The organism is Streptomyces sp. NPDC001532, from assembly GCF_040298625.1.
Lineage (GTDB): Bacteria > Actinomycetota > Actinomycetes > Streptomycetales > Streptomycetaceae > Streptomyces.
The window spans coordinates 1-115,343 of sequence record NZ_JBEPAL010000025.1; the positions used below are offsets into that span (position 1 = coordinate 1).

The 115,343-nt window shown below is 74.1% G+C and carries 87 protein-coding genes and 2 pseudogenes (1 of these 89 running past the window's edge); 50 read left to right on the top strand and 39 right to left on the bottom strand.

Features of this window, described 5'->3' with window-relative positions; translation table 11 throughout:
- Positions 1–341 (top strand): acyl-CoA carboxylase biotin carboxyl carrier protein subunit (locus tag ABT232_RS22555; protein ID WP_351842636.1); only part of this gene is annotated, 341 nt, incomplete at its 5' end.
- A gap of 117 nt (positions 342–458) precedes the next feature.
- Here ABT232_RS22555 and ABT232_RS22560 read toward each other — a convergent pair.
- Together ABT232_RS22560 and ABT232_RS22565 are read right to left on the bottom strand one after the other, a co-directional pair.
- The gene (locus ABT232_RS22560; RefSeq protein WP_351842638.1) at positions 459–1,613 is read right to left on the bottom strand and encodes a hypothetical protein; all 1,155 of its coding nucleotides are present in this window, start codon (positions 1,611–1,613) and stop codon (positions 459–461) included.
- Positions 1,614–1,674: 61 nt separating this feature from the next.
- Positions 1,675–1,893, bottom strand: coding sequence for a hypothetical protein (locus tag ABT232_RS22565; protein ID WP_351842639.1), 219 nt, complete (start codon positions 1,891–1,893; stop codon positions 1,675–1,677).
- A gap of 424 nt (positions 1,894–2,317) precedes the next feature.
- Here ABT232_RS22565 and ABT232_RS22570 point away from each other — a divergent pair, with 424 nt between their 5' ends.
- A complete protein-coding gene (locus ABT232_RS22570; RefSeq protein ID WP_351842641.1) occupies positions 2,318–3,700 on the top strand; it encodes an MFS transporter in 1,383 nt (460 codons plus the stop codon).
- Between the two features lie 65 nt (positions 3,701–3,765).
- On the opposite strand, the pseudogene ABT232_RS22575 reads toward ABT232_RS22570, so the two are convergent.
- The 4 genes and pseudogenes from ABT232_RS22575 to lnt form a co-directional block, all read right to left on the bottom strand.
- Positions 3,766–5,232 (bottom strand): annotated as a pseudogene (locus ABT232_RS22575) (helix-turn-helix domain-containing protein); the annotation flags it as partial.
- Between the two features lie 389 nt (positions 5,233–5,621).
- Positions 5,622–6,431: a 3-hydroxybutyrate dehydrogenase gene (locus tag ABT232_RS22585; RefSeq protein WP_351842645.1), complete on the bottom strand. Its 810-nt coding sequence runs from the start codon at positions 6,429–6,431 to the stop codon at positions 5,622–5,624.
- Between the two features lie 54 nt (positions 6,432–6,485).
- The gene (locus ABT232_RS22590; protein ID WP_351842647.1) at positions 6,486–6,965 is read right to left on the bottom strand and encodes an NUDIX hydrolase; all 480 of its coding nucleotides are present in this window, start codon (positions 6,963–6,965) and stop codon (positions 6,486–6,488) included.
- Positions 6,966–7,033: 68 nt separating this feature from the next.
- Positions 7,034–8,644 (bottom strand): apolipoprotein N-acyltransferase, encoded by a 1,611-nt coding sequence (gene lnt, locus ABT232_RS22595; protein ID WP_351842649.1) that lies wholly within the window; start codon positions 8,642–8,644, stop codon positions 7,034–7,036.
- Positions 8,645–8,895: 251 nt separating this feature from the next.
- Between lnt and ABT232_RS22600 the strand changes: the two genes are divergently transcribed.
- On the top strand, positions 8,896–9,936 hold the full coding sequence (locus tag ABT232_RS22600; protein ID WP_351842651.1) for an O-antigen ligase family protein: 1,041 nt from the start codon (positions 8,896–8,898) through the stop codon (positions 9,934–9,936).
- 42 nt (positions 9,937–9,978) lie between these two features.
- On the opposite strand, the gene ABT232_RS22605 is transcribed toward ABT232_RS22600, so the two are convergent.
- Positions 9,979–10,524, bottom strand: coding sequence for a hypothetical protein (locus tag ABT232_RS22605; protein ID WP_351842653.1), 546 nt, complete (start codon positions 10,522–10,524; stop codon positions 9,979–9,981).
- Between the two features lie 120 nt (positions 10,525–10,644).
- Positions 10,645–11,445, bottom strand: a complete 801-nt coding sequence (locus tag ABT232_RS22610) for a glutamate racemase (protein WP_351842655.1) — start codon at positions 11,443–11,445, stop codon at positions 10,645–10,647.
- Between the two features lie 57 nt (positions 11,446–11,502).
- On the opposite strand from ABT232_RS22610, the gene ABT232_RS22615 reads away from it, so the two are divergent.
- Positions 11,503–12,678, top strand: a complete 1,176-nt coding sequence (locus ABT232_RS22615; protein ID WP_351842657.1) for a glycosyltransferase — start codon at positions 11,503–11,505, stop codon at positions 12,676–12,678.
- Here the strand turns inward: ABT232_RS22615 and ABT232_RS22620 are convergent, their stop codons facing one another.
- Positions 12,679–13,959, bottom strand: coding sequence for a TerD family protein (locus tag ABT232_RS22620; protein WP_502975449.1), 1,281 nt, complete (start codon positions 13,957–13,959; stop codon positions 12,679–12,681). It abuts the gene before it with no gap.
- A 304-nt stretch (positions 13,960–14,263) separates the two neighbouring features.
- Here ABT232_RS22620 and ABT232_RS22625 point away from each other — a divergent pair, with 304 nt between their 5' ends.
- From ABT232_RS22625 to ABT232_RS22645, 5 genes are all read left to right on the top strand, one after another.
- Positions 14,264–14,707, top strand: a complete 444-nt coding sequence (locus ABT232_RS22625) for a DUF6643 family protein (RefSeq protein WP_351842661.1) — start codon at positions 14,264–14,266, stop codon at positions 14,705–14,707.
- Between the two features lie 42 nt (positions 14,708–14,749).
- Positions 14,750–15,574 (top strand): MOSC domain-containing protein, encoded by an 825-nt coding sequence (locus ABT232_RS22630; protein ID WP_351842663.1) that lies wholly within the window; start codon positions 14,750–14,752, stop codon positions 15,572–15,574.
- A gap of 216 nt (positions 15,575–15,790) precedes the next feature.
- Positions 15,791–16,393, top strand: a complete 603-nt coding sequence (locus tag ABT232_RS22635; RefSeq protein WP_351842665.1) for an Rv1733c family protein — start codon at positions 15,791–15,793, stop codon at positions 16,391–16,393.
- Between the two features lie 154 nt (positions 16,394–16,547).
- Positions 16,548–18,971, top strand: coding sequence for a right-handed parallel beta-helix repeat-containing protein (locus ABT232_RS22640; RefSeq protein ID WP_351842667.1), 2,424 nt, complete (start codon positions 16,548–16,550; stop codon positions 18,969–18,971).
- A 202-nt stretch (positions 18,972–19,173) separates the two neighbouring features.
- Entirely contained in the window at positions 19,174–21,189 is a 2,016-nt protein-coding gene (locus tag ABT232_RS22645) for a glycosyl hydrolase (protein ID WP_351842669.1), read from the top strand.
- Between the two features lie 38 nt (positions 21,190–21,227).
- Here the strand turns inward: ABT232_RS22645 and ABT232_RS22650 are convergent, their stop codons facing one another.
- Positions 21,228–23,690, bottom strand: coding sequence for a hypothetical protein (locus ABT232_RS22650; protein ID WP_450872087.1), 2,463 nt, complete (start codon positions 23,688–23,690; stop codon positions 21,228–21,230).
- 328 nt (positions 23,691–24,018) lie between these two features.
- On the opposite strand from ABT232_RS22650, the gene ABT232_RS22655 reads away from it, so the two are divergent.
- The 8 genes from ABT232_RS22655 (at position 24,019) to ABT232_RS22690 (ending at position 32,297) form a co-directional block, all read left to right on the top strand.
- Entirely contained in the window at positions 24,019–24,849 is an 831-nt protein-coding gene (locus tag ABT232_RS22655; RefSeq protein ID WP_351842671.1) for a DeoR/GlpR family DNA-binding transcription regulator, read from the top strand.
- 167 nt (positions 24,850–25,016) lie between these two features.
- Positions 25,017–27,668, top strand: coding sequence for a winged helix-turn-helix domain-containing protein (locus ABT232_RS22660; RefSeq protein ID WP_351842673.1), 2,652 nt, complete (start codon positions 25,017–25,019; stop codon positions 27,666–27,668).
- Between the two features lie 254 nt (positions 27,669–27,922).
- Positions 27,923–29,551, top strand: coding sequence for an MFS transporter (locus tag ABT232_RS22665; protein WP_351842675.1), 1,629 nt, complete (start codon positions 27,923–27,925; stop codon positions 29,549–29,551).
- A gap of 15 nt (positions 29,552–29,566) precedes the next feature.
- Positions 29,567–30,085 carry a hypothetical protein gene (locus tag ABT232_RS22670; RefSeq protein ID WP_351842677.1) on the top strand — a complete coding sequence of 173 codons (519 nt, stop codon included), beginning with the start codon at positions 29,567–29,569 and terminating at the stop codon, positions 30,083–30,085.
- Positions 30,086–30,244: 159 nt separating this feature from the next.
- The gene (locus ABT232_RS22675; protein WP_351842679.1) at positions 30,245–30,442 is read left to right on the top strand and encodes a DUF8691 family protein; all 198 of its coding nucleotides are present in this window, start codon (positions 30,245–30,247) and stop codon (positions 30,440–30,442) included.
- A gap of 56 nt (positions 30,443–30,498) precedes the next feature.
- The gene (locus tag ABT232_RS22680; protein WP_351842681.1) at positions 30,499–31,182 is read left to right on the top strand and encodes an HdeD family acid-resistance protein; all 684 of its coding nucleotides are present in this window, start codon (positions 30,499–30,501) and stop codon (positions 31,180–31,182) included.
- Between the two features lie 158 nt (positions 31,183–31,340).
- Complete coding sequence (locus ABT232_RS22685; protein WP_351842683.1) at positions 31,341–31,808, top strand: SHOCT domain-containing protein; 468 nt, start codon at positions 31,341–31,343, stop codon at positions 31,806–31,808.
- 54 nt (positions 31,809–31,862) lie between these two features.
- Positions 31,863–32,297: a DUF7144 family membrane protein gene (locus ABT232_RS22690; protein WP_351842685.1), complete on the top strand. Its 435-nt coding sequence runs from the start codon at positions 31,863–31,865 to the stop codon at positions 32,295–32,297.
- A gap of 70 nt (positions 32,298–32,367) precedes the next feature.
- Here the strand turns inward: ABT232_RS22690 and ABT232_RS22695 are convergent, their stop codons facing one another.
- From ABT232_RS22695 to cds1, 3 genes are all read right to left on the bottom strand, one after another.
- Complete coding sequence (locus tag ABT232_RS22695) at positions 32,368–33,204, bottom strand: class II glutamine amidotransferase (RefSeq protein ID WP_351842687.1); 837 nt, start codon at positions 33,202–33,204, stop codon at positions 32,368–32,370.
- A 96-nt stretch (positions 33,205–33,300) separates the two neighbouring features.
- Positions 33,301–34,650, bottom strand: coding sequence for a diacylglycerol/lipid kinase family protein (locus ABT232_RS22700; protein WP_351842689.1), 1,350 nt, complete (start codon positions 34,648–34,650; stop codon positions 33,301–33,303).
- 228 nt (positions 34,651–34,878) lie between these two features.
- Positions 34,879–36,021 (bottom strand): L-cysteine desulfhydrase Cds1, encoded by a 1,143-nt coding sequence (cds1, locus tag ABT232_RS22705; RefSeq protein WP_351842690.1) that lies wholly within the window; start codon positions 36,019–36,021, stop codon positions 34,879–34,881.
- A 346-nt stretch (positions 36,022–36,367) separates the two neighbouring features.
- Between cds1 and ABT232_RS22710 the strand changes: the two genes are divergently transcribed.
- Together ABT232_RS22710 and ABT232_RS22715 are read left to right on the top strand one after the other, a co-directional pair.
- On the top strand, positions 36,368–36,691 hold the full coding sequence (locus ABT232_RS22710; RefSeq protein WP_351842692.1) for a hypothetical protein: 324 nt from the start codon (positions 36,368–36,370) through the stop codon (positions 36,689–36,691).
- Positions 36,692–36,872: 181 nt separating this feature from the next.
- Positions 36,873–37,418, top strand: a complete 546-nt coding sequence (locus ABT232_RS22715) for an ATP-binding protein (protein ID WP_351842694.1) — start codon at positions 36,873–36,875, stop codon at positions 37,416–37,418.
- 147 nt (positions 37,419–37,565) lie between these two features.
- On the opposite strand, the gene ABT232_RS22720 is transcribed toward ABT232_RS22715, so the two are convergent.
- Entirely contained in the window at positions 37,566–37,850 is a 285-nt protein-coding gene (locus tag ABT232_RS22720; protein WP_351842831.1) for an SHOCT domain-containing protein, read from the bottom strand.
- Between the two features lie 162 nt (positions 37,851–38,012).
- Between ABT232_RS22720 and ABT232_RS22725 the strand changes: the two genes are divergently transcribed.
- The 7 genes from ABT232_RS22725 (at position 38,013) to ABT232_RS22755 (ending at position 43,362) form a co-directional block, all read left to right on the top strand.
- Positions 38,013–38,585: a TetR/AcrR family transcriptional regulator gene (locus ABT232_RS22725; protein WP_351842696.1), complete on the top strand. Its 573-nt coding sequence runs from the start codon at positions 38,013–38,015 to the stop codon at positions 38,583–38,585.
- An 11-nt stretch (positions 38,586–38,596) separates the two neighbouring features.
- Positions 38,597–39,181: a DUF4865 family protein gene (locus tag ABT232_RS22730; RefSeq protein ID WP_351842698.1), complete on the top strand. Its 585-nt coding sequence runs from the start codon at positions 38,597–38,599 to the stop codon at positions 39,179–39,181.
- Complete coding sequence (locus ABT232_RS22735) at positions 39,178–40,104, top strand: phosphotriesterase family protein (RefSeq protein WP_351842700.1); 927 nt, start codon at positions 39,178–39,180, stop codon at positions 40,102–40,104. Before ABT232_RS22730 ends, ABT232_RS22735 begins: the two co-directional genes overlap by 4 nt.
- 144 nt (positions 40,105–40,248) lie before the next feature.
- Entirely contained in the window at positions 40,249–40,437 is a 189-nt protein-coding gene (locus tag ABT232_RS22740; protein ID WP_351842702.1) for a DUF1272 domain-containing protein, read from the top strand.
- Positions 40,438–40,492: 55 nt separating this feature from the next.
- Positions 40,493–41,077, top strand: a complete 585-nt coding sequence (locus tag ABT232_RS22745; RefSeq protein ID WP_351842704.1) for a TetR/AcrR family transcriptional regulator — start codon at positions 40,493–40,495, stop codon at positions 41,075–41,077.
- A 44-nt stretch (positions 41,078–41,121) separates the two neighbouring features.
- Complete coding sequence (locus ABT232_RS22750; RefSeq protein ID WP_450871616.1) at positions 41,122–42,543, top strand: MFS transporter; 1,422 nt, start codon at positions 41,122–41,124, stop codon at positions 42,541–42,543.
- A gap of 54 nt (positions 42,544–42,597) precedes the next feature.
- Positions 42,598–43,362 (top strand): SDR family NAD(P)-dependent oxidoreductase, encoded by a 765-nt coding sequence (locus ABT232_RS22755; RefSeq protein WP_351842708.1) that lies wholly within the window; start codon positions 42,598–42,600, stop codon positions 43,360–43,362.
- Between the two features lie 19 nt (positions 43,363–43,381).
- On the opposite strand, the gene ABT232_RS22760 is transcribed toward ABT232_RS22755, so the two are convergent.
- Both ABT232_RS22760 and ABT232_RS22765 read right to left on the bottom strand, forming a co-directional pair.
- Complete coding sequence (locus ABT232_RS22760; protein WP_351842710.1) at positions 43,382–44,626, bottom strand: ROK family protein; 1,245 nt, start codon at positions 44,624–44,626, stop codon at positions 43,382–43,384.
- Complete coding sequence (locus ABT232_RS22765; protein WP_351842712.1) at positions 44,623–45,330, bottom strand: alpha-ketoglutarate-dependent dioxygenase AlkB family protein; 708 nt, start codon at positions 45,328–45,330, stop codon at positions 44,623–44,625. The genes ABT232_RS22760 and ABT232_RS22765 overlap by 4 nt, the downstream gene beginning before the upstream one ends.
- Before the next feature lie 86 nt (positions 45,331–45,416).
- On the opposite strand from ABT232_RS22765, the gene ABT232_RS22770 reads away from it, so the two are divergent.
- On the top strand, positions 45,417–46,565 hold the full coding sequence (locus ABT232_RS22770) for a methyltransferase (RefSeq protein ID WP_351842714.1): 1,149 nt from the start codon (positions 45,417–45,419) through the stop codon (positions 46,563–46,565).
- Here the strand turns inward: ABT232_RS22770 and ABT232_RS22775 are convergent.
- Both ABT232_RS22775 and ABT232_RS22780 read right to left on the bottom strand, forming a co-directional pair.
- The gene (locus tag ABT232_RS22775) at positions 46,540–47,394 is read right to left on the bottom strand and encodes a class II fructose-bisphosphate aldolase (protein ID WP_351842716.1); all 855 of its coding nucleotides are present in this window, start codon (positions 47,392–47,394) and stop codon (positions 46,540–46,542) included. The two genes, ABT232_RS22770 and ABT232_RS22775, sit on opposite strands and share 26 nt — an antisense overlap.
- Before the next feature lie 51 nt (positions 47,395–47,445).
- Positions 47,446–48,327 carry an SIS domain-containing protein gene (locus ABT232_RS22780; RefSeq protein ID WP_351842718.1) on the bottom strand — a complete coding sequence of 294 codons (882 nt, stop codon included), beginning with the start codon at positions 48,325–48,327 and terminating at the stop codon, positions 47,446–47,448.
- A 127-nt stretch (positions 48,328–48,454) separates the two neighbouring features.
- Between ABT232_RS22780 and ABT232_RS22785 the strand changes: the two genes are divergently transcribed.
- From ABT232_RS22785 to ABT232_RS22795, 3 genes are all read left to right on the top strand, one after another.
- Positions 48,455–49,234 (top strand): DeoR/GlpR family DNA-binding transcription regulator, encoded by a 780-nt coding sequence (locus tag ABT232_RS22785; protein WP_351842720.1) that lies wholly within the window; start codon positions 48,455–48,457, stop codon positions 49,232–49,234.
- Positions 49,235–49,404: 170 nt separating this feature from the next.
- On the top strand, positions 49,405–51,237 hold the full coding sequence (locus ABT232_RS22790; protein ID WP_351842722.1) for a glycoside hydrolase family 15 protein: 1,833 nt from the start codon (positions 49,405–49,407) through the stop codon (positions 51,235–51,237).
- Between the two features lie 28 nt (positions 51,238–51,265).
- Entirely contained in the window at positions 51,266–52,798 is a 1,533-nt protein-coding gene (locus ABT232_RS22795) for an amidohydrolase (protein WP_351842724.1), read from the top strand.
- Positions 52,799–52,847: 49 nt separating this feature from the next.
- On the opposite strand, the gene ABT232_RS22800 is transcribed toward ABT232_RS22795, so the two are convergent.
- Positions 52,848–54,179 carry a lysine N(6)-hydroxylase/L-ornithine N(5)-oxygenase family protein gene (locus ABT232_RS22800; RefSeq protein WP_351842726.1) on the bottom strand — a complete coding sequence of 444 codons (1,332 nt, stop codon included), beginning with the start codon at positions 54,177–54,179 and terminating at the stop codon, positions 52,848–52,850.
- A gap of 84 nt (positions 54,180–54,263) precedes the next feature.
- On the opposite strand from ABT232_RS22800, the gene ABT232_RS22805 reads away from it, so the two are divergent.
- Together ABT232_RS22805 and ABT232_RS22810 are read left to right on the top strand one after the other, a co-directional pair.
- Positions 54,264–55,223, top strand: coding sequence for a methionyl-tRNA formyltransferase (locus ABT232_RS22805; RefSeq protein ID WP_351842728.1), 960 nt, complete (start codon positions 54,264–54,266; stop codon positions 55,221–55,223).
- A 124-nt stretch (positions 55,224–55,347) separates the two neighbouring features.
- Positions 55,348–56,367 carry an ABC transporter substrate-binding protein gene (locus tag ABT232_RS22810; protein ID WP_351842730.1) on the top strand — a complete coding sequence of 340 codons (1,020 nt, stop codon included), beginning with the start codon at positions 55,348–55,350 and terminating at the stop codon, positions 56,365–56,367.
- Positions 56,368–56,425: 58 nt separating this feature from the next.
- On the opposite strand, the gene ABT232_RS22815 is transcribed toward ABT232_RS22810, so the two are convergent.
- The 9 genes from ABT232_RS22815 to ABT232_RS22855 are packed head-to-tail and all read right to left on the bottom strand — an operon-like array spanning position 56,426 to position 79,885.
- Positions 56,426–59,893: a non-ribosomal peptide synthetase gene (locus ABT232_RS22815; protein ID WP_351842732.1), complete on the bottom strand. Its 3,468-nt coding sequence runs from the start codon at positions 59,891–59,893 to the stop codon at positions 56,426–56,428.
- Positions 59,894–59,912: 19 nt separating this feature from the next.
- The gene (locus ABT232_RS22820; RefSeq protein ID WP_351842734.1) at positions 59,913–67,979 is read right to left on the bottom strand and encodes a non-ribosomal peptide synthetase; all 8,067 of its coding nucleotides are present in this window, start codon (positions 67,977–67,979) and stop codon (positions 59,913–59,915) included.
- Positions 67,976–72,562 (bottom strand): non-ribosomal peptide synthetase, encoded by a 4,587-nt coding sequence (locus tag ABT232_RS22825; protein WP_351842736.1) that lies wholly within the window; start codon positions 72,560–72,562, stop codon positions 67,976–67,978. The genes ABT232_RS22820 and ABT232_RS22825 overlap by 4 nt, the downstream gene beginning before the upstream one ends.
- Positions 72,559–75,723: a non-ribosomal peptide synthetase gene (locus tag ABT232_RS22830; protein WP_351842738.1), complete on the bottom strand. Its 3,165-nt coding sequence runs from the start codon at positions 75,721–75,723 to the stop codon at positions 72,559–72,561. The genes ABT232_RS22825 and ABT232_RS22830 overlap by 4 nt, the downstream gene beginning before the upstream one ends.
- The gene (locus ABT232_RS22835; RefSeq protein ID WP_351842740.1) at positions 75,723–75,941 is read right to left on the bottom strand and encodes an MbtH family protein; all 219 of its coding nucleotides are present in this window, start codon (positions 75,939–75,941) and stop codon (positions 75,723–75,725) included. The genes ABT232_RS22830 and ABT232_RS22835 overlap by 1 nt, the downstream gene beginning before the upstream one ends.
- Positions 75,942–75,944: 3 nt before the next feature.
- Positions 75,945–76,394 (bottom strand): aspartate 1-decarboxylase, encoded by a 450-nt coding sequence (gene panD / locus ABT232_RS22840; protein ID WP_351842742.1) that lies wholly within the window; start codon positions 76,392–76,394, stop codon positions 75,945–75,947.
- A 40-nt stretch (positions 76,395–76,434) separates the two neighbouring features.
- Positions 76,435–77,244, bottom strand: coding sequence for an alpha/beta fold hydrolase (locus ABT232_RS22845; RefSeq protein ID WP_351842744.1), 810 nt, complete (start codon positions 77,242–77,244; stop codon positions 76,435–76,437).
- Between the two features lie 26 nt (positions 77,245–77,270).
- Positions 77,271–78,554: an enterobactin transporter EntS gene (gene entS, locus ABT232_RS22850; protein ID WP_351842746.1), complete on the bottom strand. Its 1,284-nt coding sequence runs from the start codon at positions 78,552–78,554 to the stop codon at positions 77,271–77,273.
- Between the two features lie 8 nt (positions 78,555–78,562).
- Positions 78,563–79,885: a salicylate synthase gene (locus ABT232_RS22855; protein WP_351842748.1), complete on the bottom strand. Its 1,323-nt coding sequence runs from the start codon at positions 79,883–79,885 to the stop codon at positions 78,563–78,565.
- 191 nt (positions 79,886–80,076) lie between these two features.
- Between ABT232_RS22855 and ABT232_RS22860 the strand changes: the two genes are divergently transcribed.
- The 3 genes from ABT232_RS22860 to ABT232_RS22870 all read left to right on the top strand — a co-directional run bounded on the left by ABT232_RS22860 (position 80,077) and on the right by ABT232_RS22870 (position 83,868).
- On the top strand, positions 80,077–81,705 hold the full coding sequence (locus ABT232_RS22860; protein ID WP_351842750.1) for a (2,3-dihydroxybenzoyl)adenylate synthase: 1,629 nt from the start codon (positions 80,077–80,079) through the stop codon (positions 81,703–81,705).
- A gap of 97 nt (positions 81,706–81,802) precedes the next feature.
- On the top strand, positions 81,803–82,780 hold the full coding sequence (locus tag ABT232_RS22865) for a FecCD family ABC transporter permease (protein WP_351842833.1): 978 nt from the start codon (positions 81,803–81,805) through the stop codon (positions 82,778–82,780).
- Complete coding sequence (locus tag ABT232_RS22870; RefSeq protein ID WP_351842752.1) at positions 82,777–83,868, top strand: FecCD family ABC transporter permease; 1,092 nt, start codon at positions 82,777–82,779, stop codon at positions 83,866–83,868. The genes ABT232_RS22865 and ABT232_RS22870 overlap by 4 nt, the downstream gene beginning before the upstream one ends.
- 16 nt (positions 83,869–83,884) lie before the next feature.
- Here ABT232_RS22870 and ABT232_RS22875 read toward each other — a convergent pair whose 3' ends face one another.
- From ABT232_RS22875 to ABT232_RS22890, 4 genes are all read right to left on the bottom strand, one after another.
- Entirely contained in the window at positions 83,885–88,540 is a 4,656-nt protein-coding gene (locus tag ABT232_RS22875) for an aKG-HExxH-type peptide beta-hydroxylase (protein ID WP_351842754.1), read from the bottom strand.
- A gap of 122 nt (positions 88,541–88,662) precedes the next feature.
- Positions 88,663–89,115 carry a YbhB/YbcL family Raf kinase inhibitor-like protein gene (locus ABT232_RS22880; protein WP_351842756.1) on the bottom strand — a complete coding sequence of 151 codons (453 nt, stop codon included), beginning with the start codon at positions 89,113–89,115 and terminating at the stop codon, positions 88,663–88,665.
- Positions 89,116–89,144: 29 nt separating this feature from the next.
- The gene (locus ABT232_RS22885) at positions 89,145–90,386 is read right to left on the bottom strand and encodes a DegT/DnrJ/EryC1/StrS family aminotransferase (RefSeq protein WP_351842758.1); all 1,242 of its coding nucleotides are present in this window, start codon (positions 90,384–90,386) and stop codon (positions 89,145–89,147) included.
- A gap of 87 nt (positions 90,387–90,473) precedes the next feature.
- Complete coding sequence (locus ABT232_RS22890; RefSeq protein WP_351842760.1) at positions 90,474–91,604, bottom strand: GNAT family N-acetyltransferase; 1,131 nt, start codon at positions 91,602–91,604, stop codon at positions 90,474–90,476.
- 153 nt (positions 91,605–91,757) lie between these two features.
- Between ABT232_RS22890 and ABT232_RS22895 the strand changes: the two genes are divergently transcribed.
- Both ABT232_RS22895 and ABT232_RS22900 read left to right on the top strand, forming a co-directional pair.
- Positions 91,758–93,209 (top strand): glyceraldehyde-3-phosphate dehydrogenase, encoded by a 1,452-nt coding sequence (locus ABT232_RS22895; RefSeq protein ID WP_351842762.1) that lies wholly within the window; start codon positions 91,758–91,760, stop codon positions 93,207–93,209.
- 190 nt (positions 93,210–93,399) lie between these two features.
- Positions 93,400–93,978 (top strand): AMIN-like domain-containing (lipo)protein, encoded by a 579-nt coding sequence (locus ABT232_RS22900; protein WP_450871615.1) that lies wholly within the window; start codon positions 93,400–93,402, stop codon positions 93,976–93,978.
- An 80-nt stretch (positions 93,979–94,058) separates the two neighbouring features.
- On the opposite strand, the gene ABT232_RS22905 is transcribed toward ABT232_RS22900, so the two are convergent.
- Positions 94,059–94,595, bottom strand: a complete 537-nt coding sequence (locus ABT232_RS22905) for a DUF2269 domain-containing protein (RefSeq protein ID WP_351842766.1) — start codon at positions 94,593–94,595, stop codon at positions 94,059–94,061.
- 212 nt (positions 94,596–94,807) lie between these two features.
- Between ABT232_RS22905 and ABT232_RS22910 the strand changes: the two genes are divergently transcribed.
- From ABT232_RS22910 to ABT232_RS22935, 6 genes are all read left to right on the top strand, one after another.
- Positions 94,808–95,593, top strand: a complete 786-nt coding sequence (locus ABT232_RS22910) for a GntR family transcriptional regulator (protein ID WP_351842768.1) — start codon at positions 94,808–94,810, stop codon at positions 95,591–95,593.
- A 51-nt stretch (positions 95,594–95,644) separates the two neighbouring features.
- Positions 95,645–95,872 (top strand): 4Fe-4S dicluster domain-containing protein, encoded by a 228-nt coding sequence (locus ABT232_RS22915; RefSeq protein WP_003992261.1) that lies wholly within the window; start codon positions 95,645–95,647, stop codon positions 95,870–95,872.
- 16 nt (positions 95,873–95,888) lie between these two features.
- Entirely contained in the window at positions 95,889–97,232 is a 1,344-nt protein-coding gene (locus ABT232_RS22920; RefSeq protein ID WP_351842771.1) for an ABC transporter substrate-binding protein, read from the top strand.
- Positions 97,229–98,092, top strand: coding sequence for an ABC transporter permease (locus ABT232_RS22925; protein WP_351842773.1), 864 nt, complete (start codon positions 97,229–97,231; stop codon positions 98,090–98,092). Before ABT232_RS22920 ends, ABT232_RS22925 begins: the two co-directional genes overlap by 4 nt.
- Positions 98,076–98,843: an ABC transporter ATP-binding protein gene (locus ABT232_RS22930; RefSeq protein WP_351842775.1), complete on the top strand. Its 768-nt coding sequence runs from the start codon at positions 98,076–98,078 to the stop codon at positions 98,841–98,843. The genes ABT232_RS22925 and ABT232_RS22930 overlap by 17 nt, the downstream gene beginning before the upstream one ends.
- 102 nt (positions 98,844–98,945) lie before the next feature.
- Complete coding sequence (locus tag ABT232_RS22935; RefSeq protein ID WP_450871614.1) at positions 98,946–101,678, top strand: fumarate reductase/succinate dehydrogenase flavoprotein subunit; 2,733 nt, start codon at positions 98,946–98,948, stop codon at positions 101,676–101,678.
- Position 101,679: 1 nt separating this feature from the next.
- Here ABT232_RS22935 and ABT232_RS22940 read toward each other — a convergent pair whose 3' ends face one another.
- Positions 101,680–102,927, bottom strand: a complete 1,248-nt coding sequence (locus tag ABT232_RS22940; protein WP_351842777.1) for a vanadium-dependent haloperoxidase — start codon at positions 102,925–102,927, stop codon at positions 101,680–101,682.
- A gap of 566 nt (positions 102,928–103,493) precedes the next feature.
- Here ABT232_RS22940 and ABT232_RS22945 point away from each other — a divergent pair.
- Both ABT232_RS22945 and ABT232_RS22950 read left to right on the top strand, forming a co-directional pair.
- Entirely contained in the window at positions 103,494–104,822 is a 1,329-nt protein-coding gene (locus tag ABT232_RS22945; protein WP_351842779.1) for an MFS transporter, read from the top strand.
- A 77-nt stretch (positions 104,823–104,899) separates the two neighbouring features.
- A complete protein-coding gene (locus tag ABT232_RS22950; protein ID WP_351842781.1) occupies positions 104,900–105,643 on the top strand; it encodes a maleylpyruvate isomerase family mycothiol-dependent enzyme in 744 nt (247 codons plus the stop codon).
- A gap of 197 nt (positions 105,644–105,840) precedes the next feature.
- Here ABT232_RS22950 and ABT232_RS22955 read toward each other — a convergent pair whose 3' ends face one another.
- Positions 105,841–106,245, bottom strand: coding sequence for a MarR family winged helix-turn-helix transcriptional regulator (locus ABT232_RS22955; RefSeq protein ID WP_351842783.1), 405 nt, complete (start codon positions 106,243–106,245; stop codon positions 105,841–105,843).
- Between the two features lie 85 nt (positions 106,246–106,330).
- On the opposite strand from ABT232_RS22955, the gene ABT232_RS22960 reads away from it, so the two are divergent.
- Positions 106,331–107,806, top strand: coding sequence for an MFS transporter (locus ABT232_RS22960; RefSeq protein ID WP_351842785.1), 1,476 nt, complete (start codon positions 106,331–106,333; stop codon positions 107,804–107,806).
- Between the two features lie 73 nt (positions 107,807–107,879).
- Positions 107,880–108,164: a DUF6332 family protein gene (locus ABT232_RS22965; RefSeq protein ID WP_351842787.1), complete on the top strand. Its 285-nt coding sequence runs from the start codon at positions 107,880–107,882 to the stop codon at positions 108,162–108,164.
- Here the strand turns inward: ABT232_RS22965 and ABT232_RS22970 are convergent.
- The 3 genes from ABT232_RS22970 to ABT232_RS22980 form a co-directional block, all read right to left on the bottom strand.
- Positions 108,125–108,790 carry a response regulator gene (locus ABT232_RS22970; protein WP_351842789.1) on the bottom strand — a complete coding sequence of 222 codons (666 nt, stop codon included), beginning with the start codon at positions 108,788–108,790 and terminating at the stop codon, positions 108,125–108,127. The two genes, ABT232_RS22965 and ABT232_RS22970, sit on opposite strands and share 40 nt — an antisense overlap.
- Positions 108,787–110,049 (bottom strand): sensor histidine kinase, encoded by a 1,263-nt coding sequence (locus ABT232_RS22975; protein WP_351842791.1) that lies wholly within the window; start codon positions 110,047–110,049, stop codon positions 108,787–108,789. Before ABT232_RS22975 ends, ABT232_RS22970 begins: the two co-directional genes overlap by 4 nt.
- A 333-nt stretch (positions 110,050–110,382) precedes the next feature.
- Entirely contained in the window at positions 110,383–111,117 is a 735-nt protein-coding gene (locus ABT232_RS22980; protein WP_351842793.1) for a TetR/AcrR family transcriptional regulator, read from the bottom strand.
- Positions 111,118–111,312: 195 nt separating this feature from the next.
- Between ABT232_RS22980 and ABT232_RS22985 the strand changes: the two genes are divergently transcribed.
- Positions 111,313–111,771: a nitroreductase family deazaflavin-dependent oxidoreductase gene (locus ABT232_RS22985; RefSeq protein ID WP_351842795.1), complete on the top strand. Its 459-nt coding sequence runs from the start codon at positions 111,313–111,315 to the stop codon at positions 111,769–111,771.
- A 180-nt stretch (positions 111,772–111,951) separates the two neighbouring features.
- Here the strand turns inward: ABT232_RS22985 and ABT232_RS22990 are convergent, their stop codons facing one another.
- Positions 111,952–113,313 carry a geranylgeranyl reductase family protein gene (locus ABT232_RS22990; protein WP_351842797.1) on the bottom strand — a complete coding sequence of 454 codons (1,362 nt, stop codon included), beginning with the start codon at positions 113,311–113,313 and terminating at the stop codon, positions 111,952–111,954.
- 174 nt (positions 113,314–113,487) lie between these two features.
- On the opposite strand from ABT232_RS22990, the gene ABT232_RS22995 reads away from it, so the two are divergent.
- The gene (locus ABT232_RS22995) at positions 113,488–114,843 is read left to right on the top strand and encodes a dipeptidase (RefSeq protein ID WP_351842799.1); all 1,356 of its coding nucleotides are present in this window, start codon (positions 113,488–113,490) and stop codon (positions 114,841–114,843) included.
- Positions 114,844–114,920: 77 nt separating this feature from the next.
- A pseudogene (locus tag ABT232_RS23000) lies at positions 114,921–115,343 on the top strand (MBL fold metallo-hydrolase) (it continues 284 nt past the right edge of the window).

The following is a 115,343-nucleotide window of genomic DNA, read 5'->3' on the forward strand; positions in this document are numbered from 1 at the left end:
TCGGCGGCAAGCGCCTGGAGGTCTCCCTGCCCTCCAGCCTGGGCATGTCCCTGGCCCGCACCGGCCTCGCCGCCGGCGCCAAGCCCAAGCGACGCACCGCGAAGAAGTCCGGCCCCGCCGCCTCCGGCGACACCCTCGCCTCCCCCATGCAGGGCACCATCGTCAAGGTCGCCGTCGAAGAAGGCCAGCAGGTCCAGGAAGGCGACCTCGTCGTCGTCCTGGAGGCCATGAAGATGGAACAGCCCCTCAACGCCCACAAGGCCGGCACCATCAAGGGCCTCACCGCCGACGTCGGCGCCTCCCTCACCTCCGGCGCCGCCATCTGCGAGATCAAGGACTGACCCGGACGACGACGTTAGCCCCCGGCGGACCGGAGCACTCGGCCCGCCGGGCGGCAGGACGCGCGATCGCCCCGGCGTGGCCGAACCCGTACCGGCGAACCGTGAGCGCTTCGGGACTCAGACGATCGACTTGATGGTCTTGTCCGCGTACCGCAGAGTCTCGTCGATGGCCTTGTCCATCTCGCGCAAGGCGTCGGGCTCTGCCGTGAGGAGAGCAGGGACGTTGATGATGCTCACGGCGAGGAAACACCCTGCCACGGTGAGGAACTCCTTGTACCGTTCCTGCCCCTCGTGCCCGAGCGATTCCCAGTCCCGGGGCTCCGGCGACAGACTCGCCCTCCACTTCTCCAGGGCGTGGGTGCCGTGCAGTTCGACGTATTCCATGGTGGCCGTGGCGCGATGCAGGACGTCGACCATGATGTCGAAGCCTTGCTGTGACTGATCCAGCGCCGCCTCCGCGGCCTCGACCTCGGTTCGGAGACGTTCCTCCTCCTTCTTGTTCCGGCGCTGCCGCAGGACGTAGAAACCGGCTGCCGCCAGCGCTGCCGCCGGGGCGGCGACCATGCCGGTGAGCAGGAGGGCTCCGCCGGCCATGCCCGCACCGCCCGCGGCCAGCGTGCCTCCCCCCAGGAGGGCCAGGGTCGCGTTGGTCGCGGCAACGCCGGACAGCGTCGAGATGGCCGCTCCGGTGGAGGCGGTCCCGAACAACGCGGCGGCGGTGAACGCACCGTAGGCCGCGGCGCCGCCGGCTGCCGCCCCGGCCATACCCCCAGCGGCGGCACCGCGGATCGCGTTGGCGATCCCGGCGGACATGGCCTCGACACGTATCGCGGTGGGGATCTCGCCCGTGCTGTCGATCTCCTCCTCACTCACCCTCTCCGGCGCGGGTGCCCCGCCGATGCTCTCGGCCAGCTCCACGAATCTCAGGAAGAACTTGTCGCGAACGGCATCATGAGCATGGTTGAAGGCTTCCCCGTGCTCTTGGGTGATCTTCGACCGCTCAGCCACCTTCTCGTTGATCTCGGCGTGACGTCTCTTCGTCTCCGCGACCTGGTCGCGCAACTTCTCCGGCCGCCGGCCCCGTTGACGCGCGAGAGACCTGGTTCGGTCCTCCGCCTCTTGCTTGAGCTGCGCGGGTGTCAGTTGGAGCGCGAGGGCGATGGCGGCCAGACGGTGCTCCCCGGGGCTGATGAGCCCGCGCTCGATCCGGGAGATCGAGACCGCGCCACCCTTCCCGTATTCGGCCCGCTCGGCCAACTCCTCCTGGGTCATCGAGGGTCTCTGGGCCTGGCGGTGCTCGCGGACCACGAGGCCCATCGCCTCTGCGCTGAAATCACTCACCGGATCCGGTGCCCTTTGCCGACGGGCTGTGGCGACGCCAGGAGGACTGAACCTCACGTACCAGCGCACCACCGGCGCGGAGGGCCTGGGCGCCGTCCTCCGCGAACTGCTTGGCAGCCTTGACGACGGCCGGGTCACGACGGACCTTGTCGGCGGTCTGGATGTTCTGGGCGGCAGTGGTGGCCAGGTGGGCTAGGTCGAGACGAGACATGGCAGTTGACCCTTCGTCGCTGATGGTGCCTACGCGCGTGCAACATAGCGTCACTTAGTGTTCGGGGTTCGCACTATGCCGAAATCACCTGGCGCGGAGCGCCGCGGTCGCCTCTCGGAGAGCCGTGCCTGCATCGTCCAGGGCCAGGTCGCGGTCGTCGGTCACGGCACCCAGGCCACGCCCACGCCCTGTCGCTGCCTGACTCGAACGAGTACAAGCAGCAGGCGCCGAGCACCTGCTGGAGACCCCCGGCAAGTCCACACCGGCAGCGCGGGGGCCGACCGCCATCGCCCTGCCGGCATGGTGGACACGCGCACTCCCACTTCAAGAACTATGGCGTCCCACCACATACGCCACTGACCTGCCCCTTCCTACGGTGTGGCGACACGCAAACGTCCCCATCGAACGTCAGGAAGTGGTGCCGATGTCGTCGCCCGCGACCGCTCCCCCAGCTCCGTCCAACCTCAAGCGCATCGTCGCAGCCAGCCTCATCGGCACCACCATCGAGTGGTACGACTTCTTCCTCTACGGCTCGGCGGCCGCGCTCGTCTTCAATCAGCTGTTCTTTCCCGAGTCCGATCCGCTGGTCGGCACGCTGCTGTCGTTCCTGACGTACGCCGTCGGATTCGCGGCGCGGCCGTTGGGTGCGCTGGTGTTCGGGCACTACGGCGACCGGCTCGGGCGCAAGAAGCTGCTGGTGCTGAGTCTGCTGCTGATGGGCGGGGCGACCTTCGCGATCGGGCTGCTGCCGACGCACGCGACGATCGGCACCGCGGCACCGGTGCTGCTGACCGTGCTGCGGCTGGTCCAGGGCTTCGCGCTGGGCGGTGAGTGGGGCGGTGCCGTCCTGTTGGTGTCGGAGCACGGGGACGCGCGGCGGCGCGGCTTCTGGGCCTCCTGGCCGCAGACCGGCGCGCCCGCCGGTCAGCTGCTGGCGACCGGCGTGCTGTCGCTGCTGACCGCGGTGCTGTCGGACGACGCGTTCAACACCTGGGGCTGGCGGATACCGTTCCTGCTCTCCGGTGTGCTGGTGATGGTCGGGCTGTGGATCCGGCTGTCCGTCGACGAGTCGCCCGTCTTCAAGCAGGCGCTGGCACGGGCCGAGGCACGCAAGGCCGAGGCGGCGGAAGCCGAGAAGCTGCCGCTGGTCGCCGTGCTGCGCCACCACTGGCGGGACGTCCTGGTGGCCATGGGCGCGCGCATGGCGGAGAACATCAGCTACTACGTCATCACCGCCTTCATCCTCGTGTACGCCATCAGCGAGACCGACGTCTCCAAGCAGACCGCGCTGAACGCGGTGCTGATCGCGTCGGCCGTGCACTTCGCGGTCATCCCGCTGTGGGGAGCCCTGTCGGACCGGATCGGGCGCCGCCCGGTCTATCTGCTCGGCGCGGCCGGCATCGGCCTGTGGATGTTCCCGTTCTTCGCGCTCGTCGACACCGGCGACTTCGGCGCCCTGATCCTCGCGGTGACGGTCGGGCTGGTGCTGCACGGGGCCATGTACGCCCCGCAGGCCGCCTTCTTCACCGAGATGTTCGCGACCCGGATGCGCTACTCGGGCGCCTCCATCGGCGCCCAGTTCGCCTCGGTCGCGGCCGGCGCCCCCGCCCCGCTGATCGCCACCGCCCTGCTCTCCGAGTACGGCAGCTCCACCTGGATCTCCGTGTACGTGATCGCCGCGGCGGTGCTGACGCTGATCGCCGTGGGCGTGGCCCAGGAGACCCGCCACCGTGACCTGGCCGACATCGAGCCCACCGCGGACGCCGCGCCGGCGAGCCCTCGCGCCGCGGACGCGCACACCGTCTGACCCGCGCCACCGATCCGCGCCACTGACCGCGGCCCCCGCATGCCACCGGCGCGCGGGGGCCGCGGTCAGTGGTGTTCCGGAGCCGCCAGCCGGTGCAGGCGCAGGGCGAGCTGGATCTCCAGGGCGCGGGACGGCGACTGCCAGTCGTCGCCGAGCAGACGGCCGACGCGCTCCAGTCGCTGGGCCACGGTGTTGACGTGGACGTGCAGTTCGTCCTTGGTGCGGGCGGGGCTCATGCCGCAGGCGAAGTAGGCGTCGAGGGTGCGCAGCAGCTCGGTGCCGCGCCGTTCGTCGTACCCGACCACCTGGCCTATGGTGCGGTCCACGAAACCGGCGACGTCCCGGTCGCCGGCGAGCAGCAGGCCCAGGAAGCCGAAGTCGTCGGCGGCGGCGCCGTCCCCGGTGCGGCCGAGCAGGCGCAGCGCGTCGAGGCAGCGGCGGGCCTCCGCGTAGGCCCCGGCGAGGGTGTCCGGGTGGGCGGCGAGCTCCCGGACCGGTGGGGAGGCGCCCACGGTGACCGCTTCGTGGACGGCGGTGCCCAGCTGGCGGGCGGTGCGCCGGGCCAGCTCGGTGGCGCAGTCGCCGGACGCCAGGGGCAGCAGCAGCACCGTGCCGCCGTCGCGGGCGGCGGCCAGGCCCTGCCGGGTGGCGGCGAGGTGGGAGGCGGCGGACCACAGCCGGCGCCGGGCGGCGGCCTCCTGGTCGGCGTCGGCGGCGGAACCGTCGAGCCGGGCGGCGAGCAGGACATGCGTGGCGTCCAGGTCGGCGCGCAGCCGGGCGGCGCGCTCGCGCAGCAGCCGCGGATCGCGGTCGCGGGCATCCAGCAGGTCGTCCAGGAGCTCGCCGCGGACCCGTTGCTCGGCCTCGGCGGCGGAGCGGCGGGCGAGCAGCAGCAGGGAGGTGACCATGGCGGCGCGTTCCAGGGTGCGCTGGTCGACGGGGTCGAGGCCGGGGTGGCCGCGCAGTACGAGCGCGCCGAGGAGTTCGCCGCCGGCGGCGACGGCGGCGATCCAGTCGTCCTGGTGGCGCACCGCGTGTCCTTCGGCGCGGGACTCGTCCAGGGCGCGCGCGGGCGCGTCGGCGGCTTCGGTGAACTGGACGGTGCCGTCCAGGATCTCGGAGACCGCGGCGGCCACGTCGTGCACGCCGCCGCCGCGCAGCACGAGTTCGGCGAGCCGGTCGTGCACCTCGGAGGCGCGCTCGATGACGGCGCTGCGGTCCTGGATGATCTCGTTGGCCCGCTCCAGGCCGGCGAGGGCCGAGCGGGTCTCGGTGAGCAGGTTGGCGGTGTCGATGGCGGCGGCGGCCAGCGCGGCGAAGGAACCGAGCAGGGCGATCTGCTCCCGTTCGAAGACCCGGGCGCGGCGGTCGGCCGCGTAGAGCACCCCGATGACACGGTGCTCCAGCATCAGCGGCACTCCGAGGATCGCCACGAGCCCTTCGTCGTGCACGCCCGCGTCGATGCTGTCCGTGTGCTGGAAGCGGGCGTCCTGGAAGTAGTCCTCCGTGACGTACGGCCGTGCAGCACCGGCTGCTCGTAGGCGTCGGCCGAGGCACCGCGCGCCAGCAGCTCCAGGAAGGGCGCCTCGACACCGCCGGCAGGCACCTCGACACCGGCGCCGGCCGACACCTGCACACCGGCGGCTCGCACCTCCGCACCGGCGGCCGGCGCGTCGGCACCGGCGTCGGCGGTCGCCGCCTCGGCACGGGCATCACCGGCACCGGCACCGGTGTTCGACACCTCGGTGTCGGCACCGGCCGCCGTGTGAGGCGCCTCGGCACCGGAGACACCGCCGGGCGGCTGTGTGCCGACGGCGGAGCGCTCGGCGGACTGCACGTGATCGCGGGACATGCTCACAGGATTCACCATGACGCGGGCGCCCCGTCAGCCCTGTGGAAAACTCCGGGCGGCGCCCTGGGCTCAGTGCGCGGTCCAGCCGCCGTCGAGGACCAGTGAGGTTCCCGTGACGAAAGAGGCCTGCGGGGCGCACAGGTACGCCACGGCCTCGGCGACCTCCTCCGGCTCGATGAGCCGCTTCAGCGCGCTGTCCTGGAGCAGCACCTCGGTCAGCACGCGCTCCTCGGGGATGCCGTGGGCGCGCGCCTGGTCGGCGAGCTGCCGCTCCACCAGCGGTGTGCGGACGTAACCGGGGTTCACGCAGTTGGAGGTGACGCCGTGCGGCGCGCCTTCGAGGGCGGCGGTCTTGGACAGGCCCTCCAGTCCGTGCTTGGCGGCGACGTAGGCCGACTTGTACGGCGAGGCGCGCAGCCCGTGCACCGAGGAGATGTTCACGATGCGGCCCCAGCCCTGGCCGTACATGTGCGGCAGGGCGCCGCGGATCAGCCGGAAGGGCGCCTCCAGCATCACGGTGAGCACGGTGTGGAAGACGTCGGGCGGGAACTCCTCCAGCGGCCGGACGAGCTGGATGCCGGCGTTGTTGACGAGCACGTCGGTGCCGGCGGCGACCTGCTCGGCGGCGTCCAGGTCGGTGAGGTCGAGGACGTGCGGTTCGACGGTCCCGGCCAGGCCCGCGGACTGCTCGGCGAGCGCGGCCAGCCCGGCGTCGTCCCGGTCGACCGCTCTGACCTTGGCGCCGGCGGCCGCGAGCCGCAGCGCGCAGGCGCGGCCGATGCCGCCGGCGGCGCCGGTGACGAGGGCGGTGCGGCCGCCGAGGTCGAGCGCGGCGGCGGACGGGGTGGGCGGGCCGTGGAGGTCATGGGGCGCGGTCATGACTCGACCCTAGGCAGCGCCCGACCCTCACCCCATGTGGTCACTCGCCATAGTTCACTCGGAACTCATGGGCTCGAACCATGTGGGTCCGTCCGACATGGCTTGCTTGATCCGCAGCAGCCCGAACTCGTTCAGCTCCGGCAGCGCGTCGACCTCGAACCAGCCGACCTCCAGCGACTCGTCGTCGTTGACGCGCGCCTCACCGCCGACGGCGCGGCAGCGCAGGGTGATGTCCATGTACTGGCAGACGTCGCCGTTCTCGTAGGTGACCGGCTCCAGGGCCTGGACGAGGACGACCCGCTCGGCGACGCAGTGGACGCCGGTCTCCTCGTGGACCTCGCGCACGGCGCAGGCCGCGGGCTGTTCCCCGGGTTCCGCGATGCCGCCGAGCACCGACCACTTGCGGGTGTCGGTGCGGCGGTTGAGCAGGACCCTGCCGTCGTCGTCGAAGACGATCGCGGTGATTCCGGGGAGCCACAGCAGTTGGTGTCCGGCAGAGGCCCGCAGGGCGCGGATGAAGTCAGGAATAGCCATGGGCCCGACCCTAACCGGCCCGCCGAGGTGCCCCCGGCGGGTTCCGGGGGCGTACGTCGGTCGTACGGTTACACGTCACCCGCGCGCCGCCCGCGCGCGGCGGCGGCGAGGGCCCAGCCGAGTCCGCCCGCCGCGACCAGCACCAAGGCCGTCTCGGGCAGGATGCCGAGCCGGGTGGCGGGGGTCTCGGAGGAGCGCAGCGGCACCTCCTGGACCAGGGAGTCGGCGACGAACATGCCGGTCCTCTGGGTGATCGTGCCGTCCGGCAGGATGATCGCGCTGACGCCGCTGGTGACCGGCACGGTGACGGTGCGGCTGTGCTCGACGGCGCGGATCCGCGACATGGCGAGCTGCTGGTAGGTCATCTCGCTGCGGTCGAAGGTCGCGTTGTTGCTGGGCACGGAGATCATCTGGGCGCCGTGGGTGACGGTGTCCCGCACGGCCCAGTCGAAGGCCGCCTCGTAGCAGGTGGCGAGGCCGACCTTGGTGCCGTCCAGGGTGAAGACGCCGGGCTCGTCGCCGCGGCTGAAGTCCTGGCGGACCATGCTGGTCCAGTTCTCGTTGATCGCGTCGAGCAGCGAGCGCAGGGGCAGGTACTCGCCGAACGGCTGGATCTGCCGCTTGTCGTAGGTGTCGACGGGGCCCTTCTCCGGGTCCCAGAGGATCTGCTCGTTCAGCAGCTTGCCGTCGCGTTCGACGACTCCGCCGACGGAGATGGGCGCGCCGATCGTCCGGGCCGCGTCGTCGATCACCGCGCGGGCGTCGGCGTTGGCGAAGGGGTCGATGTCGGAGGAGTTCTCGGGCCAGAGCACGAAGTCGGGTCGGGCGACCTTGCCGGCCTCGACCTGCTCCGCCAGCCTCTTCGTCTCGCGCGCGTGGTAGTCGAGGACGGCCCGGCGCTGGGCGTTGAAGTCGAGGCCCGCGCGGGGCACGTTGCCCTGGATGACGGCGACGGTGGCGGTGCCGTTCTCGGCGTCGTCGCTCACCAGGGGCAGGGCGGCGAGGGCGGCCAGCGGCGGCAGCGCCAGGCTGAGCAGTGCGGTGATCGCGGCGGAGCGCCGTACCGCGCGGGTGCGGCGGGCCCGCGCCGCGAGGCGGACGACCTCGCAGAGGCCGAAGCCGCACAGGACCACGGCGAAGCCGAGGACCGGGGTGCCGCCGACGGCGGCGAGCGGCAGGAAGACACCGTCCGCCTGCCCGAAGGCGATCTTGCCCCAGGGGAAGCCGTTGAAGGGCGCACGCGCGCGTGCCGCCTCGCCGGCGATCCACACGGCGGCCGCCCACACCGGCCAGGCGGGCAGTCGGGACACCGCGGCGATGCCCGCGCCGACCAGGGCGATGAACAGCGCCTCGATCGCGACCAGGGCGAGCCAGGGACCGGGGCCGACCTCCACGCCGGTCCACACCAGCAGCGGCAGCAGGAAGCCGAGGCCGAAGAGGTAGCCGAGGCCGAGGGCCGCCTTCACACCGCGGCCGCGCAGCGCCCAGCCGAAGGCGGCGAAGGCCGGCAGGGCCAGCCACCACAGGGTGCGCGGCGGGAAGCTGACGTAGAGCAGCACTCCGGAGAGCGCCGCGGTGGCGGCCGGGACGAGGCGCGCGAACCAGGTGCCGCGGGAAGCGGTCGCGGTGCGCGGCCGGACGTCGTCCGACTCGTCGACGGAGGTTGCGGTGACGGTCACTCCGGGAGTCTACGGCGGCCGGGCGTGGCGCCGACAGCGCGGTCCGACACGCCCGGGCCGCCCCTGGGCGGCCCGTGACAGACCTCTGCGGCATCGTTTCCGCACATCTCACCCCGACTCATCCACAAACCGCCCATCAGCCGTTACGGTGTGCCGGAGCCTCGCGCCGTCCACCCGTGTCACGGGTCGGCGGACGAGGTCCGTCACAGGTCGGGGGACCGGTTTCGGGGGGACGGGTGGGGTCCACGGGGATGACGTCTGTGGCCGGCGCCGAGGCGGACGGCGAGAGACGAAACGTTTCTTACGCGGCGGGCGTGGTGGTGCTGGGTGCCTGCGCCGTCTGGTCGCTGATCACGGCCGCGGTGCACGGCGGCCGGCCCGAGGGTGTGCTGCTGGCGGTGCTCGCCGTGGCCGCGGGGCATGCCGCCGGGCGGATCGGCGGCTCGCTGCTGCCGGTGGCCGCGCCCTGTGCCGGGGCGCTGGCCGGGCTGGCGCTGGCCGTCGCCGTGCCGCAGCTCGCCCCGGGCCCGCAGCCCGGCGCTCCGCTGGGCCACTCCGGGGCCACCGCCGCGCTGCTCGCCCTGGCCACCGGCGCGGCCTGCTGCGCGGCATGGTCCGCGAGTACCGTCCCGCTGCGGTCGGCGCTGTGGACGCTGGCCGCCGGGATCGCGGTGACCGCGGCCGTCCTGGGTTCGAGGACCGGGGCCGTCGCCTGCGCGGCGGTGCTGCTGGCCTCGCTCGCCGCCGGCCGGACACGGCACCGGGGGCCGGGCCTCGCGGGACTCGGCCTGGTCGCGGCGCTGGTGACCGGCGCCGGGTGGGCGGTCGCCGCGCAGACGCTGCCGACGGGGCTGCTCGCCTTCCTGGAGGGCCCGCTGACGCCGCACCGGGTCGACCTGTGGCGGGACACGCTCGCGCTCGCGCGCGAGGACACCGCGCTGGGAGTGGGGCCCGGGCGGTTCGGTGAGCTGAGCGAGGCCGTGGCCGGGTCGCCGCTGTCCGACGGCAAGCCGCACTCGGCGCCCTTGCAGCAGGCCGCCGAGCAGGGCGTGATCGGGCTGCTTCTGCTGGTGGCGGTGTTCTGCTGGATGCTCCACATGCTGTGGCGCACCGCGCGCCCCACCCCGGTCGCCCTGTCGGCGGGCGCGGCCCTGACGGCGCTCGCGGCGATCTCCGTGGTCGGCAACGCGCTCAGCTTCACCGCCGTGTCGGCGGGCGCGGGACTGCTGGTGGGACTGGCGACGGCCCAGCCGCAGACCGAGGAGTCCGCCCGGCCGGCGTCCGGGGCGTGAAACCGAAGAGTCCACGGGCGTGCGGCGCGTGCACCCGAGGGCTCAGTGGGCCGCGCCCGGCGCGCGCGGGCGCAGACGGTCCCTGATGACCCGTACGGCCGACTCCGCGTCGTCCACGGTGATGGTGAAGGTGTGGCCGTCCCACAGGCGCAGGATCAGTCCCTCGCCACGCCGTACGACGACGGCCGTGCCCTTCTCCGGGCGCCAGCGGTATCCCCAGCCGCCCCAGTGACGCGGAGTGACGTGCGGGGCGAAGTCGGCGCCGGCGACGTCGGAGAGCAGGATCCGGCGGCGCGGCACCCCGATGTGGCCGCAGCGGATCTCCAGGCACTCCTGGTCCACCCGCAGCGCGACATGCACGAAGGCGAGGGTGCCGAAGAGGACCAGCAGCCCGGCGGCGATGCAGCCGACGACGGCCATCACCAGCGGGGCGATCCCCGTGGTCCACGCGGAGTCGACGGCCAGCTCGATGCCGAGCGCCATACAGGCGGCGCCGATCAGCGCCAGCAGCCACTGGACCCGGTTGGTGGCCCGCCCGGTCCAGACATCGGGGTGCGAGGAGTGCTCGCGGCGGGGGTGGTCCCTCATGCTTCGAGACTACTCAGCTTTCGCTGCGCGGGTAGTCCGTAGCGCAGGGTGACTGGTCCGCTCGGGTCACGCGCGGGACACGCCGTCCCGAGCGCGCCGAGACCGTGGCGGCACCGCCGGTCAGCGGGAGTCGGCCACCGGGGCGGGCACCGCCGTGGTCAGCAGCCGGCCCTCCGCATAGGCGAGCGCGGGCCCGGGCAGGGGGCCCTCGCGACCGCTCAGGAGCACCGTCACCTCACCCAGGGAGTCCGCCACCGGCTCCAGGCCGGCGCCGATGCGACGCAGCGCCTGGGCGGCCACGGCGCCGGCCGAGCCGTGCAGCACCAGGGGCGGACGGCCGGGCCGCTGGACGGCGGCGCGGATGCGCTCGGCGACCAGCTCGTAGTGGGTGCAGCCGAGGACCACGGTCGTGACCTCGTCCGGCGTCAGTTCGGCGGCCGCCGCGACGGCGGCGTCGATCGCCGTCTCGTCCGCGTGCTCCACGGCCTCGGCCAGTCCCCAGCACGGCACCTCGGTGACCGGGACCCCGGCGGCGAAGTCACGGATGAGTCCGCGCTGGTAGGGGCTGCCGGTGGTGGCGGGAGTGGCCCAGATCGCGACGGGACCGCCGCCGGCCGCGGCCGGCTTGATCGCCGGGACCGTGCCGATGACCGGCAGACCGGGCTCCAGGCGGGCGCGGAGCGTGGGCAGCGCGTGGACGGTGGCGGTGTTGCAGCCGACGATGAGGGCCTGGGGCCGGTGCGCGGCGGCGGCCTCGGCGACGGCCACGGCCCGCCGGGTCAGGTCCTCGGGGGTGCGCGGTCCCCAGGGCATGCCGTCGGGGTCGAGGGAGAGGACCAGATCGGCGTCGGGGCGGAGGCGCCGTACCGCGGCGGTGGCCGCCAGCAGCCCGATTCCTGAGTCCATGAGCGCGATCTTCACCCGGCCACGATAGACGATGTGCTCTTGACGGCCGCCGCCGTGGGGCAGACTGCGCGGGTGAGCGCCCTCGCATGGACTGCCGCCGGATCACTCGCCGCCTGGCTGTGGCTGCTGCTCGGCCAGGGTTTCTTCTGGCGCACGGACGTCAGGCTGCCGCCGCGCCGCGATCCCGACGACTGGCCGAGCGTCTGTGTGGTCGTGCCGGCCCGTGACGAGGCGGCGGTGCTGCCGCTGAGCCTGCCGTCGCTGCTCGGGCAGGACTATCCGGGGCGGGCGGAGGTGTTCCTCGTCGACGACGGCAGCACGGACGGCACCGGTGAGCTGGCCCGGGAGCTGGCCGAGGCTCGGCCGGGGCTGCCGCTCACCGTGGTCTCGCCGGGTGAGCCGCCGGCGGGCTGGACCGGCAAGCTGTGGGCGGTGCGGCACGGCATCGGGGAGGCACGCGCGTGTGCTCCCGAGTATCTGCTGCTGACCGACGCGGACATCGCGCATGCCCCGGACAGCCTGCGCACGCTGGTCGCGGCGGCCCGCACCGGGGGCTTCGACGTGGTGTCGCAGATGGCGCGGCTGCGGGTGGAGAGCCTGTGGGAGCGGTTGGTCGTGCCGGCGTTCGTCTACTTCTTCGCGCAGCTGTACCCCTTCCGGTGGATCGGCCGACGCGGGGCGCGGACGGCGGCAGCGGCGGGCGGCTGTGTGCTGCTGCGGACCGAGGCCGCCGAGCGGGCCCGGATCCCGGACGCCATCCGCCAGGCCGTCATCGACGACGTGGCGCTCGCGCGGGCGGTCCGCGGCGCCGGCGGCCGGCTGTGGCTGGGGCTGGCGGAGCGGGTGGACAGTGTGCGGCCGTATCCGCGGCTGCACGACCTGTGGCGGATGGTGTCGCGCAGCGCCTACGCGCAGCTGCGGCACAACCCGCCGCTGCTGCTCGGCACGGTCGCCGGACTGGCGGTCGTGTATCTGGTGCCACCGGTGGCGCTGCTCGCCGGGGCGGTCGCGGGCGACATGGCGGCTGCGGCGTCGGGTGCCGCGGCGTGGCTGGTGATGGCGGGGACGTACGGGCCGATGCTGCGCTACTACCGGCAGCCCCTGTGGCTCGCTCCCCTGCTGCCGTTCACGGCCTTCCTCTATCTGCTGATGACGGTCGACTCGGCGGTGCGGCACTACCAGGGGCGAGGTGCGGCCTGGAAGGGCCGCACCTACACCCGTCCGGACGCCGTCGCGGACGAGGGCTGATCACTTCCGTCCGGGCGTCCAGTTCATGCCGAACCCGTAGGCCTGGTCGACGGCCCGCTGCGGGCTGAGGCCCCGGTCGAGCACCAGGTAGCGGGCCTCGCGCTGGACCACGAGGTCGCCGCCGGTGTTGGTGATCAGCGCCAGCGCGCACACCTGGGAGGGCACGGTGCACTCGTCCAGGGAGAAGTCGATGGCGGCGCCGTGCTGCGGTTGCAGGGTGACCGTGGCGTGCAGGTCGGCGAAGGAGCGGGCGCCCTGGTAGATGAAGACGAAGACGAGGATGCGCCGGAAGGCGTCCTTGTGATCGAGGTTGACGGTCAGGTTCTCGCCGGTCGCCACGGCCCCGGTGCGGTCGTCGCCGTCGAGGTGGATGTACGGCGGCTGGTGCAGGGCGCCGAAGGTGTTGCCGAGGGCCTGGACGACGCCCTTGGTGCCGTCGGCCAGCTCGTACAGGGCGCACAGGTCGAGGTCGAGGTCGGAGTGCATGGCGACGGCCCGCCCGCGCTTGCTGCCCCATCCCGAGAACTGCTTGCGCACCTGCCAGTTGAGGTTGACGCGCAGCGCGCCCGAGGTGCCGCCCTGCTTGGCCAGCGACACCGTCGGGCTGCTCTTGGTGAGCGTGACCTTGGTGAGCCGCACGGGCGCGGCGGGCGGCGCGGCGGGCGGCGGCGGGGGCGCGGTCACGGGCCGCGCGGGCGGCGGCGGGGGTGCGATGACGGGTGCCGTGACGGTCGGCGTCGGGGCGGGGGGCGGGGTGTGCTGGGGTTCGTCGACGGTGATGCCGAAATCGGTGGCGAGCCCTTCGAGGCCGCTGCCGTAGCCCTGGCCGACCGCGCGGAACTTCCAGGCGCCCTGGCGGCGGTAGAACTCGCCGAGCACGAACGCCGTTTCGACCGAGGCGTCGGTGCTGTCGAAGCGGGCGACCACGGTGCCCCGGGCGGCGTCCTTGACCTCGATGGAGAGGTCCGGGACCTGGCCGAAGGTGCCGCCGTCGGAGGAGGCGGCCAGCACCACCGTCTCCACGGCGGGCTCCACGCGCGCGAGGTCGACGAGGAGCGTGTCGGTCACCCGGCCGCCGGCGTCCCGTTTGCCCTCGTGGCGGACCGCGCCCGAGGTGTGCGCGGGCTGGTTGTAGAAGACGAGGTCGCTGTCGGAGCGGACTCTTCCGCCCACCAGCAGCAGGGCCGAGGCGTCCGCGTCGGGCACCCCCGGCCCGCCGCGCCAGCCCACCTCGACGCGCAGCGCCGTCGTCGGCACCGGCGTATTCGATCCTTTCGGCATGGACATGTCCGCCCCCATCACGCGTTCTCCCTGGGATCTCTGCACGCACAACCTATTGCCCCGGGCCGCGAACTCCCACGGGGTGCGCGGGATGCCTCGCGGGCTCTTTCGAAGTCGTAGGAAGATCCCAGGGCCAACCGTGGGTAACCCGCCCGGAACTGAGCCTTTACACGATCAGGGTGCCGCTCGGCGCCCCTTTTTCCCGTGTTCGCTCGCATTACGGATCCGGCGTCACCGCAGACACGGAAAACAACCCCATTATCGGTCTCCCCAACCAGCACATCGTGGGCTTAACTTATGTGCCATGACCTCCCCCCGCTCCACTTATGGTGGCGGCTACTACTCCGCCTCCTTCCCGGACACCCCGATCTACGACTCTCTCGTCGCCGAGCGGGGCACCCCGCAGATCGCCCCGATCCGGGTCCCCGCCGCGTACGACACGCCGGCCAGTTCGCTGCCCGCGCTGCCGTCCGCACTGCCCGCCCTCCCGGCGGCCCCGTCCCAGCCCGCCTACGGCTACCCGCAGCAGGCGCAGCATCCCGCGCCGCTCCAGCACGCTGCGCCGACGGCGTACATCCCGCAGCAGGCCTCCGCGCCGCGCGGCTACCCCGGACCGCAGGCCCCGCAGCAGCCGCGCCCGGCCGCCGCGCCCGGCACCGGGTACGAGGCGATGCGCCCCGCGGCGCCGCGTCCCGCCGCCGCCCCTTATCAGGACCCGTACAACAACCAGCAGTACCGCGGCTACTGATCGGCTTCCCGTGCCGCCGGCGCCACCTGGCACGATGGCGGCATGGGGAATGCCGAACTGCAGTCGATCCACGTCCATCCGGTCAAGGCGTTCCGGGGTCTGTCGCCCCGGGAGGCCGTCGTGGAGCCCTGGGGGCTGGCCGGAGACCGACGCTGGGTGCTGATCGACGACGGGGGAAAGGTCGTCACGCAACGCCAGCAGCCGCGCCTCGCCCTGGCCGCCGCCGAGCTCCTGCCCGGCGGCGGCCTTCGGCTGTCCGCACCCGGCCTCGACCCGCTGACGGTGGCCGTGCCGGAGCCGGTCGGCGCGGTGACGCTGGAGATCTTCCGCGACAAGGTGGACGGCATCCCGGCCGACCCGGCCGCGCACGCCTGGTGCAGTGCCTTCCTCGGCATCGACGTCCGGCTGGTGCACATGGACGATCCCGCCGTCCGGCGCCCCGTCGACCCGGGGTACGCGCTGCCCGGCGAGACGGTCAGCTTCGCCGACGGATACCCGCTGCTGGTCACCTCGGCGGCCTCCCTCGACGCCCTGAACGCGTTGATCGCGCAGGGCGACCGCCCCGAGGAGGGGCCGCTGCCGATGAACCGCTTCCGGCCCAACCTGGTCGTGGCGGGCACCGCGCCGTGGGCGGAGGACGACTGGTCCCGGATCGCGGTCGGGGGCGTCGAGTTCCGCGTCGCCAAGCCCTGCGGGCGGTGCGTGGTGACCACCACCGACCAGTCGAGCGCCGAGCGTGGCAAGGAGCCGCTGCTCACCCTCGGGCGTCATCGCCGGATGGGCGGCAAGGTGGTCTTCGGCCAGAATCTGGTGCCCCTCTCCCCCGGCACCGTCCGCGTCGGTGACCCGGTGCGCATCCTCGCGTAGCCCGGTCCGCGGCACCGGCGGCGGCGCCGCGGTGACGAGAACCCGCCATGTCGGCGACGGGCGGGAACCGCGGTGGGCGGCCCGCACGTTGGGGTCTCGTGAGAACGTCGTGCGGACCCGGTCACGAGTGATGTCGCTCCTTCACCGACCGGTTCCGCACCTGGGCGGCCGGCGGCTCCGGCGGGGACCGACACGGAGCGGGAAGGGGGTGCGGGAGTGCGAGCCCTGAGCGGACTCTGGCGCTGGCGGCACAATCCGCTGCGCCGCGCGACCGATCTGGCCGAGGCCTGGCTGGCCCTGGTGGCGCTGCTGCTGGTGCTCCTCGTCGCGCCCGTGATCGGCGCTCTCGTCGGCTCCGCGGCCCAGGACTCCCTCCAGCGCTCGGTCCGCGAACAGCGCCAGTCCCGGCAGCAGGTGACGGCCACGGTGGTGCGCAGACTGGAGCGCGGCCCGCTGGACGCCGACCCCGAGACCGCGACCCGCGACACCCGCACCCGGGTCCTGGCCGACTGGACCGGGCCCGACGGCAGCACGCACCAGGGCCCGGTCATGGCGCAGCTCGAGTCCGCCGAACCAGGCGACGAGTTCAGACTCTGGACCGACCCGGACGGCCGTCCGGTGACCCGCCCTCTGGACAGCGCCACCGCCGCGACGCACGCCGTGCTCGCCGGGGTCGGCTCGGCGCTGCTCACCGCGGGCCTGGTCGAGGGCTTCAGACGGCTGGTCGTCTGGCGCATGGTCCGCGTTCGGTACGCCCGTCTGGACCGGGCCTGGGAACAGGCCGGACCGGACTGGGGCAGGACCGGCGCCGGCAGCTGACCGCCTTCCGGCTCCGGTCAACCCACCGTCCGCGCGCACGCTACGGTGGACCGGCCGAACTCATCGGCACAGACCCGCGCGCCGGAGCGCCGAAGGGGTGCGCCCCGACGGCGGACGAGCCGGCAGTACGACGAGGTGGGGGCGCAGCAACGCCATGGCACAGGGCACGGTCCAGGTGACGCACACCGGCACTTCGCGGTGGCGGCGCCGCACAGGTGAGTACGCATCGCTCGCCGCCGCCCTGGAGGCCGCGGCCGACGGTGACGTGCTCACCATCGCCGCCGGCACGTACCGGGAGAACCTCGTCGTCGAGCGCGCCGTGACGCTGCGCGGCCCGGAAGGAGCTCCCGGTTCGGTGCGCATCGCCCCGATCGACGGGGTGCCGCTGACCGTGCGGGCCTCGGCCGTGGTGCAGGACCTGCACGTGGAGGGCCAGGACGCGGCCGCGCCCGCGCTGCTGGTGGAGGAGGGCACGCCGGAGCTGATCGACGTCCGGGTCGTCACCCGGTCCGCGGCGGGCATCGAGGTGCGCGGCGACGCCCGGCCGACCGTGCGCCGCTGCACCGTCGACAACCCGGCGGGCATCGGCATCGCCGTGGTGGACGGCGGGGGCGGGCTGTTCGAGGAGTGCGAGGTGGTGTCCGCCGGGCAGGCGGGTGTCGCGGTGCGCGGCGGCGGTCATCCGCGGCTGGCGCGCTGCCGGGTGCACCACGCCGCCGGTTCAGGCCTCACCGTGACGGGCGAGAACTCGGCGCTGGAGGCGGTGGGTTGCGAGGTGTACGAGGTCCGGGGCAGCGGGGTGCAGCTCACCGGCCGCGCCACCGGCCATCTCACCGACTGCGATGTGCATCGCACCACGGCGGACGGCGTCACCCTCGACACGGACGCCGTGCTGACGCTCGCCGACTGCCGCATCCACGACATCCCGGAGAACGCGGTCGACCTGCGGTCGCGCGCGGTGCTGACGCTGACCCGCACGACGGTGCGGCAGTTCGGCCGCAACGGGCTGTCGGTGTGGGACCCGGGGACCCGGGTGGACGCCAACCAGTGCGAGATCTTCGACAGCACCGGTGACTATCCGGCGGTGTGGGTCAGTGACGGCGCGACCGCGGTGCTGGACTCCTGCCGTGTGCACGACGTGCCGGACGCGCTGTTCGTCCTCGACCGGGGTTCCCGCGCCGACGTCGTCGACAGCGATCTGTCCCAGGTGCGCAACACGGCCGTGTCGGTGAGCGACGGAGCGACCGCGCAGCTCGACGACTGCCGCATCCGGGACGCGGCGACGGGTGCCTGGTTCCGCGACCACGGCAGCGGCGGCACCCTCAGCAACTGCACGGTGGACGGCACCCAGACCGGTGTGATCGTCACCAAAGGCGCCGACCCCACCATCGAGCGCTGCACCGTCGACTCCCCCTCGGAGGCCGGTTTCTACGTCTCGGCGGGCGGCCGCGGCAGTTTCCTGAACTGCCGGGTGACGGGCAGCGGCGGCTACGGCTTCCATGTGCTCGACGGCTGTCGTACGACGCTGCGCAAGTGCCGTACGGAGCGGTGCGCGCGCGGTGGTTACGAGTTCGCGGAGGGCGGCCCGGACGCCGGCTCGGGTGCCGGACCGGTCGTCGAGGACTGCACCAGCGACGAGAGCGGGGGCCTGCGGCGTGCCGCGCCGCAGGAGCCGGCCGTGCAGACGGCGACGCTGACGCCGGGGCTTCTGAGCGCGATCCCCGAGCCGCGCCCCACAGAGCCGGCGCCCGCCGCCGCGCCGCCGGCCCGCACGTCCAAGGCCGTGCTCGGCGAACTGGACGCGCTGGTGGGCCTGGAGAGCGTCAAGCGCGAGGTGCGGGCGCTGACCGACATGATCGAGGTGGGCCGGCGGCGGCAGCAGGCGGGCCTGAAGGCGGCCTCGGTCAAACGGCATCTGGTCTTCACCGGCTCCCCCGGCACCGGCAAGACGACGGTCGCCCGGCTCTACGGCGAGATCCTGGCCTCGCTGGGCGTGCTGGAGAAGGGCCATCTGGTCGAGGTGTCCCGGGTGGACCTGGTCGGCGAGCACATCGGTTCCACGGCGATCCGCACCCAGGAGGCCTTCGAACGGGCCCGTGGCGGCGTGCTGTTCATCGACGAGGCGTACGCGCTCTCCCCGGAGGACGCCGGCCGGGACTTCGGCAAGGAGGCCATCGACACCCTGGTGAAGCTGATGGAGGACCACCGCGACGCGGTCGTGGTGATCGTGGCGGGTTACACGGCCGAGATGGAGCGCTTCCTGTCGGTCAACCCCGGTGTCGCCTCACGTTTCTCACGCACCATCACCTTCACCGACTACGGCCCCGAGGAGCTGCTGCGGATCGTGGAGCAGCAGGCGGAGGAGCACGAGTACCGGCTGGCCGCCGGCGCCGCCGAGGCCCTGCTGAAGTACTTCACCGCGCTCCCCAAGGGCCCGGCCTTCGGCAACGGCCGTACCGCGCGGCAGACCTTCGAGGCGATGGTCGAGCGGCACGCGAGCCGCGTCGCCCAGTTCGCCGAGCCGAGCACGGACGACCTGACGCTGCTGTTCCCGGAGGACCTGCCGGATCCGGCGTGAGAAGGCGGGCCCTGGGAGGGCGTCTCGCGGTTCACGCCGGAAGCCGGCCCGAGCCCGCGAGACGCCCTCCCGTCCCACCCAGCGGACGATTTCACTAAACCGGTCGCTTAACTGTCGCGACAGCGTAGACAACGTTGTCGTCCATCCGGCACAGTCGGCCCTCCCTTCACCGTGAGAGCCGGCCATGTCCAAGGAGACAGCCATGCGCAAGCCTGCCGTGAACCGCCGTTCGTTCGTCCTCCTCGGGGCCACGACCGCCATGGCGGCGGGCGCCGGCATACCGGTGGCCTCGGCCGTGAGCCCCGCCGCGACGCCGGCCGGCGCGCCGATCCCCGTCCGGATCGCCGACGACAAGGCGACGAGTGCCACGCGCGCGCTCTTCGCTCACCTGATGCGGCAGCAGGGCGCCGGCATCCTCTTCGGCCACCAGCACGCCCTGTCCTACGGCGTCACCTTCACCACGCAGGACGGCAAGGCGTCCGACACCAAGGCGGCGGTGGGCGACCACCCGGCGCTGTTCGGCTGGGACACCCTGATCCTCGACGGTGACGAGCGCCCCGGCCGGAGGGACGCGACCGAGGCCGAGAACATCGCCGCGCTCAGCCGGTGCATCCGGCAGGCGGACGCCTGCGGGGGCATCAACACGCTCAGCGCGCACATGCCGAACTTCGTCACCGGCGAGAACTTCTACGACACCTCGGGCCGTGTCGTCAGCCAGATCCTGCCCGGCGGCGCCCGGCACGCGAGGTACAACGCCTTCCTCGACCGTGTCGCCGAGGCGGTCAAGGGCGCACGGCGACCGGACGGCACGCTGATCCCGGTCGTCTTCCGGCCCTTCCACGAGAACAACGGCGGCTGGTTCTGGTGGGGCGCCGGCCACACCACCTCGGCGGAGTACATCGAGATCTTCCGCTACACGGTCGAGTACCTGCGGGACACCAAGCGCGTCCGCAACCTGCTCTACGCGTACTCGCCCAACTCCGGCTTCGGCGGCGACCCGACGGGCTATCTCAAGACCTACCCGGGCGACGGTTACGTCGACATCCTCGGCTACGACGCCTACGACAGTTCCGCCGGATCGGACGCCTGGCTGGAGAGCCTGGTGAAGGACCTGGCGATGGTGGTACGCCTCGCCAAGGAACGGGGCAAGGTCCCGGCCTACACCGAGTTCGGCGAGAGCGGTGAGGAGGGCCGCGACCCGCGGTGGTTCACGAAGCTGCTGGCCGCCATCGAGGCGGACCCGCTGGCCCGCCGGGTGACCTACATGCAGACCTGGGCCAACTTCGGCAGCGGCACCCGGTCCTACGTGCCGACGCCGGGCCACGCCCTGCACGCGGACTTCGTCCGGTACGCCCAGGACCCCTACACGGTGTTCGCCGGTGATCTGCGGGGCGTGTACGCGGCGCGCACCACCGCCGTACGGAACACCCCGTTCATGCACCTGGTGACCCCCACGGACCGGCAGCGCCTGACCGGCGCGGAGAACACCGTCCGGGTGCGGGTCACGCACGCGGCGGCGAGCCGGGTCACCTACTCGGTGAACGGCGGACGCGCCCGGCAGCTCCGCCTCGACGCCGACGGCTTCCACTCCGGTGACTGGCCGGTCGACCCGGCCTGGCTGGACAACCGGTCGGTGACCCTCTCGGTGGAGGCCCGGGTGCACGGCCGGACCCTCACCGACTCGGCGCTGGTCCTCCTCGGCGAGGTCGCTCCCCTGCCCGCCGGATGGATCGACGACTTCGAGGGGTACGCCGGGGACGACGCCACCCTCAGCGAGGCCTACAGCCACGTCAACGCCAACACCACGACCCTGTCGGCCGACCACAAGGCCTCGGGCTCGTACGGGCTGGCCTACGCGTACGACCTCGGCAGCGCCGGGTACACCGGCATCGGCAAGACGGTCGACGCGGACTGGACCGCCTTCTCGTCGCTGGTGCTGTGGCTGCGGGGCGACGGTTCGGCGAACGGCGCGACCCTCCAGATCGTGTCCAAGGGCGCCTACTTCGAGTACGGGATCCCGCTGTCCGACACCGGTGGGCGGGAGATCCGGGCGCCGTTCGCGGAGTTCCGGCCCGCCCCCTGGGACACCGCGCACGCCGGGGAGGTGCTCGACGCCGCCCACCTCGCCGAGGTGGCCGCGTTCAACCTGTACCTCGGCCACGGCAGCGGCGCCCCGGCCGAGGGGGTCGTGTACGTGGACGACATCAGGGCCGAATGACCGCCGCCGGCCCGGGACGGTCCGTCATCCGGCGGAGGTCAGCACGAGCCGGACTCCGATGCCGAGGGTGATGTGCCGGCCCCGGCCGGGGGGCGCTGGGCCGGCAGGTCGGGGCGCAGGCGGGCCAGCAGGCGCCGGCGCTCCTCGGCGAAGGCGGGGTCCGCCTGGTAGTCGGAGTGCCCGAGGACGGGTGCGGGCAGCGGGTGGTCGTCGGTGCGGCCGTGGGCGAGCGGGTCCTTCAGGGGCTCGCGGTCGACCTCGGGCCCGCCACCCGGCGGCACACGGACCGGGCCGCCGATGGGGTCGGTGAGCCGGTACAGGTTGCGCCAGCAGTCCACCTCGTGGTGCAGGGCGCTCAGCGCGTCGGGTCCGAAGTGGGCCGGGAACCAGCGGCCGTAGAGGCGTTCCAGCGGCGAGCCGTAGGTCAGCAGGGCGACCCGTCTGCGGGTGGCCGGGGACAGCTGCCAGGCCGTGGCGGCGGCGAGGACGCTGCCCTGGGAGTGGCCGGAGAGGACGAGCCGGCCGCCGGTGGAGCGCACCCAGGTGTCGATCCGCCAGGTCAGGTCGGGCACCGCGCGCTCGGCGTAGCAGGGCGGGGCGAACGGGTGGGCGGCGCGCGGCCAGAAGGTGCCGACGTCCCAGAGGATGCCGATGGTGCGCCGCGCGGAGGCGTCCTTGTAGGCGCGGCGGCCCCAGGTGACGAACAGTATGAAGCCGAGGCCGATCAGCCAGGAGCCCAGGGCCTGCGCGGTGTCCGCGGCGCCCTGGACGAAGGCGGGCGCCTCGCGGGCGGCGCGGCTCGGGGTCTGCCCGGTGCTCAGGGCGCCCACGAGGGCCGCGGCGCCCAGGAGCAGGGTGGCGGTGGCGACGACGGCGACGAGCAGCGGGCCGCGGTCGGTGAGGCCGGCCATGGCGCGGGTGCGGGCGATACGGCGGGTGCGGTCGGGTTCCTGGTGCTCGCCGGGGTAGTCCTCGGCGACGGCGGCACGTTCGGCGCGGGCCTGCCGCAGGGTGTGCCGGGCCAGCAGGGCGATCAGCGCGATCAGGACGAGGAGCAGGGTCGGGATCACGGACGCCTGCCAGGTCAGCAGGACGGGCGGGCCGGGGATGGCGGCGTGGGTGCCGTCCAGCCAGTCCGCGACCCGCTGGGACACCCCGCCGGACATCACCGCGCCCAGGGCGCAGGCCAGCATGGCGACGGCGGGCCCGCCGAGGCCCGCGATGGCGGCGCGGGCCTTCGCGGGGGCGTCGTCCGGCGGCCGGGTGCCGGCCGGTGGGACGGCCGAGCGGTGCAGGAGGTGGGCGACGGCGGCGAGGGTGACCACCAGCAGTCCCTGGACCAGGGCGATACCGCCGAAGACCGGGTCGCCCGGCAGCCGTCCGGACGACTCCCATTCCGGGCGCTCCCAGCCGGCGTACACCAGGACGAGAGCGAACATCAGGAGCGCGACGAGCGGCAGGCGGCGCACCAGGGGGCCGTCGCGGTCCTCGTCGAGGCGGCGCTCGGTGCGGCCCCGGCGGCAGACCACCGCCACCACGAGGACGGCGCCGGCGAGCAGGGCCGCCGTGAGCAGCCGGCCCGCGAGGTCGAGGGCGGCCGGTCCGCCGGGGGCGCGGTCCTGGCGGGCGGCGGGGCCGATGACCGCGGCGGCCACCGTGAGCAGGCCCGCGGCGGTGTGCGCGGCGCGCAGCCTCGCGACCAGGCGGCGGCCGTACCAGAAGCCGGGCCGGCTCAGCGCGGTGTGGGCGGTGGCCTCGTCGGTCTCGGGGGCGGCATGGGTGAGCGGCACCTGGGTCTCGTAGGCGTTCCAGGTGCGCCGGGAGAGGTACCAGAGCAGGCCGACGAGGAGGGCGGGCAGCAGCGCGGCGAGTGCGAGGCGGCGGCCGGGGCGGCTCCACCAGCCGCCGTCGGACACGGTGGGCGACAGGAAGCCGAGCCAGGAGTGCCGCTCGGCGCAGGCGGGGGTGCCCGCGCACTGCCAGGCGCCGAGGTCGAGGGCGACCTCGCAGGCGGCGGCGATCAGCAGCACGGTGAGGCTGAGCCCGGCGAGGCGGGTCAGCAGCCCGTAGAGCCGTACCGCGCGGGTGCGGCCGTGGGCGGCGGGGCGCATCCAGTGGGCGAGGTTGACCACCATGAACGGCAGCAGCAACAGCCACAGGGCGCGGGCGCCGTTGCCGGAGGTGAGGTTGCACCAGACGTACGCCTCGGGCACCGGTCGGGCGTCCGGGCCGGTGTGGCGGGCGGGGTCCTCGACGTCGGCGGTGCGCCGGAAGACGGCGGCGGTCTCGTCGCCCGCGACCCGTACCGTGCGCGGATCGTCCAGCATCTGTTCCGGTGTGGTGCCGCCCACGCCGTGGACCAGCAGCTCCAGCGCGGCCCCGGACCGGCCGGGCCGGTCGGGCTGTCCGGGCTGTCCGAGCCGGTCGGGCCGGTCGGGCCGGTCGGCGGGCCCGGTGGCCGTCGCCGCTTCGTTCAGGGCACGTTCCTGCGCGTGTTCCACCGTGTCGCACTTCCCCCGTGACGCACCGTCGGTCTCCGCTGTCCGTGCGGGCCACCAGGATGCCCTTCGAGCACGCTCCGTACACCTGTCGTCACCGAATCTCCCCGATTCGTGATCCGGGTGAGCGGCAGATGAGACCCACGTGACATGCGCGCGTCGGGCAATCGGTGGCGCAGCCCGCTGCGGCCCGTGCGAGGATGGGACGCCCACGCACCGGAGCCCGGGGATAAGCCCTGGTCGAAAGGGGTCCCGGCCCGAGCGGAGCCGAGAGCCCGGGGAGGGTGCCAGGGCTTGTCGGACGGGTTGAGGGGAAAGGACCGGAGCGTACGTGAGCGAGAATCAGAACCTCCTCGCGGAGCAGCGGCGCGCCCTGATCCTGGACGAGGTGCGCCGCCGCGGTGGGGTCCGCGTCAACGAGCTGACCCGCAAGCTCGGCGTGTCGGACATGACGGTCCGCCGCGACCTCGACGCGCTGGCCCGGCAGGGCGTGCTGGAGAAGGTGCACGGCGGCGCGGTGCCGGTGGCGGAGGCGAGCACGCACGAGCCGGGTTTCGAGGCGAAGTCCGGGCTCGAGCTGACCGCCAAGGAGGACATCGCGCGGGCGGCGGCGGAGCTGGTCGCGCCGGGTGCCGCGATCGCGCTGTCGGGCGGTACGACGACGTACGCGCTCGCCCATCACCTGGTGGACGTCCCCGAACTCACCGTCGTCACCAACTCGGTGCGGGTGGCGGACGTCTTCCACGCGGCGCAGCGCACCTCGGGGCCGCGCGCCGGTGCCGCCACGGTGGTGCTGACCGGCGGGGTGCGCACCCCGTCCGACTCGCTGGTGGGGCCGGTGGCCGACCAGGCGATCGCGACGCTCCACTTCGACGTGCTGTTCCTCGGTGTGCACGGGATATCGGTCGAGGCCGGCCTGTCGACGCCGAACCTCGCGGAGGCCGAGACCAACCGGCGTCTGGTGCAGTCGGCGCGCCGGGTCGTGGTGGTCGCCGACCACACCAAGTGGGGCACGGTGGGACTGAGTTCCTTCGCGACGCTGGAGCAGGTCGACACGCTGGTGACGGACGCCGGGCTGCCGTCGGCGGCCCGCACCGAGGTGTCCGAGCGGCTGCGGCGCCTGGTGGTGGCGGGCGAGCCCGACGAGGGCGCGGACGACTGACGTCCCGCCCGGCAGCACGCCGCGCCGGGTGTCCTCGCCGTCGGGCGGGGAGTCGGTCCTCATGACCTCCGGCCCCTGAGGCGACCCGTGTGCCCTCTGCGACGGGCGGGGTCGCGGGGAGGCTGTGATGCTGGGAGGGAAAGCACTGCCCGGATCAGGGAGAGGGGGTGCTGAGCGTCGTGGTCGGTGACGACATCTCTCGCGGACCCGCCGTCCCGTGCGTCGATCCGCTGGGCGATCCGTTCCTGCGGACCAGGTTCGCTCCACCCGCGAGACCGACGACCTTCCTGCGCCGTGAACGGCTGGTCGAGCAACTGGGCCGAGCGCTGGTGACCCCGCTGACGATGGTCAACGGCTCCGCCGGTGCGGGCAAGACCCTGCTGGTCGCCGACTGGGCCGCGGGTCTCGGGCAGCCGGTCGCCTGGCTCACCCTGGACACGGCGGTGCAGGCGCCGGGGATGTTCTGGGCCCATCTGCTCCAGGCGCTGCGGATCAGCGGTGTGGCGCTGCCGGACGGGATCGGTCCGCCCGCGGACGCGGGCCTGGTGGACCACACGCTGCTGACCCGGCTCGCCGCCGAGCTCAGCGGCCGTGACCGCCCGGCGATCGTGGTCCTCGACGAGTACGACCGCGTCACCGCCCCGGAGATCTCGCAGCAGCTGGAGTTCGTGCTGCACCATGCCGGACCCGGACTGACGCTGGTCCTCGTCACCCGTACCGAGCCGCTGCTGCCGCTGCACCGGTATCGCGCGGCCGGGGAGATCACCGAGATCCGCGACGCCCAGCTGGCCTTCACCCCGGACGAGGCGGTCGCCCTGCTGGCCCGGCACGGGCTGCGGCTGTCCGAGCCGGAGGCGGGCGCGCTGGTGGAGCGCACCCGGGGCTGGGCGGCCGGACTGCGGCTGTGCGCCCTGGCGGCGCAGCAGAGTCCGGACCCGGCGACGTATCTGAAGGAGTTCGAGGCCGGGCACAGCACGGTGGCGGACTTCCTGCTGGCGGAGGTGCTCAAGCGGCAGCCGCCGCGGACCCAGGACCTGCTGCTGCGCGTCAGCGTGCTGGACCGTTTCGGCGCCGAGCTGGCGAACGAGCTGACCGGGCAGGAGGACGGCGAGCCGATCCTCGCCGGACTGCACCGGGAGAACGCGTTCGTCGAGGACCTGGGGCACGGCTGGTACCGGCTCCATCCGCTGTTCCGCGAGATCCTCCGGGCGCATCTGCGGGAGCGTGCGCCCGGTCTGGAGCCGGAACTGCACCTGCGGGCAGCGCGGTGGGCGCGGCGGTCCGGTTCCCTGCCGGAGATGCTGGCCCACGGCGCCGCCGCGGGCGACTGGGAGTTCACCGCTCAGGCCCTCGTCGAGGACCTGGCGATCGGGCAGCTCTTCACCGGTCTGCGCTCCGACGAGCTGACCGAGCTGTTCTCCGGCATGGCCCCCGGCACCACGAGCCCGGCGACGGAGCTGGTCCGCGCGGCCTGCCATCTCTCCCGGTGCGAACTCGATCACGGGCTGGACCACCTCAGGCACGCCGGGGAACAGCTCACCGCAGGACCCTCCGACGCGGCGGCGCTCCAGCTGAGCCACGCCCTGCTGGAGACCGTCGCGGCCCGCCTGGCCGGCTCGCCCGGCCGGGCCGAGCGGGCCGCCCTGACGGCCCGGGAACTCCAGCAGGAGGTCCCCGCCCATCTGCTGGAGAAGCATCCGGAGCTGCCCGCTCTGCTGATGACGCAGCTGGGCTGCGCCCGGCTGTGGGCGGGCCGCTTCGAGGAGGCACGAGCGGCACTCACCGGCGTGGCCGGCGGTACCACCGGTGCCGCCACGGCGCTTCCCCGTGAGGAGTCCCTGGCGCATCTGGCGCTCATCGACTACCTCGACGGATGGCCGACCCGGGCGGAGCGCAAGGCCGTCGCGGCGCTGACCGAGACGGAGCGGTTCGGCCTGTCCCAGCCGGCGGGCTCGGGACTGGGCCGGCTGGTGCTGGCCGCCGTCGCGGTCGACCGCGACGAACTGGCCGAGGCCCAGGCGCTGCTCGACCAGACACCCCGGCACGCGGAGCGGGATCCGGTGGCGGCCGCGAGCCGCTCCATCGCCGCGGCCCGTCTGCTGCTGGCCCGGGGCAGGTCCCGCGCCGCCCTGGCGGCCGCCGAGTCGGCCGTGGCGACCGACGTGGACTCCCCGTGGGCCCTGAGCCAGGCCGCGCTGGTCGCCTCGGCCGCCCATCTGGCCGAGGGCCGCCCGGACGCGGCGGCCGAGGTGCTGGAACCGGTGGCCGCCGAACAGCCGTCCTGCGCGGTCGGCGCGGCGCGGGCCCGGCTCGCGGCGGGTGACCACGGCGCGGCGCTGCGGCTGCTCGACGCCGTCGGCGCCGAGGGGCGCGCGGGACCGGCGGTCCTCGTCCGCGCCACGCTGCTGCGGGCCCAGGCCGCGAACGCCGCGGGTGACGTGGCGTCCGCCCGCCGGCTGCTCGCCCAGTCGCTCACGGAGGCACGGCGCGAGAGGCTGCGGCGGCCGTTCTCGGAGGCGGGCGCGTGGCTCGGCTCGTATCTCGGCAGCGGGCCCTTGCGGCAGCTGGCGGCGGGCTGGCTGGATCCGGCGGCAGCGGGCGGCGAGCAGCCCGAGCCACTGCTGGTGGAGCAGCTGAGCGGACGTGAGCTGGACGTGCTGCGGCGGCTCGCCCAGATGATGTCGGCCGAGGACATCGCCGCCGACCTCCATGTGTCCGTGAACACGGTGAAGACCCACCTGAAGAGCGTCTACCGGAAGCTGGCGGTGAACCGGCGCAACGACGCCGTGCGGCGGGCCCGGGAACTGGGTCTGTTGTGACGCGAGGGCACGCGCCGGCCCGGACACCACGACGCCCTGGAGCCTGCCGCGACGGCACGCGTGGGCCCCGGACGCCACAACTCCCTGGCGCCTCGCCCGCCGGTACCCCCAGGGCCTCGCCCGCCGGTCCTCTCGCCCGTGAGGGGTGAGGCACCGCGGACGGGGCCGGGATGTGATGGATGCGGTGGCGGGCTCGGCGCCCGCCGCCCGGGCGCCGGTCGAGGCGGCCCGGGCCGACTCGGCGAGGTGGAAGCGTGAAGCGCTGGCGGGCTCTGATCGTCCTGGGGACAGCCCAGTTCCTGATGGTGCTGGACACCGCCGTGATGAACGTGTCCATCAGCCAGCTGGTCGAGGACTTCGACACCGAGGTCACGGCGATCCAGGCCGTCATCACGCTCTACGCCCTGGTCATGGCCGCCTTCATGATCACCGGCGGCCGTCTGGGCGACATCGTGGGACGCCGGCGCCTGTTCCTGATCGGGATGGCCGTCTACGGCACCGGTTCCGCGCTGACCGCCGTGGCCCCCACCCTGTGGATGCTGGCCCTGGGCTGGTCCGTCATCGAGGGGCTCGGGGCCGCGATGGTGCTGCCCGCCATGGCGGCCCTGGTCGCCGAGTCGTACCGCGAGCGCGACCGGACGGTGGCGTACGGCGTCATCGGCGGCCTCGCCGGCGCGGGGATCGCGGTCGGCCCGCTGCTCGGCGGCTGGGTGACCACGTATCTCACCTGGCGTCTGGTCTTCGCGGGCGAGGTCGTGGTGGTGCTCGCCGTGCTGATCGGCCACCGGGCGATCAGCGAGGCGCCGCGCGCCGGTCCGCGCCCCCGGCTGGACGTCGTCGGCTCCGTTCTCTCGGCGGCCGGACTGGCGCTCGGTGTGCTCGGGGTGCTGCAGAGCAGTTCCTGGGGCTGGGTCGAGCCGCGCAACCCGCCCTTCACGGTGCTGGGCTTCGCGCCGACGCTGTTCGTCGTCGGCGCCGGTGTGGCGGTGCTCGCCGTGTTCGTGCGCTGGCAGCGGCGGCGCGAGGCGCGGGGCGCCGAGCCGCTGGTCCATCTGCCGCTGCTGCACAGGCCGGCGCTGCGCTCCGGGCTGCTGACGCTGGTGAGCCAGAACCTCATCCTGCTCGGACTGTTCTTCACCATCCCGCTCTACCTCCAGGTGGTGCAGGGCTTCGACGCGTTCGAGACCGGGCTTCGGCTGCTGCCCGTCTCGGTGACCATGCTCGCGGCCTCCATGAGCGGTCCCCTGCTGGGCCGGGTGGCCGGGCCGCGCCGGGTGGTCCGGCTCGCCCTGGTGACCCTGACCGGGTCCGTCGTGTGGCTGCTGGCGACCATCGACCCGGTCCTCGACGACGCCCAGTTCGCCGGCGCCCTGTCGCTGCTCGGGCTCGGCATGGGACTGCTCGCCTCGCAACTGGGCAACGTCGTGCAGTCCAGCGTCGGCGAGGCCGAGCGCAGCGAGGTCGGCGGCCTCCAGTACACGGCGCAGAACCTGGGTTCCGCGCTGGGCACCGCGCTCATCGGGTCGCTGCTCATCGGCGCGCTCGCGCACGCCTTCCTCACGAACGTGGAGGACGATCCGAGACTGTCGGAGCAGACCCGCGAGGAGGCCGGGGTCGCGCTGGAGGCCGGTGTCTCCTTCGTCTCCACCGACCAGGTGCGGGCGGCGGCCGAACGGGCCGGGCTGCCGCCGTCCGAGGTCACGGCCGTCACCGAGTCCTACGCCTCCGCCCAGCTGGACGGCCTCAGAGCGGCGATCCTCGCCACCGGCGGGCTGACCCTGGCCAGTTTCCTGGTCACCCCGCATCTGCCGGCCGACCGGGCACGGCGTCCCGCGCGCACCGGTCCCGGCGGCGGTGCCGAGGCCGCCGCTCCCCCGCGCTGACCCCGAGAGGCTGCCATGTCCAGAACCGACTTGCCGTCCGGGCCGGCCCGCCGGACGGAACGCAGGGCCCACGCGGACTACACGGGCGGCGTCTACGGCTCCATGCTCGCCGCCTCCGTGGTGATCGGCGCCGGCACCCTGGGCGACTTCCCGCGCGCGGAAGTGGTCCTGCTGCTGCTCCTGACCGGCCTGGTCTTCTGGGTGGCGCATGTGCACGCCCAGCTGTTCGGTGCCCGTCTGGCCCAGCACGGGCTGGACCGCCGGACCGTGCTGCACGTGTGCCGCGACGAGTGGCCGATCGTCAAGGCGGCGGTTCCGCCGGCGGTGGCGGTCGCCGTCAGCCCGCTGCTGGGGCTGGATGTGTCGGGGGCGCTGTGGCTCGCCCTCTCGGTGGCGGTGACCGGACAGGTGGGCTGGTCCGTGGCCGCGGCGCGACGGGCCGGCGCCTCGGGCCGCCAGACGGCCCTCACCGCCTCGGTCAACCTGTTCCTCGGTCTGCTGATCGTCCTTCTCAAGATCGTCCTGACCCACTGATCCACTGATCCACTGATCCACTGACTCTGGCCCACGGACACCGCGAGGAGCGGCGAACGCCCGGTCACCTGCGCAGGGTGAGGTGCGACCGTGCCCGCGGCGGCACGATGATGCCTACGGCGCAGCAGGTCTGCCATCGGCTGTCGGCGGGAGCAGCACATGCGCTACGAGATTCGCGTCGAGGGACACTTGTCCGAGACGCTGGTGAGGGTCTTCCCGGAGCTGAACCACGTGGTGATGTCCGGGCAGACCGTGCTGTACGGGCCCGTCGTCGACGAGGCCCACCTCTACGGGCTGCTGGCCCGTTGCCAGTCGCTGGGCCTGCGCGTGCTGGAGATGCGGCAGATGCCCGACTGAGGTCTCGGCTGAAGTGCGGCGGTCCGCGGTACGACCGCGGCATGCGAGGAGGAGCCATGGACATGTCGCGTGGTCCGGCACCGCACACCCACCCCGAACCCGAACCGCCACCCGTCCCGGGGTCCGCCGGACCGGCCGCGCCCGGCCCCGGCGGTGATCCCGCGCGGCTGCTGGCCGAGCTGGGCAGCTCCTGGACCTGGTTGCTGGGCATGGCGCTGGTGTCGCTGGTACCGGGCGTCCTCGCCCTGGTCTGGCCGGACGAGACCCTGCACGTCCTGGCCGTGATCGTCGGCCTGTACCTGCTCGCGGCGGGCGTGTTCCGCTTCGTCTCCGCGTTCGGCAAGGGGCACGGCGGCGGATTCGCGGGCGTGCTGATCGCGATGCTGTACGTCCTGGCCGGCGTGCTGTGTCTGCGGGACCCGTTGCAGACCATCGCCGCGCTCTCGCTGATCGTCGGTGCCGTCTGGCTGGTCACCGGCATGCTGACCGCCTGGGCGGCCCTCGCCACCAAGGACCTGCCGCACCGCGGTGCCGTCCTCGGGGCCGCGGCGCTCGGCATCGTCGCGGGCGTCGTGGTGCTGGCCCTGCCCACGGAGTCCGCACTCGCGCTGACCCGGCTGCTCGGGCTGTGGCTGCTGCTGCTCGGCCTCGCCGAACTGGGCGTCGCCTTCGCCTGGCGGGCCGCGCTGCGCCGGGCCCGCGCCACCGCACCGGTGGACGCCGGACCGCCGGGGGCCTGAGGACAAGGGGGTCCACCCGCCCTGAAGGGAGTTCACCCGCCCTGAGGGTTCATCCGCCCTGAGGGACTTCACCCGCCCTGGGTGAGGCGGTCCGCGCGGTGGTGCGGACGCTGGGGGAAGCGGGCCGAGGAGCCTGCCGGCCGAGACGGAGGACAACGATGAACAACCCCGTGTACCTCGCCTACGACTATCCGCTCCTGAGCATGTTCTGGACCATGCTGTGGTTCTTCCTGTGGATCATGTGGTTCATCCTGCTCTTCCGGATCATCGGCGACATCTTCCGCGACGACACCCTGGGCGGCTGGGGCAAGACCGGCTGGCTGATCTTCGTCATCGTGCTGCCGTTCCTCGGCGTCTTCGTCTACCTCATCGCCCGCGGCAAGGACATGGGCCGTCGTGAGATCACGCACGCCCAGGCACAGCAGAAGGCGTTCGACGACTACGTCCGTGAGAGGGCCGGCGAGAGCGGCCGGCGCTCCAGCGCCGACGAGCTCGCCAGGCTGGCGGAGATGCGCACCCGTGGCGACATCTCGGAGGAGGAGTTCCGCCGGGCCAAGGAGCTCGTCCTGAGCGACGCCGGACCGTCGGCCCGCCCCGGCGGCACCGGCGCGTCCTCCGCCACCTGAGTTCGCACGCACGGCACAGGAAGACACAACGACACAAGGAAACGAGGCAGAGCGATGGCCACCACACACACGCCGCACGGGCGCAGGACGAGAGATGCGTGGGCCACGGGTCTGATGGTCTTCGGCGCCACCCTGCTCACGATCGCCGGGATCCTCGACATCCTCCGCGGCATCATGGCGATCGCCGAGGACGACGTCTTCGTCAGCACCGCCGACTACGTCTTCCAGTTCGATCTCACCGGCTGGGGCTGGATCCATCTCGCCCTGGGCGTGATCGCCGTGGTCATCGGCTTCGGCATGTTCCAGGGCGCGACCTGGGCGCGGATCGGCGGAGTGGCCGTCGCCGGCCTGATCATCGTCGCCAACTTCCTCTCGCTGCCGTACTACCCGGTGTGGTCGGTCGTCATGATCGCGATGTCCGCGTTCATCATCTGGGCCCTGTGCGTGGCGCGCAGCGACTCCTACGACGACCCGTTCGCCCGGGGCTGACCGAGGCGGGCACACGGCACGTCACCCCGCGGGTCCGCGGGGTGACGTGCCAGGTCCGCCGGGTGACTCGTCAGGTCTGCGGGGTGAACGGGAACAGTTCGTCCGCCCCCGGCTGCACGACTCCCCAGCTGCTCTCGGGCACCTCGTTCCAGGCTCCCGGCAGATCGCCCAGGGGCTCGGAGACGACGAGGCGGGTGTCGTCGGACACGTCCCGCAGGAAGGCCATGTCGGGGTGGAGTTCCCGCAGGGTCTCCACGCGGGTGCTGTAGTACAGCGTGCGTGAGGCGCCCTGGCTGGAGTATCTGAAGGCCCACAGCCGTCGTCCGTCGGACACCGCGACGGTCATCTGGAGCGGGAACTCCACTCCGTGCCGGTGCCCTGTCTCCTCCACCAGACCCGCCATGCGCGCGACAGCGCCCGGCGGGTCCTCCTCGAGTCCGAGGGTCAGGGCGAGGAAGAACATCGTCTCGGAGTCCGTCGTGCCCTCGATGTCCAGGAAGAGTTCCGGGTCGACGGCCATGGTCAGATCGCGGCGCAGGCGGTGGAAGTCGGTGATCGAGCCGTTGTGCATCCACATCCACCGGCCACGGCGGAACGGGTGACAGTTGGTCTGCTGCACGGCGGTGCCGGTGGAGGCCCGGATGTGCGCGAAGAACAGCGGCGAGTGCACGTGCCCGGCGATCTCCCGCAGGTTGCGGTCGCTCCACGCCGGTCCGGTCTCCCGGAAGACGGCGGGGGTCCGCGTACCGTCGTCGGTCTCGTACCAGCCGACGCCGAAGCCGTCGCCGTTGGTCGTCTCGACGCCCATACGGGCGTGCAGGCTCTGGTCGATCAGCGAGTGCGCGGGCCGGTAGAGGATGGTCTCGAGCAGAACGGGTGTCCCCGAGTAGGCAAGCCATCGGCACATGGGCTTCCGCCTTCCTGGTGTTCGGGTCTTGGGGTTTTCCGGTCTTCGGGTCTTCCGCCCTTTCGGTCATGTGGTCGTATGGACGTCTCGGGCCGGTCAGGCCGGTCGAGTGGGTCGAGCTGGTCGGCCCAGCGCGAGTCGGGTGACGTGCGGCCAGTCGGCCGTCGTACCGCTCGGCGGAGTTCCGGGGCGGTCGCGCGGGACGCGGACCCGCAGTGCTCCCGGTGCCGTGCGGCAGACCACCGGCGCGGGCAGCAGCACGTGTTCGCCGTCGATGCCGGCCGGGACGGTGGCCGTGTCCGCCTCCACGGTCACCTCCTTCGCGGTGAGCCTCAGCAGGCCGCCGGAGCGGCCCCCGCGCACCGCCCCGACCGCCTGGGCCGTGCTCGTGACCCGCACGCCCAGCAGGCCGAGCAGCCCGGAGTCGAGCCGCTCCCGGCGTCCGGGACGGGCCGCGTCGAGGGCGCGCAGATAGGGGTTGTTGCTGACGAGCAGCGCCTGCAGCCCGTCGGCGCGGGTGTCACCGGCCCGCATCCGCAGCCGGGGCGCGTCCGGGCCCGTGAGAAGGCCGGGCAGCATCCGCAGGCCGGTGCGTGTCTTCCGGCCACGGTAGTCGGGGTCGGCGACGACGGCCGCGTACGTGCCGAAGGAGGCGTTGTTGACGAACACCCGGTCGGCGGCGAAGCCGAGGTCGACGCGGAGTTCGACGCCGTCGGCGAGGGCGTCCAGGGCCGCCGCCGGGTCGTCGCGGTCGAGGCCGAGGTCGAGGGCGAAGTGGTTGCGGGTGCCGGCCGGGATCACCATGAAGGGAACGTCGTGCCGGGCCGCCACCTCGGCGACCAGGGCCTGTGTGCCGTCACCGCCCGCCACCGCCAGCAGGTCGGCGCCCTCGGCCACGGCCTGCCGGGCGAGTTCGGCCACGTCCTGCCGCTCGGCGCCGCCGAGCAGCACGACGCGGGCACCCGCCGCCCGTGCCTTCTCCGCGAGGTGGAAGCGGGCGACCTTGCCGCCGCCGGAGCGTGGGTTCATCAGGATCCACGGGCGGCGCGGCACCGCGGCGGGCGGACCGCCGCCGCGCGTGGTGGGCCGGGGCGTCACCGCGGTCCGGGCCGCCGCCATGGCCAGCACCCACAGGGCGAGGGACAGCAGGGCCGGGCCCAGCGTGCCGGTCGCGGCGAACAGCGCGGGCACGGCGAGGGGGGTGACCAGGCAGAGTGCCGCTCCGGCCGTCCGCACCACGCCGGTGTGGGCCAGGGTCCACCACATCCCGACGGCGACGAGGGCGAGTGCGGCGCCACCGGCCACGGCCCACAGGAGGCCGCGCAGCCCGGCGGTCACGAGCGGCACCACCGCGCTCGCGGCCAGGGCGAGCAGGGCCAGTCGCGCCCATCCGGCGCGGCCCTGACCGGCGCTGCCTCCGGCGCGGGCCGCCGGCCTCGCCGTCATCGTCGGCCGCGTGCTCGCGAGGGGTGTGCGGCGGTCATCCTGCTGCCTCGCTTTCTGCGCGGTCCGGGCGTTCGGCCACCGGCCCGCGGGGGGACGGGGGCGGCCCGGCGGGTTCGTCGACGCCGGTGTGAGCCCTCTTCACCGTGCGCACAACCGGCCCGGCGCGTCCTCACCCGCCTCGGGTGAGGACGCCGCTCACCGCCGGGGCGGCTCTCGCCCGCGCGAGGCTCAGTCGGGCCAGACCCCGGTCGCCAGCAGCGACTCGATGGCGGCCGTGTACGGCGCGATGTCCAGGCCCTGCTCGGCGAGCCAGGCGTCGGAGTAGTACTTGTCGAGGTAGCGGTCGCCCGGGTCGCACAGCAGGGTGACCACGCTGCCCCGACGGCCCTCCGCGACCATCTCGGCGACGATCTTCAGCGCGCTCCACAGGCCGGTGCCGGTCGAGCCGCCCGCCTTGCGGCCGATGGTCCGCTCCAGGGCGCGGACGGCGGCGACGCTCGCCGCGTCCGGGACCTTCATCATCCGGTCGACGGCGCCGGGCACGAAGCTCGGTTCCATCCGGGGCCGGCCGATGCCCTCGATACGGGAGCCGCAGTCGCAGGTGACGTCCGGGTCGCCGGTCGTCCAGCCCTCGAAGAAGCAGGAGTTCTCCGGGTCGGCGACGCAGACGCGCGTGTCGTACTGCATGTAGTGCACGTAGCGGGCGATGGTCGCGGACGTGCCGCCGGTGCCCGCGGTGGCGACGATCCAGGCGGGCTCCGGGAACCGCTCCAGGTGCAGCTGGCGGAAGATCGACTCGGCGATGTTGTTGTTGCCGCGCCAGTCCGTGGCGCGCTCCGCGTAGGTGAACTGGTCCATGTAGTGGCCGCCGGTCTCGGCGGCGAGGCGGGCGGACTCCTCGTACATGGTGCGCGAGTCGTCGACGAAGTGGCAGCGTCCACCGTGGAACTCGATGAGCCGGATCTTCTCGGCGCTCGTCGTGCGCGGCATGACGGCGATGAAGGGCACACCGATCAGCTTGGCGAAGTACGCCTCGGATACGGCCGTCGAGCCGCTGGACGCCTCGATCACCGGGCGGTCGGGGCGGACCCATCCGTTGCACAGGCCGTAGAGGAAGAGCGAGCGGGCGAGGCGGTGTTTGAGGCTGCCGGTCGGGTGGGTCGACTCGTCCTTCAGATACAGGTCGATGCCCCAGGCCTCCGGCAGCGGGAAGCGGAGCAGATGGGTGTCGGCCGACCGGTTGGCGTCGGCCTGCACCTTGCGGACGGCCTCTTTCAGCCAGGTGCGGTAGGCCGCGTCGCTGTGGTCGACGTCCAGGGTGTCGAGGGTGACGCCCGTGCTGGGCTGCTGGGAGGTGCGGGTGGTGCTCACGGCGGGCTCCTTACGCTGCGCGCCGACGGCGCGTCGCGCGGCCGACACACCGACTATAGACAGCTTCGGCACGCTTCTCACCTGCATAAACGCATCTTTGGGGGCCTCAAAGCAGGCCTGCGGGAACGACTGCTCGAAGGCGGCGGGACGGGTGCGCGCCAGGGCCCGAGCGGCTGCTCGAAGGGGGCGGTCGGGTGGTGTGTGGGGGCGCATTCGGGCGAGTGCTCCGGGTGTCCGGTGCGCCCGGCACATGCGTACTGGTGCTCGGTGCGAGGGCGGGGCAGACTGCACCGGAGCGGGCGGGTACCGCACGCGGGGACCACGTGTGACGAGGGGGCAGGAGGGCATGGGGGAGCCGGAGTTCACGGCCAGGGGAGTGCGTATCGGCAAGGGCCTGCGCTCGCTCACCCGCGCCGGGCAGATCCGGATCAGAGGTGGCCGGCTGGAGTTGCTGACCAGTTACGGCAGCGAGATCGACAGCGCGCCCGTGCAGGCGGTACGGGCCTCCAGGCCCTGGTTCGGCTCCGAGGGCCGCGCGCTCGCCGACGTCAACGGCACGCGTTATCTGCTGAGGCTGGGCGAGCACGACCCCGCGCCGGGCGAGCCGGGCCCGCCCGCGGCGCGCCGGTTCATCGAGGCGGTGCGCAGGGCGGCGGGGCGCGGCGACTGATGACCGCGAGTTGCGCCGCCGCACCCCCTGGGTCACTCTGGTCTCACGTCACTCTGGGTTTACCGGCGATAACGCTGCGAACCAGCCCGCCGGCCACGACAGCAGGCGGCCGTTGCACGCAGGCTCTCTGCTGGATCCGAACTCCGTGTTCTTCCGGACCTCACGTCGGGGAGTCGCAGCCGTGATCAGTCACCCAAGCAGGCACTGCACGGTGGAGCTCCAAGCCCTGCCGTCGCGGATCGGCCAAGTCCGCAGAATCGTTTCAGCGCAGTTGCGCTACTGGCATATGGACGCCCTCATAGACCGGGCGGCGCTCGGTGTGACAGAACTGCTCACCAACGTCCACCGCCACGCCCAGCCCGACAAGATGTGCACCGTGGAGATCGAGCTGCTGCTCGATCGGCTCACGGTCTCGGTGCGCGACCACGACCCCCGCCTGCCGGTGGTCGAGGACGCCGAGTCGCTGGCCACCTGCGGGCGCGGGCTCGCCATGGTGGCCGCCGTCAGCGAGAGCTGGGGCGCGCGGCCCGACGGCGAGCGGGGAAAGGTCGTCTGGTTCACCCTGCCGGCGCCCACCCCGACACAGGCGGCGCCACCGCGCCCGCCGCAGCGCGCGACCGCGGAGCCACCGGCGCACCGCTTCCCGGAGGTCGAGCCCCTCGGCCCCGTGGAGCCCGCCGAGGCACTACCCGCACACGCTCCCGCCCGGTCGGCCGTTCCCGGCTGACCGGGCGGTGAGGGGGGCGCCCGCCGGGCGCCCTTCCTCGCACCCAGGTGCCGTCGCGCGCCCTCCCGCACCACACCCCTCCGCGCGGCACCCCTCCGCGCGGCACCCCTCCGCGCGGCACCCCTCCGCGCGGCACGCCGCGGGCGCTCAGAGCACGCCGCCCTTGCCCGTACGGCCGAACTGCTCGTCCAGCACGGACAGCCGGCGCCAGTACTCCTCCTCGCCGATCTCGCCGGAGGCGAAGCGGCGGCCGAGGACGGCGATGGGTGAGGTGCGGTCCACGGCCGGCCGCCAGGGTCCGCCGCCGCGTCCGCGCCACCCGGTGCGGCGCAGCAGCGTGATGCCGCCGATCACGACGGCCGCCCAGATCAGCGGGAAGAACAGGATCCACGGCCCCGGTCCGCCGTCGCCGAGGTGCGCCAAGGTCTGCATCACGAGTCATCTCCCGAGTCGGTACATCCGGTGGGTCGACGCCTCCACACTCGCCGCCGACAGCGGTCCTGGTCGTCGTACGGCCGACGACAGTGCGCGTACCCCGCGGGGAGTAGCTGCGCCCCATGGATTCTGTAACTACTGGTATGTACAGTAGGCGCCATGAGCACCTCGGAGCGACTGATCGAGTCCACCCGCGAACTGCTGTGGGAGCGCGGCTACGTGGGCACCAGCCCGAAGGCGATCCTGGAGCGGGCGGGCGCCGGGCAGGGCAGCATGTACCACCACTTCAAGGGCAAGCCGGATCTCGCGCTGGCCGCGATCCGGCGGACGGCGGAGGAGATGCGGGCCGCCGCCGAACGAGCGCTCGGCGGGACCGGGACGCCGTACGAGCGGATCGAGGCGTATCTGCGGCGGGAGCGCGATGTGCTGCGCGGCTGTCCCGTGGGCCGGCTGACCATGGACCCGGACGTCGTCGCCAGCGACGAACTGCGCGCACCCGTCGACGAGACGCTCGACTGGCTGCGCGAACGGCTCGCCGGGATCGTCCGGGAGGGGCAGGCGCGGGGCGAGTTCGCGTCCTCGCTCGACAGCGAGGAGATCGCCGCGGCGATCGTCGCGACCGTCCAGGGCGGGTACGTCCTCGCCCGCGCCTCCGGCTCCCCGTCCGCCTTCGACGCGGGAGTGAGCGGCCTGCTCTCACTGCTCGCGCCGTCCGCCGAACCCACCGCCTGAGGAGACGTTCCGTGCACGCGATGCAGTACGAGGTCACCCTGCCCGCCGACTACGACATGGACGTCGTCCGCGCCCGCGTGGCCCGGCTCGGACATCTCCTCGACGGCTGGGAGGGCCTGGGGTTCAAGGCGTATCTGATGCGGGAGCGCGGGGTGGACGGCTCGCCGGTCAACCAGTACGCGCCGTTCTACCTGTGGAACACGGTGGAGGGCATGAACGCCTTCCTCTGGGGCGGCGGTTTCCAGGGCCTGAGCGACGACTTCGGGCGGCCCGCGATACGCCAGTGGACCGGCCTGGCGTACGAGGAGGGCCGCGCCGCCGGTGCCGCCGCGCGGGTCGCGGTGCGGGACCGGCGGCCGGTTCCGGAAGGGGCCGCGGTCGGCGAGGCCGCCGAGGAGGCGGTGCGCGCGGCGGCACGGCTCGCCGCCCTGGACGGCGCGGTGTGCGCGGCGGCGGCCGTGGACACCGGGCGCTGGGAGCTGGTCCTCTTCTCGCTCTGGGCGCGGGACGCGCCGCGGACGGACGGCGAGGTGTTCCAGGTGCTGCATCTGTCGGCGCCGGAGCGGGCCCGGCTGCCGCGGGGACGCCAGTGGTGAGCACGGCCCGGACGGCCCGCACGGTCCGTACGGTTCTCGGGGACGTACGCCCCGAGGAGCTGGGCGTCTGCGACGCGCACGACCACCTGTTCCTGTCCGTCCCTCAGCTGTCCGGCCAGGAGCTGCGGGACGCCCGTGCCGCCCGCGCCGAGCTGGCCGCGTTCCGCGCGGCGGGCGGTGACAGCGTGGTGCAGTGGACGCCGTACGGGCTGGGGCGCCGGGCCGCCGACCTGGCCGCGCTGTCGCGGGAGACCGGGGTGCGGGTGGTGGCGGCGACGGGGCTGCACCAGGCCGTCCACTACGACGCGAGCGTCCTCGACGGGCTGCGCACCCGGCTCGCCGAGGTGTTCGTGGCCGAACTGACCGAGGGCATCGGCGCGTCGGGGGTCCGCGCGGGGCTGATCAAGGTGGCGGGCGGCTTCCACTCCCTCGACGAGCACGCCCGCTGGACGATGACCGCGGCGGCCGAGGCGCATCATGCGACCGGCGCGCCCATCGCCGTCCACCTGGAGCTGGGCACCGGCGCGCTCGATGTGCTCGACCTGCTGTGCGGCGAGCTGGGCGTGCCTGCGCACCGGGTGATCCTGGGCCACCTCAACCGCTCCCCCGACGCCGTGACGCACCGCCGGGCCGCCGAGGCGGGCGCGTACCTCGCCTTCGACGGCCCCTCCCGCGCCCATCACGCCACCGACTGGCGGATGCCGGACGCCGTGCGGCGGCTGGCCGACGCCGGCTTCGCCGACCGGCTGCTGCTCGGCGGTGACACCACGACCGCCGACGCCCGCTCGGTGTGCGGCGGTCCGGGGATGCCGTATCTGCTGCGCCGGGTGCGGCCGAGGCTGGAGGCGGAACTGAGGGTGGAGACGGTGTCACTGATCCTGTCGGGCAACCCCGGCCGGGCGTTCGCGGTGGACTGGCCCTGACCCCGTGCTCGTCGCGTGCCGCGCCCGTGACGTGGCCCGATCCTGTCGGCCGCTGTCCCGGACGGCCGCTGCGGCGGCTCCCGCGAGCCCGCAGGATGAAGGTCCATCGGACCGCCGGGTCCGGCATGAGGAGGGGGACGGGACATGGCCCTGGAGATGCGCGACCGCTGTGAGCGCTGTGAGACGGCGGAGCTGCCGGCGGACGCGTCGGCGCTGATCTGCTCGTACGAGTGCACGTTCTGTGTGCCGTGCGGCGCCGCCATGCAGGGGATCTGTCCCAACTGCGGCGGTGAACTGGTGGCCCGTCCGCGCCGGAGCGCGGCGGTGGCCTAGCCGAACACCCCTGGATTACTTGACCGTTCGTTCTGGAATCGCCTAGGGTCAAGTCATGGCCAGGAGCAAGGAATTCGATCCTGACGCCGCCCTGCAGTCGGCCCTCGAACTGTTCTGGCGGCGGGGGTACGAGGCGACGTCCATGGCGGACCTCGTCGACCACCTCGGCATCGGACGCGCCAGCATCTACGCCACCTTCGGCAACAAGCGGGACCTGTACCTCAAGGCGCTCGACCGGTACGGCGAGTCCCACAACCCGTCGCTGCTGCGCGAGTTGTCGCAGCCGGGTCCCGCCCTGCCCGCCGTACGCACGGTGGTGCGGCGGTTCGCGGCGGAGGCGGCGGACGAGGCGCGGCGCGCGGCCGGCTGTTTCGTCACCAACACGGCCGCCGAACTGGCCCCGCACGACAGCGCGGCGGCCCGCCGGGTCGAGCTGAGCTGGGAGCATCTGGAGACCCTGCTGCACTCGGCGCTGCTGCGCGCCCAGGCGCAGGGCGAGCTGCCCGAGGAGCGCGATCCGCGCTCGCTGGCCCGCATGCTGCTGGTGCTGCTGCAAGGCCTGCGCGTGGTGGGCAAGGCCTCCACCGACCCGGCCCGGGTACGGGACGCGGCGGAGCAGGCGCTCGCACTGCTGGACTGAACCGGACCGCACCTCTAGCGACCGCCCGAGCGGCGGTCGCTGCTTTGCGGCCCTCATATTTGACCGATCGATCCAGAAAGGGAGGGCTCATGACCGCGGTCGACGCCGTGCCGGCCCGCTCCGGGCGTGCCCGCGGCCACCGGATGGCCTTCGCGCTGCTCGGCTCCTTACAGGTCACCCTGATCTTCACCCTGGCCGCCATAGCCGTCCCCCTGCCCGAGATCGGCCGTCAGTTCCAGCTGGCGCGCGAGGAGTTGATCCTGCTGAGCGCGGCCTACGGGCTCGGCTTCGCCGGACCGCTGCTGCTCGGGGGCCGCCTCGCCGACCGGTGCGGCGCGCGGCGCGCCCTGCTCGCCGGTCTGCTGCTCCTCGGCGCGGCCTCGGCCGCCGCCCCGCTCGCCCCTACCCATCCCGCGCTGCTCGCGGCCCGGTTCGCGCAGGGTGTCGGAGCGGCGCTGATCGCACCGGCCGCGATGGCCGCCCTGCGGACGCTGTTCCCCGATCCCCGCGCCCACCGCCGCGCGACGGCGACCTGGGGCGGGCTGTCGGTGCTCGGCGCCACCGCGGGCAACCTGCTCTCCGGCGTCGTCTCGGCGCTGCTGTCCTGGCGTTGGGCCCTCGCCGCGCCCCTCGCCGTCACCGCCCTCGCCCTGCCGCTCGTGCCCCGGCTGCTCCCGCCCGACGGCCCGCCGGTCCGCGGGGCCCGCCTCGACGTGACCGGCGCGGTCCTCGCGACCGCCGGGATCACGTCCGTCAGTTACGGACTCGTCCTCACCGACGCCTGGTCCTGGGGTTCGGCGCGGGTGCTCGGCCCGCTCGCGGCCGGTGCCGTCCTGCTCGCCGTCTTCCCGCGCGTGGAGCGGCGTACCGCCGACCCGGTGCTGCCGCCGGGATTCCTGCGGGACCGGCGGCGGGCGCTCGGGCTGCTCGCCACGGCGCTGACGGCGGCCGGGACCAGCACCGTGTTCGTCCTGCTCTCGCTCCATCTCCAGCAGGAGCGGGGCTGGTCGGCGCTGCGGACGTCGGCGGCGTTCGTGCCGTTCGCCGCCGCGCTGCTGCTCTCCGGCCGGGTGGCGGGGCGGCTCGTCGGGCGGTTCGGGCCGGTCGTGGTGACCGGCGGCGGGCTCGCCACGGCCGCCACCGGGCTCGGACTGCTCGCCCTCACCGGACTCGACACCGGCATCCCGTACGGCCACGGCGTCCTGCCCGGCCTGCTCCTGCTGCCCGTCGGGGCCGCCGCCGCCTTCGCCGGGTCGGCGGTCCTCGCCACCGACCGGGTGCCCGCCGACCGCACCGGGCTGGCCGGCGGAGTGCACAACACCGCGATGGAGGTCGGCCCGACCGTCCTCTTCGCCCTGCTGCTGGCCGCCGGCGGCGACCGGGCGAGCCTCGCCGCCGCGGCGCTGCTCTTCGCGGCGGCGGCGCCGCTGCTGCACCTCGCGCGCCTGCGGCCGTTCACCCCCTGACAGACCCACCCCTCACCCGCGACATCCGACACACCCCGCGAAAGGCGGACCACCATGACCCGCGCACGTTTCACCGACCGCGTCGTCCTCGTCACCGGCGCCGGATCCGGCATCGGCCGGACCACCGCCCTGGCCTTCGCCGCCGAAGGGGCCCGGGTCGTCGTGGCCGGGCGCGGCCGGGCGGCGCTCGACGAGACCGTCGCCCTGATCGAGGCGGCGGGCGGCACGGCCGTCGCCCACGCCGCCGACGTCAGCCGCGCCGACGAGGTGGCCGCGCTGGTGCGGGCCGCCGTCGACCGGTTCGGCTCGCTCGACGTGGCCGTGAACAACGCGGGCGTCTTCCGGGGCGGGCCGCTCACCGAACTGTCCGAGGAGGACTGGCGGACCGTGCTCGACATCAACGTCACCGGCGTCTTCCTCGCGCTGGCGGCCGAGATACGGCAGATGCGCAGCCAGCCCGGCGGCGGCGCGATCGTCAACGTCGCGTCCAACCTGGGCGCGCACCAGCAGGTCAACGGCACCACCGCCTACGCCGCGACCAAGGCGGCCGTCGCCTCGCTCACCCGCGGCGCCGCGCTGGACCACATCGGCGAGGGCGTCCGGATCAACGCGGTCAGCCCCGGGGCGTCCGACACCGGGATGTCACTGCGGCCCGGCGAGACCGAGGAGGAGCGGGCCGTACGGATGAAGGACGAGTCGCCGCTGGGCCGGGTGTCGTCGACGGAGGAGGTGGCCGAGGCGGTGCTGTACCTGGCCTCCGACGCCGCGGCCTCCCTGGTCGGCACGGACCTGGTGATCGACGGCGGCGCCTCGCTCTGAGCCCGCTGCCTCCCGGAGCTCAGGAACCGGCCAGTGCCCCCAGCGGATCGTCCAGGACCGGCTGCCACGCCAGTTCCGCCGCGCCGACCAGGCTGTTGTGGTCCAGGGTGCAGGGCAGGATCGGGACACCGCCGCTGCGGCCCCACAGGCTGCGGTCGGCCACGACCGCGCGCAGGCGCTCGGGGTCGGCTTCCAGCAGGGTGCGGTGCAGGCCGCCGAGGATGATGCGGTCCGGGTTGAGGATGTTGACGAGTCCGGCGAGGCCGAGGCCCAGCCGGTCGATCAGGGCCTCGGCGGCCGTCCTGACCGCCGGGTCGCCGTACTCCTCGCGCAGCAGGTCGCCGGCCTGCTTCAGCAGGGACACCTCGGGGCCGGGGGCGCGGCCGGCCGTGGTGAGCAGGGCCAGCGGGTCGGCCTCGACGTCGAGGCAGCCTCGGCTGCCGCAGTGGCAGGGCCGGCCCTCGGGGTTGACGGTGAGGTGGCCGACCTCCAGGGCGAGGCCGGAGCTGCCGGAGTGCAGCCGTCCGTCGAGGACCAGCGCGCCGCCGACGCCGCGGTGCCCGGTGGCCACGCACAGCAGGTCGCGGGAGCCGCGCCCGGCGCCGTGCCGGTGCTCGGCGAGCGCGGCGAGGTTGACGTCGTTGGCGGCGAAGGCCGGTCCGGTGATCCCGGCGGCGCGCACGCAGTCGGCGAAGATCTCCCGCACCGGCGCGCCCGCCGGCCAGGCGAGGTGCAGCGGGTTCAGGGCCAGGCCCTCCGGTTCGGCGACCGCGGACGGCACCGCGAGTCCGGCGCCCACGCAGCGCCGGCCGGTCTGCCGCAGCAGTTCCGCGCCGGCCTCCACGACGGAGCCGAGCACCTTCGCGGGGTCGGCGTCCACGGTCTCGCAGCCGGGGGCGGTGGCGACGATCCGGCCGCCGAGGCCGACCAGCGCGGCCCGGAAGCCGTCGGCGTGCACCTGGGCGGCCAGCGCCACGGGCCCCTCCTCGGCGAGCCGCAGCCGGTGCGAGGGCCGGCCCTGGGAGCCGGCGGCGGCGCCGGGCCGGGCGTCGACCTGGATCAGGCCCAGCGCCTCCAGCTCGGCGGCGACCGCGCCGGCGGTGGCGCGGGTGACGCCGAGTTCGGCGGTGAGGACCGCGCGGGTGGGCGCCCGTCCGGTGTGCACGAGCTCCAGCGCGGGCCCGAGCGCACCGCGCCCCCGGTCCAACCGCGCCCGTGAGGTGGTCCCTTCCCCCGCCGGCCGGGGGTCCGCCTTGCCGCTCATGAGGGCGAGTCTCCCATGATCCGCGGGTCGGCCGGCGCGGGTCGGCCGGTGGCCGGGAAGCCGCTCACCCGCAGCGTCACGTTGAGGCGTCCGCGCAGGCCGAGGGCGGGTGGCGCGGTGCCGGGACGGACGCGCGGCACCCCGTGGTGGGCGAGCCGGGAGGGTCCGCCGAAGACGAAGAGGTCGCCGCTGCGCAGCTCGACGTCGGTCCAGGGCCGGGACCGGTTCTCGGTGTTGCCGAAGCGGAAGACGCAGGTGTCGCCGAGGCTCAGGGACACCACGGGCGCGTCGGACCGCTCGTCGGCGTCGCGGTGCATGCCCATGCGGGCGTCGCCGTCGTAGAAGTTGATCAGAGCGATGTCGTAGGCGGCGTCCGCGACGGCGTCAGGGCCGAGCGCGTCGGCGACGGCGCGGCGGCCCAGCTCGCCGAGCCAGCCGGGGAACGGCTTCACCGGGGCGTGGTCGCCGTCGACGACGGTGCGGGCGTAGGCGTACGGGTACCAGTGCCAGCCGAGGCACACCTGGCGGGCGGTCATGGTGCCGCCGCCGGGGGTGCGGACGGTGCGCAGTCCGGCGGGCGGGCGGGCCCAGTCGCGGCAGGCGGCCAGCAGCTCGCGCTGGCCGTCCGGGTCCAGCCAGTCGGGGACGTGGACCGCGCCGAGTGCGATCCGCGTCCGCTCGCGGGGGAACAGCTCGCCGTCCATGCCGTCCATCCTCCCCCACCGGCCCCGGCGGCCCCACCGCCCCTGAGCTGCGGCTCGGCTAGCCTTGACGCACGATGAACGACCGTATGACGACTCCCTGGGGCGAGCTGGCGCTCTCCCGTTTCCCCGAGGACCCGCGCGACCGCCTGCGGGCCTGGGACGCCTCCGACGCGTATCTGCTGCGGCATCTGGCGGACCGGGAGGTGCCGCTCACCGGCACGGTCGTGGTGGTCGGCGACCGCTGGGGCGCGCTGGCGACGGCACTGGCGGCGCACGCGCCGACGCAGATCACCGACTCCTTCCTCGCCCAGGAGGCGACCCGGGCGAACCTGGCGCGGGCCGGTGTCGAGCCCGGCGCGGTCCGGCTGCTGACCACGCAGGATCCGCCGCCGGACCGGATCGACGTGCTGCTGGTGCGGGTGCCGAAGAGCCTCGCGCTGCTGGAGGACCAGTTGCTGCGGCTGGCGCCGGCGCTGCACGAGGGCTCGGTGGTGGTCGGCACCGGCATGGTGAAGGAGATCCACACCTCCACGCTCCAGCTGTTCGAGCGGATCGTCGGGCCGACCCGCACCTCGCTCGCCGAGCAGAAGGCCCGGCTGATCCTCAGCACGCCGGACCCCTCGCTGCCCCGGCCCGCCAACCCGTGGCCGCACACCTACGCCCTGCCCGGCGGGGTCGGGCCGGTCTCCGGGCGCACCGTCGTCAACCACGCGGGTGTGTTCTGCGCCGACCGGCTGGACATCGGCACCCGGTTCTTCCTCGGGCATCTGCCGCGGACCCGGGGCCCGCAGCGGGTGGTGGATCTGGGCTGCGGCAACGGGGTGGTGGGCACGGCGGTGGCGCTGGCCAATCCGCGCGCCGAGGTGCTGTTCACGGACGAGTCGTTCCAGGCGGTGGCGTCCGCCGAGGCGACGTACAGGGCCAACGGGGTGCCGGGGCACGCCGAGTTCCGGGTCGGGGACGGGCTGGCCGGGGTGCCGTCCGGGAGTGTGGACGTCGTGCTGAACAATCCGCCGTTCCACTCCCATCAGGCGACGACGGACGCGACGGCCTGGCGGATGTTCACCGGTGCCCGGCGGGTGCTGCGGCCGGGCGGCGAGCTGTGGGTGGTCGGCAACCGGCATCTGGGCTACCACGTGAAGCTGCGCCGGCTGTTCGGGGACAGCGAGGTCGTCGCGAGCGACCGGAAGTTCGTGGTGCTGCGGGCGGTCAGGCGGGATCGAGCGTCCGGATGATCCGGGTCACCGCCTCCGCCATCGCCTCGCGGCCCACGGTGAGGTAGCCGCGGGAGTCGACCGCCTCGGGGTGGGCGGCGAGGTAGGTCCGGATCGCGCCGGTCATGGCGATGTTCAGGGCGGTGCCGATGTTCACCTTGGTGATGCCGCCCGTGACGGCCGCGGTGAGTTCGCCGTCCGGCAGGCCCGAGGAGCCGTGCAGCACCAGCGGCACGTCGAGTCCGGCGTGGAGGTGTTTGAGCAGAACGTGGTCGAGGCGCGCGGTGCGGGTGGTCATGGCGTGGACGCTGCCGACGGCGATGGCGAGGGCGTCGACGCCGGTGTCGGCGACGAAGGCGCGGGCCTGCGCCGGGCGGGTGCGCGCGCCGGGTGCGTGGGCGTCCAGCGGGGGTCGTCCGTCCTTGCCGCCGACCTCCCCCAACTCGGCCTCGATCCACAGGCCCTGGGCGTGTGCCCAGTCGGCGGCGGCGCGGGTCGCGGCCAGGTTCTCGGCGTACGGCAGCCGGGCCGCGTCGTACATCACGGAGCTGAACCCGGCCTCGGGGGCCTGCCGCAGCAGGTGGTCGCTCTGGACGTGGTCGAGGTGGAGGGCGACGGGGACGGCGGCGCGTTCGGCGGCGGCGACCGCGGCGCGGGCCAGCGGGAGCAGCCGTCCGTAGCGGAACTTCACGGCGTTCTCGCTGACCTGGAGGACGACGGGTGAGCCGGCCGTCTCGGCTCCGGCGACGACGGCCTCGATGTGTTCCAGGGTGATGATGTTGAAGGCGGCCACGGCGCGGCGGGCCGTGGCGGCGCTGGTGACGAGCTCGCCGGTGGTGACGAGGGGCACGTCCGGTCCTTTCCGATCGTCGCCGGTCCGTTCCGGCGCGGGTGTCGGCTGTCAGGGCGCGAGGATCACCGAGCGGGTGAGGTGGCGGGGGTGGTCCGGGTCGAGGCCGCGGGCCGCGGCGACGGCGACCGCGAGGCGCTGGGCGCGGACGAGTTCGGCGAGCGGGTCGAGGCCGCCCGCCACCCACTGGGCGCCGGTGGCCCGTACCTGTGCGGCGAGCCCCGGGGGTGCCTCGCCGAGCATCCAGGTCGCGGTGCCCCGGGTGGTGACGCTGATGGGGCCGTGGCGGTACTCGGTGGCCGGGTAGGACTCGGTCCAGGCGCGGGCGGCCTCGCGCATCTTCAGGGCGGCCTCGTCGGCGAGGCCCACGGTCCAGCCGCGGCCGAGGAAGGTGAACTGGGCGCGGTCGACGAGCCCTTCGGGCAGGTCGCCGTCGAGGGCGGTGCGGGCGTCGGCGACGACGGTGTCGGTGTGCCGTCCGAGGTGGGCGCGGAGCAGGGTGAGCGCGGTGGTGGCGAACCTGGTCTGCACGACGGACCGTTCGTCGGCCCAGTCGAGGACCACGAGATCGTCGGCGGCCTCCTGGACGGGGGTGTGCGGGTCGGCGGTGATGGCGGTGGTGCGGATCCGGCCGCGCACCTTGCCGAGCAGTTCGAGCACTTCGGTGGTGGTGCCGGAGCGGCTGAGGGCGACCATCCGGTCGTAGCGGCGGCCGGCCGGGAACTCGGAGGCGGCGAAGGCGTCGGTCTCGCCGTGGCCGGCCTCCTCCCGCAGCGCGGCGGCGGCCCGCGCCATGAAGTACGAGGTGCCGCAGCCGACGAGCGCGACCCGCTCACCGGGCGCGGGCAGGGCCGCGCGGTGGTCCGGGGCCTCGGCGGCGGCCCGGGTCCAGCACTCCGGTTGGGTGCGCAGTTCGTCCTCGACATGGGTCATGCCGTGTCCCCTCCCACTCCCGTGATTGTTTTTGCAAGATAGCGCGATGTTTCGAGCATCTTCAAGCATTCGGACGGAGGTGGGGTGCGCTAGGGTCGCCGGGAGGGACGAGGAACGGAGGGTGCGGATGTCGCGCGACGCCCGCTGGAAGGCGCTGCTGGAACTGCTCGTCGAGCGGGGCCGGCTGGACGTCGAGGAGGCCGCCGCCGAGCTGGAGGTCTCGGCCGCCACGATCCGCCGGGACTTCGACCAGCTTTCCGAGCAGCAGATGCTCGTCCGCACCCGCGGCGGAGCGGTGGTGCACGGGGTGTCGTACGAGCTGCCGCTGCGCTACAAGACGGCCCGCCGCGCCTCGGAGAAGCAGCGGGTGGCGAAGGCGGTGGCGGAGCTGATCGCGCCCGGCGAGGCGGTCGGGCTGACCGGCGGCACCACCACCACCGAGGTGGCCCGCGCCCTCGCCGTGCGCGGCGACCTCGGCTCCGGCTCCCCCGCGCTCACCGTCGTCACCAACGCGCTGAACATCGCCAACGAGCTGGCGGTGCGGCCCCAGTTCAAGATCGTGGTGACCGGCGGGGTGGCCCGGGCGCAGTCCTACGAGCTGATCGGGCCGCTCGCGGACGGCGTGCTCGGCCAGGTCACACTGGATGTGGCGGTGCTGGGTGTGGTCGCCCTCGACGTGGTGCACGGCGCCGCCGCGCACGACGAGGCGGAGGCCGCGATCAACCGGTTGCTGTGCGAGCGGGCCGAGCGGGTGGTGGTCGCCGCCGACTCCAGCAAGCTGGGCCGCCGGGCGTTCGCCCGGATCTGCGGCACCGAGGCGGTGGACACCCTCGTGACCGACACGGCGGCGGACGAAGGCCTGGTCCGGCGGTTCGAGGAGGCCGGGATCAGGGTCCTGACGGTGTGAGCGCGGTGGCCCCGCGGTGGCCTCGCGGTGGTCTTTCGGTGGAGTGCCGCCCGGCATCATCGAGCCCTGATCGCGCCGGGCTCGCGGACTGATCGATTCCGTGCGTTCGGCTCTGGTGACCGGCCTAAGCTGGAATTCGCGCTGGGGCGGACCGTTCGAGGGAGGCTGCGATGGCAGAGGCACCGAGGGACGACACTTCCGGAGGATCGCGCTATCTGCCGATCGCCGAGCACGGCCTGATCGGCGATCTTCGCAGCGTCGCCCTGGTGGGCACGGACGGCACGATCGACTGGTACTGCTGCCCCGCCTTCGACGCCCCGAGCGTCTTCGCCTCCATCCTGGACGCGGAGCGCGGCGGCTCCTACCAGCTGTCCGCGGCCGGCCCGGCGAAGACCAAGCAGTTCTACTTCCCGGACACCAACGTCCTGATCACCCGCTTCTTCACCGAGGACGGCGTGGGCGAGGTGCAGGACTTCATGCCGGTCATCGGCGAGGCGGCGGAGGCCGACCGGCACCGGCTGATCCGGCGGGTGATCTGCGTGCGCGGCTCGGTCGTCTTCCGCACCCGGGTGGCGCCGCGCTTCGACTTCGGCACCCAGCCGCACACCCTGCGCATGGACGGCGAGGTGGCGGTCTTCGAGTCGCCCGCGCTGTCCCTTGCGCTCACCGCGACGGTGCCGCTGGAGGCCGACGGGCAGGACGCGCGGGCGGAGTTCAAGCTGGCCGAGGGCGAGACCGCGGTGTTCGCGCTCGACCAGGTCGGCGGGCAGGTGTCCCCGCGCCGCTGTGCCCGGCTGGAGGCGGAGGAGCAGTTCGACGCCACGGTGAAGTACTGGCGGCGCTGGCTGTCGCAGTCCAAGTACCGGGGCCGCTGGCGGGAGATGGTGCACCGCTCGGCGCTCACCCTGAAGCTGCTCACCTACGCGCCCACCGGCGCGATCGTCGCCGCCCCGACGACCAGCCTGCCCGAGCAGCCGGGCGGTGAGCGCAACTGGGACTACCGGTACGTCTGGGTGCGCGACGCCGCGTTCTGCGTGTACGCGCTGCTGCGGCTGGGCTTCACCGGCGAGGCCGAGGCCTTCATGAACTTCGTGACCCGGCACATCAGTCCGGGCGACGGACACGCCTCCGGCCCGCTCCAGATCATGTACGGCATCGACGGCCGCACCGATCTGACCGAGCGTGAACTCGACCACCTGGAGGGCCACGAGGGCTCCGCCCCGGTCCGGGTCGGCAACGCCGCCGCCGAACAGCTCCAGCTGGACATCTACGGCGCGCTCATCGACTCCATCTACCTGTACGACAAGTGGGCGAAGCCCATCTCCTCCGCCCAGTGGGACGACGTGTCCGCGCTGGTCGACTGGGTGTGCGAGCACTGGGACCAGCCGGACGAGGGCATCTGGGAGACCCGCGGCGGCCGCAAGAACTTCCTGTACTCGCGGCTGATGTGCTGGGTGGCGATCGAGCGGGCCATCCGGATGGCCAACCGCCGCGGTCTGCCCGCCGACCTGCCGCGCTGGCAGGCCGTCCGCGACGCCATCTACCGGCGGATCCACAGCCGCGGCTGGTCCGAGCGGCGGCAGGCGTTCATGCAGTACGAGGACGGTGACGTGCTGGACGCGGCGGTGCTGATGATGCCGCTGACCAAGTTCATCGCGCCGACCGACCCCAAGTGGCTGTCCACGCTGGACGCGTTGACCGAGGAGCTGGTCTCCGACTCGCTGGTCTACCGCTACGACCCGGAGGCCAGCCCCGACGGACTGCGCGGCGACGAGGGCACCTTCTCCATCTGCTCGTTCTGGTACGTCGAGGCGATGGTGCACGCCGGCCGGGTGGACGAGGCACGGCTGGCCTTCGAGAAGATGCTGACCTACGCCAACCACCTGGGTCTGTACGCCGAGGAGATCGGCCACACCGGTGAGCAGCAGGGCAACTTCCCGCAGGCGTTCACCCATCTCGCCCTGATCAGTGCCGCGTTCAACCTGGACCGCGCGCTCGGCTGACCGTCGCCCGCCCCTCGGGAGAGTCCGTATGACGAGCCTCGACGGCGTACCGCGCCCTCGCACCGCCGCCGCGCCGGCGCCGCCGCCGCTGACCCTGACCGGGGTGCGGATCGGCGCGGGCGGGCCGCCGGGCGCGCTGCGGATCGCGGGCGGCCGGATCGCCGCCGTGGCGGCGGACGCCGGCGAGCTGGGGACGGAGGTCGGGGAGGCCGTCGTGGACCTGGCGGGGCGGGTCGTCCTGCCCGGCCTGGTGGACGCCCATGTGCACGCCGCGCAGTGGGCGAGCGTGCGGCACCGGCTGGATCTGTCCGGTGCGCGATCCGCGCGGGCGGTCGCCGAGGCGGTCCGGCTGCGGGCGGCCGTGCCGGACGGGGCAAGGGTGCTGACCGGGTACGGCTTCCGGGACGGGCTGTGGCCCGACGCGCCGCACAAGGCAGCGCTGGACGCGGTGTGCCCGGACCGTCCGGTCGCGCTGCTCAGCGCCGATCTGCACGCGGCCTGGCTGAACTCGGCGGGGCTCGCGCTGGTGGGCCGGGGCGGGCATCCGACCGGGGTGCTGCGGGAGGACGAGTGCTTCTCGGCGGTCGCGGCGCTGCCCGAGGTGCCCGAGGAGACCCTCGACCGGTGGGTCGCCGAGGCCTGCGAGGCGGCCGCCGCGCGCGGCGTCACCGCGGTCGTCGACTTCCACTACGCCGACAACCTCACCGACTGGGCCCGCCGTGCCGCCGTCGCGCCGCTCGCCGTGCTGGTGGAGGCGGCCGTCTATCCGGAGCACCTGGACGCGGCGATCGGCCGCGGCCTGCGCACCGGTGACGTGCTGCCCGGCACCGGCGGCCTGGTGCGGGTCGGCCCGCTGAAGCTGTTCACGGACGGCTCTCTCAACACGCGGACCGCGCTGTGCCGCGACCCGTATCCGGGCCTGGAGGGCACTGAGGAGGCATACGGCATCACACAGACGCCGTACGAGGAGCTGGTGCGGCTGATGCGGCGGGCCGCCGGGCACGGCGTCGAGCCCGCGGTGCACGCCATCGGGGACCGGGCCAACACCCTGGCCCTGGACGCGTTCGCGGCGGTGCGCTGCCGGGGGCGGATCGAGCACGCGCAGTTGCTGACCGCCGAGGACGTGCCGCGGTTCGCCGCGCTGGGGGTGACGGCGGGGGTGCAGCCCGCGCACGCCCCGGACGACCGGGACGTGGCGGACCGGCACTGGGCGGGGCGCACCGGGCGGGCGTTCGCCTACGGGGACCTGCTGGCCGCCGGGGCGCGGCTGGAGTTCGGTTCGGACGCCCCGGTGTCCCCGCTGGACCCGTGGCTGGGTGTCGCGGCGGCGGTCGGGCGGACCGGTGACGAGCGGCCCGCCTGGCATCCGGAGCAGGCGATACCGGTGCGGGCGGCGCTCACCGCGTCGGCCCGTGGGCGGGCGCTGATCAGGGTCGGTGATCCGGCCGACCTGGTGGTGGTGGACGTCGATCCGCTGACCGCCGGCACGAGCACCCTGCGGGAGATGCCCGTGCACGCCACGCTGCTGGGTGGCCGCTGGACGCACGGCCCGAGGAGGTGACGGGCCTGGGACCTGCCGGGCCTGTGACGTGCGCCGGGGTGACGGATCGTCAGGGCCGGGCCGTGCGGCGGGCGAGCAGGGAATGGTGGATCTCGCCCGCGCGGATCGCCGTGGTGGACAGCAGGGACGAGGTCAGCCCGTGGGTGTGCTCGGTGCTGCCCTGGAGGTAGATGCCGGCGGTGACGTCGGGCGCGGTCTCCACCAGGTGGTCGCGGGTGACGCGGAGGGCGTCCCCGTCGTCGCGCAGGCACACCTTGGCCGCCTCGCCGAGCAGGGCGGCCGGATCGCGCGGCCGGTAGCCGGTGGCGTGCACCAGCAGATCGGCGCGCAGGGCCCGCAGTTCGCCGGTGGGCAGGAACTCCACGGCGACGTCGAGTGAGCCGTCGGTGCGGGTGCGGACCTCGCGGATGCGGGAGACGTTGAGGAAGCGCAGCCGCTCGCGGCCGGTGACCTTCTCCTGGTAGGCGGTGGCGTACAGCGCCTCGATGAGGTCCATGTCGACCACCGAGTAGTTGGTGGAGCGGTGGTAGTCGAACAGGGACTGCTTCACCTCGGAAGGGGCGGTGAAGTAGACATCCACCGCCTCCGGGTCGAAGATGCGGTTGGCGAAGGGGCTGTCGTCGGCGGGTGTGTAGCCGTACTTGGCGAAGACCGCGCAGATCTCGGCGTCGGGGAAGGAGCGGTGCAGGTAGTCGACGGTCTCGGCGGCGCTCTGACCGGCGCCCAGTACGACCGCCCGGCGCACCGGGGCGCGCTGCGCGGAGAGTTCGGCGACGCGGGGCAGCAGTTCACTGTTGTGCCAGACCCGGTCGGACAGGGTGGCGCCGGGCGGCACATGGGGTTCGAGGCCGACGGCGACGCTGAGGTCGCGGGCGCGGCGGGTCACCGTGCGGCCGGGGTGTTCGGGGTCGCGGCAGACGACGTCGAAGGCGGTGACGGTGCCGGTCTCGTCGCGCACCGGTTCGATGGCGGTCACCTCGTGGTCGTAGGCCACCAGGTGGCGGACGCGTTCGGCGGCCCAGGCGAAGTACTCGTGGAACTCCACCCGCAGCGGGAAGAGCGTCTTCTGGTTGAGGAAGTCGACCAGCCGGCCGCGCTCCCGTAAGAAGCACAGGAAGCTGAAGTCGCTGGCCGGGTCGCGCAGGGTGACGAGGTCCTTGAGGAAGGACACCTGCATGGTCGCGTCGTCGATGAGCATTCCCTTGTGCCAGCCGAAGCCCGGCTGGCGTTCCAGGAACAGGGAGTTGAGCTGCCGCTCCGCCGGAAGTGACGCGTTGTGTTCCTCGATCGCTATGGCCAGGGCGAGATTCGACGGGCCGAAGCCTATTCCGAGAACGTCGTGGATGCTGTTCGAGTCCGATCCCTTGAGCGGTGATTTCACCGTGGCATCGCCTCCCTCAGGCAGCCACATGTTAGATAAGGTAAGCCTTACCTTGCAATGGAGCCGCCGGAGGGGAGAACCGTCATGCGCGTCGTCATGTTCGGGTACCAGACCTGGGGTCACCGCACGCTCCAGTCCCTGCTCGACTCCGATCACGAGGTCACCCTCGTGGTCACCCACCCCAGGAGCGACCACGCCTACGAGAAGATCTGGGACGACAACGTCGCCGAACTCGCCGAGAAGAACGATGTCCCGGTCCTGCTGCGCAACCGCCCCGACGACCCCGAACTCCTCACCGCGCTGCGGGCGGCCCGCCCGGACATCATCGTCGCCAACAACTGGCGCACCTGGCTGCCGCCGGAGGTCTTCGACCTGCCCCCGCACGGCACGCTCAACATCCACGACTCGCTGCTGCCCGCCTACGCCGGCTTCTCGCCCCTGATCTGGGCGCTGCTGAACGGCGAGGAACGGGTCGGGGTGACCGCGCACCGCATGAACGGCGAACTCGACGCCGGGGACGTCCTGATCCAGCGCGCGATCCCGGTCGGGCCCACCGACACCGTGACGGATCTGTTCCACCGGACCGTCGACCTGATCGCCCCGATCGTGCGGGAGTCGCTCGACCTCATCGCCTCCGGCAGGGACGCGGGCCTCTGGCAGCCGCAGGACCGCAGCCGCGCGAGCTTCTTCCACAAGCGGTCCGCGCGGGACAGCCTGATCGACTGGACCTGGCCCGCCGAACGGCTGGAACGCCTGGTGCGCGCCCAGTCGGACCCCTATCCGAACGCGTACACCTTCCACCGCGGGCAGCGGCTGCGGATCGTCTCCGCCGCCGCCTCACAGGGCCGCTACGGCGGCACACCGGGCCGGATCTTCATCCGCGAGGGGGACGGCGTGGTCGTGGTCGCGGGCGCCGACGCCCACACCGGCCGCAACCCCGGACTGCTGATCCGGCGGCTGCGCACCGACGACGGCACCGAGTACGCGGCGACCGACTGGTTCCGGACGATGGGCGGCTATCTCACCGGCTCGCTCGAACAATGACGGATCGTCAATGTGTGCGTGTCACATGGCACTTGACCGGCGCTGCTCACTGAGGCAAGGCTTTCCTTGCTTCGCTGACGACCGTACGCATTTGCCCGTACCTGGCGGAAAAGGGGCGCTGTACATGTCGAGACCGTTCCTGAGGACCCTGCTCACCGTCTGTCTGGCCGCCGGGCTGGCCGCCTGCGGCTCCGTGGCGGACGACGAGGAGGGCGACGGGTCGCCGGGCGGGACGCGGGCGGGGGCCTCCTCCGACGCGTTCCCGGTGAGCATCAAGCACAAGTTCGGCACCACCGAGATCAAGCAGGCACCCGAGCGGATCGTGGTGATCGGCGACGGCGGCACGGACGACGTGGACGCGCTCTACGCCCTCGGCGTGCACCCCGTCGCCATGTCCAAGGACGCCTTCGCCGCCGACGGCATCCACCCCTGGCTCAAGGACGAGGTCGACACCGGGCGGACCAAGCTCCTCGACACCATGAACGGCGTCGACTACGAGGAGGTCGCCGCCCTTCAGCCCGATCTGATCCTCGCCACCTCCGACTTCCAGCTGGACAAGAACTACGACAAGCTCGCCGCGGTGGCGCCCACCATCGGCTTCGAGACGGCCTGGGGCTCGCAGACCTGGCAGGAGCACGTCCAGGTGGTCGCGAAGGCCGTCGGCAGGCAGGAGCGCGGCGAGCAGGTCGTCGCCGACACCGAGGCCGCCATCGCCGACGTGAAGGAGAAGCACCCCGGACTGGCCGGCAAGACCTACAGCCTGTCCATCGGCAACACACCGGCCAAGATCTTCACCATCGCCTCCGAGGACGACTTCGCGGCCAAGCTGATGAGCGAACTGGGCCTGCGGCTCACCGAGTCGGTGACGGACATCAAGACGGTCAGCGGCAGCCCCACCGGCGAACTCTCCTCCGAGCAGCTCGACAAGCTCGACGCCGACCTCGTCGTCATCGCCTTCACCACACCCGAGCTGAGGAAGGCGTTCGAGGCCAGCACGCTGGTCAAGAACATGGACGCGGTCAAGGAGGACCACTACGTGGTGACCGACGTGTCCACCATCAGCCAGCTGCGCAGCCCGTCCGCGCTCGGCATCCCGTGGGCGCTGGACAACCTGGAACCGGGCTTCGCCAAGCTCGACGAGTAGCCGGGGGCGGAGGAGGCGGAGCGGCGGGGCGCGCGAGGCGCCCCGCCGCTTCGTGCCGTCAGCCTTCGCGCAGCGCGGAGTCGACCTCCTCCGCCGACATGCCCTCGATCTCCAGCTGGATCGCGGCCACCTGCTCCAGCCGCCCCGGCGTCCGCTCCCCGGCGGCCAGCCGCTCGGCCATCCCGCCGGCCGTGAGCCCGGCGAACAGCGACCGCACGGACACCTCGGAGGTGTCCAGGGCCGCGCGCAGCCGGGCGACGATCACCGTGGCGAGCACCGAGTCGCCGCCCAGGGCGAAGAACCCGTCGTCGAGGCCCACTCGGTCGACGCCGAGCACGTCCGCCCACACCCGGGCCACCACCGTCTCCAGCGCGGTGCCCGGCGCCCGGTGCGCGGCCTCGCCCGCAGCCGCCTCCCACAGCTCGCGGACCGCCCGCCGGTCGAGCTTTCCGTTGGCGGTGAGCGGCAGTTCCTCCGTGACGGCGATCCGCGCCGGGACCATGTGCGGGGGCAGCGCCCGCCGCACCCAGTCGCGCAGCGCCTCCTCGGTCACCGCGGCCCCTGCGGCCACCGCGGCGGCCAGCTGGACGCCGGGCTCGCCGGTCAGCCCGGCCACGGCCCACCGGACGGCCGGATGACGGGCGAGGGCGGCCTCCACCTCGCCGAGTTCGATCCTGAAACCGCGCACCTTGACCTGGTGGTCGCGGCGGCCCAGGAACTCCAGGGTGCCGTCGGGCCAGTAGCGGGCGAGGTCCCCGGTGCGGTACCAGCGCACCCCGTCCCGCTCGACGAACCGCTCCGCCGTGCGCGCCGGGTCGCCGCGGTAGCCGCGCGCCACCCCGTCACCGCCGATCCACAGCTCGCCCGGCACCCAGTCCGGGCAGTCCCGGCCGCGCCCGTCGACGACCCGGCAGCGCACATTGCGCAGCGGGGTGCCGTACGGCACCGCCCGCCAGTGCGCGGGGACATGACCGCCGGTCACCTCGCAGACGGTGGAGTGGATCGCGGTCTCCGTGGTGCCGCCGAGACCGGCGAACCGGCAGCCCGGGGCGCGCTCGGCGAGCCGGGCGGGCAGGTCGGTGCCGACCCAGTCACCGCCGAGCAGGACCACCCGCAGCCCGGCGAGTTCACCGGGACCGGTGGCGAGCAGCAGCATGTCGAGCAGCGCCGGCACGCAGTTGACGACGGTGACCCCGTGGGCGTGCACCAGGTCGACCCACCGGCGCGCCTCCCGCCGGTCGTCCTCGTCGACCAGCACCACCGCGCCGCCCGTGCCGAGCAGCCCGAAGACGTCGTAGACGGAGAGGTCGAAGTCGAGGGCGGACAGGGCGAGACAGCGGTCGCCGGGGCCCACCGCGAAGCGCGCCGTGAGGTCGTCGAGGGTGTTGACGGCGGGCCGGTGCGGGACCTCCACGCCCTTGGGCTCGCCGGTGGAGCCGGAGGTGAACAGCACATAGGCGATGTCCTCCGCCGTCCCCGGCACGGGACCCGGCAGCGGTGCGTGCCGCAGCGCCTCGGCGACCGGCAGGGCGTCGGCGCCGTCGAAGGGGCGGCCGTCGGTGAGGGCCACGGTGAAGCCGGCGGTGGCGCGGATGCGGTCGCGGCGGGCGGGCGGCTGGTCGACGCCGATCGGCACATAGGCGGCGCCCGCGGCCAGCGCGCCGAGGACGGCGGTGATCTGGTCGGGGCCCTTGGGCAGGCCGACCGCGACCGTGTCACCTGGGCGCACGCCGCGCGCGCCCAGGGCGGCGGCGACGCGCAGCGCGCGGTCGGCCAGCTCGCCGTAGGACAGGACGCCGCGGGTGCCCCACAGGAGTGCCGGGGCGGTCGGCCGCTCGGCGGCGCGGGCGAAGAAGCCCTCGTGCAGCAGCAGCCGGCCGCGCGGGCCGTCGGTGGCGTTGACGGCCGCGCGCACCGCCCGCTGGTCGGCCGGGAGCAGCGCGGGCACCGGTGTCTGCCACACGGTGTCGTCGGTGCCGAGCCGGGTCACCAGCCCGTGGAAGGCGGCGAACATCGCGTCGACGAGGCCGGCCGGGAAGGCGTCCTCGCGGACGTCCCAGTTGACCAGCAGCCCGCCGTCGACCTCCGTGACCTGGGCGTCGAGCAGCACCTGCGGGCCCTGCGAGACGATCCACACCGGCTCGCCGAAGTGGCGCCGCACCCCCGCGTCGAACAGCTCGCCCAGGTTGAGCGCGCTGGTGAACACCACGGGCGCGAGGACCTGTTCACCGCGGTGCCGGGACAGGTCCCGCAGCACCTCCACGCCGGAGTAGTCGGCGTGGGCGGCGTCGGTGTGCATCCGGTCCTGGAGGCGCCGGGCGTGTTCGGCGAACGGCGCGTCGCCGGTCAGGTCGACGTCCAGCAGCACGGAGCTGGTGAAGTCGCCGACCAGCAGGTCGACGTCGGGGTGGGAGCCCCGGCGGTCGAACATCGGCACGTTCAGCAGGAACCGGTGCCGGCCGCCGAATGCCGCCAGCACCTCGGCGAAGGCGGTGGCGACCGCCATGGCCGGGGTGAGGCCGTGCTGGTGGGCGCGGGCGGTCAGCCGGTGCTTCTCCTCGGGCGGCAGCCAGTGGTGCCGCCGGGCCACCCGCGTCGGGTCGGCCCGCTCCGCCTCCGGCACCAGCGGCAGGTCGGGGGCGCTGGGCAGCTCGGGCACCCGGCGCCGCCACCGGTCGCGGGCCTGCTCACGGCTCAGCCGCCGCACCTCGGCGCGCTCGGCGAGGTAGTCGGGGTAGCCGGTGCGGATCGGCGGCAGGGCCGCGGCCGGATCGTCGTAGAGGGCGGCCAGGTCGGACAGGAGCACCCGGTAGCTGAGCGCGTCGGCGGCGAGCATGTCGACGTCCACGTGCAGCCGGCTGCGGCCCTCCGGCAGCAACGACAACCGGACGGCGAAGACCTCGCCCGCCTCGATGTCGAGCCGGGCGTGCGAGCAGGCCTGCCGCAGCTCCTCCAGCCGGGCCGCGGCCGACTTCTCGTCCATGCGCCGCAGGTCGTGGACGGTGGTCGGCGGGCGGGTGAGCGCGGGCAGGATCTGCTGGCGTCCGTCGTCGGTGAAGCGGGCGCGGAGCATGGCGTGCCGTTCGGCCAGCGCGCGGACGGCCGTGTCGAGGCGGTCGGGGTCGACGCCGGTGCCGTCGAACTCGACGTAGAGGTGGGCCGCGACGGAGCCGAGGGTGGTCTCCTCGCCGCGGCCGATCCAGTAGGCGTGCTGCATCACCGCCAGCGGGAACGGCTCGCCGGGGGCGGCGGGGGCCGGGGGCGGTGCGGGCCGGGGGGCCGGCTGTGCGCCGGGGTCGGGGAGGTGGGCGTGGAGCAGGGTGCGCCAGGCGCGCAGGGTCGGTTCCTTCGCCAGCTCGGCGAAGCCGATCCGGACCCCCTGGCGGCGCCAGCCGCCGGCGATCCGCATCAGGGTGATGGAATCCAGGCCCCAGGCGATCAGGCTGTCGTCCTCGCCCGGCGGGATGTCGAATGTGTCGGTGACCGCACGGAGCAGCTCGTCCGCGGTCGGGGGGTGCTGCGTCACCGGTTCCTCCGCTTCTCGCTCAGAAGTCGTCGTGCTCGCCGGGCTCGGTGTGGATGTCGGTGTCGGTGTCGGTGTCGGTGTGCGTATCGGGGTCGGTGCCGATGGCGTCGAAGGCGTTCTCGAAGTCGTCCAGGTCCTCCTGGGTCACCTCGACCAGCGGGAGGTCCGAGGGGGTGAGGCCGCCCGCGGGGGACGCCTGGACGTGCTGGACCAGTCCGCTCAGGGCTTGCCGCCACATCGTGAGCAGGGCGTCGGCCTCGGCGGTGGTCAGGAGGGTGCCGGGCCAGGCCGCCGAGACATGCAGCCGCGGGCCGTCCGCGTCCTCCACGGCGACGGCGTCGATCTCCAGGCCGGCGGCGGCGCGCTCGGGCGAGACCCGCAGCATCGGCGCCTCGGGGGCCAGCTCCCACGGCCGACCGGCGGCGGAGGCGGTGAACCGGCCGAGGTAGTTGAAGGTCAGCTGCGGCTGCGGAAGCTTCTCCAGGACGGGCGCGGTGTCGGGGTTGAGGTGGCGCAGCAGGCCGTGGCCGAGGCCCTGGCCGGGGACGGCGCGCAGCTGCTCCTTGACCCGTTTCAGGGCCGTCCCGGCCGCCGGTCCGCCCGCCAGCGCCTCCCGCGGGTCCAGCGGGCCGGGGTCGACGCCGACGGGGTGCACGCTGGTGAACCAGCCCACCGTCGCCGACAGATCGACGCCCTCGGCGATCTCCTCGACCCGCCCGTGGCCCTCGACGCCGACGAGCAGCGCACGGCCGGCCGTGTCGCCGCGCTCCTCCCGCCAGACGGCGACCGCCAGCGCGAGTGCGGTCAGCAGCACATCGGGGACGGTGGCGCGATAGGCGGCGGGCACGGCCGTCAGCAGCGGCGCGGTGAGCCGCGCGGGCAGCACGAAGGCGCGCTCCGTCGCGGCGGCGGACCGCGGCGGCGGGCTGTCGTGCGACACCGGGTTCGAGGGATCGCGGGCCAGCAGCGGACGTGAACCCTCCAGCAGCTCCGTCCACCAGGGCAGTTCCCGCACCCGCTGCGGACGGCGGGCCTCCCGGGCCAGCAGCCGGCTCCAGCCGCGGAAGGAGGTGCCGGTGCGCGTCGGGCGCGGGGCCCCACCGGTGCGGACCGCCTCCCACGCCTCGGCGAGGTCGGCGCCGATGATCCGCCAGGACACTCCGTCGACGACCAGGTGGTGGGCGACGAGCAGCAGCCGTCGTCCGGCCGGCCACCACACCGCCTGGAGCACGCGTCCCGCGCCGGGGTCGAGGCGCCGTACCGCGTCGGCCAGTTGCCGGTCGCGTTCCGTGTCCGTCAGCGCGGCCCGGCGCAGCAGCGCCTCGGCCCGCACGGTGCCCTCCTCGGGGACGACCAGCCGGTCCTCCCCCGCCGAGCGGGCACGCAGCATGTCGTGGCGGTCGAGGACGGTCTGGAGCACGGTGGTGAGCGCGGTCTCCGTCAGCTCGGGCGGGGTCACCAGCAGCACCGCCTGGGCGAGGCCGCCGCGGTCGGCGGTGGCGCGCATGACGGGGGTCGGCTCCAGTTCGCCCACGGCCTCGTCGGCCGCCCCGGCCGCACCGGCGAGCCCGGCAGCACCGGCGCGCCCGGCAGCACCGGCGCGCCCGGCTGCGTCGGCCCCGGCAGTGTGCGCGGCTTGGCGCACGCTCGCGGCGAGACCGGCCGGGGTGGGTGTCTGGAAGATCTGACGGGGGCTCACCGGGATGCCGGCCTTGCGGGCGAGGCTGACCAGCCGGATGGAGACGATGCTGTCGCCGCCCAGTGCGAAGAAGTCGGCGTCCACGTCGGCGCCGGGCAGCCCGAGGACGGTCGCGAACAGCTCGCACAGCCGCCGTTCCCGCTCGTCCGCCGGAGCCCTGGTGACGGGCGCCGGGGCGGCGGCGGGCGCCGGGAGGCCCGCGCGGTCGACCTTGCCGGAGGGCAGCAGCGGGAACGCGTCGAGAACGGTCAGGGTGGCCGGGACCATGTGCTCGGGCAGCCGCTCGCGCAGCCAGTCGCGCAGTCCGGGAAGGGCGTCGGAGGGTGCCAGGCAGTATCCGGCGAGCCGTTCGACGCCCGGTGAGTCCTCACGGAGCACCACGACACCGCGCCGGACGGCCGGGTGCTGTTCGAGGACCGCCTCGATCTCCTCCAGTTCCACCCGCATGCCGCGGATCTTCACCTGGTGGTCGGCGCGGCCCAGGAACTCCAGGGTGCCGTCGGGGCGCCAGCGCGCCAGGTCGCCGGTGCGGTACAGCCGTTCCCCCGGCGGGCCGAACGGGTCGGCGACGAAGTGGTCGGCGGTGCGGCGCGGGTCGTTCACATAGCCGCGGCCGAGATAGACACCGCCCGCGTACAGCTCGCCGGGCACGCCGACCGGGGTGGGGTTCAGCCGCTCGTCGAGGACGTAGAGACGGGTGTTGCCGTTGGGGCGGCCGATGGAGACGGCGCTGCGGACAGCGCCGGTGCGGTAGACGACATGGCTGACGCCGATGGTCGCCTCGGCGGGGCCGTACCCGTGGTACATCACGGCCTCGCTCGCCGCGCGGAAGCGGGCGAAGAGTTCCGGGGTCAGCACCTCACCGCCGCACCAGACGTGTTTCAGGGAGGCGGCGCGGCGGGTGAAGCCGTCCTGCTCCAGCAGCAGGTCGAGCATGGAGGAGACCAGATAGGTGAAGGTCACCCGGTGCCGTTCGACGGTGTCCAGCAGATAGTCGGTGTCGCGTTCGCCGCCGGGTTCGGCGATCACCACCCGGCCGCCGTTGACGAGCGGCAGGAAGATCTCGTTGATGGAGATGTCGAAGCCGAGCGGCGCCTTGAACAGGGACGCGTCGGCGGTGCCGAAGCCGAGCAGCTCGCGCTGCCACAGCAGCCGGTGGGCGATGGCCCGGTGCCGGATCATCGCGCCCTTGGGGACACCGGTGGAGCCCGAGGTGTGGATGACGTAGGCGAGTCCCTCGGGGTCGACGGCGACCTCCGGGCGGGCGGCGTCGGGCACGGGTCCGCCCAGGTCGACCTCGACGACGGGCGGGCCGTCGGGTCCCAGGGCGTCCCCGGTGCGTGCGAGCACCGCGGTCAGGGCCGCGCCGCGGCACACCTCGGCGATCCGGCGGGCGGGCCAGGACGGCTCCAGCGGGACGAAGGCGCCGCCCGCCTTCAGCACCGCGAGCAGCCCGACGACCATCTCCGCCGACCGGTCCAGATGGATGCCGACGCGGCGTTCCGGCCCCACACCCAGCTCCCGCAGCCGCCGGGCGAGGGCGTTGGCGCGGGCGTCGAGTTCGCCGTACGTGAGCCGGGTCCCGCCGGGGACGCCGTACTCGACGGCGGTCGACCGGGGGGTCCTGGCGGCCTGTTCCTCGACCAGGGCGGTGAGGGTGGTGGCCGGCATCGGGTGGGCGGTGTCGTTCCACTCCCCCAGCAACCGGGCGCGTTCGCCCGGGGTGAGGACGTCGGCGGCGCGCACGGGCCGGTCCGGGTGGCGGGCCAGTTCGCCGGTCAGCCGGACCAGCCGCTCGGCGATGGCCTCGGCGGTCGCCCGGTCGTAGAGGGCGGTGCTGAAGACCAGCGAGCCGTCGATGCCGCCGGCGTCGGGGTGCTCGAAGAGGTGGAAGGCGAGGTCGGTCTTGGCGGTGTGGAAGTCGACGCGGTGCTCGGCGAGGGCGAGTCCGGCGAAGTCCCGCCGTACGGGGGCCCGCTGGTGGGCGAGCATCACCTGGAACAGCGGGTGGCGGCCCGTGGAGCGGGCCGGGGCGAGGGCGTCCACCAGCCGTTCGAACGGGACGTCCTGGTGGGCGTAGGCGTCGAGGTCGGTCTCGCGCACCCGGGTGAGCAGTTCGCGGAAGGTGGGGTCGCCGGAGAGGTCGGTGCGCAGCACCAGGGTGTTGACGAAGAGGCCGACCAGGCCGTCGAGGGCGGGGTCGGCGCGGCCGGCGACCGGGGTGCCGAGCGGGATGTCGTCGCCCGCGCCGAGCCTGCCGAGCAGCGCCGCGACGGCGGCGTGGAGGGCCATGAAGACGGTGCCGCCCGTGTCCGCGGCGAGGTCGCGCAGGGCGCGGTGGACGTCGGCGTCGAGGCGGAAGTCGGCGGCTTCGGCCGAGTGGTGGTGGACGGCGGGGCGCGGGCGGTCCACCGGGAGCTGGAGTTCGTCGGGCAGTCCGGCCAAGGCGGTGGTCCAGTGGTCGAGGCCGTCGTCGGGGAGCCGGCGCCGCCACAGGGTGTGGTCGGCGTACTGGACGGGCAGCGGTGGCCAGGCGGGCGCGGTGCCGGCGCGGCGGGCGGTGTAGGCGGTCTCCAGGTCGGCGAGGAGCGGGTCGGCGGACCAGCCGTCGGTGGCGATGTGGTGGACGAGCAGCAGCAGGACGTGCTGGTCGGGGCCGAGGCGGTGCAGGGTGGCGCGGAGCGGGATCTCGCGGTCGAGGGCGAAGGGGCGGGCGGCGGCTTCGCGCAGCCTGGCGTCCAGTTCGCCCGCGGGGGTGGGCACGATCGTGAGGGGCACCTCGGGCGGGGGCAGGACGTGCTGTTTCGGGGTGCCGTCGTCGTCGGGGTAGACCGTGCGCAGCACCTCGTGCCGGGCCACCACGTCGTCGAGGGCGGCCCGCAGGGCGTCGGCGTCGAGGGGGCCGGTGAGCCGGAGGGCGGTGGGGACGTTGTAGGTGGGGCTCGGTCCTTCCAGGCGGTACAGGAACCAGAGCCTGGCCTGGGCGGAGGAGAGCGGGAGGGGGTCGGGGCGCACCGGGGCCGGCCGGAGCGCGGGGCGCGGCGCGTCGGGGGCGCGGGTGCCGAGGAGCGGGGCGAGGGCGGCCGGCGTGGGGGTGTCGAAGACGGCGCGCAGCGGGACGGCGGCGCCCAGGTCGGCGCGCAGCCGGGCGATCAGGCGGGTGGCGAGCAGGGAGTGGCCGCCGAGGGTGAAGAAGTCGTCGTGGACGCCGACCGCGGGCAGACCGAGCAGGTCGGCGAAGAGGCCGCACAGGGCCGCCTCGGCTTCGGTGCGGGGCGGAGTGCCGGTGGTGAGGGCGGCGAGGTCGGGGGCGGGCAGGGCGCGGCGGTCGAGCTTGCCGTTCGGGGTCAGCGGCAGCTCGTCCAGGAGCACGACGGCGGCGGGCACGAGGTGGTCCGGGAGCGTCGCGGTGAGCCGCTGCCGGAGGTCGGCGGGGCCGGGCCGGGCGCCGGGGAGCGGGACGGCGTAGGCCACGAGGTGCGGCTGTCCGTCGTGGTCCTGGCGTACCGTCACGGCGGCCTGGGACACCTCGGGCAGGGCGGCGACGGCGGCCTCCGTCTCGCCGGGCTCGACCCGGATGCCGCGGATCTTCACCTGGTCGTCGGTGCGGCCCAGGAACTCCAGGGCGCCGTGGGCGGTCCGGCGCACCAGGTCGCCGGTGCGGTAGAGGCGGGTTCCGGGCGGGCCGTAGGGGTCGGCGACGAAGCGTGCGGCGGTGAGCGCGGGCCGGCCGAGGTAGCCGCGGGCCAGCTGGGCGCCGCCGAGGTACAGCTCGCCGGGGACGCCGGGCGGGACGGGGCGCAGCCGGGCGTCCAGGACGAGGGTGCGGGTGTTCCACACCGGGCGGCCGATCGGCACCGAGCCGCCCGCCGAGCCGGTGCCCTCGGCGCAGGGCCAGGCGGTGACGTCGACGGCGGCCTCGGTGGGGCCGTACAGGTTGTGCAGCGCGGTGCCGGCCAGCAGCCGGGCGGTGCGGTCGGCGAGGTCGGTGGGGAGTGCTTCGCCGCTGCACAGCACGTGGCGCGGCACGCCTCGGACCCGCTCGGCGGCCGGGTCGTCGAGGAAGGCGCGCAGCATGGACGGCACGAAGTGGACGGTGGTGATCCGGTGGGCGCGTATCAGCTCGGCGAGGTGGGCGGGGTCGCGGTGGCCGCCGGGGCGGGCGAGGACGAGCTGTGCGCCGGTGATCAGGGGCCAGAAGAACTCCCAGACGGAGACGTCGAATCCGGCCGGGGTCTTCTGCAGGACGCGGTCGTCGGGGCCCAGGGTGTAGGTGTCCCGCATCCACAGCAGGCGGTTGACGATCGCGGCGTGCGGGACGACGACGCCTTTGGGGCGGCCGGTGGAGCCGGAGGTGTGGATGACGTAGGCGGGGTGCTCGGGGCGCAGCGGTCGGGTCCGGTCGGCGTCGGTCAGGGGGTGGTCGTCCTGGGCGGCGAGGCGTTGCCGTACGGCGGCGTCGTCGAGGAGCAGGAGCGGGGTCGTCGGCGGGACGGGGAAGGGGTGGGCGGTGGTGGTGAGGACCAGGGCGGGTGCCGTGTCCTCGACGAGGAGTGCGAGGCGTTCGGCGGGGTGGCCGGGGTCGAGCGGGACGTAGGCGCCGCCCGCCTTGAGCACGGCGAGGAGGGCGACCACCAGGTCGGGCCCGCGGTCCAGAGCGACGCCGACGAGCCGTTCGGGGCCGACGCCGTGGGCGGTGAGCAGCCGGGCGAGGCGGTTGGCGCGGGCGTGCAGGGCGGCATAGTCGGTGTGTTCGGCGTGGTCGGCGTGGTCGCGGGAGCCGGCGGGGTCGTGTGGGGCGGACGCGTCGGTGGCGAGGGCCGGGGCGTGGGGGGTGCGGGCGGCCTGCCGGTCGAGGAGGGCGGTGAGGGTGGTGTCGGGGACCGGGTGGGCGGTGCCGTCGCCGTCCCGCAGCACGCGGTGTTCCTCGTCCTCGGTCAGCAGCGGCAGCGTGGAGACGGGGCGCCCGGGGTCGGCGAGCGCCGCGGCGAGCAGGGTCTCCAGATGGCGCAGGAGGCGGTCGACGGTGTCCGGGGTGAACAGGCCGTCGCGGTGGGTGGCCTCGATGCGCAGCCGGCCGCCGGTGAGGAACGCCTCCAGGGAGAGGTCGAACTGGGTGGTGTCGTTGTGGACGGTCTCCCACTCGGCGGTGACGCCGGGCAGCGCGGGGCCGTCGAGGCCCTGGGTGAGGAAGAGCAGCATCACGTCGAACCAGACGGAGCGGCCCGGCTGCCGGGGCGGGCGCAGTTCCTCGACGAGCCGGTCGAAGGGCAGGTCCTGGTGGGCGTAGCCGTCGGTGCACGTCCGCCGTACGCGTGCGACGAGTTCGGCGAAGTCCGGGTCGCCGGCCAGGTCGGTGCGCAGGACGAGGGTGTTGCCGAAGTTGCCGATGAGCTGGTCGAGTCCGGTGAGGTCGCGGTGCATGACGGCTGAGCCGACGGGGACGTCGGTGGCTCCGGTGCAGCGGTGCAGCAGGGCGGCGAGTGCGGCGAGCAGCACCATGAAGGGGGTGGCGTCGGTGTCGCGGGCGAAGGCGGTAAGCCGGTCGGTGACCTCGGGGGCGAGGGTGCGGTGGCGGCGGCCGCCGTGCGGGGTGGGCCGGGGCTCGCGCGGGGCGTCGACGGGCAGGGCGAGGGGCGCGGGGGGTGGTGTGAGGGCGGCCCGCCAGTGGTCCAGATGCGGGGCGAGCCGGGCGTCGGTCCACGCGTCGCGCTGCCATCGCGCGTAGTCGGCGTACTGGAGGGGCAGCGGGGCGAGCCCGGACGGCTCCCCGGTGAGCGCGGACCGGTACAGGGCGCTCAGATCGCGGGAGAGGGCGTGGAAGGTGCCGCCGTCCCAGGCGATGTGATGGACCGTCAGTACCAGGGTGTGGTCGTCGGGGGCGCGGTGGATCAGCAGGGCGCGCAGGGAGTGGTCTGCGGCGAGGTCGAACGGGGTGGCCGAGGCGGTGCGGGCCAGTTCCGCGGTGCGCCGGTCCTGCTCGTCGTCCGGCAGCCCGTCGAGCCCGACGGTCTCGCACACCACCCGCGCGACCGGGTCGACGGTCTGTTCCGGGGTGCCGTCGGCGGTGGCCGGGTAGCGGGTGCGCAGCACCTCGTGCCGGTCGGCCAGGCCCTGGAGGGCGGTGCGCAGCGCCTGCCGGTCCAGCGGGCCGCGCAGCCGGACGGCCAGGCAGACGTTGTACGCCGGGCTGTCCGGGTCGAGCTGCTGGAGCAGCCACATCCGCGACTGGGCGTACGACAGCGGCAGCGGGCCCGCGTCGGCGGGGCGGCGCGGGATGTGCTCGGAGCGGGCGGCGGCGTTCGCCAGGCCGGCGCTCTCCAGCCGGCGGCGCAGCAACTCCCGCCTGCGGGCCGCGAGGTCGGCCGCCTCGGGTGTCCGGGTCACTGGTCTCCGCCTTTCAGCAACTGGTCGAGGGCCGCCGTCCACAGCTCGGCCAGGCGGCGGATGTCGTCCTCGGTGAAGAGGTGGCCGGGCCACTGCCAGCCCACCTCCAGCACCGGGCCGCCGGGGTCGCGGCCGTCGAGGAGGACGGCGTCGACGGTGAGGGCGTGGGACACCGGCATCAGGGGGTCGGCGGCGCCGCCCGCGGCACCGGTCTCGGGTGCGGCGGTGAACGCGGCGTCCGGCCGGGCCCGGCGTTCGCCGAGCGTGACGCGGCCCAGGTAGCCGAACTCGATCTGCGGCTCGGGGAGCCGGGCGAGCCGGGCGGCGGTGCCCGGGTCGAGTCTGCGCAGCAGGCCGTGGCCGATGCCCTGGTCGGGCAGGGCGGCGAGCTGGTCCCGGACGCGCCGCAGCTGATCGGTGCCGGGTGGGCCGCCGGGGTCGAGGCGGACGGGGTGGGTGCTGGTGAACCAGCCGACGGTGGCGGACAGGTCGGCGCCGGGCAGCAGGTGGTCGGCGCGGCCGTGGGTGGCGAGTTCGACGAGCAGGGACGGGTCGGGGGTGTCGCGCAGGCGCGGGACGGCGAGCGCCAGCGCCGTGAGGAGGACGTCGCGCACGGGGAGGCGGGTCAGGGGGACGGTGACGGCCGGGCCGAGGGTGAGGGTGTGGCGGCGCAGGGTGGCCCGGGTGTCGCGGGCGGGGTCCAGCGGTGCGGCGCCCAGGGGCGGTTCGGGGTGGTCCAGTACGGCCTGCCACAGGGGCAGTTCGGTGGTGCGGCGCCGGGCCTCGGCGCGCAGGGCCCGCGCCCACCGCCGGAAGGAGGTGACGGGGGGCGGGAGGCGGGTGCCGTGCCAGGCGGCGGCCAGGTCGGCGGCGAGGATGCCCCAGGACGCCGGGTCGGTGACCGTCTGGTGCAGGACGACGAGCAGCCGTCCCTCGCGGTCCGGGCCCGTGTCGAACCAGTGGAACCGTGCGACGGCCCCGGCCGCCGGGTCGAGATCGGCCGCGAGTGCGTCGAAGGCGTCCGGCACCAGGTCGCCCACCGCCGGGTGGTCCAGGTGCGCGGCGTCGGTGCGCCGTACGCAGTCGGACGCGCGGACGGCGCCCACGGGCGCGGTGTGCAGCCGCCAGGTCCCGTCCTCGTCCCGCCCCAGGCTCGCCCGCAGCAGTTCGTGCCGGTCGAGGACGCTCTGGACGAGGCGGTGCAGCCCGGTGAGGTCGAGGCCGGCCGGGGTGCGCAGGAAGCGGGCCTGGCCGAAGGCCCGGAAGGGGCCGCCCTGTTCGACGAGGCGGACGAGAGCGGGGGTGAGCGGGATGTCCTTGGTGCCGGTCTCGGCCGTGTCGTCCGTACGGGGGCCGGCCGCATCGCCCGCGCCGCGTGCGGCGGTGTCCGCATGTTCGGCGGTGTCCACGCGTGCGGCGGTGTCCACGCGTTCGGCGAGCCCGGCCACCGTCGGCTGTTCGAAGACGTCGCGCGGGGACAGGGGGAGGCTGGCGGCGCGGGCCTGTCCGACCAGGCGCATGGAGACGATGCTGTCCCCGCCGAGCGCGAAGAAGTTCTCGTGCACGCCGATGCCGTCGAGCCCCAGCACGGTGGCGAACAGCTCGGCGAGCCGCCGTTCGGTGGCCGTGCGCGGGGGCCGCGCGGCGGGTCCGGCGGTGCGGGTGGGCGCGGGCAGGGCGGCGGTGTCGAGCTTGCCGTTGAGGGTGAGCGGGAGGCCGTCGACGGCGACGAACACCGACGGGACCATGTAGTCGGGCAGGACGGCGGCCGTGGCGGTCCGCAGCAGCTCGGCGGTCCGCTCGGCGGGTGGTGCCGAGGGGGCCCTGACGACGTAGGCGACCAGGCGGCGGACGCCGGGGGTGTCCTCGCGGACCACGACCGCGGCGCGCTCGACCAGCTCGTGGCGGAGCAGCACCGCCTCGATCTCGCCGGGTTCGATCCGGTGGCCGCGGATCTTCACCTGGTCGTCGACCCGGCCCAGGCACTCGACGAGGCCGTCGCGGGTCCAGCGGGCGATGTCGCCGGTGCGGTACATGCGGGCGCCGGGCCGGGTGGCGAACGGATCGGCGACGAAACGGCTCGCGGTGGCCGCCGGGCGGCCCAGATAGCCGCGGGCCAGGCCTTCGCCGGCGATGTACAGCTCGCCCTCGACGCCGGTGGGCACCGGATGGAGGTGGCGGTCGAGGACGTACAGGCGGGCGCCCGCGACGGGCCGGCCGATGGCGGGGCGGTCGGTGAGCGCGAGGTCGCAGTCGGCGGAGTCCACGGTGGCCTCGGTGGGGCCGTAGAGGTTGTGCACGGTCAGGCCGTCGGTGGCGCGCAGGGTGCGCCACAGGTCCGGCGGTACGGCTTCGCCGCCGACGCCCAGCACCTTCAGCTCGGCGCGCCAGCCGTCGCGGGTGACCAGCTCGCCGACGAGGGAGGGCGACAGTTCGATGAACTCGACGCGGTGCTCGGCGAGGAAGTCGCGCAGCGCGTCGGGGTCGCGGCGCACCTCGTCGGGGACCAGGTGCAGTTCGTGCCCGGCGAACATCCACAGCATGGGCTGCCAGGAGGCGTCGAAGGCGGTGGGCCAGGCGTGCCCGATCCGCAGCGGGCGTCCGCCGGCGGCGGCCGACGCCGGAGTGAACAGGGCGGCGCGGTGGGCCGCGAACAGGTTGACGATGGCGCGCTGCGGCACCACGACGGCCTTGGGGCGGCCGGTGGAGCCGGAGGTGTAGATGACGTAGGCGGGGTGCTCGGGGCGCGGCGGACGGAGGGGGTCGGCCGGGTCGGCCTCGGCGAGGCGGCGCCGGGTCTCGGGGGCGTCGAGCGGCAGGACGGGCACGCCGTCGGTGGCGGGTGCGGTGCCGGCCGTGGTGAGCAGGGCGACGGGGCGGGCGTCGTCGAGCATTCCGGCGATGCGCTCGGCGGGCCAGGCGGGGTCCAGCGGCAGATAGGCGGCGCCGGCCTTCTGGACGGCGAGCAGGGCGATGAGGGTGTCCGGGGTCGGGGGCAGCGCGAGGGCGACGACGCGTTCCGGTCCGGCGCCCGCCTCGACGAGCAGCCGGGCCAGCCGGTTTGCCTCGGCGTTCAGCGCGGCGAAGGTCAGCCGCCGGCCGTCGCCCACCACGGCGGTGGCGTCCGGGGTGCGGGCCGCCTGCGCCTGGAAGATCTCGGGCAGGGTGGGCTCCGGCGCGGGCAGCGGCGGGCGGGTCCCGGCGGTGAGCAGGGCGGCCCGTTCCTCGGGGGCGAGCAGGTCCAGGGCGGCGAGCGGCGCGTCCGGGTCGGCTGGCAGGGCGCGCAGCAGCCGTTCGAAGCGGGCGGCCAGTTCCCGTACCGTGCGGCGGTCGTGGCAGTCGGGGCGGAACTCGAAGACGACGCCGAGGCGTCGTTCGGCGAGGACAGCGAGGGTGAGCGGGTAGTGGGTGGCTCCGGAGCCGGTGACGTCCAGGATCCGCAGTCCGGCGTCGGCCTCGGCGCGGGCGACGGCGGCCCGGTCGACGGGGTAGTTCTCGAACACCAGCAGCGTGTCGAACAGGTCTCCGGCACCGGCCAGCCGCTGGATCTCGGTGAGCCCGAGGTGGTGGTGGTCCATCAGCCGGGCCTGCTCGTCCTGGAGCCGGCGCAGGAAGTCCCCGGCCCGCTCCCCCGGCCGCACGGTCACGCGCACGGGCACGGTGTTGATGAACAGGCCGATCATCGACTCGGCGCCGGCGAGGTCGGCGGGCCGCCCGGCGACGGTGGCGCCGAAGACCACGTCGTCCCGTCCGGTGAGCCGGGCCAGCAGCAGCGCCCACAGTCCCTGGACGACGGTGTTGACGGTGACGCCGCGAGCACGGGCCGACGCCGCTATGCGCTCGGTCACATCCTCCGTGAGCCGGAGGGTGTGGAGTTCCGGCGTCACCGGCACGGGGCCGGCGGGGGACCGCGCCAGCAGGGTGGGGGCCGCTCCGGCCAGCGCCTCCCGCCAGGCCCGTCCGGCCGCCTGGCGGTCGCGGGCCGCCAGCCAGGCCAGGAAGTCGCGGTAGGGCCGCGCGGCGGGCGGTGGTGCGGTGCGGCCGGGGGCGAGCAAGCCGGCGTACAGCTGGAGCAGTTCGCGCACCAGCAGGGGGACGGACCAGCCGTCGAGGAGCAGATGGTGGTTGGTGACGATCAGCAGCCAGCGGTCGGGGCCGAGGCGGGCGAGGGTGAGCCGCAGCAGGGGCGGGTCGGTGAGGTCGAAGCGGGCTGCCGCGTCCTCGGCGACGACGGCCGCTCGGGTGCGTTCGCCGGCGGTGGACAGGTCGGTCTCCCGCCAGCGGACGGGGACCTGTTTCAGCACCACCTGCACGGGGTCGTCCAGGTCCTCGTGGAGGAAGGCGCCGCGCAGGTTGGCGTGCCGGGCGAGCAGTTCCTCGGCGGCGCCGCGCAGCAGGTCGGGGCGCAGCGGGCCCTCGATCTCCACCAGCGACTGCATGGTGTAGACGTCCTGGGCGTCCTCGTCGAACAGGGCGTGGAACAGCAGGCCTTGCTGGAGCGGGGAGAGCGGCAGGACGTCCTCGACGAGGGAGCCTTCGTCGGGAGGGCCGTCGTCGCCGGCCGCGGCGGGCTGCGTGCTCATCGGTTCCTCCACCTCGCCTTGACCTTGTCGAGCTGGGACGGGCTGAGCGACACCAGGGGCTCGCCGGTCGCGGTGAACTCCTCGGGCGCGGGGCCGCCGGCGCAGGCGGCGGCGCGGGCGAGGCCGGCGGGGGTGCGGTGGGTGAAGACGTCCCGCGGGGAGAGGGCGAGCCCGGCGCGGCGGGCTCGGTCGGCGAGCCGGACGGAGACGACGCTGTCGCCGCCGAGGGTGAAGAAGTCGTCGTGGACACCGGCCCGTTCCAGGCCCAGCACCTCGGTGAACAGCCCGCACAGCAGCTTCTCCTCGGCGGTGCGGGGCGGGTCGAAGGCGCTGTCGCGGGTGAGGTCGGGGGCGGGCAGGGCGCGGCGGTCGACCTTGCCGCTGGGGGTGCGCGGGAGGGCGTCCAGGACGACGACGGCGGACGGTACGAGGTGTCCGGGCAGCCGCTCGGCGAGCGCCCGGCGCAGCGCGGCCGGTTCGAGGGCGGCGCCGGGCCGGGGTACGGCGTAGCCGGTCAGGCGGCGTCCGGTGGGGCCGTCGTCCCGGGCGGTGACGGCGGCCGAGCCGACTGAGGGCAGGGCGCGCAGGGCGGCCTCGATCTCGCCGGGTTCGACCCGGAAGCCGCGGATCTTCACCTGCTCGTCGGCCCGGCCGAGGAACTCCAGGGCACCGTCGGCGCGCCGGCGGGCCAGGTCGCCGGTGCGGTAGAGGCGGCTGCCGGGCGGGCCGAAGGGGTCGGCGACGAAGCGTTCGGCGGTTCGGGCGGGCTGGTGCAGATAGCCGCGGGCCAGTCCGTCCCCGGCGAGGTACAGCTCGCCGGTCGCACCCGGCGGGACGGGGCGCATGAAGGGGTCGAGGACGTGGACGCGGGTGCGGTCGAGGGGCTGTCCGAGCGGCACCGGGTCGTCGCCGTCCGCGTAGGTGTGGACGAGGCTGTCGCCGGCGGCCTCGGAGCAGCCGTAGAGGTTGACCAGGCGGGCGTGCGGCCAGCGTCGGGTGATCGCGGCGGCGAGGTCGGCGGTGAGGGGTTCGCCGCTGGAGATCCAGGTGCGGACGGAGCCGAAGGAGCCGGGCGGAGCGGACTCGACGAGGGTGGCGTGGAGGCTGGGGACGGCGGTGAGGAGGGTGACCCGGTGGCGGTCGGCGAGGGCGGCGAGGGCGGCCGGGTCGGTGGCGGTGTCGTCGGCGGCGAGGGCCACCGGTTCGCCCGCGACGAGCGCGCCGAGCAGTTCGGTGAGGCCGTCGATGAAGCTGATCGGGCTCTTGGAGACGCGTACGCCGCCTTCGCTCAGTTCCCGGCCCCAGGCCAGCCGGTTGGCGAGCGCCCGCTGGGTGCCGACGACGGCTTTGGGGCGGCCGGTGGAGCCGGAGGTGAACAGGACGTAGGCGGGGTGGTCCGGTGACAGGGGCGGGGGCGGCCGTAAGGGGGCGCGGGCGTCGGGCGGGCAGACCGTCGCCGGGTCGAGGGCGAGGTGCCGGGCCGTCGGCGGGTCGGCGACCACCAGGGTGGGCCGCGCCTCGTCCAGCATCAGCGTGACGCGGTCGCCGGGATGGGCCGGGTCGACGGGCATGCAGGCCGCTCCGGCCTTGAGGGTGGCGAGGAGGGCGGTCACCAGGTCGGGGCCGCGGGGCAGGGCGACGGCGACCACGGACTCGGGTCCGGCGCCGCGCGCGGTCAGGGCGGCGGCCAGGGCGTCGGCGCGGGCGTCGAGTGCGGCGAAGGTGAGGGTGGTGTCGCCGTGCAGCACGGCGGGGGCGTCGGGGGTGCGGGCGGTCCGGTCGGCGAGGAGGGCGCGGACGGTGGGGTGCCGCAGGGGGTGGTCGGCGGGCCGGGCGGGCGGCGGGGGGCCGGCTGCTCCGAGCCGGGCGACGGGGCGGGCCGGGTCGTCGGTGAACTCGCGTATCAGTGTGGTGAACCGGTCGGCGAGGGCCGTGACGGCAGGGGTGTCCAGGGCGGTCGGCCGGTGGGCGAAGGTCAGGGTGAGCCGGGGGCCCGGGAGGGCGGTGAGGGTGAGCGGGTAGTGGGTGGCGTCGAGGACGGAGACGTCGGTCATGCGCAGGCCGTCGAGGGCGCGGGCGATGCCCTCGTCCTCGATCGGGTAGCTCTCGAAGACCAGCAGGGTGTCGAAGAGGACGTCGTGTCCGGCGGCGCGCTGGATGTCGGCGAGGCCGAGGTGCCGGTGGTCGAGCAGTGCGGACTGTTCGGACTGGAGCCGGAGGAGCAGGTCGGCCGCCGGTTCGGCGGGGCGCAGCCGCACCCGGACGGGCAGGGTGTTGATGAACAGGCCGACCATCGACTCGATGCCGGGCACGTCGGCGTCGCGGCCGGAGACGGTGGTGCCGAGGACGACGTCGGTGCGGCCGGTGAGGCTGCCGAGCAGGACCGCCCACAGGCCCTGGAGGGCGGTGCTGACGGTGACTTTGTGGGCGCGGGCGGCGGCGGTCAGGGCGGCGGTGTCGGCTTCGGGCAGGGTCAGGACGTACCGTCGTGGCGGCTCGGGCGCCCGGTCGCGGGCGGCCGGGGCGAGCAGGGTGGGTTCGTCGAGGTCGGCCAGGGCGGTCCGCCAGGCGGTGCGGGCGGCCTCGCGGTCCTGGCGGGACAGCCAGGTCAGGTAGTCGCGGTAGGGGCGCACCCTGGGCAGGGCGGCCGGGTCGCCGCCGGAGCCGTGGAGCAGGAAGAGTTCGCGCACCAGGAGGGGCGCGGACCAGCCGTCCCAGAGCAGGTGGTGGGAGGAGATCACCAGCCGGTGGTCGTGCGCGTCGAGGGTCACGAGATGGAACCGCAGCAGCGGCGGGCGGGTCAGGTCGAAGCGTTCCTCGCGGTCCTCGGCGAGCAGCCGCCGCAGGTCCCGCTCGCGTTCGTCCGGCGGGCGGGTGGTCAGGTCGGTGACGCGCCACGGGGTGGGTACCGCGCCGGCGATCACCTGGACGGGCCGGCCGTCGCGCCGGGTGCGGAACGCGGCGCGCAGGTTGGCGTGCCGGGCGAGGAGCGCCGAGGCGGCCGTGCGCAGCCGGTCGGGGTCCAGCGCACCGGCCAGGCGGAGGACCGTCTGCCCGGTGTAGACGTCCGGCGCGTGCGGGTCGTACAGCGCGTGGAAGACCATGCCCTCCTGCATCGGGGAGAGCGGCAGCACGTCCTCGACGCGGGGCCGGGCCGCCATCAGGCGTCGGCCTCGCGCATGGCCTCGGCGAGGCTGCGCGGACGCATGTCCGTCCAGTGCCGTTCGATGTGGTCGAGGCAGGCCTCGCGGCCGGCCGGTCCGTGGACGCTGGTCCAGCCGGCCGGGACGGGCGCGAAGTCGGGCCACAGCGAGTACTGGCCCTCGTCGTTGACCAGGACGCGGAAGACGCCGTTGTCGTCGTCGAACGGGTTGGCCATGGCTCAGTTCCCCTCCTGCTCACGGGTGCGGTCGGCGGGCTCGGTGAAGGACCCGGAGAACTGGTCCGGCGCCCCGGGCACCGGCTCGGCCGGGTCGGTGCCGAGCGCGACGATCCGGTTGGCCTTGTCGACGTGCACGACCCGGGGCCGGTGGGCGGCCCGTTCGTCCTCGTCGAGGACGGCGAAGGACATGACGATGACGAGGTGGCCGGGGTGGATCAGGTGGGCCGCCGCGCCGTTGACGCCGAGGACGCCGCTGCCGGGCGCGCCGGGGATGGCGTAGGTGGTCAGGCGGGCGCCGTTGTCGATGTCGACGACCTGGACGGCCTCGCCCTCGACGATGTCGGCGGCGGCCATGAGGTGCTGGTCGATCGTCAGCGAGCCGACGTAGTGCAGATCGGCCTGGGTCACGGTGGCTCGGTGGATCTTTCCGTTGAGCACGGTGCGCTGCACCACTACCCCCTGAGGTAGGACTTAGGTGAGGCTAACCTCATCAGTCGTGTGTGCGGAAGAACTCCAGCAGCACCCGGTTCACCTCCTGCGGGCGCTCCAGGTAGCCGTAGTGGCCACACCCCTTGATCTCCTGGTAGACGGCGCCCGGGACGGCCTCGGCGACCTCGCGGCCCAGGCGCGGCGGCAGGATCAGGTCGTCGGCGAAACCGATCACCAGGCAGGGCACGGTGATCGCCCGGTAGGCGGCGAGCCGGTCGTCCGGGACCCGCAGCTCCGACTGGGCGCGGACGCCCGGACCGGCCACCGGCGGCGCGAACCGCAGGACCTCCAGCCAGTCCTGGGCCGACCGGTCGTCGTCCAGGGTGGCCGGGGACAGGTTCAGCAGGGCGCGCACCCAGGCGGCGTAGGCGGGCGGCAGCTCCACCCCGGCGTCGTCCAGGGCGCGTTCCGCGGCGGCCATGGCGGTGCGCAGTGCGTCGGTGCGGCCCCTGGTGGCCATCAGCACGCCCTGCCGCACCAGTTCGGGCCGGGCCAGCATCAGCTCCTGCACCACGTACGCCCCCAGGGAGACGCCCACCAGACGGCACGGCGCGAGGCCCAGATGCTCGATCAGGCCGGCGGTGTCGTCGACCAGGTCGCCGACGGTGAAGCCCTCGGGGCACTCGTCGGTCGGCGGGACGCCCCGGTTGTCGAAGGTGACCGCGCGGTATCCGGCCGCCACCAGTGCGGGCACCTGATGGAGGTGCCAGGCGCGGCCTCCCGCGCCCCGGCCCATCACCAGGACCACCGGATCGCCGTGGCCGGTGTCCTCGTAGTGGAGGCGGATTCCGTTGATCCGTGCGCTCGGCATGGCCCTCCCTGGCGTACGACGGTGGGTCAGTCGGTCGCCTTCGTGGGCGCCGTCGGCTTCTCCTCGGTGGCCGGCGGCCCCTGGAGGGTGGCCCGGCGCAGGCCTGGCATGGCCAGCGCGAGCGTCGCCACCCCGGCCAGGCAGACCAGCCCGCCGGCCACCGCGGCCCCGGCGGACGAGCCCAGCGCCCGGGCCACCAGGCCCGCCTCCAGGTTGCCGACGGAGGGTCCCGCGGTGGCCTGGGCGAGCCACAGGCTGCCCACCCGGCCCTGCAACCGGTCCGGCGTGTAGTGCTGGAGCAGGGCCCGGCGCAGGATCTCGGAGGCGGTGTCACCGAAGCCCGCGAGGGCCAGGAACAGCAGGGCGAGCCACAGGTCGGGGCTCAGCCCGAAACAGGTGACGGCCACGCCCCACACAGCGACCGCGCCGATCAGGGCCCGCCCGGTGTGGTGCACCCGGCCGGTCCACCCGCTGGTCAGCGCCCCGAAGAAGGAGCCGACGGCGGGCGCGGTGTAGAGCAGCCCGACGGTGGACGGGCCACCGCCGAAGTGCTCGGTGCCCAGCTCCGGGAAGAGCGCGTACGGCATCGCGAAGACGACCGCGCAGACGTCGATCAGCAGCAGTCCGGCCACCACCTGGTTGCCGCGCAGGAAGCGCAGCCCCTCGGCCATCGCCCGCGCCGGCCGCTGCCGCTCCCCCGCCGTGTCCGGCGGCAGCGCGGGCAGCGGGGCGAGCAGGGCCAGGCCGACGACGTAGATCACGGCGTCGGCGGCGAAGCACACCGCGACGCCCGGACCGGCCGCGATCAGTCCGGCCAGCGAGGGCCCCACCATGGCGCCGAGCTGGGCGGTGAGCGTGATCAGCGCCCCGGCCGCGGCCAGTTGGCCCGGCGCCACCAGGGACGGGGTGGCGGCCATCAGCGCGGGACCGCCGAGCCCGCCGGCGCCGCCCGCGAGCACCGCCGCCACGAACACGAACCACACCCTGGGCTCGGCCAGCGCCGCGTTGACCGCGAGAGCGGCGATCACCACGGCGGTCACCGTCCGGGTGACCAGGACGATCCGGCGCCGGTCGACCCGGTCCGCGAGCAGCCCGCCGGCCAGCAGTCCGACCAGCAGCGCCAGGCCGAGCGCCAGGCTCATCAGGCCGACCTGCACCGACGATCCGGTGAGCGTGTAGACCTGCACGCTCGCGGCGACCGAGGTGAGATGGGTGCCGACCATGGAGATCGCCTGGGTGGCGAAGACCAGCCGGAAAGGGCCGCTCGCCCGCAGCGGCGCGACATCGACGACGACTTCTCCCAGCCGCACGCCCGCCCCTAGGCCCGCGCGGGGACGACGTACGGGGCGACGCTGCGCAGTTTCTCGCAGGTCTCCTCCAGTTCCCGGGCCGGTGTGGACCCGGCGAGGATCCCGGCGCCGGCCCGCAGCCAGGTGCGGCCGTCCTCCTCGAAGACGCTGCGCAGCACCAGCGCCGCGTCCAGCTCACCGTCCGCGGAGGCGGTCAGGACCGCGCCGCCGTATATGCCGCGCGGCCCGTCCTCCAGCCTCGCGATGCAGTCGTACGCCTGCGCCTTGGGGATGCCGGAGGCGGTGACCGCCGGGAAGACCGCGCGCAGGGCGTCCCAGCCGGTGGCGTCCCGGGCCAGCCGGCCGTGCACGCTGGACCCCAGGTGCTGCACGCTGCCGCGCTGCCGCACGCTCAGCAGATCGCGCACCGAGACCGAGCCGGGCCGGCATACGGTGGCCATCTCCTCCTCCGCCAGCTTCACCGAGAGCACGTGCTCGGAGATCTCCTTGGGATCGGCGAGGAGTTCGGCGCGCAGCCGCTCGTCCTCGCGCGCCCCGAGGCCCCGGGCGCGGGTTCCGGCGAGCGGCTGGGTGACGACCTCTCCGTCCGCCGCGACCTCGACGACCGTCTCGGGGCTGAAGCCCGCCACCCGGCGGCCGCCGAGGCGCAGCAGGAAGGAGCGGGCCGGGGTGTTGTGGGCCCGGCCGTGCAGATAGGTGCCGACGAAGTCGACGGGGAAGGACACCGGGACGGACCGGGAGAGGATGACTTTCTGGAGTCCGGTCGGTGAGTCGCGGATCTCGTCGATCGCGCGGGCGACCAGTCCGGGGTAGGCGGCGGCGCCGTCGGTGATGTCCACGGGCCGGGCGGCGGCGACGGGCCGCTCGGCGGGCGGGGCGGAGAGCAGGGCGAGCACGCGGTCCAGCGTCTCCTGGTCGGCGCTGCGGACCAGTGCGCCCTGCCGGCGGAGTGTCACCTCGGTGTGCGGGACGACGACATGGAGCAGATCGGCGTCGCCGGCCCGGTCGGGGCGGCCGGCGTGGAGATGGGCGAACTCGTAGGCCATCCAGCCGTAGGTCCGCCATCCCTCGATGTCGGCCCCGTCGAGCGACTCCCGCACCTGGCGCAGTGGGTACGGGCCGAGGGGCGCCGTCGACGTGGCGGTGCCGAAGCGGGCGCGCACGGTGGAGCGGTCCACCAGCACCTCGCCGAGCGCTCCGCCGGCGAAGCGGCAGTCGCCGTCGCGTTCATAGATCACGTACTGGTCGAACAGGCCCGACTCGGCGAGGGCCGCGGCCCATGGGATGGGATCTCCCGGCAGTTCCGTCTCCGCGCTCCGATAACGCAGCAACGACCTACCTCCCTGGAGTTAGGTTAACCTAACCTAATCGAGAAGGAGGGTAGCCTCCGCGTCGAAGCCGCGTCCAGATCGCGTCGAGCCATGCGGCCGAACGGCGCACGGGCTCCTCCGCACGCCCCTCGGGGTTGACCCCGGCGAAGCACGTAGGCAAGCCTTTCCTCATCAGCAGGCGGGAGTTGAGCATGCTCGACGGATGGGTCCCCTGGCCGACGACACTGGCGGAGCGCTACCGCGCCGAAGGCTACTGGGAGGGCCGGCCGCTGGACCGGCTGCTGCGGGACCGGGCCGCACGGCACCCGGACCGCACCGCCCTCGTCGACGCCGGCGGCCACCGCTGGACGTACGGCGAACTCGACACGCGCGCCGACCGGACGGCGGCCGGACTGCGAGCGCTCGGCATCGGCGGCGGCGACCGCGTGGTCGTCCAACTCCCCAACACCGACGCCTTCGTGGTGCTGTTCTTCGCCCTGCTGCGGGCCGGCGCCGTACCCGTGCTCACGCTGCCCGCGCACCGCGAGAGCGAGATCGTCCACGTCGCCGAGACGGCCGGGGCCGTCGCGTACGCGATCCCGGACGAGCACGACGGCTTCGACCACCGCGTCCTGGCCCGCGCCCTGCGCAAGGCGGTGCCGTCCGTCGCCCATGTGCTGGTCGACGGGGAGCCCGCCGAGTTCACCGCGCTGGCCGCCGTCGACGCCGAGCCGGCACCGCTGCCCGCGCCCGACCCCGGCGATGTGGCGCTGCTGCTGCTCTCCGGAGGCACCACCGGAAAACCCAAGCTCATCCCGCGCACCCACGACGACTACGCGTACAACGTCCGGGCGAGCGCCGAGGTCTGCGGCTTCGACGAGTCCACCGTCTACCTGGTGGTGCTGCCGACCGCGCACAACTTCGCGCTCGCCTGCCCCGGACTGCTCGGCACCCTGCTGGCCGGCGGCACCGTCGTGCTCTCCCCCACCCCCAGCCCCGAGGACGCCTTCGCGCTGATCGAACGGGAGCGGGTCACCGCCACCGCCGTGGTCCCCCCGGTCGCCCTGCTGTGGCTGGACGCGGTGGAGTGGGAGGAGGCCGACCTCTCCTCGCTACGGCTGCTCCAGGTCGGCGGCTCCAAACTGGGCGCCGAACCCGCGGCCCGGGTCGGGCCCGCGCTCGGCTGCGCGCTCCAGCAGGTCTTCGGGATGGCCGAGGGCCTGCTCAACTACACCCGCCTCGACGACCCCGCCGACCTCGTCCTGCACACCCAGGGACGGCCGCTGTCCCCGGCAGACGAGATACGCGTGGTCGACGCCGCCGGGAACGACGTACCGCCGGGCGCCACCGGCGAGTTGCTGACCCGCGGCCCCTACACCCTGCGCGGCTACTACCGGGCGCCCGAGCACAACAGCCGCGCCTTCACCGCCGACGGCTACTACCGCACCGGCGATCTGGTGCGGGTCCTGCCCTCCGGCCATCTCGTCGTCGAGGGACGCGAGAAGGACCAGATCAACCGGGGCGGCGACAAGATCTCCGCCGAGGAGCTGGAGAACCACCTCCTCGCCCACCCCGCCGTCCACGACGCCGCCGTCGTCGGCATGCCGGATGCGACGATGGGCGAGCGCACCTGCGCCTGCCTCGTGCCGCGCGGCACGGCCCCGGCCCTGCGGGAGCTGACCGCGTTCCTGCGCGAGCGGGGCGTGGCCGCCTACAAGCTGCCGGACCGCGTGGAAGTGCTCGACGCCTTCCCCCGGACCTCCGTCGGCAAGATCGACAAGAAGGCGCTCGGCCGGCGGATCGCGGACCGGCTGCGCGAGGAGGGCCACGGTGGCCGGTGAGCCCGGGACCACGACGGCCGAGGACCGCCCCGACGCGGACACGCCCCGCCCCGAGCCTCCCGCCGCACCGCTCCGGCGCCGGGCCACCACCCGGTCACTGGCCCTCCTCGGGGCCGTACTGCTGCTGCTCACCGCCGCGTTGCTGAGCCTCGCCGTCGGCTCGCGCGCACTGCCCTTCTCCGTCGTCGGGAACGCGCTGCTGCACGACGACGGCTCGGTCGCGGCCTCCGTGATCTGGGACGTCCGGGTGCCGCGCACCCTGGCGGGGATCGCCGCCGGAGCCGCGCTCGGCGTCGCCGGGGCGCTCATCCAGGCGCTCACCCGCAACCCGCTGGCCGACCCCGGCCTCCTCGGTGTCAACGCCGGCGCCGCCACCGGGGCCGTCCTCGCCCTGTCGGTGTTCGGGCTGACCAGCCTGTGGGCGTCGGTGTGGTTCGCGCTGCTCGGCGCCGTGCTGGCGGGGCTGCTGGTGTACTCGCTGGCCTCCGGTGGGCGCGGCGGCGCCACTCCCGAACGGCTGGCGCTGAGCGGGGCGGTCATCGCCGCCGTCTTCACCGGTGTCGGCCAGACCCTGATGCTGCTCGACGCGCAGGCACTGGACCAGCTGCGCTTCTGGAGCGTCGGCTCGCTCGCCCGGGCCGACGACGAGGCACTCGCCGTGCTCACCCCGTTCGTCGCGGCCGGCCTGCTCGTGGCGCTCACCCTGGTACGGCCGCTGAACGCGCTGGCGCTCGGCGACGACGCCGCCCGCGCCCTCGGCGCGCGCCTGACCCGGACCCGCTTCCTCGGGCTGCTCGCGGTGACCCTGCTGTGCGGCGCGGCGACCTCCGCCGTCGGCCCGCTGGTCTTCGTCGGGCTCGCGGTGCCGCACATCGCCCGTCTGATGGTGGGCGCCGACCAGCGCTGGACCCTCCCGCTGTCCATGCTGCTCGCCCCCGCCCTGCTGCTGCTCGCCGACGTCCTCGGCCGGATCGCCGTACGCCCCGACGAACTCGACGCCGGCGTGGTCACCGCGGTGGTCGGCGCCCCGGTGTTCATCGCCCTGGTCCGGCACCGCAGGGTGGTGGGCGCGTGACCCGGACGGAGCCCCAGCCCCTCGAACGCGCCGAGCCGCCGGCCGCGCCGGCCCGGGCCCGGGTGGTCCGCAGCCGCTCCCACCGGCTGTCGCTGCGCGTGGACGTGCGCACGGTGACCGTGTGCGTCCTGGTGCTGGCCGCCACCGCCTCGGTGGGCGTGCTCGCGCTCGGCACCGGCGAGTACACCGTCTCCCCGGCGGACGTGGTGCGCACCCTGCTCGGCAACGGCAGCCGGCGCACCGACTTCATCGTGGGCCGGCTCCGGCTGCCCCGGCTGCTCACCGGCATCCTGGTCGGCGCCGCGCTCGGTCTGAGCGGCGCGCTGTTCCAGAGCCTGACCCGCAATCCGCTGGGCAGCCCCGACATCGTCGGCTTCACCTACGGCTCCGCCACCGGAGGCCTGCTGGTGGTGCTGGTCGCCGGCGGCACCGGCGGGCAGATCGCCGTCGGCGCGGTCGGCGGCGGGCTGCTCACCGCGGTGCTGGTCTACCTGCTGGCGTGGCGGCACGGCGTCCACGGCTACCGGCTGGTGCTGGTCGGCATCGGTGTCAGCGCCCTCCTCCAGGGCGTCAACGCCTACCTGCTGGCCAAGGCCCGGTTCGCGCACGCCGCCCAGGCGATGGTGTGGCTCAACGGCAGCCTGAACGGCCGCGGCTGGCAGGACGTACGGCCCGCCGCGGTGGGCCTCGCGCTGGTGCTGCCGCTGGTCGCCCTCGCCGCGAGCCGGCTGCGGATCCTGGAGATGGGCGACGACGTGGCGGGCGGGCTCGGCGTGCCCGTGCAACGGACCCGGCTGCTGGTGCTGGTCCTCGCCACCGCGGCGTGCGCGGTCGCCACCGCCGCCGCCGGCCCCATCCCCTTCGTCGCCCTCATCGCCCCCCAGCTGGCCCGCCGCCTCACCGCCGCCTCCGGCCCCAACCTCGCCGCCGCCACCTGCACCGGAGCCCTCCTCGTCGTCGCCGCGGACTTCGCCTCCCAACGCCTGCACGAGTCGGCCCAGTTGCCGGTGGGCGTGGTCACGGCGGTGATCGGCGGGCTGTACCTGGCGCTGCTGCTGCGCAGGCAGCGGAGGGCCGGGCGGATCTAGGACCGACGGGCCGCGGTCACCAGGGGTGCGCCACGGGTGGCAGTTCACGGTCACCAGGACCGTCGATCCAGGCCGCGAGGCGGATCGGCTCCGGGGCGGCGTTCGTGGACCGTCTCACCCGGTCATAAACCGCGCGCACCAGCTCCGGCCGCTGGACCAGCGCCCTGCGCGCCGCCTCCGGCACCTCGGCGTCACGACGGACGGCGAGCGCGAGACGCACCCAGGACTCGGCCGGAGCGGGGTCGCCGGCGATCCGCTCCACCGCCAGGCGCGTGGCCCGGGGAAGGTCGCCGAGGAGGCGGGCGATGTCGGACGCGCGCGGGTCCCCGTCGGCGACAGTGTGCCGGGCACGCCGGAACTCCTCGAAGTCCACCGCCGCCTCACGCGGCAGCGGCAGCCCCGCGTCCAGCAGCCGGGCCCCCGGGTCGGGCCGCAGCGCGGCGAACCCACCGGAGACATGTGGGCGTTCCGCGCCGACGGTGAAGGCGTGGGTGAGGCGGGCGCAGTCCTGCGGGTCGACGGCGAGGTGGTGCAGGCGCCAGCGGACGCGCTGCCCGGCGGCGGCCTCGGTGGCGAGCGCGACCACGTCCTCGGGGAGGCCGGCCTCCTCCCGCCAGGGACGGGCGGCCTTCTCCAGCTCGTCCATGAACGCCCGTCCCGCTCGCGTGAGATGGCGGGAGGACCGGAGCGCGGTGAACACGTCCCAGGTCTCCCGGCCCCAGTAGGCCGCCTCGAACTGGGCGCGCCGCCGGGCGGTGCCGGTGCTGCTCGCGGCGCTGAGGCGCCACCAGAACTCGGTCACGCCGAGGTAGGCGAACACACCGTGGAAACGGCCGGCGAAGGGACGCGGGTCGTCCCGCCAGGGCGCGTAGCCGAGGTCGGCCGTCCCGTCGGCGGTGTGCAGGGTGACGCCGTGCTGGACGGCGGCGAGCTGCATGTGCCGGAACTCGTGCACCAGCGTCGCGGCGAGCTCCTCCGCGTCCCTCGGGTCGTCGAGGACGACGCCGCCGAACGCGTCGGTCGACGTCAGCGACATGCCTGTACGGCCGTCCTGCGCGGGGCGCAGCGGGGTCAGGGCGGTGACGGCCCGCCCGATCGCCTCCGCCCGCGCGGCGTCGGCGCGGATCAGCGAACGCCAGGCCTGCTGGACCACCCTCTGCCAGCGGGCGGCCCGCTCGGGGGCGAGCCGGTCCGGGGCCGCCGGTCCGTCGGGGCGCCGGAACGGATCGAGATCGTCGAGCACCGGCGCCCAGGACGCCGCCGCCGTACGGGCGCTCAGCCGGTGCGGCTCGTGCCAGCGGGAGGGCCCCCGGCCCACCGGATCCGGCACGGGGACGGTGCCGTGCCCCACCTCTACGACGACCTCCCCCGCCTCCGCCCGCACCACGGCGGTCTCCGGCCTGCTGAAACCCGCCTCCGCGTACCCGAGGGTGGGCAGCTGGACGACACCGTCGCGGACCGGGACGCGGCAGGTGAAGGAGATCCCGGCCCGGATGCCGGCCGCGGCGGCGAGAGCGTGCAGATGCCCCAGGTCGACCCAGAGCGGCACGGCCACCGCATCGTCCTCACCGTCGTCCAGCCTGCGCAGGACGTGCGCCATCCAGCGGCCGGTGGCCGGGTGCAGCAGGAGGTCGTCCATGATGTCGGGGGCCTCCTCGTCCACCGCGGCAAGGAGGTTCACGGCTGTCACGTGCGGCAGGCTGGGATGGAGGTGGGGGCCGGCCTCCTCGGCGGCGATGCGGATCTTGCACAGCGCGGCCACCCGCAGGCCGCGCTCCTGCCGGATCAGTACGTCGACGAGCGCCCGCGCCTCCCGCCCGTCGGCGGCGCGCCGAGCGGCTGGTGTCAGCCGGCGGGACTGGGCTTCGGGCTCGCGCGGCGGCTCGGGTTCGGGTTCCGCCCTGCGCGGCGCGGGCGGACGGTAGGTGCGCTCGTACGACCCGCCCGTCGACGAGGCGGAGACGTACTCGGACAACCCTCCGTATCCCCCTGCCTCGCCGCCTCCCCTGCTCACTCGCGGGGAGGTGAATCGTCGCAGGCCCCGCTGGACGGCGGGGAGGTCCAGCACCGCCGCCGGCAACGCGAAGGCCTCGCGCAGCCGAAGATTCGCGAAGTCCGGTACGGCGTCGCCGTCCTGTGGGTCGTCGATCATCAAAGCCACCCCCTGTGCCGGGCCGTGCCGTTCGTCGTGTGCCGTCTCCTCCAGGACACGCGCGAGATTGCCCCGGCAGACGACGGCGTCCGGGTGATCGGTCCCGAGTCTCTGCTCGAGGCCGTCGCAGACCGCGCGGTAGTGACCGGCCGCCTCGTCCAGGCAGCCGGACAGATGCAGGACCGTGGCCAGTTCGTGCCGGCTGGCCAGCGTGTCCGGATGGCCGGCGCCGAACCGGCGTGCCAGGAGCGGCCAGGTGCCCGCGAACTCCTTCTCGGCCTCCGCGTACCACCCGAGGTCCCGCCGGATGCGAGCGCGTTCGTGCCGGGCGACCAGCGCGTTCGGATGATCGTCCGCCAGCACCTCGCCGCAGCCCTCGAGAACCTGCTCGATGACCTCCTCGGCCTCATCGGTCCACCCGGCGTCCCGGAGCACCCGGGCGAGGCTGGTGCCGATGCTGAGGGTGTCGATATGCCACTCGCCGAGCGCGTCGCGGCTCTCCTTGTAGACGGCCCGCAGTTCCTCGACTGCTTCCTGGAGCAGCCCCCGCTTGTGCAGGACGGTGGCGATGTCGCGCCGGGTGCGCAGGATGGCCCAGGCGTTGCGCACCGGGTCACGGCGGCGGATATCCAGCACTGTGCGCAGCTCCCGCTCCGCCGTGGCGTAGCGGGCGGACCCTCCGAGCCCGCGCAGGACGCGGGCCCAGCCGGCGCGGGCCGACTGGGCCAGCGGGTCGTCGTCGGGCACGGCGGTGCTTCCCAGCAGCTCGATCGACTTGCCGTACTCCTCGGCGGACGCCTGAAGTTCGCCGTTGTCCCGGAGCGCCCAGGCCAGGCTGACCCGTGAGGCGAGGGTGGCGCGGTGGTCCTCGCCGAGACGGCGGGCCCGCAGGTCCGTGATGAACCGCAGTTCGGCGAGGGCCTCGTCGTAGATGCCCATGTGGGTGCGGTACTCAGCGGCGCCGAGTGCGAGGCCGGTGGCCCGGATCAGCAGCTCCGGATCACTGTCCGGGAGGCCCGGCAGCCGCAGTGGCGCGGAGCAGTGCGGCGCCCAGTGCCGCCACAGCGGCCAGTCCCCCGGGTGGCCGGGATCGAGCCGGTCCGTCGCCCGGGCCAGCAGCTCGACCACGAGGACCAGGTACCGGGAGGCCTGGTTCTCCGGATCGTCATGGAGCCGGTTGATCTCCCGGACCAGGGGATGCAGCGTGAGCACCCAGCGGACACCGGCGTCGGTCGCACCGTGGTCGGCGGCCTGTTCCACCCGGACCAGGCCCAGGCTTTCGAGCCCGGCGATCGCCGTGTCGAGCTCGTCCCGCGTGATGTCCCGGAACATGGGGCTGCCCGCCAGGACGTCGGAGGCGACGAGCTGCTGGTGCGGGATCGGCGCGAGGGCGAAGCAGGACAGCAGGCGCAGCAGAGGCCGGGCGAAGCGGTATCCGCCGCTGTCCCGGTCACGTTCCGCCACGCTTTCCAGAAGCCTCAGCGAGAGTTCCCAGGTGGTGCGGATCGTCCGCCGGCCCGGGTCCCGGTCCAGCGCCGCACCGGGAGAGCGCGTCACGTCCTCCTCCCGCAGTCGCCGGTTCACGGTGAGCCGGTACGTGTCGAAGGTGTCCGCGGCGTCCGACGCCTGCCTGACACGCCTCGTCCCGAGGTACGCCCCCGCCAGGTACAGGGCGAGAGGCAGGCCTCCCAGCCGCTCGGCCAGCCGGCGGGCCGCCGGTTCGTCCCCCGCGTGGGGTGCCAGGTCCATCAGCACCCGGGCGCCGGTCTCCGGGTCCAGGGTGTCGACGGGCAGGACGGTCGCGTCCGGCCAGGCCGGCGAGTTGCGGCTGGTCACCAGGACGGTGCCCGGCGCACGCACCGGGCGCAGCCGGCGGAAGTGCTGAAGCAACGAGTCGGGGTCGTCCATGTTGTCCAGGACGAGCAGCCAGGGCCTGGTCAGCGAGTCGAGCCGCTGCCACAGCACGTCGGCGGTGTTCACGGGAGTCAGCTCCTGCGGAGCGGCTCCGGCGGCCAGGGCGAGAGCCTTCATCGAACCGCGGAGGTCACCGTCCGCATCGGACACCCACCAGGTGTGCGCCATGGCGGGGGCGAGCCGGTGCGCGATCTCCAGGGCCGCGGTCGTCTTCCCGCAGCCGCCCAACCCGGACAGGACATATGCGGTGCCCTCGCCGACGCCGTCGGCAAGGCGGTTGCGGACCTCCTGGTCCACCTGGGAGATGAGGCGGTCGCGCCCTCGGATGCGTTCCCTGGCCACCCGGCGCGGCGGCAGGGTCACGGAGGGCAGCGCGACATCGCCCCCGGCCAGGCCGGGACCCGGGACGGCCCTCTCGTGAGGCAACGGCTGGACGTTGACGACGTTCCCGTCGCCGGTGATCACCACGTGGGCGTTCTGCCCGACCGCGACCGCGCGTCGGCCGGAGGAGGTCACCGACGGCTGCGGGCCGGCTGCCCGCGCGGCCGGGTCGGAGCGGGGCGTCGGGTCGGCGGGCTCGCCGGCGCCCTTGCGTGGCCGGCTCACCGCGGGCCGCCTCGCGCCGCCACGGCGTCCCGCGTGCCCGTGTCACCGCACCGGCGGCGCCCCCCGTCCCCGTTCATGCCCTTCCGTTCCCCACCCCCCGGCCCCTCCAACCCTGCCCCGCGTCAGCGCTGGTACAGCCCCACCAGTGTGCCGCTGGCCAGTTGCCGGTGGTCCAGGGCGCGGTGGACGTCGTCGGCGGTGGCGTCGTCCGGGAGGGAGACCGGGGCGGGCAGGGCGTAGAGGCGGAAGAAGTAGCGGTGGGCGTCGTCGCCGACGGGGGGCTGGGGGCCGCCCCAGCCCCGTTCGCCGTAGCCGTTGCGGTGCGGGTGGCCGCCGGGGCCGGTGCCGCCCGCGGGCAGTCCGTCGGTGTCGGGGTCGATGCCGGTCACCAGCCAGTGCATGAAGGTCCCCGACGGGGCGTCCGGGTCCTCGCACACCAGGGCCAGTTCCACCGCTTCCTGCGGCACTCCGGACCAGGTCAGCGGCGGGGAGACGTTCTCCCCCTCCTTGGCGTACCGGCGCGGGATCACAGCGTGATCGTCGAATGCGGAGCTCTTGAGTTCGATTCCGGCCATGCGCGCCGCAGTACCCCTCGTGAGGGCTGTCAATCGGTGCCCGTGCGTCCCAGTGAGGCGGGCGGAGCGGCGTCCTCGACCGGGTCGGGAAGGCCCGGCCGGGCGGACGCCGCGCGTTCCTTCCTCAGGGCGCCGCTGATGGTGCGGGCCAGCAGCGGATCGGCCGGCAGGACGTGGGAGGCGAACCAGCGGGCGGCGGAGGGATCGGGTGACGGGTCGACGAACTCGGCGCCCGCGTAGTCGTCGAGCGGCGGATCGTAGATGTACCCGGCGACGACGCCGTGGTCGACCAGCCGCTCCACGAGCCTGTCCCGGTCGCGGACCAGCAGCGGTACCCGGAACAGCGGCTGGACACCGTCGTGGGCGGTGAGCCCGCGCAGCGCCGGTGAGGACCAGGCGCTGTCGGACAGCAGCGAGACACCGGCCCTGCGGCGGTCGAAGTCGCCGTCGAGCCGGGCCATGCGCAGCTGGAGCTGGCCGCGCAGCAGGGCGCCGTGGCGGGCCCGGTAGTCGTGCAGGTCGACGCGTACCCAGGGGTCGTAGGCGGTGAGGCTGGGTGCCTCGCGGGCGGAGCCGGTGAGCCGGGGCGCGTGCAGGGCCATCCGGAAGTCGTCGCGTTCGAGCAGGCCGAGGCGCCGCATGGAGCGCCAGACGGGGCGTACGAGGTGCAGGGTGCGGACGGTGGAGCGGGCCAGCGGCCGCAGGGTGGTGGCGAGGTCGGCGCGCAGCCGGCGCGGCACCAGCAGGTCGTCGCGCAGCAGCTCCAGCTCGCGCCGGGTGCGCGCGTCGTCGACGGCGAGGAAGCCGCCGGCCATCGCCGCGACATGCTTGGACAGGCTGAAGGCGGCCGCGGTGCCGAAGCTGCCGACGGGCTGCCCGCCCACGTGGGTGCCGATCGCGTGCGCCGCGTCCTCGATCAGCGGGATGCCCAGCGCGTCGCAGCGGCGGCGCAGCTCCGCGACGCGGTCCGGTATGCCGTACAGGTTGGTGGTCAGGACGGCGTCGACGGTGTGCCAGGTGGACTCGGGTACGGCGTCCGGATCGATGTTGCCGTCCCACACGTTCACCGGCGCGTGCACGGGCCGCAGGCCCGCCGCCAGCACCACGAAGAGGATCACGTCGTCGTTGACCGGGGACATCAGCACCCGGCCGCCGGGCCGGCACCAGCGTCGCAGGGCCAGGTAGAGGGCCAGTCGGGCCGAGGGGGTGTAGACGCATGCGCGTCCCAGCCGCCGTGTCATCTCCGCGGCGAGCCGCGAGCCGTACGGCATCGTCACCTCTTCCGTAGAAGCCGTTTCAGGGTGGGAAGCAGGAAGGCGCGACAGGAAGGAGCAGTGGGGAGGTGACGGGCGGGACCGCTAGTGCGCGCGGGTCGCCGTCGCGTCGGACGGCGTGCGGCCGGTGCGCAGGGTGCCGACCGTCTTCAGCAGCCGGTCGGCCGGCCGGCGCAGGCCGGGGTGGGCGAGCACCGTGTTGCGCAGGCCGCGCACCGGCCGGCGCCAGAGCCGGTGGGCCGCGGCGACCGGGTGCGGACGGGTCACGAAGCCTTCGCCGACCCGCAGCTCGCGGGTCTTGAGCCAGTCCTTGTACTCCTTGTCGCCGCGCCCGAAGTCCATCACCCGCACGCCGTCGCGGCGGGCCGCCTCGGCCATCCGCAGGTGCATCATCAGGCCGGGCGAGTAGTAGCGCAGCTCGGGGTCGTAGGCGGTGAACCAGGCGGCGGACACGGTCCGTGACCGGGGTCCGAAGTGGGCTGCGACCGGGCGGTCACCGGCGTAGAGCACGGAGAGGACGCCGGTGAAGTACTCCTCGCGCAGCTGGAACAGGTGCTCGGTGAGGCCGACGATCCAGGGGCGGGAGAACCGGTCCATCCGACCGGTCCTGCGGTACTGCGCGGATTTCCAGGCCATCAGCCGGCGCAGCATCCGCGGGTCGCGCTCGTCGTGGACGAACCGCACCTCGCCGAGGTCGCGCCCGAGGCGGCGCTCCTTCTTCAGCATCGTCTTGGCCAGGCCCGGGTAGGCGGCGCGCAGCCACCTCGGGTAGTCGGGGTCCCCGTCGCCGGGTTCCAGGTCGACGACCGGGGACGCGAACGTGCCGGTGACGTGCGCGGCGAACGGCTTCTGCTCCTCGACGAGATGATCGAACTCGAGGATGGACAGTCCGCAGGCGCGCAGCAGGTCGTGGGCGTCCCAGGTGACACCGGGGAAATGGACGAGGGCCTGGCAGTCGGAGAGGCCGAGGCCGATGGCCCGGCCGACGCCGTACGGCGTGCGCTCGTACGGCAGGAAGCCGACGGGTTCCGTGCCCTCGCGCAGCACCGCGACCCGCGCTCCGCTCCGGTACCGGCCGACGCCGGCCGCGAACTCCGGGGCGAGGAAGGGGTTGGCGTACTCCGGTGACTCGTCCATCGCGCGGTGCCAGGCACGGATGAGCGTGGCGTCCAGCTCGTCCGGTCTGTGGATCGTGATGCTGCTCATGTCAGGCATGGTCGACCGCTCCCCCCAGAACTGCGCCGTAAGGCTCAAACGTGGCGAAACAGTACGCACACTGTCAAGAGTGCCTACGGAAAGGACCCCCTACGAGGACCACGAAGAAGTCTGGTTATCATCTGAGCGCTGCCTAGCTCGAAAGATGGACCTGTGACTGTCAACGAGGACTCGTTCACCAACTGGAAGAACCGCGAAGAGACCGCGGAGTCGATGATCCCGATCATCGGGAAGCTGCACCGGGAGCGGGACGTCACCGTCCTCCTCCACAGCCGCTCCCTGGTGAACAAGTCGGTGGTCAGCATCCTCAAGACCCACCGCTTCGCCCGGCAGATCGCCGGCGAGGAGCTGTCGGTCACCGAGACGATGCCGTTCCTGGAGGCGCTCACCACGCTCGATCTCGGCCCGTCGCAGATCGACATCGGCATGCTGGCCGCCACCTACCGCACCGACGACCGCGGCCTGTCCGTGGCGGAGTTCACCGCGGAGGCGGTCGCCGGGGCCACCGGCGCCAACAAGATCGAGCGCCGCGAGGGCCGGGACGTCGTCCTCTACGGCTTCGGCCGCATCGGCCGCCTCGTGGCCCGCCTGCTGATCGAGAAGGCCGGCTCCGGCAACGGACTGCGGCTGCGCGCCATCGTCGTCCGCGGCGGTGGCCGGGGCGGCGAGGACCTCGTCAAGCGCGCCTCGCTGCTGCGCCGTGACTCCATCCACGGCCAGTTCCAGGGCACGATCACCGTCGACGAGGCGACCAGCACGATCGTCGCCAACGGCAACGCCATCAAGGTGATCTACGCCAACGACCCGTCCGAGGTCGACTACACGGCGTACGGCATCAAGGACGCCATCCTCATCGACAACACCGGCAAGTGGCGTGACCGCGCGGGTCTGTCGCAGCACCTGCGCCCCGGTATCGACAAGGTCGTCCTGACCGCGCCGGGCAAGGGCGACGTCCCGAACATCGTGCACGGCGTCAACCACGACACGATCAAGCCGGACGAGCGGCTGCTGTCCTGCGCCTCCTGCACCACCAACGCGATCGTGCCGCCGCTGAAGGCGATGGACGACGAGTTCGGCGTGCTGCGCGGGCACGTGGAGACCGTCCACTCGTTCACCAACGACCAGAACCTGCTGGACAACTACCACAAGGCCGACCGCCGCGGCCGCTCCGCGCCGCTCAACATGGTGATCACCGAGACCGGTGCGGCCTCCGCGGTCGCCAAGGCGCTCCCGGACCTCAAGGCGCCGATCACCGGCAGCTCCATCCGCGTGCCGGTGCCGGACGTGTCGATCGCGATCCTCAGCCTGCGGCTGGGCCGTGAGACGAGCCGCGAGGAAGTCCTCGACTACCTGCGCAACGTCTCGCTGACCTCCCCGCTGAAGCGGCAGATCGACTTCACCACGGCGCCCGACGCGGTCTCCAGCGACTTCATCGGCTCGCGCCACGCCTCGATCGTCGACGCCGGCGCCACCAAGGTCGACGGCGACAACGCGATCCTCTACCTCTGGTACGACAACGAGTTCGGCTACTCCTGCCAGGTCATCCGTGTCGTCCAGCACGTCTCCGGCGTCGAGTACCCGACGTACCCGGCCCCGACCGCCTGACCGGATCACGACGCTCACGCGCCCACCTCGCACTCCGCGAGGTGGGCGCGGTTCGTTTCCCGACCGACCGCAACCATTCCCGCATCCCGGCAGTCTCACCAGATAGCGGACACCAGCGACTTCAGCGAGCACAAGCGACTTCGAGAAACACAAGCGACTCCGGGATACACAAGCGACTTCGGGAAACACAATGGGACGAACTCGAACAGCATGGGCGACACTCGCGCTCATGGGTGCCACGTTTGCGGTGGCGGCGGGGCCAGCTGAGGCCGTCGCGCCCACCGGCACGCAGAAGACGGCCTGCCCCACCGGCTGGGGCAGCCGTGACAAGACCGACGCGGACGCGACCTCGGCGTCGGTGACGAACACCAGGGCGGGCCGCCACGCCTGCTTCGACCGGCTGGTCATCAGCGTTCCCGGGGCCGGTGAGAACGTCGGCTACCGGGTCGGTTACGTCGACCGCCTCCATCAGGACGGATCGGGCCGTCCCATCCCCGTGGGCGGCGGCGCCGTCCTGGAGATACGGGTCGCGGCGCCCGCCTACGCCCCCGAGACCGGCGCCCCCACCTACCCCGGCCGGGTGGGCCGCCCGCTGCCGGGCGTGGACGTCACCGGATACCGCACCTTCCGCGACACCCGTTTCGCCGGCAGCTTCGAGGGCGACACGCAGTTCGGGCTGGGTGTGCGGGCCCGGCTGCCGTTCAAGGTGACACAGCTGACCGACCGCGTCGTCGTGGACGTCGCCCACAACTGGACGGGCGCCCGCTGACACCTCGCCCACGAGCACGGCCGAATCGACCACGGCCGGACCGGGCACGGTCAGATCGAGCACGGCCGAGTCGAGCACGGTCAGGCCGGCTGCCGGACGTCTTCGGCAGCCGGCCCGCCGCGGCCGGCCGCCCGTGCCGCCCGCCCGCGCCGGGTGGGCCCCCAGGGCTTCAGGACCGAGATCGCGGTCATGAAGACGTAGGCGGTGAGGGAGACGACCGGCCCGAACAGCACATCACCGGCGTCCGGCAGCGGCTGCCCGGCGCCGACGGCGGCGACCGCCGCGTCCACGCCCGGACGGAGCGCGAAGACCGTGGCGGTGGTCGTGGCGAGGGTCAGCCAGAACTTGGTGACGACCCACCGGTGGCGCGCCAGCCCCCACACCGTGCCCAGCGACAGCACCAGCCCGCTCAGCAGGGTGAGGAACGCGACGGGCAGCAGCAGCCAGTCGGCGAACAGTTTCATGGCCCGCACGGAGGCCTCCACGGCCACCGCGGACCCGGTGGTGGCCGCGGTGGTCCCGAGGGCCAGCAGCCCGAGCGTGAGCCCGAGCCAGCTCGCGGAGGCGGCCACATGGACGACGAGGAAGGCCCGGCGTGCGGGTCGGCTGAGTTTCACCCTCCTCACGGTGCCGGGAACAGGCGGCGGGGACGTCCGACGGCGGGAGTGACCACCGGTACTCGGCTCGGCGTACGCGGCCCGGCGACAGGCTGGCAGATCTTCCGCCCCGCTTGAAGAAACCGCAGGTCAGCGCCGCGCCTGGGGGTACGTCAGGTGGCGCAACACTTCGGCAACACCACTGCGTCCGGCCCGCCGCTAGGGTCCAGCCCATGCCCACCGACCGCATCCGAGACCACGTCGGCCAGGGCGCGCCCACCGTTGCCGCTCATCGCACGCGGCGCCGGCTGCGCGCGGACCAGGCACGCCAGCTCGCCGACCTCCTCCGCCACCAGCTCCTCGGCGGCGGCTTCCCGGCCGGCACCCTGCCCCACGAGTCGACCCTCGCCGCCGACTACCGGGCCTCCCGCAACACCGTCCGCCAGGCCCTCGATCTGCTGCGCGCGGAAGGCCTGGTGGAACGGCTGCCCGGCGTCGGCACGGTGGTCGTCGCACAGAAGTACCCGCACGGCCTCGACCGCCTGATGGGCCTCGCGGAGACGCTGCACGAACACGGCCGCGTCACCAACGAGGTCCGCACGGTGGGCCCCGTCGCCGCTCCCGCGCCGGTCGCCGAGCGGCTGCGGGTCCGCTCCGGCACCGACGTCCTGTACATCGAGCGGCTGCGTCGCCTCAACGGCCTGCCGCTGTCGCTGGACCTCACCTACATCCCCTTGGACATCGGTGCCGCCCTGCTGGGCGAGGACCTGGAGAACACCGACATCTTCCGGCTCCTGGAGGCCCACACCGGCAGCCGGCTCGGCCACGCCGAGATCAGCCTGGAGGCGGTGAACGCGGACGCGCACTCCGCCACCGTTCTGGAGGCCCCGCGCGGTGCGGCCGTCCTGATGCTGGAACGCCTCACCCACCTCGCCGACGGCCGCCCCGTGGACCTGGAGTTCATCCGCTTCCGCGGCGACCGCATCACGATGAGCGGCCTGCTGCACCGCACCCTCTGACCCCGCCCCGCTCCCACCGCACCCCACCGCACCCCTTTCCTGGAGACAGCCATGCCCTTGGCGCCCCAGCGGGCCGACGTGCCCGTGACCATCGACGAGTCGAAGTGCATCGACGGCTGCACGCTCTGTGTGGACATGTGCCCGCTGGACTCCCTCGCCATCGACGAGCGCAACGGCAAGGCGTACATGCACGTCGACGAGTGCTGGTACTGCGGCCCGTGCGCGGCCCGCTGTCCCACCGGAGCCGTCACGGTCAACATGCCCTACCTGCTCCGGTGAAAGGCCCCGAACTCCCATGAAGAAGCACACAGCGGCAGCCGCCGCGGCCGCCCTGCTCCTCCCGCTGACGGCCTGCGGCGGCAGCGCCGAGGCCGGAGACGGCTCCACGGTCACCGTCACCGTCGGCTACCAGTCCAAGACCATCAACACCGTCACCGCGGGCACCCTGCTGCGCTCCCTCGGCTACTTCGAGCAGCAGCTGAACTCCCTCGGCGACGGCCGGACATACAAGGTCGTCTGGCAGGACTACGCCACCGGTGCCCCCATCACCGCCCAGATGACGGCCGGGAAGATCGACATCGGCTCGATGGGCGACTTCCCGCTGCTGCTCAACGCGGCCCGCGGCAAGCAACTCGGCCGGCCCACCCATCTGGTGTCGGTCACCGGCTACAACCTGCGCGGCGGCCTCAACACCGTCGTCACCGCGCCGGACTCGGACCTCTCCTCGCTGAAGGACCTGAAGGGCAGGAAGGTCTCGACGAGCGTCGGCTCCGCCGCCGACGGCACCCTGGTCCGTGCCCTCCAGCGCGCCGGACTCGATCCGAACGAGGACATCGAGAAGCTCAACCAGCAGCCCGCCGTGGGCGCTTCGGCCCTGGCGTCGGGCAGTGCCGACGCGCTGTCGCAGTTCGTCGCCTGGCCGGGCCTGCTGGTCCACCAGGGCAAGGCGAAGGCGCTGTACGACGGGGCGCGGCTGAATCTGGCCACCTTCCACGGCGTCACCGCCCGCGAGGACTTCACCGAGCGGCGCCCGGCCGTGCTGGAGGCGTTCCTGAAGGCCCAGGCGCGGGCCACCGACTATCTCGACGACCATCCGGTGGCCGCCGCCGAGAAGGTCGCCGAGGCCACCGGACTGCCCGCGGAGGTGGTGTACCTCTACAACGGCGCCCACGGCATCGCCACCTTCGACCCGGCCGTCAAACCGCAGCTGGTCGCCGCGCTGAAGGAGGACGTGGCGGTCCTGAAGTCCGCGAAGCTGACCGGCGACGTGGACGTGGACGCGTTCGTCGACGACAGCCACGTCCGCAAGGCGCTCGGCGCGGACTACGCCCGGCGGCTCGCCGCCACTCCCCCGCCCGCCCGGAGCGAGGTGTGGACCGAGGGCGCGAGCGAGACCCGCTCCTTCGGACGGCCCGCCGAGCTGCTGGCCCATGTCGCGCGGCACGAGGACGGTGTCCGCGCCGCGTACGTCCCCGACGCCACCACGGGCACCCTGTGGTTCGCCGACAAGGCGGTGTGGGTGGCCGACGGGACGAAGCTGCTGCCGTTCGTCGCCCCGCAGACCGCGCGGGAGTACGTCGACGGCCACGACGGCGCCCGGGTGATCACGTACGCCGACGCCCTGGAGCGCGCCTCGTGACCCGGTACGCGCTGCGGGCCCTGTCGCTGGTGGCGGCGCTCGGCCTGTGGCAGCTGCTGACCGCCCGGGACATCGATCTGTGGCTGCGGTTCTCGCAGTTCCCCACGGTCACCGATGTGGCCCGCACCTTCGCCGACCGGCTGGCCGGGCCGGACTACTGGACGGACCTCACCGACAGCCTGACCCGGATCCTCAGCGGCTTCCTGCTGGCCGCCCTGCTCGGTGTCGCCGGGGGCGTGCTCGTGGCCCGCTCCCGGCTCGCCGAGGACCTGCTCGGCCCGCTGCTGGAAGTGGTCCGCCCCATCCCGGCGATCGCCCTGGTGCCGGTCGCGATCCTGCTCTTCCCCTCCAACGAGCAGGGCATCGTCTTCATCACCTTCACCGCCGCGTTCTTCCCGGTGCTGGTCTCCACCCGGCACGCGGTGCGCGCGCTGACGCCGGTGTGGGAGGAGGCGGTGCGCACGATGGGCGGAGGCCGGTGGCGGATCCTCGGCTCGGTCGTGCTGCCGGGCGCCCTGCCCGGTGTGTTCGGCGGTCTCTCGGTCGGGATCGGCGTGTCGTGGATCTGCGTGATCTCCGCCGAGATGATCTCCGGCCAGTACGGCGTCGGCTACCGCACCTGGCAGGACTACACGGTCGTCGACTACCCCGGTGTGTTCGTCGGCATGGTCACGATCGGTGTGCTCGGCTGGCTCACCTCGACGGCGGTGGAACTGCTGGGCCGCCGGCTGACGCGCTGGCTGCCGCGCACCTCGTACGTCCCGGCCGCGCGCTCCCGGCGGCGCCCGCGCGGCGCCGCCACGCCCGCCCCTACCGGCCTCGCGGCCAAGGAGGACGTGCCCCATGACCAGCTCGTCTGACGTCCGTTCCGTCTCCCGCACCGGTGCCGCGCTCACCCTGCGCGGCGCCGTCCTGGGCCGGCCGGGGGCGCCGGTGCTGGACGCCGTGGACCTTCGCGTGGCCCCCGGCGAGATCCTCACCGTCGTCGGCGCCTCGGGCTGCGGCAAGTCGACACTGCTGCGCACGCTGGCCGGGCTGCTGGCCCCGCTCGCCGGCGAGGTCACCCAGGACGCGCGGCCCCTCACCGGGCCGGCCGCCGACCGCGCCCTGGTCTTCCAGGAGGACGCCCTGCTGCCGTGGCGCACCCTGCGCGGCAACGTCGAACTGCCGCTCGCCGTCCAGCGGCTGCCGCGCGCCGAGCGCCGTGCCCAGGCGGCGGCGTGGCTGGCCCGTGTCGGACTCGCCGAGCAGGCCGGGCAGTTGCCGCACCGGGTCTCCGGCGGCCAGCGCCAGCGTGCGCAGCTGGCCCGCGCCCTGGCGGGTGCGCCGCGTGCCGTGCTGATGGACGAACCGTTCGGCGCGCTGGACGCCCAGACCCGCGCCGGTATGCAGGACCTGCTGGTGGAGGTGTTGCGCGGCACCGGCGCGACCGTCGTCTTCGTCACCCACGACGTGGACGAGGCGCTGTTCCTCGGCGACCGGGTGGCGCTGCTCGGCTCCGGCTCCCTGAGCGCCGTACGCGAGGTGCCGCGCCCCCGCGACCGCGCGGCGCACGACGACCTGGCGCGCGTCGCGCTGCGACGCGACATCCTCACCTCCCTCGCCTCCTGACCGCCCGGCCTCCTGTCCGCCCGGCTTCCCGACCGCCGACTTCCCGACCTCCCTTGGCTTCCCTGGCTTCCCGACCGCCCACGGCTCCCGAAAGGCCCTCTGGTGGAGATCCCCGCCCTCACCGACGCCGAAGAACTCTCCTGCGACGTCCTCGTCATCGGCGGCGGCACCGCCGGCACCATGGCGGCGCTGACCGCCGCCGAGCACGGGGCGGACGTCCTGCTGCTGGAGAAGGCGCACGTCCGGCACTCCGGCGCGCTCGCCATGGGCATGGACGGCGTCAACAACGCGGTCGTGCCCGGCCGTGCCGAGCCCGACGACTACGTCGTCGAGATCACCCGCGCCAACGACGGCATCGTCGACCAGTCCACCGTCCGCCAGACCGCCACCCGCGGCTTCGACATGGTGAGGCGGCTGGAGTCGTACGGCGTGAAGTTCGAGAAGGACGAACACGGCGAGTACGCGGTCCGGCAGGTGCACCGCTCCGGCTCCTACGTGCTGCCGATGCCGGAGGGCAAGGACGTCAAGAAGGTCCTCTACCGGCAGCTGCGGCGGCGGGAGATGCGGGAGCGGATCCGGATCGAGAACCGTGTGATGCCGGTGCGTGTGCTGACCGCGGAGGGCCGGGCCGTCGGGGCCGCGGGGTTCAACACCCGCAGCGGGCGGTTCGTCACCGTCCGGGCGGGTGCCGTGATCCTCGCCACCGGCGCCTGCGGCCGGCTCGGCCTGCCCGCCTCCGGCTATCTGTACGGCACCTACGAGAACCCGACGAACGCGGGCGACGGCTACGCGATGGCGTACCACGCGGGCGCCGAGCTGACCGGTATCGAGTGCTTCCAGATCAACCCGCTGATCAAGGACTACAACGGTCCCGCCTGCGCCTACGTCGCCAACCCGTTCGGCGGCTACCAGGTCAACCGGCACGGCGAGCGGTTCGTCGACTCCGACTACTGGTCGGGGCAGATGATGGCGGAGTTCGCGGCGGAGGTCGCCTCCGACCGGGGCCCGGTGTACCTCAAGCTGAGCCATCTGCCCGAGGAGTCGGTCGCGGCGCTGGAGTCGATCCTGCACTCCACGGAACGGCCGACGCGCGGCACCTTCCACGCGGGCCGCGGCCACGACTACCGCACCCACGACGTCGAGATGCACATCTCCGAGATCGGCCTGTGCGGCGGCCACTCGGCGTCGGGCGTACGGGTGGACGACCACGCCCGTACGACCGTCCCCCGGCTGTACGCGGCCGGCGACCTGGCCTGCGTGCCGCACAACTACATGATCGGCGCGTTCGTCTTCGGCGACCTGGCGGGCGCGGACGCGGCCCGGTACTCGGCGTTCGCCGGCGAACTGCCCGCGGACCAGCTCCGCGAGGCGCACGAGCTGATCTACCGCCCGCTGCGCCACCCGGAAGGCCCGCCGCAGCCCCAGGTGGAGTACAAGCTGCGCCGCTTCGTGAACGACTACGTGGCACCGCCGAAGTCGGGCGCCCGGCTCTCCCTCGCCCTGGAGGCCTTCGAGCGGATGCGCGCCGACATCGCCGCGATGGGCGCGCGCACCCCGCACGAGCTGATGCGCTGCGCCGAGGTCACCTTCATCCGTGACTGCGCCGAGATGGCCGCGCGCGCCTCCCTCGCCCGCACGGAGTCCCGCTGGGGCCTCTACCACGACCGCCTCGACCACCCCGAGCGCGACGACGCGTCCTGGTTCCACCACCTGGACCTGCGCAAGTCGGCGGCCGGGACCATGGAGTTCACGGCCCGGCCGGTGGCCCCCTACCTCATCCCCGTCGACGGCTTCGACCCGGTCGGCGGGCCCTCCCGGCACCTCGGCGAGGTGCACCCGGAGCAGGTGGCGACGGCCGGGGCGCGGGAGGCGGCACCGGTGGCGCGGCGCCCGGAGCCCACCGCGACGGACGCCTCCGCCGGCCCCGGCACGGATCGGTCCGTACCGACCACACCCCGCCTGCTCACCCTGCTCGCCCTCGCGGAGACCGAGCCCGAACTCGGCGCGCTGGCGCCCTACTTGGCGGACGAGGACCCCACCGTGCGCCGTACGGCCGTCACCGTCCTGACGGAGACCGTGCCGCCGGGAACCGGGCCCGCCCTGGCCGCCGCGCTCGCCGACACCGACGCCGGTGTGCGCGCGGCCGCGGCCGCCTCGCTGCGCGAACTGGTCGAGACGCTGACGCCGGAACCCGCCCTGCGGGACGGCCTCGCCGCCGCGCTGACCGAGGCGGACCCCGTCGTCCGCGCCGCCGCGCTGGACGTCCTGCGCGCGCTGCGGCTCGGCGACGCCGGGCTGTACGCCCGCTGCCTGCCCGACCCCGACCTCGGTGTCCGGACCGAGGCGGTGCGGGCGCTGGTGTCCGTCGACGCCGCCGACGAACTGGCCCGGGCGGCGACGGCCGAGCCGTCCCGCGAGGTCCGCGTCACCATCGCCAAGGGCCTGGCCACCGTCGCCGCCGGCGGACCCGGCGTCCCGCACCCGGCCCTCGCCGGGCTCCTCGACGACCCGGACGCCCTGGTCCGCGCGGCGGCCTACGAGGCGCTGGGCACCGCCGGCTGCCCCGCGCCCCTCGCCGCCCGCGCCGAGGCGGCCCTCGCCGACCCGGCCTGGCAGGTGCGGGCCGGGGCCGCCGCCGCCCTGGGCGTCGCGGACCCCGGCCCGGCCGTCCCCGCCCTCGCCAAGGCCCTCGCCGACCCGAACGCGGACGTCCGCAAGGCGGCGGTGCGGGCACTGGCCCGCCACCGCCCCACCGAGGAGATCCGAGCGGCGCTGTCCGGCGCCACGACGGACTCGGACGCCGACGTCCGGGCGTACGCGGCGAGGGCCGTGTGAATCAGCGGGCCGACAGCAGCCGTCCCGCGTCGCCGAGGACGTACCGGGCGACCCTCTTGCCCAGGGTGATGCCCGCCTCGTCCGCCGAGCGGGTGTGGATGCCGGAGAGGACGCGGGCGTCCACGTTCTCGTCGGAGAGCTGCTTCCAGCTGGTGTACGTCCTGGTCACACCGGGTGCGGTGGGGCTGGTCAGGTCGAACGGGGCGGTGCGCGGGCCGACGAGCGCGCTCAGCACGGCCTCCGCGGCGCCCGAGTAGGTGTTGTGGCCGCTCGGGTAGTCCGGGTGCGCGGGGGTGGTGTGCAGCGGTGTCCACGCCGGGTCCGGGTCGATGGCGCCGGTGCGGATCGCCGTGACGGGACGCCACCGCTCGTAGGCGTACTTGGTGTCGGAGGTGGCGATCTGCGTGTCCACCAGCGCGACATGGAAGAGCGCGACCAGCCGCGCCTGGCCGGCGACTCCCTGCTCGCCGCGGGCGAGCGCCACCCGGAGGGGTTCGGTGTAGAGGGTGAGGGAGGAGCCGAGCCAGAACGTCGCGGTCTCCGTCTGGTGGGCGCTGCGCCGGGTGCTGTCCACGGCGCCGTACGCCCGCACCTCGGCGAGGTCGGCCGCGTACTCCGCGGAGGCCGGCGCGGGCGGCGGGCCGAGCCGGAACTGGCTGGGCGCGGTGAGCGCGAACGGCTTGGCCAGCCGGTTGCCGTACTGCGCGGCGGGGGCGTAGGCGGGAGGGGTCGGCTGCCAGACGCCGGGCGCCGCGGGCCGCACGGTGTACGGCGCGTTGACGGAGGCCGGGTCCAGGCCGTCGCCGCTGCGTCCGGCAAGGAGGAGGTCCGCCTGCCGCTTGCCCGCCGCGACCCCGCGGTCCTCCGCCGGTCCGTCCGGGACGGCGTCCAGGGTCTCCTTCAGCCGGGCGTCGAGCTGCTCGGTGCGGGCCGGGGCGAGGGTCACCAGGGCGCGGTGGACGGCGGAGGCGAGCGCCGCCTCCTGGTAGGCGCGCCGCTGCACGCCCTCGGGGACGGCGCGGGTGGCGCGGGCCGCCGCGAGCCAGCCGATGGCCCAGGTGCGGCTGTTGGTGACCTGGGTGGGCGCGCCGGCCGCCGCGACGGTCTCGGCCGTGACGTCGTACCAGGTGAGGGCGGTGGCCGTCCGGGCCGCCGGTGCGGCGGCGGCCTGCGGGACGGCGGCGGTCGCGGTCAGCAGCGCCGCCGCGCCCAGGGCGGCGAGGGCCGTGCGGGATCTGAGCGGGCTCATGCGTTCTCCTTGAGCGAGGTGGGAGCGGTATGGAAGGCGGAGGGACGGCCGGGGTGGGGGCGGCCGGGCGCGGCAGTCCGGAGTGGTCGCGTCGCGCGGGGAGATGCACTGGTACGCGGTGCGGAAGGGACGCGCTCGCCACTGCTCCCGCCGAGTTCGCGGGGTACCGGCCCGTCGAGCCGGTCGGCGGTCGGCTCGATGCCGGGCAGGCGGTGCGGCAGCCGGAGCGAGAAGCGGGGTGACCGAGGCGGTGAACGGCTGAGGAGTTCAGCGACACACCGCGGTGGCGATCCGCATGAGATCGACGGCCCGCCGCTGGTGAAAGCGATCGAAAATCCGCATGCGGCAGAACCTAACGACGGCTCAAATCAGCGGTCAAGCAAGGAGCTTCGTCCGAAGGTCATTGCCATCGCAGCTTCGCGGCGGCGCCATGTGCGCGTTACATCCCCACAAACGGCCGCCCTCCGGCCACCACCGCGCCCGGCTGCCGCGCCCTTGCCCCGGGCTTGTCCCGCTCTTAGCCTGAGTTTGTGCCGCTAATAAACAAAACCCGATCGCACAGCGCCGTGCCGGGCCCCCACGCCGACCTCACCCGCCTCCGCACCGCCCTGACCATCTTCTTCGCACTCGACGGCTTCATCTTCGCGGGCTGGGTCGTCCGCATCCCCGCCGTCAAGGAGCAGACCGGCGCCTCCCCCAGCACCCTGGGCCTCGCCCTGCTAGGGGTCTCCGCGGGCGCGGTCGTGACGATGATCCTCACCGGCCGCCTGTGCCGCCGGTTCGGCAACCACCAGGTCACCGTCGTCTGCGCCGTACTGCTCTCCCTCAGCGTCGCCCTGCCGCCGCTCACCCACTCCGCGCTCGCACTGGGCGCGGTGCTGCTGGTGTTCGGGGCGGCGTACGGCGGGATCAACGTCGCCTTCAACAGCGCGGCCGTCGACCTGGTCGCCGCCCTGCGCCGGCCGATCATGCCGACCTTCCACGCCGCCTTCAGCCTCGGCGGCATGCTCGGCGCGGGACTGGGCGCGCTGGTCGCGGGATCGCTCTCGCCCACCCACCACCTCCTGGGGCTGACCCTCGTCGGCCTCCTCGTCACCGCGCTGGCGGGACCGACCCTGCTGCGCCACCGGCCACCGGCGGCCTCGGACGACGCCGTACGACAGCCGCAGCCGTCGGACGACGGCGAACGGCGACCGTTGTCGTCCGATGACGCCGTGCGGCGACCGTTGTCGTCCGGTGACGACGTGCGGCGACCCGTGCCCTCCGGTGACGACGTACGGCGGCCGCTGCCGTCCGGCGACGGCGAGCGCGCGACCGGCCCGGAGGCCTCGCCGCGCCCGGCCGCCCACACCCGCACTCGTGCCCTGGTGATCGTCTTCGGGCTCATCGCGCTGTGCACGGCGTACGGCGAGGGCGCGCTGGCCGACTGGGGCGCCCTGCATCTGGAGCAGGACCTCGACGCCTCCGCCGGAGTCGCGGCCATCGGCTACTCCTGTTTCGCGCTCGCCATGACCGTGGGACGGCTGAGCGGCACGGTGCTGCTGGAGCGACTGGGCCGCACCCGCACCGTGGTGGCGGGCGGTGCCATCGCCGCGGCCGGCATGCTGCTCGGCTCGCTGGCCCCCGCGCTCTGGGCGGCGCTGCTGGGCTTCGCGGTCGCGGGCCTCGGCCTGGCCAACCTCTTCCCGGTCGCCGTGGAGCGGGCGGGCGCCGTCGCCGGGCCCAGCGGCGTCGCCGTCGCCTCCACGCTCGGCTACGGCGGCATGCTCCTCGGCCCGCCGGCGATCGGTTTCCTGGCCGACTGGTTCTCCCTGTCCGCCGCGCTCACCAGCGTCGCGGCGCTCGCCGCCCTGGCCGCGCTGATCGGATGCGTGACGCGGCGCGTCACGGCATAGGGGTGGCCGCGGCCCGGCGGACAGGGCGCGGAAACCCCCTTGCCCTCCAGCCCACTCCATCCGGCAGACTCGCCCGCATGGAACTCAGCTCACCGGCGACGGACCGGCTCTTCGAGACGCTCGACAAGGAGGGCGGCCTGCTCGCCGCGGCCGCCGAACGGGCCGGCACCGAAGCCCAGGTGCCGTCCTGCCCCGGCTGGCAGGTCAGTGACCTGCTGCGGCACACCGGCACGGTGCACCGCTGGGCCGCCGGTTACGTCCGTGACGAACACCCCGCGCCGCGCCCCCTCGGTGATCTTCCGGACCTCGACGGCGCCGCGCTGGTGGCCTGGTACCGCGACAGCCACCGGCACCTCGTCGACACCCTCGCCGCGGCGAAGCCCGACGTGGCGTGCTGGGCGTTCCTGCCCGCGCCGTCGCCGCTCGCCTTCTGGGCCCGCCGTCAGGTGCACGAGACGACCGTGCACCGCCTGGACGCCGAGTCGGCGGCGGGCGGTACGCCGAACCCGGTGGCCGCGGACATCGCGGCGGACGGCATCGACGAGTTGCTGCGCGGCTTCCACGCCCGTACCCGCAGCCGGGTCCGCACCGAGGAGCGTCGGGTGCTGCGGGTGCGCGCCACGGACGTGGACGCGGTGTGGACCGTACGGCTGTCGGCCGAGCCGCCGGTGACCACGCGGGACGACACCGGGGAAGCCGACTGCGAATTCTCCGGTCTGGCACCGGAGTTGTACGCCGCACTGTGGAACCGGCTCCCCCTGCCGACCGTGACCGGCGACCACGCGCTGGCCGCGCTGTGGCGGGAGCGGTCGGGCATCTGACGCCGGGACCGCACCGAGCCCCGCGGCCCGGCACGCGCTCACTCGGCCCTGCGCGCGAGGCGGGCACCCGCCGTGGGGCACGGGACGGAGCACTCGTGGCAGGGCACGGGGCGGAGCACTCGTGGCAGGGCGCGAGGCGGGCACCCGCCGTGGGGCACGGGGCGGAGCACTCTCCGTAGGGCGCGGGGCGCCCGTCCTCAGTCCTGCGCCTCCTCGGCCAGCATCCGGGTCAGCACCGCCCGCTGCACCGGCAGCACCTCGCCGTGCAGGGCGCGCCCCTTCTCCGTCAGGGACACCCGGACCCCGCGCCGGTCCTCCGGGCACATGCCGCGGCTGACCAGCCCGTCCTTCTCCAGCCGGGCGATCAACCGCGACAGCGCGCTCTGGCTGAGGTGGACGCGCTCGGAGATCTCCTGCACGCGGTAGCTGGGGCGGCTCTTCGGCGTCTCGCCCTCGGCGAGCACGTCGAGCACCTCGAAGTCACTGGCGCACAGACCATGCCCGTGCAACGCCCGGTCGAGTTCCCACTGCGTGCGGGCGTGCAGTGCGAGGATGCCCCGCCACTGCTCCACGAGCGCCTGCTCGGCCTTCTTCGCCGCCATGTCGGCACCGTAGCAGAAATTCCGCTTTGTTGCACCGTCATTAAATGCGCTTGCATTCAATGCGTGCGCATGTAGTGTCCCGTCCATGACCTCTCCGCTCACCACCCCCGCGACCGAGGTGCGCTGGACACCCCGGCTGTGGGGCACCCTGCTGGTGCTCTGCGCCGCCATGTTCCTCGACGCGCTGGACGTGTCGATGGTCGGCGTCGCCCTGCCGTCCATCGGCGCCGACCTGGGCCTGTCCACCTCGTCCCTGCAATGGATCGTCAGCGGCTACATCCTGGGCTACGGCGGACTGCTGCTGCTCGGCGGACGCGCCGCCGACCTGCTGGGCCGGCGTCAGGTCTTCCTGGTGGCCCTGGGTGTCTTCGCCCTCGCCTCACTGCTCGGCGGACTCGTCGACTCCGGTCCGCTGCTGATCGCCAGCCGCTTCGTGAAGGGCCTCAGCGCCGCCTTCACCGCCCCGGCCGGCCTGTCGATCATCACCACGACGTTTCCCGAGGGCCCGCTGCGCAACCGGGCCCTGTCCATCTACACCACCTGCGGCGCCACCGGCTACTCGATGGGACTGGTCTTCTCCGGTCTGCTCACCGAGGCCGGCTGGCGGCTGACGATGCTGCTGCCCGTGCCCGTCGCGCTGATCGCGCTGCTGGCGGGCCTGAAGCTGCTGCCGCGCACCGAGCACGAACGCGGCGAGGGCCGCTACGACATCCCCGGCGCCGTCCTCGGTACCGCGTCGATGCTGCTGCTGGTCTTCACCGTCGTCCAGGCCCCCGAAGCGGGCTGGGCCACCGCCCGGACGATCCTGTCGTTCGCCGCCGTGGCCGTACTGCTCACCGCCTTCGTGGCCGTCGAGCGGCGCAGCCCCAGCCCGTTGATCCGGCTCGGCGTGCTGCGCTCCGGCCCGCAGGTCCGCGCCCAGCTCGGCGCGCTCACCTTCTTCGGCAGCTACCTCGGCTTCCAGTTCCTGGTCACCCTCTACATGCAGTCGCTGCTCGGCTGGTCGGCCCTGCACACCGCGCTGGCCTTCCTGCCGGCGGGCGCGCTGGTCGCGGTGTCGGCGACGAGGGTGGGAGCGGTCATCGACCGCTTCGGCACCGCACGCCTGATCGTGCTGGGCTTCGCGCTGATGGTCGCCGGGTACGCGCTGTTCCTGCCGATCGACCTCAACCCGCTCTACGCGGCGGCGATCCTGCCCACGATGCTGCTGGTCGGCGCCGCCTTCGCGCTCGCCTTCCCCTCCCTCAACGTCCAGGCCACCAACGGCGTCGAGGAACACGAGCAGGGCATGGTCTCGGGGCTGCTCAACACCTCGGTGCAGGTGGGCGGCGCGATCTTCCTCGCGGTGGTGACGGCGGTGGTGACCGCGGGCGCCCCCGAGGACCCCACTCCGCAGGCCGTCCTCGACAGCTACCGGCCCGGCCTGGTCGTGGTGACCGTCATCGCCGCGGTCGGCCTGCTGCTCACCCTCCCCGGCCTGCGCACCCGCCGCGGCCAGGCGTCGATCGTGGTCGCCAGGTCCACCACCCCGGAGGCGGAGCGCGTCACGGTACGCGACTAGGGGGACCGCCTCCCGGTGCGCGCCCGGCGGAGTCCACTTGCTCCGCCGGGCGCGCGGCTGTGAGACTCGCCGTATGACGGGTTACGGGGGACGGCGCGGTCAGGCCGAACGGGACGCGATCACCGTCGAGATCGGATACGCGCTGTGCAGCGCGGCGTTCGCGGCGGCGGTGGTCTTCGGGGCGATCGCCGGCCCGGCGCTGCTGTTCGAGCTGCCGCGCACGCTGTCGGCCGTGCTGCTGCACACCGGTCAGGTGCTCGCAGCCACACTGTTCGCGGCCCGGGTGATCGCGGTACTGCTCCCTCTCCGAGCGGCCACTCAGCCCAGCCAGCCCGGCCGCACCAACCCCGACTCGTAGGCCAGCACCACGAGTTGGGCCCGGTCCCGGGCGCCCAGCTTCACCATCGTGCGGCTCACATGCGTCTTCGCGGTCAGCGGACTGACCACCAGGCGGCGGGCGATCTCCTCGTTGGACAGGCCGATGCCGACCAGCGCCATCACCTCCCGTTCCCGCTCGGTGAGCCGGGCGAGCTCGCCGGCCGCCGCGGGCTCCTTGGAGCGGGCGGCGAACTCGGCGATCAGCCGCCGGGTCACTCCCGGCGAGAGCAGCGCGTCGCCCTCGACCACCGCCCGCACCGCGCGCAGCAGTTCCTCCGGTTCGGTGTCCTTCACCAGGAAGCCGGAGGCGCCCGAGCGGATCGCCTCGAAGACGTACTCGTCGAGTTCGAAGGTGGTCAGCATGACCACCTTCACGTCCGCCGACGCCTCGTCCTCGGTGATCCCGCGGGTCGCCGCCAGACCGTCGAGACCGGGCATGCGGATGTCCATCAGGACGACGTCGGGACGCAGTTCGCGCACCCGCCGCACCGCCTCCTCGCCGTCGGCGGCCTCGGCGACGACCTCGATGTCCGGCTGTGCGTCCAGCAGCGCCCGGAAACCGGCCCGCACCAGCGCCTGGTCGTCGGCGAGCAGCACCCGGATCACCGGTCCTCCTCCTCACCATGCGCCGACGACAACGGCGACAGCGGCGACAGCGGCAGCTCGGCGATCACCCGCCAGCCGCCGTCGGGGCGCGGTCCCGCCTCGATGGTGCCACCCAGCGCGGCGGCCCGCTCCCGCATCCCGGCCAGCCCGTTGCCGCTGCCGCCCACCTCGGCGCCGGTCGCCGGACCGTCGTCCTCGATGCGCAGCCGCAGCACGCCGCCCCCGTGCGAGAGCCGCACCCGGGCCTGCCGGGAACCGGAGTGCCGTACGACATTGGTCAGCGCCTCCTGCACGATCCGGAAGGCGGCGAGATCGGCGCCCGGCGGCAGGGACGGGGCCGTGCCCTCCACCCGGACCGTGAGGCCCGCGTCCCCCGCGGCCTCGACCAGCTCGGGCAACCGGTCCAGGCCTGGGGCGGGCGCACGCGGGGCGTCCCCGGGGGCCCGCAGGGTGTCGAGCACCTGACGGACCTCGCCCAGCGCCTCCTTGCTGGCGTCCTTGATGGTGGTGAGCGCGGTGCGCGCCTGCTCGGGGTCGGAGTCGAGCAGAGCGAGCCCGACACCCGCCTGGACGTTGATCACGGAGATGCTGTGCGCGAGCACGTCGTGCAGCTCACGGGCGATTCTCAGGCGCTCCTCGTCGGCTCGCCGGCGCGCCGCCCGGGCCCGCTCGGCCCGGTCCCGCGCCAGCTGTTCACGCCGGGTGCGGGCCAGCTCCGACAGCGCCACGATCGCCACCACCCAGGTGGCGACCACGATCTCCTGCCCCCAGGCCGCGGGCCCGTCACCCGACGGCGGCAGCCACCGGTACAGCCAGTGCGCGACCAGTACGTGGGCGGCCCACAGGGTCCCGAGCGCCGCCCACGCGGCTCTTCGGTGGCCGGTGACGATCGCGGAGAAGCAGGCAACGGCGACGGTCAGCAGCACCGGCCCGTACGGGTACCCGGCGCCCAGGTACACGGCGACGGTCGCCGCCGTGCCGAACACCACGGCCCGTGGAAAACGGTGCCGCCACAGCAACTGTCCCGCCGCCACGAGCAGCAGCACCCGCGCGAAGGGGTCGAGGACCGCCCGCTCCCCCTCCTGCGCCCGCGCGGCGAAGTGCGTGCCGAGCAGGACGAAGGCGGTGACCAGCACCGTGGAACGCCACGGCCACCGTGCCGCCCGCCCCTCCTCGCCGGAACCGGCGAGACCCCGCCACGGCGGCCCGTGCCGCCACCCGGCCGGCCGGCCGCCCCCGAACACGCGCTGCTCCTCCATGACCGCCACGCTAGACGCCCGGTCGCGTAGTCGGCGTCACCCGCGGGAGGTGGTCGCACGTACTCCTCGCTAGGTACGTCCGCCCGGCTCAGAGCGCTGCATCAGAGGTGCGGGAAGCTCCGGATGTCGTCGAGGCCGTCGAGTGCCCGCCCGTCCACGTCAGCCGGATCCGCTTCAGCACGCGCCGCCGGCGACTTCGCCGGCGCGAGGGCCTCATCGCCGAGACATCCGAACCGTCGCGCGGTATGTCCCAGGCACAGACCGGCCAGCCCGAGCAGAGGGCTGCCCGACACGGCCCGCGTCCCGACAGGGCGAACGTCGCCCGATGCCGCACTAGCGCGGGTCCGCGCCGTCCTGCCGGTACACCAGCCCCACGGACTGGGCGAGTTGCGCGACGGCGTGACGGAAGAACGTCTCGCGCTCCTCCACGATCCGGTTGAACTGGCCGAACACCTCGAAGCCCACCAGTCCGTACAACTGCGCCCAGGCCGCGACCAGCACGGCCACCACCTCGGGCGGGAGGTCGGGCGCGAAGTCGGCGGCCATCCGCTCGGCCTCGCTCCTGAGCTCGGCGGGCAGGGGCGTCCTGGCCACCCCGAGACCCCGGTGCGCGTCCCGTGCGATACGCATCAGCAGCAGCCCGACGCGGCCCGCGGGCGGCACCGTGGTCTGTGGCGCGGAGTAGCCGGGGACCGGGGAGCCGTAGATCAGGGCGTACTCGTGGGGATGTTCGAGCGCCCATTCGCGCACCGCCTCGCAGACGGTCGTCCAGCGCTGCACGGGACCGGCGTCGGCGACCGCGTCGTGCGCGGCCTCGGCGGCCTCGCCGAGGGAGTTGTAGGCGTCGATGATGAGCGCGGTGAGCAGGTCGTCGCGGCTGGGGAAGTAGCGGTAGAGCGCGGACGAGACCATGCCCAGCTCGCGGGCGACCGCGCGCAGCGAGAGTTTGGCGGCGCCGTCGACGGCGAGCTGTCTGCGCGCCTCGTCCTTGATGGCCTCGGTGACCTCGATCCGGGCGCGGGCACGGGCGCCGCGAGGGGTGCTGGTGCTGTCGGTGCTGCTGCTCATGGGGGCGAGTTTCCCACGAATCCGGAGCGGTGCACACAAAGGTGAGCACTGCTCCAGCACGAGAGCGCCGCTCGCAGTGCAGAACGTCGCTCCACTTCGAGAGCGCTGCTCTTGCTTTGGAGCGCCGCTCTCGTGCACACTGCCCTTAACCGAGAGCAGTGCTCACGCTCTCAACCTTCCTCAGGGGGAATCCATATGTCGACCCACGTCCGGAAGCCCGGCTGGTTCACCGTCAACGTCGTCAACCGCGCCGTCGCCTGGGCGACTCGCCGTGGCCTCAGCGTCTGGGGCTCCCGGGTCCTGGCGGTGCGCGGCCGCAAGAGCGGCGAGTGGCGGACCACCCCGGTGAACGTGCTGACCGTCGACGGCCGGCAGTACCTCGTCGCGCCACGCGGCCATGTGCAGTGGACGCACAACATGCGCGCGGCAGGCGGCGGCGAGCTGCGGCTCGGCAGGACCGCCGAGGTGTTCACCGCGACCGAGGTCGCCGACGACGAGAAGCCGGCCCTGCTGCGCGCCTACCTGAAGCGCTGGAAGGCGGAGGTGGGCGTCTTCTTCAAGGGCGTCGGCCCCGACTCCCCGGACGCCGAACTGCGCCGGATCGCCCCCGACCACCCCGTCTTCCGGATCGAGATCGCACCGACCGCGCACTGACTCCCGCGCTCCAGGGGCGCGGCCTCGCCACGGACAACCGCCACCGGGCCGGCCCTCGACGGGGCCCCCGGCACCCCAGCCCTCGGCCCTCGACCGGCCGCCAGCCCTTGGCCCCCCAGCCCCAGCCCTCGACCGGCCGCCAGCCCCTGGCCCCCCAGCCCTCGGCCGTCGGCCGTCGGCCTAATCCTCCGACCGCTCCCCGTCCCGCTCGCCATCGGCGCCGGCAGCACCGGCAGTCCCGGCAGCTCCGGCGGCCTTGGCAGCCCCGGCGGGCTCACCAGCAGCCCCACTACCGGCCCCGCCGACAGGCCCGCCGTCCGCGCCGCTCTCCGCGGCCCTGCGGTCCAGCGTGGTCAGGACGCGCTGGGCGATCGGCCGGGTGCGGACGAGTTCGCCCAGGCTGGTCGATCCGCGGGTGATGTCCATGAACGCCCGCCAGGCCGGGCGCAAGGTGGTCAGCGCGGCGTGGACCAGGCCGGGCCGCCGCTCGAACACCTGGAGCATGCGCTTGCCGACGGCCATCTCCACACCCAGGCCCGCCTTGACGGCGAACGCGTAGTTGAGGGCCTGCCGACGGGTGTCCACGGCGTCGTGCGCCTCGGCGATCCGCACCGCCCACTCGCCCGCCAGCCGGCCGGACCGCAGCGCGAACGAGATGCCCTCGCGGGTCCAGGGCTCCAGCAGCCCCGCCGCGTCCCCGCACACCAGCACCCGCCCGCGGGACAGCGGCGAGTCGTCGGCGCGGCAGCGGGTGAGGTGCCCGGAGGAGACGCTCGGCTCGAAGCCGGCGAGCCCGAGGCGCCCGATGAAGTCCTCCAGGTACCGCTTGGTGGCGGCACCTTCGCCGCGCGCCGAGATCACGCCGACGGTGAGGGTGTCGCCCTTGGGGAAGACCCAGCCGTAGCTGCCGGGGATCGGGCCCCAGTCGATGAGGACCCGCCCCTTCCAGTCCTCAGCGACGGTCTCCGGCACCGGGATCTCCGCCTCCAGGCCGAGGTCGACCTGGCCGAGCTTCACACCGACGTGGGCTCCTATGCGGCTGGCGCTGCCGTCGGCGCCGACCACCGCGCGCGCCAGCAGGGTCTCGCCGCCCTGGAGGACGACCGCGACCGTACGCCGGTCGGGCACCGCCGAGCCGTGCTGCTCGACGCGCTGCACGGTGACGCCGGTGCGCAGCTCGGCGCCCGCCTTCTGGGCGTGCTCGACCAGCTGCTGGTCGAACTCGGGCCGGTTGATCAGCCCGAACAGCATCTGCCGGGAGCGCCGGGTGCGGGCGAAGCGGCCGTTGTGGGTGAACGTCACCGCGTGCACGCGGTCCTTGAACGGCAGCTCGAAGCCGGGCGGCAGGGCGTCGCGGGAGGGGCCGATGATGCCGCCGCCGCAGGTCTTGTAGCGGGGCAGCTCCGCCTTCTCCAGCAACAGCACGCGCCGTCCCGCGACCGCCGCCGCGTAGGCGGCCGACGCTCCCGCGGGTCCCGCGCCCACCACGACGACATCCCACACCTGCTGCACGTCGTCCGCCGAAGAGTTCTCGCTGCTCACGATGGTCTACTGCTCCCGATCCAGCCGCCTGCCGCTCCCCCGGGTTCGCGGCTTCGTCGAGCCGGGGGGACCCCCATCCTCACCGCATCCTACGGCGAAGATCGGCTGAGGCCGCTGTGGGAGGATCGGCAGTACTCGCACCCGTACAACGTCGCACCCACAAGGAGCGTGCCCATGTCGTCGAATCCGGTCGCCGAGACCGTCGCCTCGCTGATGCCCAGGGCGAAGGCGGAGCTCACCGAGCTGGTGGCCTTCAAGTCGGTGGCGGACTTCGACCAGTTCCCGAAGAGCGAGAGCGAGGGCGCCGCGCGCTGGGTCGCCGACGCGCTCACCGCCGAGGGCTTCCAGGACGTGGCCCTGCTGGACACGCCGGACGGTACGCAGTCGGTGTACGGCTACCTGCCCGGCCCAGCGGGTGCGAAGACGGTCCTGCTGTACGCGCACTACGACGTCCAGCCGCCGCTCGACGAGGCCGCCTGGTCCACTCCGCCGTTCGAGCTGACCGAGCGGGACGGCCGCTGGTACGGACGGGGCGCCGCCGACTGCAAGGGCGGCGTGATCATGCATCTGCTGGCGCTGCGCGCGCTGAAGGCGACCGGCGGCGTGCCGGTGCACGTCAAGGTGATAGCCGAGGGCTCCGAGGAGATGGGCACGGGCGGCCTGGAGCGGTACGCCGAGGAGCACCCGGAGCTGCTGGAGGCGGACACCGTCGTCATCGGCGACGCGGGCAACTTCCGCGTGGGACTGCCGACGGTCACCACCACGCTGCGCGGCATGACCCTGGTGCGGGTGCAGGTCGACACCCTGGCGGGGAACCTGCACTCGGGCCAGTTCGGCGGCGCCGCGCCCGACGCGCTGGCCGCGCTGATCCGCGTACTGGACTCGCTGCGCGCGGAGGACGGCTCGACGACGGTCGACGGGCTGGCCGGCGAGGAGTCGTGGGACGGCCTGCAGTACGACGAGGAGCAGTTCCGCGCGGACGCCAAGGTGCTGGAGGGCGTGGAGCTGATCGGTTCCGGGACGGTGGCGGACCGCATCTGGGCGCGTCCGGCGGTGACCGTGATCGGTATCGACTGCCCGCCGGTGGTCGGCGCCACCCCGTCGGTGCAGGCGAGCGCCCGGGCGCTGGTCAGCCTGCGGGTGCCGCCGGGCGTGGACGCCGCCGAGGCGACCAAGCTGTTCCAGGCGCACGTGGCGGCGCACACCCCGTGGGGGGCGCGGGTGAGCACGGAGCAGGTCGGCCAGGGGCAGGCGTTCCGCGCGGACACCACCAGCCCGGCGTACCAGGCGATGGCCGACGCGATGGCGGTGGCGTACCCGGGCCAGGAGATGCAGTACGCCGGTCAGGGCGGCTCGATCCCGCTGTGCAACACCCTCGCCGCGCTCTACCCGCGCGCGGAGATCCTGCTGATCGGCCTGAGCGAGCCGGAGGCGCAGATCCACGCGGTGAACGAGAGCGTGTCGCCGGAGGAGCTGGAGCGGCTGTCGGTGGCCGAGGCGCTGTTCCTGCGCAACTACGCGGCGAGCTGACGCGACCCCGGCTGGACCGGTTCTGCCGACGGCCGAGGGCCCTCGCCTCCGGGCGGGGGCCCTTCTACGGTCCTCTCATGGACGTCATCGAGCTGCTCCCCGTCTGCACCTGCTGCGCTTCCCGGTCGGCCAGGCGCAGCTGTGGCGTGACGGCGACGAGCTGACCCTGGTCGACGCCGGTACGGCGGGCTCCGGTGCCGCTCTCGCCGAGGCGGTGGCCGCGCCGGGCCGGGCGCCGGGGGACGTACGGCGGATCGTGCTCACGCACTTCCACGAGGACCACGTGGGCGGGGCGGGCGAGTTCGCGGCGCTGAGCGGGGCCGAGGTGTTCGCGCACCGGCTGGTCGCGCCGTTCGTGCGGGGTGAGCGGCCGGGGCCGCCGCCGGTGTTCGAGGGCTGGGAGCGCCCGCTGCACGCCGAGGCCGCCAAGCGGTTGCCGTCCTGCGGCTTCCGGCTCCCGGAGCGGGTCACCGAGCTGGACGACGGCGATCCGCTGGACT

Bases quoted from the DNA above. Each gene is read 5' to 3' on its own strand.
- ABT232_RS22640 (WP_351842667.1), top strand. From the start codon at position 16,548: ATGGCACAGGGCACGGTCCAGGTGACGCACACCGGCACTTCGCGGTGG.
- ABT232_RS22885 (WP_351842758.1), bottom strand. From the start codon at position 90,386: ATGCCGTACGGCTCGCGGCTCGCCGCGGAGATGACACGGCGGCTGGGA.
- ABT232_RS22645 (WP_351842669.1), top strand. From the start codon at position 19,174: ATGCGCAAGCCTGCCGTGAACCGCCGTTCGTTCGTCCTCCTCGGGGCC.
- ABT232_RS22745 (WP_351842704.1), top strand. From the start codon at position 40,493: ATGGCCAGGAGCAAGGAATTCGATCCTGACGCCGCCCTGCAGTCGGCC.
- ABT232_RS22980 (WP_351842793.1), bottom strand. From the start codon at position 111,117: ATGAGCAGCAGCACCGACAGCACCAGCACCCCTCGCGGCGCCCGTGCC.
- ABT232_RS22960 (WP_351842785.1), top strand. From the start codon at position 106,331: ATGACCTCTCCGCTCACCACCCCCGCGACCGAGGTGCGCTGGACACCC.
- ABT232_RS22950 (WP_351842781.1), top strand. From the start codon at position 104,900: ATGGAACTCAGCTCACCGGCGACGGACCGGCTCTTCGAGACGCTCGAC.
- ABT232_RS22825 (WP_351842736.1), bottom strand. From the start codon at position 72,562: ATGAGCACGCAGCCCGCCGCGGCCGGCGACGACGGCCCTCCCGACGAA.
- ABT232_RS22845 (WP_351842744.1), bottom strand. From the start codon at position 77,244: ATGCCGAGCGCACGGATCAACGGAATCCGCCTCCACTACGAGGACACC.
- ABT232_RS22560 (WP_351842638.1), bottom strand. From the start codon at position 1,613: ATGACCCAGGAGGAGTTGGCCGAGCGGGCCGAATACGGGAAGGGTGGC.
- ABT232_RS22765 (WP_351842712.1), bottom strand. From the start codon at position 45,330: ATGGACGGCGAGCTGTTCCCCCGCGAGCGGACGCGGATCGCACTCGGC.
- ABT232_RS22620 (WP_502975449.1), bottom strand. From the start codon at position 13,959: ATGCCGAAAGGATCGAATACGCCGGTGCCGACGACGGCGCTGCGCGTC.
- ABT232_RS22975 (WP_351842791.1), bottom strand. From the start codon at position 110,049: ATGGAGGAGCAGCGCGTGTTCGGGGGCGGCCGGCCGGCCGGGTGGCGG.
- ABT232_RS22795 (WP_351842724.1), top strand. From the start codon at position 51,266: ATGACGAGCCTCGACGGCGTACCGCGCCCTCGCACCGCCGCCGCGCCG.
- ABT232_RS22910 (WP_351842768.1), top strand. From the start codon at position 94,808: ATGCCCACCGACCGCATCCGAGACCACGTCGGCCAGGGCGCGCCCACC.
- ABT232_RS22670 (WP_351842677.1), top strand. From the start codon at position 29,567: ATGTCCAGAACCGACTTGCCGTCCGGGCCGGCCCGCCGGACGGAACGC.
- ABT232_RS22755 (WP_351842708.1), top strand. From the start codon at position 42,598: ATGACCCGCGCACGTTTCACCGACCGCGTCGTCCTCGTCACCGGCGCC.
- ABT232_RS22590 (WP_351842647.1), bottom strand. From the start codon at position 6,965: ATGGCTATTCCTGACTTCATCCGCGCCCTGCGGGCCTCTGCCGGACAC.
- ABT232_RS22915 (WP_003992261.1), top strand. From the start codon at position 95,645: ATGCCCTTGGCGCCCCAGCGGGCCGACGTGCCCGTGACCATCGACGAG.
- ABT232_RS22890 (WP_351842760.1), bottom strand. From the start codon at position 91,604: ATGCCTGACATGAGCAGCATCACGATCCACAGACCGGACGAGCTGGAC.
- ABT232_RS22675 (WP_351842679.1), top strand. From the start codon at position 30,245: ATGCGCTACGAGATTCGCGTCGAGGGACACTTGTCCGAGACGCTGGTG.
- ABT232_RS22740 (WP_351842702.1), top strand. From the start codon at position 40,249: ATGGCCCTGGAGATGCGCGACCGCTGTGAGCGCTGTGAGACGGCGGAG.
- ABT232_RS22770 (WP_351842714.1), top strand. From the start codon at position 45,417: ATGACGACTCCCTGGGGCGAGCTGGCGCTCTCCCGTTTCCCCGAGGAC.
- ABT232_RS22955 (WP_351842783.1), bottom strand. From the start codon at position 106,245: ATGGCGGCGAAGAAGGCCGAGCAGGCGCTCGTGGAGCAGTGGCGGGGC.
- ABT232_RS22600 (WP_351842651.1), top strand. From the start codon at position 8,896: ATGACGTCTGTGGCCGGCGCCGAGGCGGACGGCGAGAGACGAAACGTT.
- ABT232_RS22690 (WP_351842685.1), top strand. From the start codon at position 31,863: ATGGCCACCACACACACGCCGCACGGGCGCAGGACGAGAGATGCGTGG.
- ABT232_RS22860 (WP_351842750.1), top strand. From the start codon at position 80,077: ATGCTCGACGGATGGGTCCCCTGGCCGACGACACTGGCGGAGCGCTAC.
- ABT232_RS22725 (WP_351842696.1), top strand. From the start codon at position 38,013: ATGAGCACCTCGGAGCGACTGATCGAGTCCACCCGCGAACTGCTGTGG.
- ABT232_RS22985 (WP_351842795.1), top strand. From the start codon at position 111,313: ATGTCGACCCACGTCCGGAAGCCCGGCTGGTTCACCGTCAACGTCGTC.
- ABT232_RS22785 (WP_351842720.1), top strand. From the start codon at position 48,455: ATGTCGCGCGACGCCCGCTGGAAGGCGCTGCTGGAACTGCTCGTCGAG.
- ABT232_RS22995 (WP_351842799.1), top strand. From the start codon at position 113,488: ATGTCGTCGAATCCGGTCGCCGAGACCGTCGCCTCGCTGATGCCCAGG.
- ABT232_RS22565 (WP_351842639.1), bottom strand. From the start codon at position 1,893: ATGTCTCGTCTCGACCTAGCCCACCTGGCCACCACTGCCGCCCAGAAC.
- ABT232_RS22700 (WP_351842689.1), bottom strand. From the start codon at position 34,650: ATGACGGCGAGGCCGGCGGCCCGCGCCGGAGGCAGCGCCGGTCAGGGC.
- ABT232_RS22830 (WP_351842738.1), bottom strand. From the start codon at position 75,723: ATGGCGGCCCGGCCCCGCGTCGAGGACGTGCTGCCGCTCTCCCCGATG.
- ABT232_RS22720 (WP_351842831.1), bottom strand. From the start codon at position 37,850: ATGCAGACCTTGGCGCACCTCGGCGACGGCGGACCGGGGCCGTGGATC.
- ABT232_RS22940 (WP_351842777.1), bottom strand. From the start codon at position 102,927: ATGAGCCCGCTCAGATCCCGCACGGCCCTCGCCGCCCTGGGCGCGGCG.
- ABT232_RS22835 (WP_351842740.1), bottom strand. From the start codon at position 75,941: ATGGCCAACCCGTTCGACGACGACAACGGCGTCTTCCGCGTCCTGGTC.
- ABT232_RS22685 (WP_351842683.1), top strand. From the start codon at position 31,341: ATGAACAACCCCGTGTACCTCGCCTACGACTATCCGCTCCTGAGCATG.
- ABT232_RS22790 (WP_351842722.1), top strand. From the start codon at position 49,405: ATGGCAGAGGCACCGAGGGACGACACTTCCGGAGGATCGCGCTATCTG.
- ABT232_RS22760 (WP_351842710.1), bottom strand. From the start codon at position 44,626: ATGAGCGGCAAGGCGGACCCCCGGCCGGCGGGGGAAGGGACCACCTCA.
- ABT232_RS22880 (WP_351842756.1), bottom strand. From the start codon at position 89,115: ATGGCCGGAATCGAACTCAAGAGCTCCGCATTCGACGATCACGCTGTG.
- ABT232_RS22805 (WP_351842728.1), top strand. From the start codon at position 54,264: ATGCGCGTCGTCATGTTCGGGTACCAGACCTGGGGTCACCGCACGCTC.
- ABT232_RS22585 (WP_351842645.1), bottom strand. From the start codon at position 6,431: ATGACCGCGCCCCATGACCTCCACGGCCCGCCCACCCCGTCCGCCGCC.
- ABT232_RS22630 (WP_351842663.1), top strand. From the start codon at position 14,750: ATGGGGAATGCCGAACTGCAGTCGATCCACGTCCATCCGGTCAAGGCG.
- ABT232_RS22810 (WP_351842730.1), top strand. From the start codon at position 55,348: ATGTCGAGACCGTTCCTGAGGACCCTGCTCACCGTCTGTCTGGCCGCC.
- ABT232_RS22900 (WP_450871615.1), top strand. From the start codon at position 93,400: ATGGGACGAACTCGAACAGCATGGGCGACACTCGCGCTCATGGGTGCC.
- ABT232_RS22920 (WP_351842771.1), top strand. From the start codon at position 95,889: ATGAAGAAGCACACAGCGGCAGCCGCCGCGGCCGCCCTGCTCCTCCCG.
- ABT232_RS22625 (WP_351842661.1), top strand. From the start codon at position 14,264: ATGACCTCCCCCCGCTCCACTTATGGTGGCGGCTACTACTCCGCCTCC.
- ABT232_RS22605 (WP_351842653.1), bottom strand. From the start codon at position 10,524: ATGAGGGACCACCCCCGCCGCGAGCACTCCTCGCACCCCGATGTCTGG.
- ABT232_RS22570 (WP_351842641.1), top strand. From the start codon at position 2,318: ATGTCGTCGCCCGCGACCGCTCCCCCAGCTCCGTCCAACCTCAAGCGC.
- ABT232_RS22695 (WP_351842687.1), bottom strand. From the start codon at position 33,204: ATGTGCCGATGGCTTGCCTACTCGGGGACACCCGTTCTGCTCGAGACC.
- ABT232_RS22965 (WP_351842787.1), top strand. From the start codon at position 107,880: ATGACGGGTTACGGGGGACGGCGCGGTCAGGCCGAACGGGACGCGATC.
- ABT232_RS22780 (WP_351842718.1), bottom strand. From the start codon at position 48,327: ATGACCCATGTCGAGGACGAACTGCGCACCCAACCGGAGTGCTGGACC.
- ABT232_RS22710 (WP_351842692.1), top strand. From the start codon at position 36,368: ATGGGGGAGCCGGAGTTCACGGCCAGGGGAGTGCGTATCGGCAAGGGC.
- ABT232_RS22930 (WP_351842775.1), top strand. From the start codon at position 98,076: ATGACCAGCTCGTCTGACGTCCGTTCCGTCTCCCGCACCGGTGCCGCG.
- ABT232_RS22680 (WP_351842681.1), top strand. From the start codon at position 30,499: ATGGACATGTCGCGTGGTCCGGCACCGCACACCCACCCCGAACCCGAA.